Source organism: Bacteroides sp. 51 (assembly GCF_010500965.1).
Taxonomy (GTDB): Bacteria; Bacteroidota; Bacteroidia; order Bacteroidales; family Bacteroidaceae; genus Bacteroides.
Window position 1 is genome coordinate 1 of sequence record NZ_QVMI01000014.1, and the last position, 104,324, is coordinate 104,324.

At 41.9% G+C, this 104,324-nt stretch carries 79 protein-coding genes and 1 pseudogene; 51 read left to right on the forward strand and 29 right to left on the reverse strand.

The window, feature by feature from the left end; all coding sequences use genetic code 11:
• Window positions 1-529: 529 nt before the first annotated feature.
• Genes pheT through D0T87_RS11690 form a run of 3 tightly spaced genes read left to right on the forward strand, consistent with a single transcriptional unit; the run spans window position 530 to window position 4,042 of the window.
• Window positions 530-2,992, forward strand: coding sequence for a phenylalanine--tRNA ligase subunit beta (gene pheT / locus D0T87_RS11680; protein WP_163175313.1), 2,463 nt, complete (start codon window positions 530-532; stop codon window positions 2,990-2,992).
• 20 nt (window positions 2,993-3,012) lie between these two features.
• Complete coding sequence (locus D0T87_RS11685; protein ID WP_163175314.1) at window positions 3,013-3,741, forward strand: YebC/PmpR family DNA-binding transcriptional regulator; 729 nt, start codon at window positions 3,013-3,015, stop codon at window positions 3,739-3,741.
• A 37-nt stretch (window positions 3,742-3,778) separates the two neighbouring features.
• The gene (locus tag D0T87_RS11690) at window positions 3,779-4,042 is read left to right on the forward strand and encodes a TIGR03905 family TSCPD domain-containing protein (RefSeq protein ID WP_163175390.1); all 264 of its coding nucleotides are present in this window, start codon (window positions 3,779-3,781) and stop codon (window positions 4,040-4,042) included.
• Between the two features lie 78 nt (window positions 4,043-4,120).
• Here D0T87_RS11690 and glyA read toward each other — a convergent pair whose 3' ends face one another.
• From glyA to D0T87_RS11725, 7 genes are all read right to left on the reverse strand, one after another.
• A complete protein-coding gene (glyA, locus tag D0T87_RS11695) occupies window positions 4,121-5,401 on the reverse strand; it encodes a serine hydroxymethyltransferase (protein WP_163175315.1) in 1,281 nt (426 codons plus the stop codon).
• A gap of 170 nt (window positions 5,402-5,571) precedes the next feature.
• Complete coding sequence (locus D0T87_RS11700) at window positions 5,572-6,309, reverse strand: porin family protein (RefSeq protein WP_163175316.1); 738 nt, start codon at window positions 6,307-6,309, stop codon at window positions 5,572-5,574.
• A 5-nt stretch (window positions 6,310-6,314) separates the two neighbouring features.
• Window positions 6,315-6,890 (reverse strand): flavin reductase family protein, encoded by a 576-nt coding sequence (locus D0T87_RS11705; RefSeq protein ID WP_163175317.1) that lies wholly within the window; start codon window positions 6,888-6,890, stop codon window positions 6,315-6,317.
• A gap of 103 nt (window positions 6,891-6,993) precedes the next feature.
• On the reverse strand, window positions 6,994-7,455 hold the full coding sequence (gene pyrI / locus D0T87_RS11710) for an aspartate carbamoyltransferase regulatory subunit (protein ID WP_163175318.1): 462 nt from the start codon (window positions 7,453-7,455) through the stop codon (window positions 6,994-6,996).
• A 24-nt stretch (window positions 7,456-7,479) separates the two neighbouring features.
• A complete protein-coding gene (pyrB, locus tag D0T87_RS11715; protein WP_163175319.1) occupies window positions 7,480-8,436 on the reverse strand; it encodes an aspartate carbamoyltransferase in 957 nt (318 codons plus the stop codon).
• Between the two features lie 127 nt (window positions 8,437-8,563).
• Window positions 8,564-8,932 carry a diacylglycerol kinase family protein gene (locus tag D0T87_RS11720; RefSeq protein ID WP_163175320.1) on the reverse strand — a complete coding sequence of 123 codons (369 nt, stop codon included), beginning with the start codon at window positions 8,930-8,932 and terminating at the stop codon, window positions 8,564-8,566.
• Between the two features lie 52 nt (window positions 8,933-8,984).
• The gene (locus D0T87_RS11725; protein ID WP_163175321.1) at window positions 8,985-11,201 is read right to left on the reverse strand and encodes a bifunctional (p)ppGpp synthetase/guanosine-3',5'-bis(diphosphate) 3'-pyrophosphohydrolase; all 2,217 of its coding nucleotides are present in this window, start codon (window positions 11,199-11,201) and stop codon (window positions 8,985-8,987) included.
• Window positions 11,202-11,317: 116 nt separating this feature from the next.
• On the opposite strand from D0T87_RS11725, the gene D0T87_RS11730 reads away from it, so the two are divergent.
• From D0T87_RS11730 to D0T87_RS11740, 3 genes are all read left to right on the forward strand, one after another.
• Window positions 11,318-12,835, forward strand: a complete 1,518-nt coding sequence (locus tag D0T87_RS11730; RefSeq protein ID WP_163175322.1) for a DUF4301 family protein — start codon at window positions 11,318-11,320, stop codon at window positions 12,833-12,835.
• A gap of 57 nt (window positions 12,836-12,892) precedes the next feature.
• The gene (gene purT, locus D0T87_RS11735; protein WP_163175323.1) at window positions 12,893-14,059 is read left to right on the forward strand and encodes a formate-dependent phosphoribosylglycinamide formyltransferase; all 1,167 of its coding nucleotides are present in this window, start codon (window positions 12,893-12,895) and stop codon (window positions 14,057-14,059) included.
• Between the two features lie 296 nt (window positions 14,060-14,355).
• Window positions 14,356-15,525, forward strand: coding sequence for an OmpA family protein (locus tag D0T87_RS11740; protein WP_163175324.1), 1,170 nt, complete (start codon window positions 14,356-14,358; stop codon window positions 15,523-15,525).
• Window positions 15,526-15,989: 464 nt separating this feature from the next.
• Here D0T87_RS11740 and D0T87_RS11745 read toward each other — a convergent pair whose 3' ends face one another.
• The 12 genes from D0T87_RS11745 to D0T87_RS11800 all read right to left on the reverse strand — a co-directional run bounded on the left by D0T87_RS11745 (window position 15,990) and on the right by D0T87_RS11800 (window position 30,146).
• Window positions 15,990-17,000 (reverse strand): endonuclease/exonuclease/phosphatase family protein, encoded by a 1,011-nt coding sequence (locus D0T87_RS11745; RefSeq protein WP_163175325.1) that lies wholly within the window; start codon window positions 16,998-17,000, stop codon window positions 15,990-15,992.
• A 217-nt stretch (window positions 17,001-17,217) separates the two neighbouring features.
• Window positions 17,218-18,420: a glycosyltransferase family 2 protein gene (locus D0T87_RS11750; RefSeq protein WP_163175326.1), complete on the reverse strand. Its 1,203-nt coding sequence runs from the start codon at window positions 18,418-18,420 to the stop codon at window positions 17,218-17,220.
• Complete coding sequence (locus D0T87_RS11755; protein ID WP_163175327.1) at window positions 18,417-19,274, reverse strand: glycosyltransferase family 2 protein; 858 nt, start codon at window positions 19,272-19,274, stop codon at window positions 18,417-18,419. Before D0T87_RS11755 ends, D0T87_RS11750 begins: the two co-directional genes overlap by 4 nt.
• Window positions 19,275-19,340: 66 nt before the next feature.
• Entirely contained in the window at window positions 19,341-20,399 is a 1,059-nt protein-coding gene (locus tag D0T87_RS11760; RefSeq protein WP_163175328.1) for a glycosyltransferase family A protein, read from the reverse strand.
• Between the two features lie 31 nt (window positions 20,400-20,430).
• Entirely contained in the window at window positions 20,431-21,591 is a 1,161-nt protein-coding gene (locus D0T87_RS11765) for a glycosyltransferase family 4 protein (RefSeq protein ID WP_163175329.1), read from the reverse strand.
• Window positions 21,584-22,708 carry a glycosyltransferase gene (locus D0T87_RS11770; protein WP_163175330.1) on the reverse strand — a complete coding sequence of 375 codons (1,125 nt, stop codon included), beginning with the start codon at window positions 22,706-22,708 and terminating at the stop codon, window positions 21,584-21,586. The genes D0T87_RS11765 and D0T87_RS11770 overlap by 8 nt, the downstream gene beginning before the upstream one ends.
• 1 nt (window position 22,709) lies before the next feature.
• The gene (locus D0T87_RS11775; protein ID WP_163175331.1) at window positions 22,710-23,654 is read right to left on the reverse strand and encodes a glycosyltransferase; all 945 of its coding nucleotides are present in this window, start codon (window positions 23,652-23,654) and stop codon (window positions 22,710-22,712) included.
• Window positions 23,647-24,774: a glycosyltransferase family 1 protein gene (locus D0T87_RS11780; protein WP_163175332.1), complete on the reverse strand. Its 1,128-nt coding sequence runs from the start codon at window positions 24,772-24,774 to the stop codon at window positions 23,647-23,649. The genes D0T87_RS11775 and D0T87_RS11780 overlap by 8 nt, the downstream gene beginning before the upstream one ends.
• Window positions 24,771-25,661 (reverse strand): glycosyltransferase family 2 protein, encoded by an 891-nt coding sequence (locus D0T87_RS11785; RefSeq protein ID WP_163175333.1) that lies wholly within the window; start codon window positions 25,659-25,661, stop codon window positions 24,771-24,773. The genes D0T87_RS11780 and D0T87_RS11785 overlap by 4 nt, the downstream gene beginning before the upstream one ends.
• Window positions 25,662-25,700: 39 nt before the next feature.
• On the reverse strand, window positions 25,701-27,185 hold the full coding sequence (locus D0T87_RS11790) for an O-antigen ligase (RefSeq protein WP_239063634.1): 1,485 nt from the start codon (window positions 27,183-27,185) through the stop codon (window positions 25,701-25,703).
• Window positions 27,178-29,280 (reverse strand): hypothetical protein, encoded by a 2,103-nt coding sequence (locus D0T87_RS11795; RefSeq protein WP_239063636.1) that lies wholly within the window; start codon window positions 29,278-29,280, stop codon window positions 27,178-27,180. The genes D0T87_RS11790 and D0T87_RS11795 overlap by 8 nt, the downstream gene beginning before the upstream one ends.
• A gap of 113 nt (window positions 29,281-29,393) precedes the next feature.
• Window positions 29,394-30,146: a TolC family protein gene (locus tag D0T87_RS11800; protein ID WP_163175335.1), complete on the reverse strand. Its 753-nt coding sequence runs from the start codon at window positions 30,144-30,146 to the stop codon at window positions 29,394-29,396.
• Window positions 30,147-30,648: 502 nt separating this feature from the next.
• Here D0T87_RS11800 and D0T87_RS11805 point away from each other — a divergent pair.
• The 7 genes and pseudogenes from D0T87_RS11805 (at window position 30,649) to D0T87_RS11835 (ending at window position 38,442) form a co-directional block, all read left to right on the forward strand.
• Window positions 30,649-32,080, forward strand: a pseudogene (locus D0T87_RS11805) (Na(+)-translocating NADH-quinone reductase subunit A).
• A gap of 109 nt (window positions 32,081-32,189) precedes the next feature.
• Window positions 32,190-33,368, forward strand: a complete 1,179-nt coding sequence (locus tag D0T87_RS11810; protein ID WP_163175337.1) for an NADH:ubiquinone reductase (Na(+)-transporting) subunit B — start codon at window positions 32,190-32,192, stop codon at window positions 33,366-33,368.
• A gap of 11 nt (window positions 33,369-33,379) precedes the next feature.
• Complete coding sequence (gene nqrC, locus D0T87_RS11815) at window positions 33,380-34,048, forward strand: NADH:ubiquinone reductase (Na(+)-transporting) subunit C (protein ID WP_163175338.1); 669 nt, start codon at window positions 33,380-33,382, stop codon at window positions 34,046-34,048.
• Window positions 34,049-34,063: 15 nt separating this feature from the next.
• Window positions 34,064-34,696: an NADH:ubiquinone reductase (Na(+)-transporting) subunit D gene (locus D0T87_RS11820; RefSeq protein WP_163175339.1), complete on the forward strand. Its 633-nt coding sequence runs from the start codon at window positions 34,064-34,066 to the stop codon at window positions 34,694-34,696.
• Window positions 34,697-34,805: 109 nt separating this feature from the next.
• Complete coding sequence (gene nqrE, locus D0T87_RS11825) at window positions 34,806-35,435, forward strand: NADH:ubiquinone reductase (Na(+)-transporting) subunit E (protein WP_163175340.1); 630 nt, start codon at window positions 34,806-34,808, stop codon at window positions 35,433-35,435.
• A gap of 21 nt (window positions 35,436-35,456) precedes the next feature.
• Window positions 35,457-36,710 (forward strand): NADH:ubiquinone reductase (Na(+)-transporting) subunit F, encoded by a 1,254-nt coding sequence (nqrF, locus tag D0T87_RS11830; RefSeq protein WP_163175341.1) that lies wholly within the window; start codon window positions 35,457-35,459, stop codon window positions 36,708-36,710.
• A 127-nt stretch (window positions 36,711-36,837) separates the two neighbouring features.
• Window positions 36,838-38,442, forward strand: a complete 1,605-nt coding sequence (locus D0T87_RS11835) for an asparagine synthase-related protein (RefSeq protein WP_163175342.1) — start codon at window positions 36,838-36,840, stop codon at window positions 38,440-38,442.
• 268 nt (window positions 38,443-38,710) lie between these two features.
• Here the strand turns inward: D0T87_RS11835 and D0T87_RS11840 are convergent, their stop codons facing one another.
• Together D0T87_RS11840 and D0T87_RS11845 are read right to left on the reverse strand one after the other, a co-directional pair.
• Window positions 38,711-38,872, reverse strand: coding sequence for a hypothetical protein (locus D0T87_RS11840; RefSeq protein ID WP_163175343.1), 162 nt, complete (start codon window positions 38,870-38,872; stop codon window positions 38,711-38,713).
• 116 nt (window positions 38,873-38,988) lie between these two features.
• Window positions 38,989-40,446, reverse strand: a complete 1,458-nt coding sequence (locus tag D0T87_RS11845) for a lipopolysaccharide biosynthesis protein (RefSeq protein WP_163175344.1) — start codon at window positions 40,444-40,446, stop codon at window positions 38,989-38,991.
• A 185-nt stretch (window positions 40,447-40,631) separates the two neighbouring features.
• Between D0T87_RS11845 and D0T87_RS11850 the strand changes: the two genes are divergently transcribed.
• From D0T87_RS11850 to D0T87_RS11920, 15 genes are all read left to right on the forward strand, one after another.
• A complete protein-coding gene (locus tag D0T87_RS11850; RefSeq protein ID WP_163175345.1) occupies window positions 40,632-41,963 on the forward strand; it encodes a DEAD/DEAH box helicase in 1,332 nt (443 codons plus the stop codon).
• A gap of 271 nt (window positions 41,964-42,234) precedes the next feature.
• Window positions 42,235-43,302: a 3-phosphoserine/phosphohydroxythreonine transaminase gene (gene serC, locus D0T87_RS11855; RefSeq protein ID WP_163175346.1), complete on the forward strand. Its 1,068-nt coding sequence runs from the start codon at window positions 42,235-42,237 to the stop codon at window positions 43,300-43,302.
• A 142-nt stretch (window positions 43,303-43,444) separates the two neighbouring features.
• Entirely contained in the window at window positions 43,445-44,362 is a 918-nt protein-coding gene (locus D0T87_RS11860; RefSeq protein WP_163175347.1) for an NAD(P)-dependent oxidoreductase, read from the forward strand.
• 137 nt (window positions 44,363-44,499) lie between these two features.
• Window positions 44,500-45,747: a DUF1015 domain-containing protein gene (locus tag D0T87_RS11865; protein ID WP_163175348.1), complete on the forward strand. Its 1,248-nt coding sequence runs from the start codon at window positions 44,500-44,502 to the stop codon at window positions 45,745-45,747.
• A gap of 297 nt (window positions 45,748-46,044) precedes the next feature.
• Complete coding sequence (gene atpD / locus D0T87_RS11870) at window positions 46,045-47,562, forward strand: F0F1 ATP synthase subunit beta (RefSeq protein WP_163175349.1); 1,518 nt, start codon at window positions 46,045-46,047, stop codon at window positions 47,560-47,562.
• A 12-nt stretch (window positions 47,563-47,574) separates the two neighbouring features.
• Complete coding sequence (locus D0T87_RS11875) at window positions 47,575-47,826, forward strand: F0F1 ATP synthase subunit epsilon (protein ID WP_163175350.1); 252 nt, start codon at window positions 47,575-47,577, stop codon at window positions 47,824-47,826.
• Window positions 47,827-47,831: 5 nt separating this feature from the next.
• Window positions 47,832-48,260: a hypothetical protein gene (locus tag D0T87_RS11880; protein WP_163175351.1), complete on the forward strand. Its 429-nt coding sequence runs from the start codon at window positions 47,832-47,834 to the stop codon at window positions 48,258-48,260.
• Between the two features lies 1 nt (window position 48,261).
• On the forward strand, window positions 48,262-49,347 hold the full coding sequence (gene atpB, locus D0T87_RS11885) for a F0F1 ATP synthase subunit A (protein ID WP_163175352.1): 1,086 nt from the start codon (window positions 48,262-48,264) through the stop codon (window positions 49,345-49,347).
• Window positions 49,348-49,438: 91 nt separating this feature from the next.
• Window positions 49,439-49,696, forward strand: coding sequence for an ATP synthase F0 subunit C (atpE, locus tag D0T87_RS11890; protein WP_163175353.1), 258 nt, complete (start codon window positions 49,439-49,441; stop codon window positions 49,694-49,696).
• 14 nt (window positions 49,697-49,710) lie between these two features.
• Complete coding sequence (gene atpF / locus D0T87_RS11895; RefSeq protein WP_163175354.1) at window positions 49,711-50,211, forward strand: F0F1 ATP synthase subunit B; 501 nt, start codon at window positions 49,711-49,713, stop codon at window positions 50,209-50,211.
• A gap of 9 nt (window positions 50,212-50,220) precedes the next feature.
• A complete protein-coding gene (locus D0T87_RS11900; RefSeq protein ID WP_163175355.1) occupies window positions 50,221-50,781 on the forward strand; it encodes a F0F1 ATP synthase subunit delta in 561 nt (186 codons plus the stop codon).
• 296 nt (window positions 50,782-51,077) lie between these two features.
• On the forward strand, window positions 51,078-52,658 hold the full coding sequence (gene atpA / locus D0T87_RS11905; RefSeq protein WP_163175356.1) for a F0F1 ATP synthase subunit alpha: 1,581 nt from the start codon (window positions 51,078-51,080) through the stop codon (window positions 52,656-52,658).
• 3 nt (window positions 52,659-52,661) lie between these two features.
• Window positions 52,662-53,570, forward strand: coding sequence for a F0F1 ATP synthase subunit gamma (locus D0T87_RS11910; protein ID WP_163175357.1), 909 nt, complete (start codon window positions 52,662-52,664; stop codon window positions 53,568-53,570).
• 41 nt (window positions 53,571-53,611) lie between these two features.
• Window positions 53,612-55,792, forward strand: a complete 2,181-nt coding sequence (locus tag D0T87_RS11915) for an HRDC domain-containing protein (RefSeq protein ID WP_163175358.1) — start codon at window positions 53,612-53,614, stop codon at window positions 55,790-55,792.
• A complete protein-coding gene (locus D0T87_RS11920) occupies window positions 55,789-56,244 on the forward strand; it encodes a YqaA family protein (protein WP_163175359.1) in 456 nt (151 codons plus the stop codon). The genes D0T87_RS11915 and D0T87_RS11920 overlap by 4 nt, the downstream gene beginning before the upstream one ends.
• 9 nt (window positions 56,245-56,253) lie before the next feature.
• Here the strand turns inward: D0T87_RS11920 and D0T87_RS11925 are convergent, their stop codons facing one another.
• Complete coding sequence (locus D0T87_RS11925) at window positions 56,254-57,003, reverse strand: GNAT family N-acetyltransferase (protein ID WP_163175360.1); 750 nt, start codon at window positions 57,001-57,003, stop codon at window positions 56,254-56,256.
• Window positions 57,004-57,288: 285 nt separating this feature from the next.
• On the opposite strand from D0T87_RS11925, the gene D0T87_RS11930 reads away from it, so the two are divergent.
• The 6 genes from D0T87_RS11930 to rarD all read left to right on the forward strand — a co-directional run bounded on the left by D0T87_RS11930 (window position 57,289) and on the right by rarD (window position 63,235).
• The gene (locus tag D0T87_RS11930) at window positions 57,289-58,167 is read left to right on the forward strand and encodes an AraC family transcriptional regulator (protein WP_163175361.1); all 879 of its coding nucleotides are present in this window, start codon (window positions 57,289-57,291) and stop codon (window positions 58,165-58,167) included.
• 121 nt (window positions 58,168-58,288) lie between these two features.
• A complete protein-coding gene (locus tag D0T87_RS11935) occupies window positions 58,289-59,434 on the forward strand; it encodes an iron-containing alcohol dehydrogenase (protein ID WP_163175362.1) in 1,146 nt (381 codons plus the stop codon).
• Window positions 59,435-59,709: 275 nt separating this feature from the next.
• Window positions 59,710-60,483, forward strand: a complete 774-nt coding sequence (locus D0T87_RS11940) for a class I SAM-dependent methyltransferase (RefSeq protein WP_163175363.1) — start codon at window positions 59,710-59,712, stop codon at window positions 60,481-60,483.
• A gap of 4 nt (window positions 60,484-60,487) precedes the next feature.
• Window positions 60,488-61,543 (forward strand): ribosome small subunit-dependent GTPase A, encoded by a 1,056-nt coding sequence (gene rsgA / locus D0T87_RS11945; RefSeq protein ID WP_163175364.1) that lies wholly within the window; start codon window positions 60,488-60,490, stop codon window positions 61,541-61,543.
• A gap of 317 nt (window positions 61,544-61,860) precedes the next feature.
• Window positions 61,861-62,319 (forward strand): HU family DNA-binding protein, encoded by a 459-nt coding sequence (locus D0T87_RS11950; RefSeq protein ID WP_163175365.1) that lies wholly within the window; start codon window positions 61,861-61,863, stop codon window positions 62,317-62,319.
• Between the two features lie 10 nt (window positions 62,320-62,329).
• Complete coding sequence (rarD, locus tag D0T87_RS11955; protein WP_163175366.1) at window positions 62,330-63,235, forward strand: EamA family transporter RarD; 906 nt, start codon at window positions 62,330-62,332, stop codon at window positions 63,233-63,235.
• A gap of 14 nt (window positions 63,236-63,249) precedes the next feature.
• On the opposite strand, the gene D0T87_RS11960 is transcribed toward rarD, so the two are convergent.
• Complete coding sequence (locus D0T87_RS11960; RefSeq protein WP_163175367.1) at window positions 63,250-63,480, reverse strand: hypothetical protein; 231 nt, start codon at window positions 63,478-63,480, stop codon at window positions 63,250-63,252.
• Window positions 63,481-63,701: 221 nt separating this feature from the next.
• Between D0T87_RS11960 and D0T87_RS11965 the strand changes: the two genes are divergently transcribed.
• Together D0T87_RS11965 and D0T87_RS11970 are read left to right on the forward strand one after the other, a co-directional pair.
• Entirely contained in the window at window positions 63,702-65,693 is a 1,992-nt protein-coding gene (locus tag D0T87_RS11965; RefSeq protein ID WP_163175368.1) for a glycoside hydrolase family 97 protein, read from the forward strand.
• A 13-nt stretch (window positions 65,694-65,706) separates the two neighbouring features.
• Window positions 65,707-66,831 carry an acyltransferase gene (locus D0T87_RS11970; protein WP_163175369.1) on the forward strand — a complete coding sequence of 375 codons (1,125 nt, stop codon included), beginning with the start codon at window positions 65,707-65,709 and terminating at the stop codon, window positions 66,829-66,831.
• A 71-nt stretch (window positions 66,832-66,902) separates the two neighbouring features.
• Here the strand turns inward: D0T87_RS11970 and D0T87_RS11975 are convergent, their stop codons facing one another.
• The 3 genes from D0T87_RS11975 to D0T87_RS11985 all read right to left on the reverse strand — a co-directional run bounded on the left by D0T87_RS11975 (window position 66,903) and on the right by D0T87_RS11985 (window position 69,064).
• Window positions 66,903-67,796 (reverse strand): DUF3078 domain-containing protein, encoded by an 894-nt coding sequence (locus tag D0T87_RS11975; RefSeq protein WP_163175392.1) that lies wholly within the window; start codon window positions 67,794-67,796, stop codon window positions 66,903-66,905.
• Between the two features lie 89 nt (window positions 67,797-67,885).
• Window positions 67,886-68,581 carry a TIGR02206 family membrane protein gene (locus D0T87_RS11980; RefSeq protein WP_163175370.1) on the reverse strand — a complete coding sequence of 232 codons (696 nt, stop codon included), beginning with the start codon at window positions 68,579-68,581 and terminating at the stop codon, window positions 67,886-67,888.
• 12 nt (window positions 68,582-68,593) lie between these two features.
• Window positions 68,594-69,064 (reverse strand): MaoC family dehydratase, encoded by a 471-nt coding sequence (locus D0T87_RS11985; protein ID WP_163175371.1) that lies wholly within the window; start codon window positions 69,062-69,064, stop codon window positions 68,594-68,596.
• A 218-nt stretch (window positions 69,065-69,282) separates the two neighbouring features.
• Between D0T87_RS11985 and D0T87_RS11990 the strand changes: the two genes are divergently transcribed.
• From D0T87_RS11990 to D0T87_RS12005, 4 genes are all read left to right on the forward strand, one after another.
• A complete protein-coding gene (locus tag D0T87_RS11990) occupies window positions 69,283-69,804 on the forward strand; it encodes a DUF2269 family protein (protein WP_203558677.1) in 522 nt (173 codons plus the stop codon).
• Between the two features lie 53 nt (window positions 69,805-69,857).
• Window positions 69,858-70,709: an MBL fold metallo-hydrolase gene (locus D0T87_RS11995; protein WP_163175372.1), complete on the forward strand. Its 852-nt coding sequence runs from the start codon at window positions 69,858-69,860 to the stop codon at window positions 70,707-70,709.
• Between the two features lie 17 nt (window positions 70,710-70,726).
• Window positions 70,727-72,388 carry an alkaline phosphatase gene (locus tag D0T87_RS12000; protein WP_163175373.1) on the forward strand — a complete coding sequence of 554 codons (1,662 nt, stop codon included), beginning with the start codon at window positions 70,727-70,729 and terminating at the stop codon, window positions 72,386-72,388.
• A 67-nt stretch (window positions 72,389-72,455) separates the two neighbouring features.
• Entirely contained in the window at window positions 72,456-73,307 is an 852-nt protein-coding gene (locus D0T87_RS12005) for an NAD(P)H-binding protein (RefSeq protein WP_163175374.1), read from the forward strand.
• A gap of 31 nt (window positions 73,308-73,338) precedes the next feature.
• Here the strand turns inward: D0T87_RS12005 and D0T87_RS12010 are convergent, their stop codons facing one another.
• A complete protein-coding gene (locus D0T87_RS12010) occupies window positions 73,339-74,136 on the reverse strand; it encodes an inositol monophosphatase family protein (RefSeq protein ID WP_163175375.1) in 798 nt (265 codons plus the stop codon).
• A 609-nt stretch (window positions 74,137-74,745) separates the two neighbouring features.
• On the opposite strand from D0T87_RS12010, the gene D0T87_RS12015 reads away from it, so the two are divergent.
• The 10 genes from D0T87_RS12015 (at window position 74,746) to D0T87_RS12060 (ending at window position 97,271) form a co-directional block, all read left to right on the forward strand.
• Window positions 74,746-77,154, forward strand: coding sequence for a glycoside hydrolase N-terminal domain-containing protein (locus D0T87_RS12015; protein ID WP_163175376.1), 2,409 nt, complete (start codon window positions 74,746-74,748; stop codon window positions 77,152-77,154).
• A gap of 344 nt (window positions 77,155-77,498) precedes the next feature.
• Window positions 77,499-81,527 (forward strand): two-component regulator propeller domain-containing protein, encoded by a 4,029-nt coding sequence (locus D0T87_RS12020; protein ID WP_163175377.1) that lies wholly within the window; start codon window positions 77,499-77,501, stop codon window positions 81,525-81,527.
• Between the two features lie 212 nt (window positions 81,528-81,739).
• Window positions 81,740-83,758 carry an alpha-galactosidase gene (locus D0T87_RS12025; protein WP_163175378.1) on the forward strand — a complete coding sequence of 673 codons (2,019 nt, stop codon included), beginning with the start codon at window positions 81,740-81,742 and terminating at the stop codon, window positions 83,756-83,758.
• A gap of 211 nt (window positions 83,759-83,969) precedes the next feature.
• Window positions 83,970-87,020, forward strand: coding sequence for a TonB-dependent receptor (locus D0T87_RS12030; RefSeq protein ID WP_163175379.1), 3,051 nt, complete (start codon window positions 83,970-83,972; stop codon window positions 87,018-87,020).
• Window positions 87,021-87,066: 46 nt separating this feature from the next.
• Window positions 87,067-88,692 (forward strand): RagB/SusD family nutrient uptake outer membrane protein, encoded by a 1,626-nt coding sequence (locus tag D0T87_RS12035; RefSeq protein ID WP_163175380.1) that lies wholly within the window; start codon window positions 87,067-87,069, stop codon window positions 88,690-88,692.
• Window positions 88,693-89,196: 504 nt separating this feature from the next.
• Window positions 89,197-90,228 carry an aldose epimerase family protein gene (locus D0T87_RS12040; protein WP_163175381.1) on the forward strand — a complete coding sequence of 344 codons (1,032 nt, stop codon included), beginning with the start codon at window positions 89,197-89,199 and terminating at the stop codon, window positions 90,226-90,228.
• Between the two features lie 40 nt (window positions 90,229-90,268).
• Window positions 90,269-92,224 (forward strand): sialate O-acetylesterase, encoded by a 1,956-nt coding sequence (locus tag D0T87_RS12045; protein ID WP_163175382.1) that lies wholly within the window; start codon window positions 90,269-90,271, stop codon window positions 92,222-92,224.
• Between the two features lie 223 nt (window positions 92,225-92,447).
• The gene (locus D0T87_RS12050) at window positions 92,448-94,604 is read left to right on the forward strand and encodes an alpha-galactosidase (RefSeq protein ID WP_163175383.1); all 2,157 of its coding nucleotides are present in this window, start codon (window positions 92,448-92,450) and stop codon (window positions 94,602-94,604) included.
• A gap of 581 nt (window positions 94,605-95,185) precedes the next feature.
• Window positions 95,186-96,121 carry a UDP-glucuronic acid decarboxylase family protein gene (locus D0T87_RS12055; RefSeq protein ID WP_163175384.1) on the forward strand — a complete coding sequence of 312 codons (936 nt, stop codon included), beginning with the start codon at window positions 95,186-95,188 and terminating at the stop codon, window positions 96,119-96,121.
• Window positions 96,122-96,146: 25 nt separating this feature from the next.
• Window positions 96,147-97,271, forward strand: a complete 1,125-nt coding sequence (locus D0T87_RS12060) for a response regulator (RefSeq protein ID WP_163175385.1) — start codon at window positions 96,147-96,149, stop codon at window positions 97,269-97,271.
• Window positions 97,272-97,400: 129 nt separating this feature from the next.
• Here D0T87_RS12060 and D0T87_RS12065 read toward each other — a convergent pair whose 3' ends face one another.
• Window positions 97,401-100,277, reverse strand: a complete 2,877-nt coding sequence (locus D0T87_RS12065; RefSeq protein ID WP_163175386.1) for a PD-(D/E)XK nuclease family protein — start codon at window positions 100,275-100,277, stop codon at window positions 97,401-97,403.
• 24 nt (window positions 100,278-100,301) lie between these two features.
• Window positions 100,302-103,499, reverse strand: coding sequence for an exodeoxyribonuclease V subunit beta (locus tag D0T87_RS12070; protein ID WP_163175387.1), 3,198 nt, complete (start codon window positions 103,497-103,499; stop codon window positions 100,302-100,304).
• A gap of 598 nt (window positions 103,500-104,097) precedes the next feature.
• On the opposite strand from D0T87_RS12070, the gene D0T87_RS12075 reads away from it, so the two are divergent.
• A partial coding sequence (locus tag D0T87_RS12075) for a hypothetical protein (RefSeq protein ID WP_163175388.1) occupies window positions 104,098-104,324 on the forward strand: 227 nt, incomplete at its 3' end.

The following is a 104,324-nucleotide window of genomic DNA, read 5'->3' on the forward strand; positions in this document are numbered from 1 at the left end:
TAGATAAGGTAAATACATTATATGACTATTACGATAGCCAAGGGTGGATAACGCCGGAAGAAAAGGAAAGGTGTAGTCTGAGGAGGTTCTTTGAAGGGTTATGATTGAAATGGTTTTGTTTAATCGCTCCCACCACCTCCCCCCTACGGGGTACTCCTCCTCTACAGGAGGAGAGTTCCTGCGGCATCGTGAATCTGGGTCCGGCGCCTCGCCGGCTGCCTGCCTAGAGGAGGGGTGCCCAAAGGGTGGGGTGGTGGGAGCAATAAATACATTCCTTTCCAATCCGTTTTACACATTTCCAATCCGTTATACGCTACCCCTTCAATAAAGACTATAGAAATTTAACAATTCAACCTGATTTTCGGATTGATTCCATTTCACTAGGATGACAACGACCTTTCCTACTTCAGTCTGCCCTTCAATAAAGTGATGCATATACTCTTTAAGTTTCCATGCGGCACCTTGCTGCAACCAAAAAAACTTATTACCTTTGCGAGTCATTTTTTGGAAAACAATAAATACATTATATATGAATATCTCGTATAACTGGCTGAAGGAGTATGTTGATTTCAGCCTTACCCCTGACGAAGTGGCTGCTGCCCTGACCTCGATTGGTCTGGAAACCGGTGGTGTAGAGGAAGTGCAAACCGTGAAAGGCGGATTGGAAGGACTGGTTATTGGCGAAGTATTGACTTGCGAAGACCATCCGAATTCCGATCATTTACACATCACTACCGTAAATCTGGGCAGTGGAGAACCAACACAGATTGTATGTGGAGCGGCAAATGTTGCTGCCGGACAAAAAGTGGTAGTAGCTACCGTAGGTACAATTCTTTATAGCGGGGAAGAGAGTTTTACGATTAAAAAATCAAAAATCAGAGGTGTAGAATCATTGGGCATGATTTGTGCAGAAGATGAAATCGGTATCGGTACCAGTCACGAAGGAATTATCGTTTTACCTACCGATGCTGTACCCGGAACACTGGCCAAAGATTATTATAATGTCAAAAGCGATTATCTGCTTGAGGTCGATATTACCCCAAACCGTGCAGATGGTAGTTCGCACTATGGCGTTGCCCGTGATTTATATGCATATCTCGTACAGAACGGATACAAGACATCATTGAGCAAACCTTCAACAGATGGTTTTATAATAGATAATCATGATCTGGATATTAACGTGATTGTTGAGAATAAAGAAGCCTGTCCGCGTTATGCCGGCGTTTCAGTAAAGGGTGTGACGGTGAAGGAAAGTCCGGATTGGTTGCAAGATAAACTACGCATTATCGGTCTGCGTCCGATAAACAATGTGGTAGATATCACAAACTATATTCTTCATGCATTTGGGCAACCTTTGCACTGTTTCGATGCAGATAAGATTTCTGATAACGTTGTTATTGTAGAAACCCTGCCGGAAGGGACTCCGTTTGTTACGCTGGATGGTGTGGAACGTAAGTTGTCCGATCGCGACCTGATGATTTGTAGCAAAGAAGCCCCGATGTGTATTGCCGGCGTGTTTGGCGGATTGGATTCGGGTGCGACCGAAGAAACCAGAAATGTATTTATTGAAAGCGCATACTTCCATCCTACCTGGGTGCGTAAAACAGCCCGCCGTCATGGGTTGAATACAGATGCCTCTTTCCGTTTTGAAAGAGGTGTTGATCCGAATGCAACGATTTACTGCCTGAAACTGGCCGCCATGATGGTGAAAGAAATTGCCGGTGGTACTATTTCTTCGGACATTAAAGATATATACGATAACCCAATCAAAGATTTTACAGTAAATCTATCATATCAAAAGGTAAATTTGTTGATTGGAAAACATATCCCGGCAGAAACAATCAAAAACATTGTAGCCAGTCTGGAAATGAAGATCACGGAAGAAACAAATGATGGTATCGTCCTATCTATCCCTCCTTATCGCGTGGATGTACAACGTGATGTGGATGTTATTGAAGACATTCTCCGTATCTATGGATATAATAATGTGGAAATACCCACAGATTTAAACTCGAGCCTCACAACAAAAGGTGAAGAAGACAAATCATATAAGTTGCAAAACCTGATCTCCGAACAACTTGTAGGTTGTGGCTTTAATGAGATCATGAACAATTCACTGACACGCGGTGCATACTATGATGGCTTGGAAGTATATCCGGCCGAGAAATCGGTAATGTTATTGAACCCCTTGAGCAATGACCTGAATGTTATGCGTCAAACCTTGCTTTTCGGTGGGTTGGAAAGTATTGCCCGTAATGCAAACCGCAAGCATGCCGATTTGAAATTCTTCGAATTCGGTAATTGCTATTACTTTGACAAAGACAAAAAAGGTGGCGAAAAACCACTTGCCGCATACTCAGAAGAATACCATCTGGGAATATGGGTGACTGGTAAGCGAGTGGCTAATTCGTGGGCGCATGCCGACGAGAACTCTTCTGTGTATGAGCTGAAATCGTATGTTGAAAATATCTTTATCCGCTTGGGACTTGACCTGCGCAATCTGGTTGTTGGCAATCTTACGGATGATATATTCTCGGCCGCTCTTTCCGTTCATACTCGTGGTGGAAAGAAATTGGCTGTGTTTGGCATGGTATCCGGAAAAATACAAAAAGCTTTTGATATAGATAACGAAGTATATTTTGCCGATCTGAACTGGAAAGAACTGATGAAAGCTATCCGTTCGGTGAAGATCAAATACCAGGAGTTGTCCAAGTTCCCGGCCGTGAAACGCGACCTGGCATTGCTGCTTGACAAGAATATCCAGTTTGCCGAAATCGAAAAGATTGCCTACGATACCGAAAAGAAACTTCTTCGCGAGGTGTCATTGTTCGATGTGTACGAAGGCAAAAATATGGAAGCCGGTAAGAAATCATATGCAGTAAGCTTTATGCTTCAGGACGAAAGCCAGACGTTGACGGATAAAGTGATTGATAAAATCATGTCCAGGCTGGTGAAGAACCTCGAAGAGAAATTAGGTGCAAAACTTAGATAATAAAATAAAGATTTAAAATAATGGGAAGAGCGTTTGAATATAGAAAAGCTACCAAGATGAAGAGATGGGGTAATATGGCTCGCGTATTTACCCGGGTAGGTAAACAAATTGCTATTGCAGTAAAAGCGGGTGGTCCTGATCCTGAAAATAATCCTCATTTGAGAGCTATCATTGCTACTGCTAAGCGCGAAAATATGCCGAAAGACAATATTGAGCGTGCCATCAAGAATGCAATGGGTAAAGACCAGAAGGATTACAAGGAAATGGTTTACGAAGGATATGGCCCTTTTGGTATTGCTATTCTTGTAGAAACTGCAACAGATAATACAACACGTACAGTGGCAAACGTGCGTAGCGTATTTACAAAGTTTGGAGGTTCATTGGGAACTTCAGGCAGTCTGGACTTTATATTCAATCATAAATCGGTATTTACCATTGGTAAGAAAGATGATATGGCTGTTGAAGACCTGATTCTTGAACTGATCGACTATGGGGTAGATGAGGACTACGACGAGGAAGACGGAGAAATTACGATATATGCTGAATTCCAGTCATTCAACGCTATCCAGAAATACCTGGAAGAAAATGGTTTCGAAATTAAGAGTTCAGAATTTACCCGTATTCCAACAGATGAAAAAGAACTGAACGAAGAACAACGTGCCACTATCGAAAAGATGGTAGAAAAGCTGGAAGATGATGAAGACGTTCAGAACGTATATACAAATATGAAGCCTGTTGATGAGGAGTAATGTTTGTAGCGAAATGGTAGAGAAAGACCAACGAATTATCAGATACACCTATAAAACGCAGGGCACTTGTAGTACACACATAGAACTGGAACTTGAAGGTGATACAATCAAGGAGGTTGCGTTTTGGAATGGTTGTAATGGTAATTTGCAAGGTATATCCAGGCTGGTTAAGGGAATGAAAATCTCAGAAGTCGTTGCCCGTTTGGGTGGAATACGTTGTGGATCACGTATTACTTCCTGTCCCGATCAATTTACTAAAGCTTTACTGGAAATAGCGGATGAATATTCGCTTGACTTATAAATAACAGAATCCGTAACGAATTAAATAAAAACGCCCGGACATTCCTAGAATGCCCGGGCGTTTTATTATAATAGATTTTTAATATGCGAACAATGGATATTTCTTCATCGTTTCGTTTACGCGTTGACGTACTTTAGCAATAACTTCTTCGTTATCTACATTAGAAAGTACGGTTTCGATCATTTCTGCAATTTCCAGCATAAGGTCTTCTTTAGCTCCGCGCGTAGTAATTGCCGGAGTACCCAAACGGATACCCGAAGTTTGGAAAGCTGAGCGGCTATCGAATGGAACCATATTTTTGTTTACGGTAATATCTGCCGCAACCAATGCTTTTTCGGTTACTTTACCAGTCAGTTCAGGATATTTATTACGCAGGTCTACCAGCATGGAGTGATTATCGGTACCTCCGGATACGATATCAAATCCGCGATCGATCAAGGCTTGCGCAAGCGCAGCTGCATTTTTCTTTACCTGCTTCTGGTATTCTACATATTCGGGCTGCATACATTCGTAGAACGAAACAGCTTTAGCAGCAATCACATGTTCCAAAGGACCACCTTGAATGCCAGGGAATACGGCCGAGTCAAGCAATTGAGACATCATTTTTACTTCACCCTTTGGAGTTGTTTTTCCCCATGGGTTAGGGAAGTCTTTACCTATCATGATTACACCACCGCGTGGTCCGCGAAGGGTTTTGTGTGTAGTTGAAGTTACGATGTGCGCATACTTAACAGGGTTTTCCAAAAGTCCGGCTGCAATAAGACCGGCGGGGTGAGCCATGTCGATCAATAGGATAGCGCCTATCTTGTCTGCGATTTCACGCATGCGTTTGTAATCCCATTCACGAGAGTATGCCGAGCCACCACCAATAATCATTTTAGGCTTTTCGCGTAGTGCAACCTCTTCCATTTGGTCGTAATCAACACGTCCGGTATCTTGTTTTACATTATATTCGCAAGGAGTATAGATAATGCCCGATGTATTTACCAAAGAACCATGAGAAAGGTGACCACCATGTGCCAGGTTTAATCCCATAAATTTATCTCCGGGGTTCATCACAGCAAGGAATACAGCAGCGTTAGCTTGTGCTCCTGAGTGTGGTTGAACGTTTGCCCATTCGGCTCCGAAGATTTCTTTCAAACGGTCGATAGCCAGTTGTTCGCTTTGGTCTACAACTTCGCAGCCGCCATAATAACGTTTCCCCGGATACCCTTCGGCATATTTATTGGTTAACCAGGAACCCATAGCCTGCATAACCTGATCACTCACAAAGTTTTCTGATGCAATCAGCTCGATACCTTTGAGCTGGCGTTGATGCTCTTTTTCGATAATATCGAAAATTAAATCGTCTCTTTTCATTCTAATATTGGATAATAAGTGATTATTCGAGATTCTTTATTTAAGCGTACAAATTTATAGAAAAAGATTGGTAATTGTGCTAAATTGATATAATAATTATCTGTATTAAAACCTGGCATCGGCACCTTACCACCCGCATGGAAACCTGGCAGCGGCACCTTGCCGCCCGCTTAGAACATGACTCCCAGGGAAAAGCTTAGTATGGCTTCTCTGCGCCGAAAGATGATGTTATTTGAGTCATCTTTTGTACTTGGCATATTTTCGTATGTCACGGTCTTGGAAATATTGGTTAACCCCTGTTCATAACGGAAATCAAAAAAGATCCTTGACACGTTTACTCCTACACCAAGAACACCACTTAAGCACAATGGATATAGTTCTTCTTCCATATCTTTCTGCTCGAAATTCTCAAAAGTGATTTCATTTTTCTGTTTCCAAAGGAATTTAGCTTTTGGCCCGGCAAAAACAGACATGGCATAGGGTCCTTTTTTTATAATATTGAATCCATAGAGAACAGGGAATTCAATGCTGTGGATTTTAGCATGGATAGATGCATAATCAGGTTCTATCGCCGGGTGTTGAGAACCGAGTTTGTCGAAAGAGATTTCACTTCGGCTTATTTGATAAGATATTTCGGGTTGTATATAATGCCTGCTGATATTAAAGCGTCCGAATAAAGCTACAAAGCCTCCAATCCTATAGTTATTCTGTATATCGTCAATCGTAACGTCTTTAATTTTAAAGTCGGATACCAGATACATAGAAGAATTGAATCCAACTCTTACTCCGAAGTTGAATGCCTTATTATTCGGTTTCAATATTCTTTCCACCGCTTCTTGTTTCCGAAGCTGCGCAAAAGTGGGGAAGACGAACAAAGACAATATAAATAATGAGAGGATTCGTTTCATGATGATTACTTTGTATTTTTCTTCTTTTCTACCGACCAGCCAAACTTACCAATCTTCTCGCCCAGGTCGAAATAATTACCATGTACATAAACCAACGGATTGGCTTCTGCCAGTTCCAGTTTTCCGGTTTCTTTGTTTAAATGATTTTCTTCGGCACGCACATTGACCACATCTGCGATAAACATATCATGGGAACCCAAAGAAATGATCTCTTTTACCCGGCATTCAATGCATAAAGGAGATTCCTCAATCAGCGGGGCACTTACTATCGTACATTTTCCCGGGGTGAGTTTCATTTCCCCGAACTTATTGTGATCCTTGCCGGAACGTACGCCACACCAGTCTGTAGCAAAAGCCATATCTTTTGTAGTCAGGTTGATCACAAACTCCATGTTCTTTTTAATAATAGCGTGCGAGTGTCTTTCCGGACGTACGGAAATGTAGCACATGGGTGGATTGGTGCATACGGTTCCTGTCCATGCTACTGTGACGATATTGTATTCTTCCTCATGGCTACCGCAACTAACCAAAACGGCGGGTAGTGGGTATATCATGGTTCCGGGTTTCCAGTCTTGTTTCATATTAGTAGTTAGAAGCTAGAAGCTAGAAGTAAGTAGTAAGTAGTTAGAAGCTGTGTAGCATTGCTCTGATTAAACCTGGCTACTAACTACTGACTTCTTACTACTATATAATTACTATTTCTTCCCTTCGTTGTTCTTTCTCGCAATAATGGCATTTGATGACACAACTCTCTTTGTCGATAACGTGGAATAGCGTATTCATTGGCTCATTATTTGTTATGCACTTCGGGTTGGCGCATCTGATGATTCCTTTCAAGTCATCTGATAGTTGCACTCTTTTCTTTTCAACCACTTTATAGTCGCGAATAAGATTCAGTTTTACACTTGGCGCAACAACTGCAATGCGATTGATCTCTTCGTCGCAGAAGAATTTATCGGCTATTTTTATGATTCCTTTTTTACCGAGTTTCTTGCTTTCCAGATTGAAACCAATGGTGATATTGCTTTCCATATTCTCCAATCCTAACAGAGTTACAACAGTAAATAACTTGTCGGAAGGTATATGATCGATCACAGTGCCATTTTTTAGTGCGGCTACCTGTAATTCTTGTTTGTTTTCGTCCATAATTCTAATTTACGATTAGACAATTTACGATTTACGATTGAAATTACTATTATCCTTTATCACTTCATCCAATGTGATTCCTAATACATCGCAAAGGATAGCTTCACGGGCATATAATCCGTTTTGTGCTTGTTGGAAATAATATGCTTTAGGATTATCATCTACATCATAAGCAATTTCATTAACACGGGGCAGTGGGTGAAGGATACGCAAGTTCGGACGTGTATTCTCCAGCATTTTATTACGTAGAATATAGATGTTCTTTACCCGTTCGTATTCCATCAAATCTGTGAAGCGTTCTTTCTGAACCCGTGTCATATACAGTATATCGGCATCTGCAATCGTTTCTTCCGAGAAATCAGTGTGTTCCACATATTTTATTCCCTGTTGCTTACAATAGAGTTTGTATTCCTCGGGCATTTTTAGTTCCTCGGGAGCAATAAAGTGAAACGTTGGATTGAAGTGGCGCATGGCCATTAATAATGAATGTACTGTTCGGCCGTACTTCAGGTCACCAACCAGATGGATATTCAGATTCTCTAACGTACCCTGTGTTTTGTAGATAGAATAGAGGTCGAGCATGGTTTGCGAAGGATGCTGGTTTGCTCCATCCCCGGCGTTGACGATGGGTACAGGCGCAACCTCGCTGGCATACCTTGCAGCTCCTTCCAGATAATGTCTCATAACAATGACATCTGCATAACTGCTTACCATGATGATGGTGTCTTTGAGTGTTTCTCCTTTAGAGGAACTGGTGACTTTGGGATCTGTAAATCCAATCACATTTGCGCCGAGTCTGTTAGCAGCAGTTTCAAAACTAAGGCGGGTGCGGGTAGAGGGTTCAAAGAATAAAGTAGCAATGACTTTATCTTCCAGCAGCTTACGATTGGGGATCTTTTCAAACTGCTTCGCCATTTCGATCATATAAAGAATCTTTTCTCTTGAATAATCGACAATGGTTACTAGACTTCTGTTTTCCATATCGTTGTATATTTTTTGATACCGTTAATACGGAGCGTAAAGATAGTTATTAAATTGAGAATTGAGAATTGAGAATTGAGAATTTAGTGTGTCATAACAGTAATTTTTAATTCTCAATTCTCAATTCTCAATTAAAAAAGTAGGGCACAAAAATAATTGCCCCGATAATTGCTGCGGCTATGGCACAAATTAATACGGCTCCGGCAGCCAGATCTTTTACTTTACCGGCTAATGGGTTTCTTTCCGGAGAAACCAGATCGACCAGCTTTTCTATAGCTGTATTAAATGCTTCTGCTGCCAACACCAGCCCATAACAGAATACAATGGCTATCCATTCTCCTTTGGTAATATTAAAATAGAAACCGGCGATGGTAACCAATACGATCGCAGCACAATGTATCCATGCATTGTGTTCGCTACAGATCAGGGTATATATCCCTTTTCCGGCATATACAAAGCTTTTCAGTCGGTCTTTTATATTGAAAGGTTTACCCATATTATTTTAGATTATCATACGGCATCGAATCCTGGCTGCGGCGCCTCGCCGCTCAATTTCTGCTTACTTGTTTTACGCCTTTTACGGCTTTTAGTTTTTTGATTAATGCTGCAAGCCTTCCGGTATCTCCAAGCATAACGGTTAGCATGCCCGAAAACAAACCGTCATTTGAGTCGATACTGATAGAGCGTAGCGTGATATCATTCTCTTTAGAAATAATAGAGGTGATATTGGTCACGATACCGATGTCGTCATGGCCTACTACACGTAATGTAATCGGGTACTGCGTACCTTGCGATTTACCAGCCCACCGGGCTTTTACGATACGATATCCGAATCTTTCCTGCATTTGTGCGGCATTCGGACAGTCTGTGCGGTGTATTTTAATTCCTCCTGACACCGTGACAAATCCAAAAACTTCATCTCCATAGATTGGGCTACAGCACCTTGCGAGTTTAAACTCAAGACCTTTCAGGTTTTGGTCTATGACTAGAACATCTTCTTTGCTGGTGATTTCATCAATTGGTGTTTGAAGGTTATAGCCTTCTGCACTACGGTAAGTGATTTCGTCATGGGAATCACTGTCTCGCTTTTGTTGTTCTATATATTTATCGAGTATATCATTGACATCGAGTGTCTCGTCGGCAATTTTCTGGTAGAACTCGGTTACATTCTTGAATCCGAGTCTTTTGATGAGGCGTGCCATTATTGCTTCATCATATTCCATCTTGCGGTTTTTGAACTTCCTCTCCAATGTCTCTTTTGCAAAATCGTGCTGGCGTGCTGTTATTTCTTTTAGTGCCTGACGTATCTTTGTGCGAGCTTTGGAAGTGGTTACAATATTCAACCAGTCTTGTTTAGGCGTCTGATTATTCGACGTCATGATTTCTACCTGGTCGCCGCTGTTTAGCTTGTACTTTAGTTGTACGTTTTTGCCGTTGACTTTGGCCCCAATACACTTACTGCCTAGTTTGGTGTGAATATGAAAGGCAAAGTCGAGTATAGTTGCGCCTTTAGCCAATTTGAACAGGTCGCCTTTCGGAGTGAAAACGAAAACCTCATCCTCGTACAGGTCCATTTTGAATTGGTCCATCACCTTCATGGAATCACTGTCCGTATGCTCAAGTGCCTCCCGCACCGATGTCAGCCATTCATCCAATCCGCTTTCACCTTTGACGCCTTTATAGCGCCAATGTGCTGCCAGTCCCCGTTCTGCAATTTCATCCATACGTTGTGTACGGATCTGTACCTCTACCCATTTGCCTTCGGGACCCATAACGGTGGTGTGCAGTGATTCGTATCCATTGCTTTTGGGAATGGACAGCCAGTCGCGCAGGCGTTTAGGATTAGGCTGGTACATGTCGGTTACAATAGAGTAGGCTTGCCAGCACTCCTGCTTTTCTTTCTCTTGTGGCGAATCCAGAATGACGCGTATGGCAAACAGGTCGTAAATGCTTTCAAACGGGGTTTTCTGTTTTTGTATTTTATTCCAGATGGAGTGTATAGACTTTGTTCTGCCTTTGATGTCAAACTTCAATCCACCTTCTTTCAGCTTTTTTTCGATCGGAGCAATGAATGCCGCGATGTATTTATCGCGCGACGCTTTGGTTTCATTCAGCTTATCTTTAATGAAATAATACGTTTCTTTCTGTGTATATTTCAGGGATAAGTCTTCCAGCTCCGATTTTATTTTGTATAGACCGAGCTTGTGTGCCAGTGGTGCATATAAATAGGCTGCTTCGTTGGCTACGCGGATGCGGTCGTCATTGTTCTTCGAATCCTTGATCTGCCGCATAATGTTTACACGGTCGGCAATCATAATCAGAATAACGCGCATATCTTCGGCAAATGAAAGCAATAGATTGCGGAAGTTTTCCGATTCAATGGCAGGGCTTTTCGAATACAATTCGTTGGTCTTTACCAATCCGCGGATGATATTGGCTACATCTTCGCCAAATTCGGATTTAACGGTTTCGATGCTGATGATCTCGTTCTTAACAATCTCATGCAACATTACACCTGTCAGGCAGGCGCCTTTAACTCCCATCTCGTCGCATACAACAACAGCAGTTTCCATATCCCTGATAATGGGATTCATTCCGAAACTATTGCGTTTAAGATTGTTGCTTTGGACGGCCTGGCTTAGGTATTCTTTTAGCTTACGAATCTCGGTTTTGCGTATGCTGTCGCCGGACGATTTGATGAGCTTTTTATATAGTGTAAATAGTTCCTTTTTTTCTTTTTCAGTGAAAAATACTGCACGTTCCATAATAATACGGGTCTCTTTTCATTATTGAATGTAAAAGTAGTTTTTTTTGTTTAGTTAATAACCAGAAGTTAATCGAATTTTGTATTTTTGGGCATCATTAATAATCTTATCATACGATGTTGACACCTCAAGACAAAGCGTTGCTTGCCGGGAAAGGTATTTCGGAAGCACAGATAGAAGAGCAGTTAAGAAGTTTTCAGACAGGATTCCCTTTCTTAAAGTTGGATGCCGCTGCATCTATTGAAAAGGGAATATTACATCCTACGGCCGAGGAACAGGAAGAGTATCTGTCTGCTTGGGCTGCTTATACCCAAACCTATAAAACGATTGTGAAATTTGTCCCGGCTTCGGGTGCTGCCAGTCGTATGTTTAAAGATTTGTTCGAGTTTCTGGGTGGCGATTCTGACACACCGACTACTGCTTTCGAACAAACCTTCTTTAATAATATAACAAAGTTTGCATTCTATGACGATCTGAATGCGGCATGTCGGGAGATCTCGGGAAAGGATATTCCGGGTCTGATTGCCGATGGCGCGTACAAGGCTGTTGTTTCTGCTTTATTGGATAAGGCCGGATTAAATTATGGTTCTTTGCCTAAGGGCTTGCTTAAATTCCATAAATATGAATCGGGTCCCCGCACTCCAATGGAAGAGCATTTGGTAGAGGGAGCTTTATATGCTACCGGAAAGAGTGGAAAGAGTAATATTCATTTCACAGTCTCTGCCGAGCATCGCGATCTGTTCCGTTTATTGTTAGAGCAAAAGATAAGTGCATTTGCTACGGCGTATAATGTAGACTATAATGTAACATTCTCTGAGCAGAAACCAAGTACAGATACTATTGCTGCCGATATGGAGAACCGGCCTTTCCGCGATAATGGCAAACTGCTGTTCCGTCCCGGTGGTCATGGTGCTCTTATCGAGAACCTGAATGATCTGGATGCTGATATTATCTTTATTAAGAATATAGATAATGTAGTTCCCGACAGATTAAAAGATGATACTGTACTTTATAAGAAACTAATCGCTGGTGTATTGGTGAAATTGCAAAAACAGGCATTTGAGTACCTTGATTTGTTGGATAGTGGAACCTATACTCAGGAACAGGTTATTGAAATCCTTCAATTCCTGCAAAAGAAATTGTTCTGCAAGAATCCTGAAACCAAGAATCTGGAAGATGCCGAACTGGTGCTTTATCTGAGAAACAAACTCAATCGTCCGATGCGTGTTTGCGGTATGGTGAAGAACGTGGGCGAACCGGGTGGGGGACCATTCCTGGCATATAACTCTGACGGAACGATCTCACTACAGATCCTTGAAAGTTCGCAAATTGATATGTCCGACCCGTCTAAGAAGGAGATGTTCGAGAAAGGTACTCACTTCAATCCTGTTGATTTGGTTTGTGCCGTACGCGACTACAAAGGGCATAAATTCGACCTCAACCGTTATGTCGATAAAGAAACCGGATTTATATCCTATAAGTCCAAAAACGGACAAGATCTGAAAGCGCTTGAGCTCCCCGGATTATGGAATGGAGCTATGAGCAACTGGAATACCGTATTTGTAGAAGTTCCTCTTTCCACTTTTAATCCGGTGAAAACGGTGAATGATTTGTTGCGCGAGCAACACCAATAAGCGACGAGGCGCCGAAGCCAGGTTCTTTATGTAAAATAAAATAATAAATAATAGTAAATGAAAAAGATACTTTTGCTCGGTTCGGGCGAATTAGGAAAAGAGTTTGTTATTTCTGCCCAGCGCAAGGGGCAATACGTCATAGCTTGTGATTCTTATGCAGGTGCTCCGGCAATGAAGGTTGCCGATGAGTATGTGGTTATTGACATGCTTAATGGCGATGAGTTGGAGCGCATTGTAAAAAAGTATAATCCCGACCTGATTGTACCTGAGATCGAAGCCATACGCACGGAACGTTTGTATGACTTTGAAAAAGAAGGTATTACGGTTGTGCCCAGTGCGCGCGCTGTAAACTATACAATGAATAGAAAGGCAATCCGCGACTTGGCTGCAAAGGAGCTGGGACTTAAAACGGCTAAATACTTCTATGCCAAATCGTTCGAGGAGCTGAAGGAAGCTGCCGGAAAGATCGGTTTCCCTTGTGTGGTGAAACCATTAATGTCTTCTTCCGGTAAAGGGCAGTCATTAGTAAAAAGTGCCGATGAACTGCAACATGCATGGGATTACGGATGTAGTGGTAGCCGTGGCGATATCCGTGAGCTTATTATTGAAGAATTTATTCAGTTCGATTCGGAAATAACACTGCTTACTGTTACCCAGAAAGAGGGTCCGACGTTATTCTGTCCGCCTATCGGGCATATACAAAAAGGGGGCGATTATCGTGAAAGTTTCCAGCCCGTACAGATTGATCCGGCTCATTTGCAGGAAGCACAGGATATGGCGGCAAAGGTGACTGAGGCACTTACCGGTGCGGGAATTTGGGGAGTTGAATTCTTCCTGAGTCATAAAAACGGGGTTTATTTCTCCGAACTTTCTCCCCGTCCGCACGATACCGGAATGGTTACGCTGGCGGGAACTCAGAACCTGAATGAGTTTGAACTTCATCTGCGTGCTATCCTGGGACTGCCTATTCCGGGAATTAAACTCGAAAGGGCAGGGGTTAGTGCGGTAATTCTATCGCAAATCGCCAGCCAGGAACCACCACATTATAAAGGTACGGAAGAAGTGCTGAAAGAAGAAGATACCTATCTACGTATTTTTGGTAAACCCACTACCCGCGTCAATCGTCGTATGGGAGTTGTATTATGTTATGCGCCATTGGGTGCCGATATGGATGCTTTGCGCAATAAAGCGAAACGTATTGCCGATAAGGTTACTGTTTATTGATATACAGAAGAGTATAATATATCGTTTGAGGCGGGTTAGTTTATTTAGCTCGCCTCAACTATTTTCGTGTAGGTTGTCCTCTTTTTGTGCAATCAATTACATACGTCAATCTGGCTTTCTATCGCCTTTTTGCTGGTTTTTATGAGCCTGCTGATAGATTCTCTCTATATGAAAGCAGACTGAAAATAACCGTAATCTCTTGTTCATTCTAAGAAAATAACTACCTTTGTCCCGTTTTGGGAAGGTTAATTTTAACCTTTTCTTAATAATAACAAACAAAATAAACAACATTAAGAATGAAAAAGATTTTATTGCTGCTGGCAATCGCTGGTCTAAGTGGTGTGACTATGGCACAAGACACAAATTCAAGTTGTGAAAACAAACATGAAGTACTGACAAACAAGTTTTGGGACAATTGGTTTATTTCGGGTGGTGTAGGAGCCGAAATGTTGATTGGTAACAATGACGCTCATTATGGTCTTGGCGATCGTATCAGCCCGACTTTTAATGTAGGTGTAGGTAAATGGTTTACTCCTGGTTTAGGACTACGCTTGCAATATAGCGGTTTCGAAGCTAAAGGTGCAAGAAAAGGATTTGGTAGCTACGCTACAGGTCGTCCTGATGCATCGGGTTACTATGACCAGAAATTCCACTACATGAATCTTCATGGTGATGTTATGTTCAACCTCAATGCTCTTTTCGGTGGGTACAATCCTAACCGTGTGTATGAAGTAATCCCTTATTTGGGAGCTGGTTTCACTCATTCCTATTCGGGAGTGGAAAAAACTCAAGGTCTTGCTGTTAACGCAGGTATCATCAACAAATTCAGAGTATCGCCGGTTCTTGATGTTAATCTGGAACTTAGTGGCATGATGGCTCAGAATAAGTTTGATGCTGAACTGGGTGGAGAAAAAGATTTTGATGGTGTGATTGCAGCTACTGTAGGTGTAACTTACTATTTCAAAAACCGCGGATTCAAGAAATCTAAAGCATGTCCTCCTCAACTGATCAGCGAAGCCGAACTGAGAGGTATGCGTAATAAGATGAACGACCTTAACGGTGAAGTTCAGGATTTGAAGAACCGGTTGGCTGCTGCTCCGAAGGAAACTGTTGTAGTGAAAGAAGTGAATGACACACCTGCTGTTGCTTCACATGCTATCTTCTTTAACCTGGGATCGGCTGTTGTTTCTCCACAGGAAATCATCAACCTTGGTTTCATGGTAGATCAGTTGAAAGATTATCCGGAACTGAAACTGAAGTTGACCGGTTATGCTGATTCGGCTACAGGAAGCGCTGAGGTAAACAAGAAAGTGAGCCTGAAACGTGCTGAAGCCGTTGTAGATGTATTGGTTCAGAAGTATGGTATTGCTCGTAGCAGAATCGTTTCGACAGAAGCTGCAGGTGGTATTGACAAATTCGGAAAAGATTATCTGAACCGTATGGTGATGATTGAAGCAGTGAAATAATCATTGCTAAGGTATAATTAAACTAAAAGCCGCTTTCTTCCGGGGAAGTGGCTTTTTATGTTGAAAACTGTGGCTCTAACTTTCATATGCATTTGCCCGATGTTAAAATGCAATCATGTTAATGCTTCCGACACCCGGGTGTCGGGTGGGTTTACACCCGGGTGTCAGCACCCTTGACACCCGGGTGTGAAAGGCTCTGACACCCGGGTGTCAGGATGCGGATGCTACTTTCTTATGCAGCAAACTCCAATGATAATGCGATAAAGCGCCACTTGGATGAAGAAGATAGAGCGATTTATTTCTTCTGTTTAGAACGTTTATTTTCGCGTTGTGTGACTTATGACATTAGTATGTGACTTATGAGAGAAGTGTCACTGGTATTACCATGCTGTATATTAGCAGGTTATCATACACAGTGACACTTGTGATACTTTTTTCGGGAAAAAACCTTCTGAATAGAGGTCTTAAATCTCTATCTCCAACATTACAGGGTTGTGATCGCTGCCATAATCCCAATCGGGCGAATAGTAGTCGATAGCCACGAGCGATGGCGAGTAGAATATATAATCAATGCGCAAGGTGCGTTTGAAGTAGCGATACGTATATCCGAAGCCATGTCCGGCAGCGCGGAAACCATCTTTCAGATCACCCTTCATTGTACGGTAAGTATAGGAAGAAGGAGGAGAGTTGAAGTCACCGGCTACAATCACCGGGTATGGACTTTCTTTGATCAGCGCGCTGATCGTTTCCGCCTGACGGGCACGCACGATATCATTTACGGAATATAGGAACACGCCGGTTTGCAATCGCCCTCCGCTTTGGTTTACACTTGTCGTTTGCAGGTGATTATTGAAGATACGCAGCGTTTTATCATTTACACGGATATCGAACCACATACTGCTATTGGGAGTATATGGAAAGGTAATCAGTCCGCTATCAACAATAGGGTAGCGGCTGTATACGGCAAGCGGCAGGATTTCGGTTCCATCTTCGGCTTTGGGAATAACGGAATAGGGCCATATGCTCAGTATGCTGCTCAGGCTGTCGATCGGTAGTTCCACGTATTCCGTAAACTCCTGGAAGCAGAGTACATCGACCTGTTCTTCGGCCATAGCGAAAGCGATGCGGCGGGTGTTGAAGCCACTCGTGTCTTTGCCGAACCGTCCCACGTTGTAGGATGCTACTTTTAATGTTTCTTCTGTTTTAGGTATCGCTCTTTCCCGGAATGGGTTTTGTATCATGCTGCTGATGTATGTACAGTTGGCAATAATGGCCACTACAGGTATCCACACCCAATAGCGGAAGCGGATGGTCCAATAAATTGCAGCAATGATATTAAGTACAAGCAGAAAGGGAAGTATCAATACCAGGAATGTCATGATAGATGAAGTATCGGGCGATACATTGCCTGCTACTGCTGCAAGTAAAGTAAAAAATCCCAGAATGATGGTAAGAATGATTAAAACCTTTTTCATTTACGATTTAACTATTTACGATTTACGATTGAAATTACTTGTTTATTTACGATTTAATTATTTACGATTTACGATTGGAATTACTCGTTTATTTACTATTTAACTATTTACGATTTACGATTGAAGTAACTAAGTTATATTCTTTCATCAGACAAGAATAAAAGAAGTTACTTCAATCGTAAATCGTAAATCGTAAATAGTTAAATCGTAAATCCCCTCATGCTCTTTTGGCCTTTTCCCAGGCTCCGGTTTTGTTTCCTTTACGCTTGCGTAGGTAGTTCATGCCTTTAAATACATTCACGTTCATAAACAGGAAGTAGTAAGGAATGAACAGGAATTTGTTTTTAATTTGTTTGGTAGAGAGGTAGTACCCCCATAGTCCCAGAATATAAAACAGAATCTGCATAACGAGCAGCGTACCATATATTACCGGCGATGCTCCCATCAGTAGAATCGCAATATTGAGCGGAAGCAATAAAAACAATAGGATAGGGGTGATTGACCAACGCAACACACGATGCGATACATACTGGAAACTCAATATACCGTAACGGAAGATATTAAGCAGCGGGCGGAGACGCCAGATGGATTGCAGCCCTCCGGCGGCAATACGTACTTTACGTTTTTCCTCTTCCTGCATATCGGCCGATCCGCTCTCTACGGCATAGGCGTTGGAACAGTAATCAATGATATATCCTTTCATCGTCATGCGCAGAGATAGGATGAAATCGTCCAATAGCGTGTCTGTTTCCATCTCTTCGAATAATTCCTTGCGAACGGCAAAAAGCTCACCGGCTGCTCCTACGGCAGAATACAGTCGGGCATCCAGATTCTTTAATGTCGATTCGTATTTCCAATAAATACCTTCGCCGCCTGCCGCTGCTCCATCTTTCGTTTGCACGGCGATTCTCTTTTCGCCTGCCACACATCCCACTCTAGGGTTAGTGAAAGAAAGAACAATTTCGCGGATTGCCTCTTTGTTTACCATCGTATTGGCATCCGTAAAGACAACCAGCGGTGTGCTGACCAGACGCATTCCCCGGTTCATGGCCGCTGTTTTTCCCTGACGCGCAGGGTCGAAATGTACGGTGGCTTGTGGCCAACGGGTTTTTAAACGGTCGTTGGTTCCATCATTGCTACCGTCGGTAACCCAGACAATATGCAGTTTATCAGCAGGATAATCAAGCTCTATGCTGTTCTGCATCTTTTCGTCTACCACCAACTCTTCATTATAAGCAGTGATAAACAAAGTAACCTCGGGCAGGTCTTCATCCTTCGGCAGGCTACGCTTGATGGGTTTCCGGAACGCCTCTTTAACCTTTACCATGATGTATAGAAGTATCCCATAACCCAGATAAGTATAGAACACAATGAAAAGGCTGACCCAGAAAAGTATAATCAGGACTGTCGTCGTTGTCATTTCTTCTTATTAATTAAGTTTGAATCTTCGTCTTCGTACTTCTCCTTTTTAGTGAACAACCCGCCAATGTTTCTGAGCCCTTTAAGTAAGCGGACTTTAAAGCTGTTGAATAATGAGCCATCGGCTCCTACGGTTCCATATCCGGTTACAGCCCGTGCTTTACGATTCCGGATGAAGGCTATCTTACCATGCTTTTTCAGTCCCAAAGCCAGCGAACCATCTTCGCCCCGGATGATGTCTACACGGATACCGATCTCTTTGGCTAAATCGGCCCGGTAAGCAAATACCAATCCGCGGACACTCAATTCCGGCCGTTTGAAAGATTGCAGAAACAGTTGGGTATCGCGGGCAAATTCGTAGAACTTCAGCCCCAACCATGAGTGGTCCTTATCGGGGATATAACTCCACAACGAAGTTGCCGCTACATATCCCGGCTTTTCCATGGCATCGACCAGAATCTCTACATACTTGGGTGGATACATGGTATCGGAGTCAATATTAATATGGTATTTCCCACGCGCATGGTTCAATCCACAACGGCGGGCATACCCGCAACTATGCTGATACTCATTGTAGTAAGGTACGCCGGTAAGCTGGAATATCTCTTCGGTGCGGTCTTTGGAGTCATTGTTAACCCCTATAATTTCGACCGGATATTTGCACTGCATTTCGCTTAGCGACCAAAGAGAGGCAAGAAGGTGCTTTTCTTCGTTATATCCAATGAGCGATACAGTAACCAAAGGTTTGTCACTTTGCAGCTTCTGTATTTTCTCGCGTACTTCATCAATAATCTCTTGCGGAACCTCGCTCAGAGGCTTCTCATAGACTTGCAGATACTTTGAATACCACTTCATATATTTACGATTTGACGATTTACGATTTAACGATTGGGATTACAATGTTTAATCGTTGGTTAGATTTTATTTCTTATTTCTCCACTCTCTGTATTTCGTTATCAGTTGGAAATATACGCGAAGCGAAAACTTATTTATCGTGTAGGGCATATTTCCAAACCAATACAACAGTACGTTCAGCGTCCTGTATCGCCTGAACTTTAAGATCTCCTTTAAAGATAGCGGATGCTTGAGCAACTCCTTTAACTCCTTGTCGGGCATCTTAAAGTCATACATGTTCTTTTTATCGAGAATAACGGCTACCGTATCTATGCACATAATAACTGTTTGAGTTACGCGTACATCAAAATACGGTTTATCCCTGTACATCGTACATTTCTCTTTGCACAGTTTCCGGATCTTGATATGCTCGGTTATCTCTTCGCGAGGAATCTTCTTTCTTTTATAATATTGGGAAACAGACCCCGTATGCTTAACATATATATAAGTGATGTCGGGGAGGAATATGGCTTTGCGGACATGAGGTATCAGGTCGAAAGAGAAAGCAAAGTCTTCCCAATACCTGACCAGTTCGAACTTTATTTTATTTTCGCGCAAGAAATCTGTTGAGTACAGTACGTTCCAAACAAAATACCGGAAACTCTGGCGAAGGCTTTTATAAGTAAATAACGCCAGCTCATCTTCTCCTTCAAAAATAAGGGGAGGTAGCGTGCGCAGACTATCAGATTCATCCGTATCACCCCGCCACTCTTCTTTATAAGAGGCATAAACAACCTCCGAATCACTATCGGTAATCGCCTTATATAAAAGCTCTATACAGTCGGTGGTAAGTAAGTCATCTCCATCAAGAAGAAACAGATATTTGCTTTGCGTCTCATCCAGAATGGTATTCCGGGCTATGGCAGGACCAAAGTTTTGTTTCTGCTGAATAATACGCATGTCTTTCCCGCGGGGGTGTGTACGTTGCATTTCCAGAAGGATCTCCATAGAGCTATCGGTCGACTTGTCGTCGACGATCAGGAATTCAATGCTTTCGAATGTTTGAGCCAAAGCAGACAACATGGTTTCCCTGAGATAGGGAGCAGCATTGTAAACTGGGATACCTATGGTTACTTTATACATCATCTTTCCTTTCTATACTGGAAGTTACGGGTCGTTATTTTCTTGTTGTCGTAATTAAGCGCCGGAATAAAGCATCCCATTGCTTACCAATGTTTTCTATTCTAAAGCGTTCTACATCTATCCGGGCTTGTTCGCCCATTTTCTTACGTAACTCATTGTCTGTTATCAGAGCAGATATTTTTTCTGCAAGTTGTTCTACGTTGCCATTCTCAACGAGCAATCCGTCGATGCCATCATCTATAATATCACGCGGACCACTGGGGCAAGTGAAGGATACCGGAGGAACACCGCACGACATGGCTTCTACAATAACCATGCCAAACCCTTCGTAACGCGATGATAATACAAATATAGAACTTTCGCAGTATTTATCAATAATATTAGGCACTGCATGTTCCAGAATACAGGTTTCTGTTAATCCAAGCCTATCAATCTGTGCCTGTAAGGGTTCACGTTCTCCTTCACCATATATGCGGAGCTTCCATGACGGATGGCGCTGGGCTACATGTTGCCAGCTGTCAATCAGAATATCAAATCCTTTTTGATAGACATACCGCCCAACCGCAATGACTTCTTTATTCTCTGTAGTCGAGAATTTGTCGGGGAAGAAGGGTAGGGGGTTATGGATAACACTAATGTTGGATAATTCTGTCCATTTAGCTGCATCTTCCCTGGTAAGTACAACGAAGCTTGATAGTTTCTTAAGCTGCCGAACCAGTTGCCACATCCAGAATTTAGAGATGAATCTTTTGATTGGGTTCTTTCCCTCTTCATCCATCTCGCGGAAGTTTTCTCTGTTAATATGTATCTCGCCCACTTTCATACTGCCATCTTTAATGGAGTTGATGAAGTTAATCTCTCTACGCAGCATAGACACGGCAATGTCAGGCCGTAGAGACATGAGGCACGCTGTCAGTTTCTTCTTATATTCGCGTTGTTTACGCAAATAGATAAAAAACTTTTTATGCAGGGGTTGATTCCATAACTCATTGAAGTTGACGTCCAGATGAATAATGTTTATTTTAGGCGACAACTCGTAATAGGGTTTCTTGTCTTTCTCATCGGTCAGGATGATATATACTTCATACCCTAACACATCGGCCAAATGATTGGCCTTTATGGTGAGCACACGCTCCATCCCTCCGGGAATATAGAGTGAAGGCAAGCAATAAGCTATTTTAATATTCTTACTCATGGGCGAATGTGTTGTCGATTACGATTTGCATTTGTTCTTTCCAGGAAAGGTTCCGGATAGAATCTCTGATCTCAGTAGGCACCCACTGGCGGCTATGATAAAACTCAATAAGTCTCTCAATATCTATGGGTTCTTCATTTGCCGGCATCTTTAATACATAGGGACGGGTGTCAAAATCACTGTCCATTTCGGAATATGTGAAAGGAATACCGCGTGCGGCGTACTCCCTGTTCTTTAATGTCTTAATGTGGGTGATATGGCTCCGGTGTCTTCCCAGGCTTCCGATACCCATATCGGCATCATTAAATAGGCTATCGAGCTTTTCGCCATGTTGTGCACCATGCATAATGACATATTCTTCCAGCTGGTTTTCCTTAATGGGGACGACAACCTCCTGCACTTCCCGTTCCCCACTAGCATTACCAACAATATGGAAATAGACTTTGTAATCGCGTGCCGTTTTATAGTAATTGACTAATCCCTGAATGAGGCGGTCGAAGCCATGCCAGTAATGAATCTCGGCTACACCAATCAAATGAAGGGCGGCAGAAGTATCATTTACTTTTGTTTTCATCCGGATAGCAGAGAAGTCAATACCGTTGGATATGCGGATGGTATGTTGTCCGAATATGGTAGAGGCATTAGAGAATGTAACAATCGCATCCATTGTCTTAGCCATCCGGTGGCGGAAGCATTTATCGACAAACAAGTCCAGCTTCATTCTTGTAGTGATATACTCCTGGTCGTATGGATATGTAGGGATTTCCATAACAACTTTTGCACCTGTCTTCTTTAAAGCCTTTACGAAATGTATAGTGAAAGGGTTGGCGTTATGGTAGGACCGGATGTAAATGAAATCTATCTTCTCCTTTGCGGCATACTCGACAATAGGGCTGAAACAAAACCTTTTCTTGATCTTGGCCCATGAACCGTTTCCGAAATCCTTCAGTGTATCGTCGTCAATCATCCATTTGCGATGTCCGTCCCGGTCTACATCATAATAGCAGGTTCTTACATCCAGTCCACACTCTTTTAAAGCGCTAACCTGGTAGCGGATCTTTTTGGAGATTCCGTTGGATTCTTCGAAACCATGAAAGATAAGAAATAAGGCTTTCATTTTAATTCCTTTTTATGGGTATATAGGATTTAAACAATAACGTCATAAGAGTTCGGGTGGTAATATACCTCCTGTATTGGGTCATGCAAATATGGAATAAGTATATGCGTTTTGTTTTGGATAGCATATGCCCCTTCCACATGGCTGCATTCAACATCTGCGTAAGGAAGAAATCTATGGTCCTCTTGATTTGTTTACTGGCTCCCTTGCGCAGTTTTCTAATTTCCTCTGCAACAGTCAGATAACCACGCATGTTTTTCCACCGGAACATTTGCGTCATCGTAGAGTTCTGGCGGATTCTTCTGATAAAGAAGGCACGGTGAATGGCCATCGTACGTTCGGCACATAAATAAAGCTTGAATGTAAATAACTCGTCCTCGTGTATGATTCCCGGATAGAAGTCCAATGGAATGTTATTAAAGAAATCTGCCCGGATGACACTCAGACAAGGAGAGGCGCTATATACATGCCGGGATAGCAATATGTTTAAAACCTCCGGTCCTGTATATACCTGTCGTTCGTCGGTAGCTTCTGTTCTGCTATAGTTAAGGCCCATGTTGATTTGTCCTTTAGACTGGAGAATGCTGGCATCGAAAAATACAAAGTCCAGTTTGTTAGATTCGCACTTATTAAAGCAGATTTCTAACGCATCGGGTTCTAACAGGTCGTCGCTATCCATGAAGTAGAGGTATGTGCCCGAGGCATATTCTACCCCGTGGTTCCTGGCTACAGATTGTCCCTGGTTTTCTTGATTATAAACTTGTATTCGATGATCCTCCCGAGCCAATCCCTCCATGATTTCCTGGCTGCGATCTGTAGAACCATCGTTTATGAGGATAATTTCAATATCCTCTAAGGTTTGTTGCATAATACTTTCTACGGCTTGCGCAACGTATTCTTCAGTATTATATACAGGTATAATGACGCTAATCTTAGGGTTACCCATGATTTTGTATAACTTCTCTATATATATTTAATAAAGATTCGGCGCTTTTTCTCCATGAAAAGAGTTTAACGCGCTCCAGTCCATAGTCTACTTGTTGTTGGTATAGTGCTTTATCGTTTTCCAGCAAAAGAATCTTATTGGCAATGTCTTCTACGGAATATGGATCGACCAACAGAGCACCGCTACCGGCAACTTCCGGCATAGCAGAAGTATTTCCTGCAATAATAGGAGTACCACATGCCATTGCTTCTAACTGTGGGATGCCAAAGCTTTCCCGTAAAGACGGATAAAGAAAAGCAAATGCATCGTTGTATAAAGCTACTAAGTCTTTATTATATATATAACCCGGGAAACTAAGATAAGGTTTAATATCTTCTATGTTTTCTTGTTTCAAAATGTCATCAATGAAATCTTCCTTCAAATCGGCTATCAGGAGCGGGCGTTTGAAGTCCGACTTTGCAAGGTATAGGCTATACGCTTTCAATACTCTTGGGGCATTTTTCTTGGGGTCGGTATTGCCCAGAAAGAATAAGTAATCATCTGCATTGATATACTTCTTTGTAATCTCCGGCTGTGGAGGCTGCGGAGAGAAATGTGTGTTATATCCGTTATATACGGCTGTAACCTGCGATTCGGGCAACTGTAAAGCTTTGCAGATGCGATCTTTTTCGAAATGCGATACAGTGATGATCTTCTTGCATTTAGGTAGAATACGTGGTACTACCAGCCTTCTGTAATGCCAGCCCATTTCCTGGTACCAGGATTTACTACTTGATTGTCTTTTTTCTAAAAAGATGATGTCGTGTAGGGTTAGTACTAAAGGTACAGGAGTATTGATTGGGGCCGTATTGCTGGTACAATGCAATAAATCGGGTTTAATACGTTTTACGGCATTAGGTAGCCCGACTTGTTCCCACAGTGGGTAAGAAGGGTATTTAACCTCTATGATATGCATATTGTCCGATTCCTCCAAACAATGGTCTTCACCCGGACTTACAAAGATGAAGTATTCATTATCCTTGTCGAATTTTTGTAGCTCCCGGATTGTTTCCAAGGCAACAAAATCCATCCCATGCTTATTTACTCTAAATATGCGTTGGGCTTCAATACCTATTTTCATATTGTTTTGTTTGGTAAAGTAATAAAAGCATTTATACCTGTAAATGTTGCAGAGATCAGGTCAAAACGACCTTTAATAGCATATAATAAAGTGTTTTTAATAACAGGTATTGTTGTTTGATATATAATAGATAACCACTTGTCTGATCCCTTTAAATTTCTCCAGGCATAAAGCAGCCTGTTACGTGTTAGATAAAATGTGCGCAGCTTGCTTAATTGCCCTGTGCTTTGACTCTCTTTATGATATACCGTCCATTCCGGATCGTACCACAAGGTATATCCTGCCCGGGTCATTTGTGAAGACCAGTCCAGTTCCTCATAATACAAAAAGTATATATCCGGCATAAGGCCAACCTTATTAATCGCTTCCCGCTTAATCATCATTGCTGCTCCGTGCAGATAAGGGGTGATAATCGGCTCGTTGAAGCGTTCGCTATCTGCTTCATTAAATCCGATCAGGTTGTTGCGTAAGGTGATAGAGGAGAGGGGAGTGTATCCTGCAAACTGAATATGTTGAGGAGGAAATGCAAACTTAATCTTGGGTGATACTCCTGCTATTTGCGAATCGCTTTCCAGTCTTTCTATCAGATAGGATATCCTGTCGTCAGTGACGTATGTATCGTTGTTGATCAGGAATATGTATTTGCCACCAGCCTTCTTTATTCCCAGGTTATTCCCACCCGAGAACCCCAAGTTATCTATACTCCGTATCGTTATGATGTCAGGATACTTTCTTTGTAGGAGCAACGCTTCATTCTTGGATGAGGCATTATCTACTACAATAATCTCAAAAGTAACAGAAGTTATTTTTGATTGTAACGAGTCTATTAATTCACATGTGTCTTTAAACCCGTTATAGTTGATAGTAATGAAAGATACAAGGGGCATCTTGACTGCTTTTTTGTTGCTTGGTCTTTTTTTTGTTGCTTAGTTCTTTTTATTATTTGCCGAATCTGGCAGCGGCACCTTGCCGCTTTCTTCTTTTTCTATATTAGGAGCTGCAAAACAAATTGCAAATCCGATGTATACCAGAATGGCGTTAGGGTACTGCATAACGTCATTTGCATATGCTGCTATAAAGAACCCTGCGCTTACACAGAGCCATGCTGAAAGCTGATTCCTAAGTCTTTTATTTGATATTTTAAACATAAGTATCCAGGAACACCAGACAAACAGGATGGCGTGTATGAGTACATAAAGCGATATACCGAAGATACCGGTATCTGTCCATACATTGATAAGCCATGAATCCGGAGGGATGGGCATTAACTCTTTCGGATTATAACGACTGGCCTTTCCTCCCAGCCCAAGGCCATATCCGAAAGGCTTACTGGCCATATATTCTTTTACGAGTTCCCTGTTCTGAACGCGAACCTGATAAGAAGCATCTTCGTCGGGTCTGAAAGCCGTTCTCATGTTTCTTATCTGCTGATTACTTTCACCGATCGTAGTAAAACGGAAGAATACAAAGATAACCAACAGGGCAAATATACCGGCAAAGAGGGTTTTCCATCCGCGAGAGATAATTGCAAATGCCATAAGTCCCCCAACGGGCACTGCCAGGGCAGCGCGGGTTCCTGAAAGAAACATTCCATAAACAGCAAGTGCTGCTATAATAGTGAAATAGACCTTTAGCCACTTGGTCCTGGCAAAATATGCGGATAAACCAAATCCTAAAGAGGCCATAGCCGAGTGTACTCCAAAGTTAGCGGCGTCTGTGAAGAAAGAGAAATACCGGATACCCGACCAGATGATGTGTGTTTCCGCACCCCCTTTTTCATATAGGAAGACCATTTCGCGCTCATTGAAACCATGTGATTTTTGCCAGTATCCTTTAAACGCACCATAAATGATAAAAACGGACCAGATAATGAGCAACCATTCTACATTCCGGTATTCACGAATACATAGAGGTACAAGGATGGCACATATAATGGGATAAACAAGGTAATTGGAAATAGCTGCATTCCATGCCTCCAGGACTGCGTTCGGATTGGCAAGCTGAAGAACACAAAACCCACCCCAGACAATGAAAAGCGTCAACATTCCATTTAAACTATCTTTCCAACTGGTGCTTTTATATACGCTTGCTATTATAATAAATAAGGTAATGACTAAGTTAAAAACCAAAGTAGCAACCCCGATTCTTAAGTCAATAAGGGAACTTATTAATAGAAATAAAAAGTGTGAAAGGAATAGAATGTAAAATATACGATGATAGTATCTGATCATCGCAACAAATATCACGATTCCTACTGGTATCGCTGCGAAAATCATGGCAGAAAGCGGTTCGCCGGTCGATATAAAATCATATATCAGATATAGTCCGGCAATAGCCAATAAGGTGATAAAAATTATACCACCTCTTGGCCTGAATGCTTCTACGTTATTATTCGATTCTTTTTTACTCATTCTCTTTTGTTCTCAAGCTATCTCTGTCCATACGCTCTGTCAAACCAAGTTGTGACAGTCTGTAGCCCAATTTTCTTAGGTACGTATACGGTGGTAGCATGCCGGTAAAGTTCTCTGCAGCCTCTCTGCTTGTTTTATTCAAATAGAAGTATAGTGGAGTTTCTCCAATTTGAGACTTCAATTTTTCATAAATCAATTTATCAGATTCTTTCCAGGAACGATCGGCGCGAGTAACAAGTAAATTCAAATTCGCCTCTTCTAATAATTTACTGGGGACGTTATTGTCTTTCAGGTTTGGATATTCTACAATTAAGACGTCTTCATTGGTATTCGGACTTATATCACGAATATTTTCTGCTAGTAAATATTTACTGTCGTTTATATCAAAGTCTGTTTCATAAGATAGTTTACGAACTTTCATTCCCATATTATTCCAATACTCCAACAGGTTCTCTGATAGATAACTCTTTCCATCTCCTGGCTCCGTACTGATGAAGTTGACGATATAGGGTTGGTTTTCTTTTTTCTCATTGAAGAACCCTAAAATAGAACTACTGAGGAATTTGGTTGCTATGGATATATAAGCATTATTGAAGTTCTTGTATTTAAGACGTGCTCTGGCAGGGAAGGCACCCAATACTTTTCCTTTGGTAATTCTTTCTGCACGCATTTTATCACGCAGGGTATGGTCGAGTAGTTCTACCAATAAGAAGAAACCTGTGATAAATAGGAGACTGGCGAGGAAAGCGATCATTACGATCTTTCTTCTGTTGGTTGGTTCGGCAGCAATAGGAAATGCCGGAGGATTTAATACCTTTAATGTGGCCGAAGTCATCTCCAGGTTTTTCTTTCTCATTAAAGCATCATAATAACTCTCTAATGTAGAAAGATAGTTGCGTTCGGTAAAGTCGATCATTCTTTCTTTACGCTTGATGGTAGAACCTACCGGTGCAAAGAAGATGTATTTGTCGTTTAAGTTTTGACGACTTCTTTGAATAACTTCCAATTCGGCTTTTGCTTTTTCAAAAACAAGAATTTGTTCCAACCATTGTTCAACAATAGAACTCTTGGCTATACCTTCTTTGGTATGTGAATGTTCAACATACTGTGCAGAAAAGGTTTCCAAATTAGTTGTTGCTATTCTTAATTGAGCTCTATAATCATTTAAACGTTGACTTTCAGTCTCTGATGCGCCTGATGTAAATGATTCTATTTCAGATATCTTACTGGTTAATGCAGATACTTGATTTAAGCTATTGACAAATTGTGCATTTGTCCTGAGCTGTTGTACATTTATATCCAGCTGCTTTTCAAGCTCATCAAGCATCGCTCTTGAACTACTGTACGATAGCTGAATGTCTTGCTCTCTAAGTTCAAATTCTTTGTTGATAGCAGCAATTTCTTTTGTTTCGTCATAGTAGTTGATTACACGCTTCTCTATATTATATAAGGTAAGCGAGTCTTCGGCTATACGTAGTTCACGTCCAACGCGTGCAAGTTCCTGACGGAAGTATTCAATAACCTTGTCGGTTTCACCGTAACGAATAGCTCTATATTCATCTACGAATTCTTCTAATAAGATATTGATTGTATTGTAGGCAATTCCCGGATCTGCCGAAGAATAACTGATTTGTAATAAGTCACTACTTCCTTTACGCGTAACAGTGATATTCTTCAAAGCTTCATAACTATAATGCCAGTGATTCCAGTAGAACAACCCGTAGATAAAGTTATCTGGAGTAGGGCGCTCATACCTTCTCATGTTTTTAACCGTTTCTTCTTCGCTGTTTTTATCAATCAGGGCAAGAAGGGCTTTTCCATCTTTATTGCCTTTGGTACGGTTATATATTTCGCGGAAGCTTTCTGCGGTAAGATATTGGTTGTCTTTTTCCAGGTTACCATTAATCATATTGCGAGCGTATAAACGATAAGATACACGTTTAAGTGTGCTCTCTGCCTTAATGATGTTAACCAGGTTGTCTATTGCGTTATTTGTTGCCGCCCAGTCGGTGGTTCCGGTTCCTTCGATCGTATAACCCGAAACAACCCCAGTGTATAGTGTCGCTTCTACTGTATAAGTTCTTTTCATATTCATCGTAGCCAGAATTACAGCTAGTGTAATTATCGCTGATCCAAATATAAGCCACCAGCGTATACGATATAAGAATCGACAAAAGTATAAAATATATTCCATAAATGCTTGTTTTGTTATTTCCTGATAATAGGGGTTTGGGTGATAACTTCCAGTATCATCAAACTCCGGTTTAGCTCGGCTTTACTGCTCTCGTATCTCTCTTTTGTAACGGATTGCCGTTCTTTTTCAAGAGCGAGTTCTCTGGAGGTTGTTGTCCCGTTAGCAAAGTTTTTTTCTACGATTGCATATTCAACATTTGCTAAAACTAATGATTCTGCACGTAATTTCAAAATATTTAATTGAGAAGCTGCTGCAGTGTAGTACGTAATGATGTCTTTTTTGACTTCTTCGAACCTCTGTTCTTTAAGTAATTGATAACTTCGCACTACAAGTTTCTGGCGTTTAACTCTGGCCCCCAGGTCAAACAAATCATCTAGTGGGATACTGATACCTCCTCCTACGGAATACAGGTGTTGGGTCGTTTTGTTGTAAGTAGCAAAAGGTTGTGTGTAGACATCGGTGTAGGAACCGTCGTTCGTAAATGTTCCATATTGGTAGCTACCGCGAATACTAAAAAAACCTAGCCAAGCTCTCTTCTCTTTGCCTAGTTTTTTACGTTCAACCATTTCATTAACTTCGTTGAATTCATAGCTGGGTGCATTTTTGGCGTTTTCAAAAAGTACATCCAATGGGGGGAGAGTTAAGCTGGAATAGTCGTCGATTGTTAAATTGTCATAGTTGCTTATCTCCTGTGCTCGTATTAACCCGTTGTTAAAGAATGATATAACAGCAAAAAATAGGTAAAATTTAATCCAAATACGATTCATAGAATATTGTATTTTTTATGTAACATCTTGCAAATATAGATATATTCTGTAAAATTGTGCCATCTAAAGATAATTTTTTCTTTTAATAGCAACAAAAGATTTATAGTTTTATGTTTTTCATATATGCAAAAGAAGTTTTTGCCTTGAAAGTTTTTTATTCTTATTAGCATTCTTAATGAAACGAGTTCTGTTGAGTGTCGCATTTTCCACTTGTTTTCTTAATATAAAATAAGTTCTTAAATATTGAGTTACTATTTGATAGTTTCATTTGGGAAATGTAGTGTATTTAGTCTCCTTTTTATATAAATGTTGATGCTTGTTCGTTGCTTAATTTTCTGTTTATAACATATTATAAGATGGTTTTGTTCTGATAACTTGCTTTTTTTATCTTTAATTAGAGAAATGGCCATTTAGAGAGGTGATTATGATTGCTGTTTTGGGCTCGTTTTATTGACGTGTGCGTTAACAAAAAGAATTAAAGAAATAATTCTTTAATTCTTTTCTGTTTCCTCTAAATTCCCATTATTATTTATTACTTTTGCGGGCAAATTAAGAAACCATTTATTTATTATAGCATGGCAAATGTAATAAAGTTACGTAAAGGCCTTGACATTAGCCTGAAGGGCAAAGCTGCAGAAGAGATTGTTTCGGTGAGTAAGCCGGAATTATTTGCACTCGTGCCGGATGATTTTCCGGGAGTGACTCCGAAAGTGGTTGTGAAGGAACAGGAAAGTGTGATGGCTGGGGCACCCTTGTTTGTAGACAAGAACCACCCTGAAGTAAAGTTCGTTTCTCCCGTTAGTGGGGTAGTGACAAAAGTAGAACGCGGCGAGCGTCGTAAGGTGATGAATATTACCGTACAAGCTACTGCAGAACAAAATTACGTGGAGTTTGGTAAGAAAGATGTAGCTAAACTTTCTACCGAAGAAGTAAAGTCGGCACTTATGGAAGCTGGCTTGTTTGCTTTTATAAAGCAACGTCCATATGACGTTATTGCAGACCCTTCTGTAGCTCCTAAAGCTATATTTATTTCTGCATTTGACAGCAAACCTTTGGCTCCGAATTTTGAATTCGAACTAAAAGGTGATGAATCTAACTTTCAAACAGGCCTTGATGCATTAGCTAAAATTGCTAAAACGTATTTAGGTGTTAGCGCAAAACAAACAACTGCTGCGCTGACTAAGGCTAAAAATGTAACTGTAACAACTTTCGATGGTCCTCATCCTGCTGGTAATGTAGGTGTGCAGATTCATCATGTATCTCCTATAAATAAAGGTGAAGTGGTTTGGACTGTTGCAGCGGCAGATGTTATTCTTATCGGTCGTTTGTTCAACCTTGGTCATATCGACTTTACCCGTACTGTGGCGTTGACCGGTTCGGAGGTGTTTAAGCCTGCTTATTGTAAGTTGATTCTAGGTGCTTCTTTGACTAATATTTTTAAGTTTAATGTAAGCCGTGGTATCGATTTACGACGTATAAGTGGAAATGTGTTGACCGGAAAACAGGTTACTAAAGATGGTTTTCTTGGTGCTTTCGATACGCAACTGACTGTTATTCCCGAAGGAGATGATGTTCACGAATTCCTTGGCTTTATCATGCCTCGTTTCAATCAGTTTAGTGTTAATCATTCATATTTTAGTTGGATTTTTGATAAGTTTATGAAGCGTGACTATGAGCTTGATGCCCGTATAAAAGGTGGTAAGCGTAATATGATCATGTCTAACGAATACGATCGTGTGTTCCCGATGGATATCTATCCGGAATACCTGATTAAAGCAATCCTTGCCCAGGATATTGATCGTATGGAGCAATTAGGTATCTATGAAGTAGCTCCTGAAGATTTTGCTCTGTGTGAATTTGTTTGTTCCTCAAAGCAGGAATTACAACGCATTGTTCGAGCAGGATTGGATAACCTTCGTGCTGAAATGGCTTGATAAGTTTTAAGTTCTGATTTTTGAGTTTTAAGTTTCCATGCGGAACTCATAACTCAAAGCCCATAACTCAAAACTTAAAACTCAAAACTTATAACTCAAAACTTAATAAATGAAAGCGTTAAGAAAATATCTCGATAAGATAAAGCCGAACTTTGAGAAGGGCGGCAAGCTCCACGCATTTCACTCGGTATTTGATGGGTTTGAAACATTTTTGTTTGTACCCAGCACTACTTCGAAATCGGGGACACATATTCACGATACGATAGACAGTAAGCGTATTATGTCAATCGTTGTAATAGCGTTGGTACCAGCTTTGCTTTTTGGTATGTTCAACGTAGGTTATCAGCATTTTACTCTGACTGGTGCCGAAGGTGGATTCTGGGAAATGTTTGCCTATGGATTTCTGGCTGTTTTACCTAAAATTATAGTATCATATATTGTAGGGCTTGGTATTGAGTTCGTTGTGGCTCAATGGAAGAACGAAGAAATTCAGGAAGGGTTCCTGGTTTCGGGTATTTTGATACCGATGATCGTTCCGGTTGACTGTCCGTTGTGGATACTTGCTGTAGCTACTGCATTCTCTGTAATTTTTGCAAAAGAAATCTTTGGAGGTACAGGTATGAATGTGTTTAATGTGGCTTTAGTTGCCCGTGCATTCTTATTCTTTGCTTACCCGACTAAGATGTCCGGTGATGCCGTATGGGTATCAGGCGATAGTATTTTAGGAATAGGAAAAAGCGTTGATGGTTTGACTGCTGCGACTGCACTTGGTGAAGCTTCGACGGCTACAACTGCTACCGGTTTCCCAGAGTTTTCATGGGATATGGTAATTGGGTTGATTCCCGGTTCAATCGGGGAAACAAGTGTTATTGCTATTCTGCTGGGTGCCGCCTTGTTATTATTAACCGGTATTGCAAGTTGGAAAGTGATGTTCTCCGTATTCTTCGGTGGTGCATTTATGGGATTGATTTTTAATATGTTCGGTCCTGATACAGCTATGGCTCATATGCCTTGGTGGGAACATCTGGTATTGGGTGGTTTCTGTTTTGGTGCTGTATTTATGGCTACCGACCCGGTTACTGCTGCACGTACCGAAACCGGGAAATATATCTACGGATTCCTGATCGGGGTGATGGCTATTGTGATTCGCGTATTGAATCCGGGTTATCCTGAAGGTATGATGCTTGCCATCTTGTTGATGAATATTTTTGCTCCGTTGATTGACTACTACGTAGTTCAGAGCAATATCAGCCGTAGAGAAAAACGTCTTGCTAAGTCTAACAATTAAACCGAATAACAATGAATACAAATAGTAATGCTTATACTATAATTTATGCTTCGGTAATGGTTGTTATCGTAGCGTTTGTGCTTGCGTTTACTTCTTCTTCATTGAAACCGATTCAAGATAAGAATGTTGAGCTGGATAAAATGAAGCAGATCCTTAGTGCATTGAATGTGGATACTAAAGGACAGGATGCGCAAGCTGTGTATGAAAAGTATATCAAGAAAGATATGATCCTTGATGCTAATAGTACTGTGAAAGCCGAAACCGGAGGTTTTGCTTTGGGCGAATCAAAAGATGAATTTGCATTGTATGTTGCCGAAGTAGAAGGGCAGACGAAATACATTATTCCATTATATGGTAGTGGTCTTTGGGGGGCTATCTGGGGATATGTTGCTTTAGATGAAGATAAGAATACGGTTTACGGAACTTATTTCTCTCATGCCAGTGAAACTCCGGGACTTGGTGCTGAAATATCTACTGCACCTTTCCAGGCTCCTTTTAAAGGCAAGCATATTATGAAAGATGGTCAGTTGGTATCAATTGCCGTGGTTAAGCCGGGTAAAACTGCTGCTGGTCAGGACTATGTGGATGGGATTTCAGGAGGTACGATTACTTCCGTAGCTGTTCAGGATATGCTTAAGAACTGCCTGGTTCATTACAGTAATTTTTTAACTAAAGAATAAGGAGGAAAGCCGTATATGAGTCAATTGTTTTCGAAGAAGAATAAAGAGGTATTCTCATCTCCACTAAATATAAATAACCCGGTTACTGTTCAGGTGCTTGGTATATGTTCGGCTTTGGCTGTTACCGCTAAGCTGGAACCGGCTATTGTAATGGGACTTTCGGTTACTGTGATTGTAGCTTTTGCCAATGTGATCATTTCTTTGCTGCGCAATACAATACCTAATCGTATTCGTATTATTGTTCAGTTGGTTGTTGTTGCTGCTTTGGTTACTATTGTAAGTGAAGTACTTAAGGCGTTTGCTTATGATGTAAGTGTACAGCTTTCGGTATATGTGGGATTGATTATTACGAACTGTATCCTGATGGGACGTCTGGAAGCTTTTGCTATGGCTAATGGTCCTTGGGAGTCTTTCCTTGATGGTATTGGTAATGGTTTAGGTTATGCCATGATTTTGGTAATTGTCGGTTTCTTCCGTGAATTACTGGGATCGGGTACACTTTTGGACTTCCGTATTATCCCTGAGTCATTCTATGAATTGGGATATATCAATAATGGTTTGATGTTGATGCCTCCGATGGCACTTGTTCTGTGTGCTTGTATCATTTGGGTGCAACGTGCTCGTGAGAAAGAATTACAGGAAAAATGATTTAAGCTTTGAGTTCTAAGTTTTGAGTTTTAAGTGTCCATGCGGATTGAACTTGAAACTAAAAAACAAAACTTAAAACTCAAAACTCAAAACTTAAAACTAAAAAAATATGGAAAGTAATTTATTAAGTTTATTCGTCCGCTCCATTTTTGTAGACAATATGATCTTTGCTTACTTCCTGGGTATGTGTTCGTACCTGGCTGTATCGAAGAACGTAAAGACTGCTATGGGGTTAGGGATTGCCGTTATATTTGTGTTGGTAGTAACACTTCCTGTAAACTACTTATTGCAGACTAAAGTGTTGTCGCCAGGGGGTATTTTCGGAGATGTTGACTTAACTTTTTTAAGTTTCATCTTGTTTATTGCAGTAATTGCAGGTATTACCCAGTTGGTAGAAATGGCTGTAGAGCGTTTTAGCCCTTCACTTTATTCTTCATTAGGTATCTTCTTGCCTTTGATTGCTGTGAACTGTGCTATCATGGGAGGGTCTTTGTTTATGCAACAACGTATTACCATGGAAGCTTCCAATCCGCAAGCTATTACCGATGTTTGGGGGGCTATTGTGTATGCATTAGGCTCGGGTATTGGTTGGTTGTTGGCTATTGTTGGTCTGGCTGCTATTCGTGAAAAGATGGCATACTCTGATGTTCCTGCTCCGCTTCGTGGATTAGGTATTACCTTCATTACGGTAGGGCTGATGGCTATGGCCTTTATGTGTTTCTCAGGATTGAAAATTTAAAATTTAAAATTCAGAATTAATATGACGTCTTTAATATTAGCGAGTATCGGAGTTTTCCTTGCAGTAATTCTTCTGCTCGTCGTTATACTTCTGGTAGCCAAAAACTATCTTGCGCCATCCGGTAAAGTTAAGATTACAATTAATGGTGAAAAAGAAGTGGAAGTAGACAGCGGTTCAAATCTGTTGACTACGTTATCTTCTAATAAAATATTTCTTCCTTCTGCTTGTGGTGGTGGTGGTTCTTGTGCGCAATGCCGTTGCCAGATCGAAGCCGGGGGAGGTGAGATCCTTCCAACGGAGAAGGTGCACTTTTCGCGTAAAGAGCAGCAAGCCAACTGGCGTTTGGGATGCCAGGTGAAAGTGAAACAGGATATGGAAATCAAAGTTCCTGAATCGGTTCTTGGTGTGAAGAAGTGGGAGTGTGAAGTGGTATCCAATAACAATGTGGCTACTTTTATCAAGGAATTTGTTGTGAAGTTGCCCGAGGGTGAACACTTGAACTTTACTTCGGGTGGTTATATTCAGATTGATGTTCCTAAATACGATATCAAATATTCGGATTATGATGTGGAGGAACGTTTCCGTGGCGATTGGGACAAGTTTAATATGTGGGATATTGCATATAAGAATACCGAAGAAACCATGCGTGCTTACTCTATGGCCAACTATCCGGCCGAGGGTGATATCGTGATGTTGAACGTTCGTATTGCAACGCCTCCGTTTGACCGTGTAAACGGTGGATTTATGAAAGTACCTCCAGGTATCTGTTCTTCTTATATCTTCTCACTGAAACCGGGGGATAAAGTAATGATTTCCGGTCCTTTCGGTGAATTCCATCCGCTTCTGGATTCCGATCGCGAGATGCTTTATGTGGGTGGTGGTGCCGGTATGGCTCCGTTGCGTTCGCATATTCTTCACTTGTTGCGTACGTTGAAGATTACTGATCGGAAGATTAGCTATTGGTATGGTGCACGTGCGTTGAATGAAGTGTTCTATATGGAAGATTTTCTTGAGCTGGAAAAACAATTCCCTAACTTCTCGTTCCATCTGGCACTCGACCGTGAAGATCCGGAGGCAGATAAAGCTGGTGTGAAATATACCGCGGGATTTGTTCATAATGTGATTCTTAACAATTATCTGAAAGATCACGAGGCTCCGGAAGATATTGAATACTACATGTGTGGTCCTGGCCCGATGGCTAAAGCAGTTGAAAAGATGCTGTATGACTTGGGTGTTCCACGTAATATGTTGATGTTCGACGACTTTGGCGGATAATCTTATTTAAAATATTCATGTGAAAACCAGTGATAAGAATTCTTATTACTGGTTTTTTTGTCACATCTGTATCTTTAGTTGTATTTTTTTGTGTAATTTTGCACTCATATTAAAAAGGAATTAGCTAATGGCCGACTTTTATTACAGTTTTGATAACTCTTCGCAAGAAAGATACATCCCTAAGTTTAAAGAATACGATAGTCTGCTTAATGTAGCATCCGGATTTGATATCTTTTATAACGCCAAAACAACAACTCACATCACAGAGGGAGAGGATAGTATAACCATACTGGGTTATGTGTATAAACTAAAAAGTGGCATAGAGGCTTATCTATCTGATTTATTGCTGAACTTTAAAGAGGAGCGTATTGCAGAAGCTAAAAAGGAGCTTTTGGGACAATATACGGCTATTATATATAAAGGTGGCAAGATCTATCTCTTCTCAGACTTTCTCCAGACTCGTTGTATCTTTTATAGTATTGCAGATAAATCGGTGTGTTCATCGTTTGCGTCTTTAGGTGCAGTACCCACAGATGAGTATAAGGCTTTTGAGTTTTTGGCAATGAGGCATTGTATTTATCCTGTATGGTTGGGTAATACTACGATTGATGATAAAATAAAGCGGCTGCGTGCATTTGAGTACTTAAAAATAGACGAGAAAACCGGTGAGTTGAGTGTTGAGGGCATTCAGGTTACAATAGATAACCGTAAGGTAGACTCTCTGAAAGAGATAAAGGCATTAACTCTATCTTTATTGCGGGATGCTATTCATCATCCGGCTATTCAACATAAGAAAATAGGTTCCACAATTACCGGAGGATTTGATAGCCGGTTTGTAACTTCATTGGCCAAGGAATACTATCCTGATTTGAATTTGAGGATATCGACTTTTAAAGGTGAGAAATCATTGGATTTTACGATTGCTACCGAAGTTGCAAAAGCGTTATCATTGCCTTTAAAAATATATGAAACGGACCTTGAAAAGCAAAAGGGAGATTTTTATGATCTTTCGGATGGGCTTACGCCACGTGAGAACAGTATTATGATGGAGTTGTTCCAGCATACCACAGATTATGATTTAGGTTTTGGTGGCGCATATGGAACAGAACTGTATACAACAGCCGAATTTGAAACGAAAGAAGAATGGGTGAATGCTTTTCTGGATAAGGTTAAGCATGCAGTTAAAGCACCCTCGGAATATTATAAGCGTTTTGAACAGTCGTTATATAGTGACTTGGAGGCGGTTGAAAAGCATTATTTGCTTAAGGAGCATAACCCCAAGGACCTGATGAGGATATTCCGGCTATTGGTTACGGGCTTTTTCTCATCTCAGGTTGTTGCTACTTATAATATCCACGGACTTCAATATGAGTTATTTGGAACCTATCCGGTCATTGAAACCGGTTTGAAGATTCCATATAAATATCTGGGTAGTAAACTCACCTTTGGACGCTTCTATATGATTCCTAAAGCGCTTGTTGCTACGATTAACCCCAAAGTGAGTAAGATTAATACCACACACTTCTGTCCGATGTGCCCACTGTCTGTTTTTTCTCTTATTCCTTATGTATCAGGTAAACTCAAAGGGAAGCAGTACTATAAGAATCTGGCAAAGACGCAGGCAGGTAAAGAGGAAAGATTAACGTATCACTCGGATAACATACAATATACATCCAACTATTGGTTTGAAGGTTTTATGTTGAAATATCTTAGTGAAAGCAAAAAGCCTTAAAATTGCACAAAAAAGATTGTATTTCTTCGATTTTGCTTGCACGCATATTCTTTGAAAATCTTCAATGATATGATAAAAACCGGTTTTGGGCATGCTTTTGTGTCATATTATTAATGATTGGAGCTACTTCAGCACAATAATATCTACAGTTGAGCCGCGTGTTATCGACAGCACGCGGCTCAACTATTGACAGCGCGCGGCTCAAGTGTAGACATCCGAGCGCTTGGCTGTCGACAGCACGCGGCTCAACTGTAAAGAGTGGTTCAATTTATAGATTTTCATTCTCTGGTTGAATGATTTTGAGTAGGCTGGTTGGATTGTGTATTTGATATAATGTTGTGCGATTTTCTGTCGATTTATCTATTGTTCCTTTCTTCTGGTGTCCTTTTGGTTGTTTTCTTTGCATAAATGCATTTATTTGTTTCTGCATAATGCGGTTCTTTTGCCATTTTCCCTTTCCCTTTTATCCCAAGTCCTGAGTTTGCAATTTAAAGCCTGGTAGAATATCAAATTGTTATTTTGATAGAATGAAATGATTCTATCCCTCTATTTTTTAATTTTCCTTATCACCTCCCGCGCTTTCTGTAGAATATTATATTCTTTGGTAAATTGCAGGTATAAACCAGTTATACCTACTGCGATACATCCTTTGATAATGAGAGATACAATCATATTCATATCTTCGGTGAGAGGAATTACGGCATATAATATAACAGATAAAATGAGCGAAAGTAGAATGGGTGAAATGATTTGTTTGAGAAAAGACATGATCCCCGCCTTGAACAACACACAAAACATGATTGTAAAAGTAATAAAGAAATTAGTGGTGAAGGCTATAGATAGTAGCGCTCCTATCGCTTCGAGCGTCTGAAAAACAAATACCCCTGTAAGCGTTGCAATAACAATTGTGGCTGTAGATAGCAACCCGCATAAAAAGAGAAAATGTGTAGTACCTGCCGATTGAAAAATAGAACCGGACGTAGATAGTATAATCTGAAATCCTACCGAAAGCGCCAGAAGTTTAAATACAGGAACCGATGCCTCCCATTGCGTTCCGAACAAGATGTAAATAATCTCTTCACCTGTAAAAAACAGAAGGACAGACAAAGGGAAGCCAATAAAGCCCAGTAGCTTAATTACTTTAGAATAATTGATGCGCATTCTTCCCAGATCATTCTGCATATCCGAGAAAATAGGATGCATTACAGGTGTAATAATATAAGGAATATTCTGCAATGGCATTTGCATCAACTTGTAAGACTTATCATAATACCCCAGCTGCGACGCTCCTAAATACTTGTTTATAATAAGCTTATCCAGATTTACCGAGAAATAATTTAATATATTAAACAAGAACTGATAGGAAGAAAAACTTCTGATCTTTTTCAGGGGAGCCCAGTTGATATTGAAGAAACGAAACCTGAGTGGCGATTCGCGATAGCTAAGTATAAACAAAAATACACTCGAAATAATAGATTGAATGACAAGCGAATACAGTCCTGCTCCTAAATACGCAGCTGCGATTGCTATTATACCCGCTATCAGTTGCACTATAAAAGAACGTATAGCCAGAAAACGAAACTTCTTATCCTTATACAATAAAGCATTGGGAACTACACTTGCACAAGAAAAAAACACGGAAATGGATAATAGCTGGCACAGAAGAACAAATACCTCCGATTCGTAAATAGATGCAATCGTCCAGGAACTAAGAAAGAAAACAATAGCCAATATAAATCCTGTAATAATCGTAAACGTAAAAACCGATTCAGTATCTTCTTTCGTGAAATCGTGATTCTGTATAACCGCAGGACCAATGCCGATATCTCCTAAAATACTAAAGAAAGAAATAAGAACCATAACCGGAACAAGTGTTCCAAAATCCTCGGGCGTAAGTAGCCGGGACAATACCGCGGTTATAACAATAGATATAACAATACCTGCGTATTTGGCAATGGCTGTATATAATACTCCGGATGCAAGCTGTTTTTTTATATCGGACATGCTTTTAATTTACTGTTAGACTATTTACTATTTTGCGATTGAAGCTAGCATTTTTGTTTTTCTGATTCGTATTATTAACGGTTGTCTTGTAATAAGCGGTCAAAATTAGATATAAATGATGTATTCTCAATGGGAAACGAACAATAAAATAAGAAATTCCTTGTTTTTCATCGTATCTTTGCACAATGAAACAGAAAAACGATATGATAGGGAGCGCTCTTCGGAGTTTGGGTATTGACTCCTTGAATGCAATGCAGGAAGCCTCCGTACAAGCAGCTAAAGAAAAGAATGATATAATTCTGCTATCCCCAACCGGAACAGGTAAGACGTTGGCTTTTCTATTACCTTTATTGCAGAACTTAAGAACCGAAGATAAAAACATCCAGGCACTAATATTAGTACCCTCCCGCGAACTGGCCCTACAGATTGACTCTGTTTTCAAATCACTGAGCACCCCATGGAAAATATGCTGCTGCTATGGCGGGCATCCTATTGCTGAAGAAAAGAAAAGCATTCTTGGCAACCACCCCGCTGTAATTATTGGTACTCCCGGACGCATTGCAGATCATCTTCGCAAAGGAAACTTCCCCCCGGAAACGATCCAGACATTAATCATTGACGAGTTTGATAAGTCTCTCGAACTGGGCTTTCATGATGAAATGGCTGAAATTATTTCTCAACTATCCGGACTTACCAAACGAATGCTTCTATCGGCTACAGATATTGAAGAGTTGCCCGCGTTTACCAATCTGCAATCTCCTGTAAAGTTAAACTTCCTGCCTCAGGGCGAACAAGAAGAATCCCGCTTAGAACTATTGAAACTCATTTCTCCTTCTAAAGATAAGATTGAAACCCTCTATCAGCTGCTTTGTACACTAGGCAATAAGTCGAGCATCGTATTCTGTAATCACCGCGATGCAGTAGACCGTGTCAGTAAACTATTGAACGAGAAAGGATTATATAATGAAACTTTTCATGGAGGTATGGAACAGCCCGACCGTGAAAAAGCACTTTATAAGTTCCGTAATGGTAGCTGCTACGTATTAGTATCTACAGACCTGGCTGCCCGTGGACTGGATATACCCGAGATTGAACATATCATTCATTACCATCTCCCCATAAACGAAGAAGCCTTTACTCACCGTAATGGGCGCACAGCTCGTTGGGATGCTACAGGGACCTCATTCCTTATATTAAATGAACTAGAAAGTCTGCCCGATTATCTGGGAAATGATATCCCCGAATATACACTCGCCGATCAGCCCCCGCTACCTGCCAAACCTCTATGGGCAACATTATATATTGGAAAAGGCAAAAAGGATAAGCTGAATAAAATTGATGTTGTAGGCTTCCTATATAAAAAAGGAAATCTTTCCAAAGAAGACGTTGGGCGTGTGGATGTAAAAGAGCATTATGCCTTTGTGTCTATACGCCGGAATAAGCTGAAACAACTCCTCAATTTGATTCGTGGAGAAAAGATAAAAGGAATGAAAACGGTGATTGAAGAAGCACAATAAAAGTTTAAAACTTTATTTTGTGTCAAACTGTCAGAAGTGTGGTGGGTAAATATTCAGTTTTTAACCAATAATAGGCTTACTGTATTTCGAAAATAGGGCTAATTTGTGTCATTTTGGTTGGTGTTTAATGCTAAACAACACTGTTTTTAAACCTTGTGCTTGACAAATGCTATTTATTAAATAAAACTTTGTCGGATAGAAAAATATTTGTAATTTCGCCTTGTCGAAAGACGTAAAATAAACGTATTTGTCTAATCAAAACAAACTTCAAATGAAAAAGCATAATTTTAATGCTGGACCTTCCATCCTTCCCCGTGAAGTAATAGAGGAAACTGCGAAGGCTATTTTAGATTTCAATGGTTCCGGGCTCTCTATTTTGGAAATTAGTCACCGATCCAAAGATTTTCAGGCTGTGGTTGATGAAGCTGAAGCCTTATTCAAAGAATTACTAAATATCCCTGAAGGGTACTCGGTATTATTCTTAGGCGGTGGGGCCAGTTTGGAGTTTTGTATGGTACCTTATAACTTCCTTGAAAAGAAAGCTGCTTACCTCAATACCGGTGTATGGGCAAAGAAAGCGATGAAAGAAGCAAAAGGCTTTGGCGAAGTAGTAGAAGTTGCCTCTTCTGCCGATGCCAATTATACATTCATCCCCAAAGATTATACTATTCCGGCTGATGCGGATTATTTCCACATTACAACCAATAATACAATCTATGGAACCGAACTTTTTGAAGACCTGAACTCACCAGTTCCCGTAGTAGCCGATATGTCTTCTGATATATTCTCTCGTCCGATAGATTTTTCTAAATACATTTGTATATATGGTGGTGCGCAAAAAAACCTTGCACCTGCAGGACTTACCTTTGTTATTGTAAAGAACGATGCGCTGGGTAAAGTATCACGCTATATTCCTACCATGTTGAACTATCAGACACATGTTGACAATGCATCTATGTTCAATACACCTCCTGTATTGCCAATCTATTCGGCTATGCTTACATTGCGCTGGATCAAAGCATTGGGCGGAGTGAAGGAAATGGAACGCCGTGCTATTGAAAAAGCAGATATGCTGTATGCAGAAATCGACCGCAATAAGTTGTTTGTTGGTACAGCAGCTAAAGAAGACCGTTCACGCATGAACATCTGCTTCGTTATGGCTCCTGAATACAAAGACCTGGAAGCAGACTTCATGAAATTTGCCACTGAAAGAGGAATGGTTGGTATCAAAGGCCACCGCTCAGTCGGAGGTTTCCGTGCCTCAACCTACAACGCTATTCCAAAAGAAAGCGTTCAGGCTTTGATTGACTGCATGCAGGAATTCGAGAAAACGAAATAATTTTGAATTTTAAATTTTGAATTTTGAGTTAGGAAAGCTGGATTAATGCCCAATAACTCAAAATTCATTGTTTATAATTCATTCCTCAATAAACTTAAGGTATTTATAACTTGAAATTTAAAATTCATAATTCAAAATTATAATGAAAGTACTGATAGCCACTGATAAACCATTTGCAAAGGTTGCAGTAGATGGTATTCGTAAAGAAATAGAAGCAGCCGGTTATGAACTGGCTTTGTTGGAAAAATATACAGAGAAAGCTCAACTGCTTGATGCAGTAAAAGATGCAAATGCAATAATTATCCGTAGCGACATTATTGATGCAGAAGTGCTTGATGCAGCTAAAGAACTTAAAATCGTGGTTCGCGCAGGTGCCGGATACGATAATGTTGATTTGAATGCAGCCACTGCCCATAACGTTTGTGTAATGAATACCCCGGGCCAGAATGCCAATGCGGTAGCAGAACTGGCTTTAGGCTTAATGGTCTATGCCGTTCGTAACTTCTACAATGGTACATCAGGAACAGAATTGATGGGTAAGAAACTTGGTATTCACGCCTATGGTAATGTAGGGCGCAATGTAGCCCGTATTGCAAAAGGATTTGGCATGGAAGTTTATGCTTATGATGCTTTCTGCCCCAAAGAAGTAATCGAGAAAGACGGCGTGAAAGCGCTTTCCTCTGCTGAAGAATTATACAAAACATGTAATGTAATCTCATTGCATATCCCTGCAACAGCCGAAACAAAGAATTCAATCAACTATGCACTGTTGAAAGATACTCCTAAAGGAGCCGTTCTTGTAAATACAGCCCGCAAAGAAGTCATCAACGAAGATGAACTGATCAAGTTGATGGACGAACGTGCCGACTTTAAATATGTTTCTGATATCATGCCGGCAGCTCATGCCAAATTTGAAGAATTATTTGCCGAACGTTATTTCTCTACACCTAAGAAAATGGGTGCACAAACAGCCGAAGCAAACATTAATGCCGGTATAGCAGCAGCAAAACAAATTGTTGGCTACCTGAAAGACGGTATTGACAAATTCAAAGTAAACTGATTATTGAAACACAGATTAACGCAGATTTTCGCAGATTATTTTATTATGAATTCTATTCATTTAAAGAACAAACTATTTAATCTGCGAAAATTTGCGTTAATCTGCGTTTCACAAAAACAACCTTAAAAAGATTATCCATGGCAACTATTAAACCATTCAAGGGCATTCGTCCACCACAAGACTTAGTAGAACAAGTAGCATCTCGTCCTTACGATGTGTTGAACTCAGAAGAAGCACGCGAAGAGGCAGCTGGAAATGAGAAATCCTTGTATCGTATCATAAAACCCGAAATAGATTTTCCCGTTGGTACCGACGAACATGATGAGAAAGTATATGCAAAAGCTGCCGAGAACTTCCAGATGTTCCAGGATAAAGGCTGGTTGGTACAAGACGATGAAGAAGTATACTATATCTATGCCCAAACCATGAATGGAAAGACCCAATATGGTCTTGTAGTTGGTGCATACGTACCCGATTATATGGAAGGTTCTATCAAGAAGCATGAACTAACCCGTCGTGATAAAGAAGAAGACCGCATGAAACATGTTCGCGTAAACAATGCGAATATTGAACCCGTATTCTTTGCTTATCCTGACAATGCAACCCTTGATGTTATCGTAAAGAAATACGCCGCAGGTACTCCCGTTTATGATTTTATAGCTCCTGGCGATGGCTTTGGACACACTTTCTGGATTGTAGATGACGCTGCCGATATTGAAGTAATAACCAAGGAATTTGCAGCTATGCCTTCTTTGTATATCGCCGATGGTCATCACCGTTCTGCAGCAGCAGCTTTAGTCGGTGCAGAGAAAGCGAAGCAAAACCCAAATCATCAAGGTAATGAAGAATACAACTATTTTATGGCTGTTTGTTTCCCTGCGAACCAACTAACCATTATTGATTATAACCGTGTTGTAAAAGATTTGAATGGCCTTACTTCTGACCAATTCCTTGCTGCTTTGGAAAAGAATTTCGTAGTAGAAGAGAAGGGAGCTGAGATCTATAAACCTGTAGCGCTGCATAATTTCGCTCTATATTTAGATGGTAAATGGTATAGTTTAACTGCTAAACCGGGAACTTACAATGACAATGATCCTATTGGTGTTTTAGATGTGACCATTTCATCTAATTTAATTTTAGATGAAATCCTGGGCATTAAAGATTTACGTTCCGATAAGCGCATCGATTTCGTTGGCGGTATCCGTGGTTTAGGTGAGTTAAGCAAACGTGTAGATAGCGGTGAAATGAAAGTAGCTCTGGCTCTTTATCCCGTTTCCATGAAACAATTGATGGATATTGCAGATACAGGCAATATCATGCCTCCCAAAACAACCTGGTTTGAACCTAAGCTTCGTTCGGGATTAGTTATCCACAAACTAGGGTAGTGTGAGAGTCTGAAATAATAGTTAAAAATAAAGCATCCCCGATAGCAAATAAAGCTGCTATCGGGGATTTTATTTTTTAACATTCGTTTTTTCGGGATTAACCGAATGTAGCCTCATAGATAGCCGATTGTTTGTTTTTGCAAGTGTAAAAGAAGTTATCTAAAGAAAAAATAACGTAAAAGGGTTACAACCGATTCGTTTTGTTGTTACATTTGCGCCGTTCAAATGCAAACTCAACGCATGAACAAAGTTTTCTTGTAAAGTGTTATTTAGTCATTATCCATAATAAAATAGCTTATGTCACAAATTGTCGGACACATCTCTCAGGTTATTGGCCCTGTGGTCGATGTGTATTTTGAAGGGTCGGAAGTGGATTTGGTATTGCCAAGTATTCACGATGCATTGGAGGTCAAAAGACCCAATGGTAAACGCCTGATTGTAGAAGTCCAACAGCATATAGGTGAAAATACACTCCGTACAGTGGCAATGGACAGTACAGACGGATTGCAACGTGGAATGAAAGTGTATCCCACTGGTGGTCCTATCACTATGCCGGTCGGTCCACAAATCAAAGGACGTTTGATGAATGTTGTCGGAGATTCTATTGATGGAATGAAAGAACTTGATAGAGAAGGAGCTTATCCTATTCATCGCGATCCTCCAAAATTCGAAGACCTGACTACCGTACAAGAAGTACTCTTTACCGGTATCAAAGTGATTGACCTTCTGGAGCCTTACTCTAAAGGAGGAAAAATCGGGTTGTTTGGTGGTGCCGGAGTGGGTAAGACTGTGCTTATTATGGAGCTAATCAATAATATCGCCAAGAAACATAACGGTTTCTCAGTGTTTGCCGGAGTAGGGGAACGTACCCGGGAAGGTAACGACTTGCTTCGTGAAATGATTGAATCAGGAGTAATCCGTTATGGTGAAGAATTTAAGAAGAGCATGGAAAAGGGTCATTGGGACCTTTCTAAGATAGATATGGACGAGGTTGCCAAATCGCAGGCAACACTTGTTTTCGGTCAGATGAATGAACCTCCTGGTGCACGTTCTTCTGTTGCATTGTCAGGGTTGACGGTTGCGGAATCTTTCCGTGATATGGCTGCGGAAAGTGGTGCAAAAGATATTCTGTTCTTTATTGACAATATATTTCGTTTCACTCAAGCAGGTTCTGAAGTGTCCGCTTTGTTAGGACGTATGCCTTCGGCAGTAGGTTATCAACCAACACTCGCTACTGAGATGGGAGCCATGCAGGAACGTATTACATCAACCAAGACTGGTTCTATTACTTCAGTACAGGCTGTGTATGTACCTGCCGATGACTTGACCGACCCAGCTCCGGCTACTACTTTTACTCACCTTGATGCAACTACCGTATTAAGTCGTAAAATTACAGAGTTAGGCATTTACCCAGCCGTTGATCCATTGGAGTCTACCTCACGTATTCTTGACCCACATATTGTTGGACAGGAGCATTATGATGTAGCTCAACGTGTGAAACAGATTCTTCAACGCAATAAAGAATTACAAGATATTATTTCCATTTTGGGTATGGAAGAGCTTTCCGATGAAGATAGATTGACAGTGAATCGTGCCCGTCGCGTACAACGTTTCCTTTCTCAGCCGTTTACCGTAGCCGAACAGTTTACCGGCGTTCCGGGAGCTATGGTAGCTATTGAAGATACAATCAAAGGATTCAAAATGATTCTTGACGGAGAGGTTGACTATCTTCCGGAACCTGCATTCCTTAATGTAGGAACAATTGAAGAAGCCATTAAGAAGGGTAAGGAATTACTGGAACAAGCAGGTGCATAATTAATAAACTATATGAAAGAGCAAAAATTACATTTGACTATTTCATCCCCTGAGAAAGAACTATTTGATGGAGAGATAAAGGTGATTACGCTACCCGGTACTGCCGGGTCGTTTAATATCCTTCCTAATCATGCCCCTATTGTTTCTACCTTAAAAAAAGGTACTGTACTTTATGTATTGCCTGATGGTAGTGAACATAAGGTTGATGTTGAAGGTGGATTTATTGAAATGAGCAACGGAGTTCTTTCAGTTTGTATATCATAGGTTATATGAAAAAGAGTATACAAAAACGCAATTACCTGATTATTCTCACCGCATTGACGCTGGTTGCAGGTATAGGAGGCGCATTGATTTTGCAGTATGCATTGCCGCAATATTATTTTAGTAGCTATCCGTTTATTCCTATTTACTTTTATGTCTTCGGGTTTATCTTCATATACCTGTTTGAGCGTGTACGAAGAAATATTCAGAACAAGACATTGCTTTTGTATGCATCGCTAAGGATGATGAAACTTATGGTGTCTATTATAATACTTGTGATTGCAGGCTATGTAGTGCCGGATCAGATCAAAGAGTTCTTATTCACCTTTATTGCATTTTATCTGATATATTTGATTTTTGAAACCCTGTTCTTTTTCAACTTTGAAACTAAAGAATCCAAAAGACTGAAGAAACAGAAAAAAAATAAAGAGATTTAAAATGAAACGTGTCTATCATATATTGGCTTTAGCCTTCTTATTCATGCTTTCTATGAGCATTTCTGTCTATGCCCAGGAGAATGTGGAAAAAGAACCGGTGGATGTAAAAGGCATTGTCTTTGGTCATATCGGAGACTCATACGAATGGCATATTACAGATATCGGAGAGACCTCCATATATGTCCCTTTGCCAATTATTGTATATAGCCAATCTACAGGATGGCATGTATTTATGTCGTCAGCCTTGCACCACAATGGTGGGGAATATGAAGGATTTTATATTGCTCCCGAAGGCAGTCAATATGAAGGTAAGCTTGTGGAACGCAATGCTGCCGGAGAAGAAGTTCGCCCTTTTGATATTTCGATTACCAAGGTCACTTTCTCCATGTTGCTTAATAGTCTTATACTTATTGTCATTATTCTGAGTGTTGCCCAGTGGTATAAAAAGAGGCCGCAAGGTGCTAAATCTCCCGGAGGTTTTGTCGGACTGATGGAGATGCTTATTATGACGATCAATGATGATGTGATCAAAAGTGGTGTAGGGCCAAATTATCGGAAATTCGCTCCTTACTTGTTAAGTGCGTTCTTTTTTATCCTGATTAACAATTTTATGGGATTGATTCCGATCTTTCCTGGTGGAGCTAACGTAACGGGTAATATTGCAATAACTTTGGTGCTTTCGGTATGTTCCTTTATTGCTATAAATGTGTTTGCTTCGAGGGAGTACTGGAAAGAAATATTCTGGCCTGATGTACCTTTATGGTTGAAGTTACCTATACCGATGATGCCGTTTATTGAATTCTTTGGCGTATTTATTAAGCCTGTGGCCTTGATGATTCGTCTTTTTGCCAATATGTTATCCGGGCACATGGCGATTCTGGTACTCACTAGCCTGATATTTATTGCATCCAGTATGGGACCGGCTTTGTTTGGCTCTTTGACCGTAGCTTCCGTAGCTTTCAGCATTTTTATGAACGCTCTGGAAATTTTGGTTGCTTTTATTCAGGCATATGTGTTTACTATGCTTTCTGCTGTATTCATTGGATTGGCTCAGCCACATCATGAAGTGGAGAAGGTTGAAAACTGAAATATAATTGTATAGTTATAAGTGATGATTAACCGTATAAAAATATAAGAGAATTTAAAATTCAAAATTATTAATTCAAAATTAAAAAACTATGTTATTAGCAGCGTTATTGCAAACAGCAGTTGCATCGGCAGCTCTAAGTAAAATGGGAGCAGCTATCGGAGCAGGTATTGCCGCTATAGGGGCAGGTATTGGGATTGGTAAAATTGGCAGCTCTGCAATGGAAGCTATTGGTCGCCAGCCAGAAGCATCCGGTGATATTCGTACGAATATGATTCTTGCTATTGCTTTTATTGAAGGGGTAGCTATTATCGCCCTGGTTGTTTGTTTGTTAGTATTGTTCACATAATAAACTAAAGAGATATGTCGTTATTAGTACCCGATACCGGCCTGTTGTTCTGGATGCTTCTTTCATTCGGAATCGTCTTCTTTGTGCTGGCCAAGTACGGTTTTCCGGTCATTATAAAAATGGTGGAAGGCCGTAAGGTGTACATCGACCAGTCTCTTGAGGTGGCCCGTGAAGCAAACGAACAATTGTCCAGGCTCAAGGCCGAAGGTGATGCTTTGGTTGCGGCTGCCAATAAAGAACAAGGACGAATTCTGAAAGAGGCTATGGAAGAGCGTGAAAAGATTATTTATGATGCTCGTAAACAAGCCGAGGCTGCTGCCCAGAAAGAACTGGACGCTGCCAAGAAACAACTTCAGATAGAGAAGGACGAGGCTATCCGCAAGATACGTCGTCAGGTTGCAGTGTTAGCTGTGGATATTTCCGAGAAAATCATTCGTAAGAACTTGGATAGTGACGATGAACAGATGGAAATGATCGACAGAATGCTGGATGAAGTAATTAATAAACGTAACTAAACCCGTGTTATGGATATTGGAACGATCTCAATGCACTATGCTAAAGCATTAATCGCTTATGCACAGGAGGAGGGGGTAGAAGATACACTATATCAGGAGATTAAAATGCTGAGTAAGAGCTTTGCTAAGTTTCCTCAATTGCGTGAATCTCTCGATAATCCGATACTGAAAGCGAAGGATAAGTTGGAGTTGATTTCTATAGCGGCTGTTGGCGATGCAGAACCTAGTGTGGCGTTTGTTCGCTTCATCCGGTTGGTTATAAAGCAACATCGGGAAATCTATCTTCAGTTTATGTGCCTGACTTATATTCAATTGTATTATCAACTAAAGCATATTGCTGTGGGAACATTGATTACGGCTGTGCCGGTAGATGATGAGACAAAGAATAGAATTAAGGCAACGGCTGCTGCTACTGTGCATGCGGAGATGAAATTACAAACTGTGATCGATCCTTCGATTGAAGGAGGGTTCGTCTTTGATATCAATGACTATCGACTGGATGCAAGTATAGCGACGCAGTTGAAGAGGGTGAAGCAACAGTTTATTGATAAGAACAAAAGGATTGTTTGATGTACTTTTTCTTTTGGCTTGAACCAAAAGAAAAAGATACCAAAAAGAAAAGTTCAAGGCTGCATTTGTTATGCTACTCACGTTCAAGGTTACACTAAAGGGGCTCAAACTCGCTTCGCTCAGACAGAAGCCCCTTCTGACGCTACACCTTAAACGTTCGCTTAACGCTTCACAAATGAGGCCGGAGGCCTGCGGATGAAAGAGCCGGAAGGTTATGGATGAAGGAGCCGGAAGTCTGCGGATGGAAAGGCGGGTTACATCAATCGTAAATCGTAAATAGTTAAATCGTAAATAAAATGGATAATATAAAAGTAAGCGAAGTATCTGATGTACTTCTTCGTCAGTTGAAGGGGATTGATGCCCGTGTACAGCTTGATGAGATTGGTACTGTTCTTCAGGTGAGCGATGGGGTAGCCCGTATCTATGGGTTGAGGAATGCCGAAGCCAATGAACTTCTGGAGTTCGAGAATGGTATCAAAGCCATTGTGATGAACCTGGAGGAGGATAATGTTGGTGCTGTGCTTCTTGGTCCTACAGATAGGATAAAAGAGGGGTTTACAGTTAAGCGTACAAAGCATATTGCATCCATTATGGTGGGCGAGAATATGTTGGGACGTGTGATTGACCCGTTAGGAGAACCGTTGGATGGTAAAGGATTGATTGGTGGCGAACTCTACGAGATGCCTCTTGAACGGAAAGCTCCGGGAGTTATTTTCCGCCAGCCGGTAAATGAACCATTGCAGACGGGATTAAAAGCAATTGATGCCATGATTCCTATTGGACGCGGGCAACGTGAGTTGATCATTGGCGACCGTCAGACGGGGAAAACAGCTATTGCTATTGACACTATTCTCAATCAGAAAGCCAATTATGATGCTGGGAATCCTGTGTATTGTATATATGTGGCTGTAGGTCAGAAAGCATCTACTGTGGCATCACTGGTAAATACGTTGCGTGACTTTGGTGCAATGGATTACACGATTGTAGTTGCTGCTACTGCTGGTGATCCTGCTGCTCTACAATATTATGCACCTTTTGCTGGAGCTGCTATCGGCGAGTATTTCCGCGATACCGGACGTCATGCTCTGGTGGTTTACGATGATTTGTCTAAACAGGCGGTAGCATACCGTGAGGTGTCTCTGATCTTGCGTCGTCCTTCCGGACGTGAAGCTTATCCGGGGGATATCTTCTATCTACACTCTCGTTTACTGGAACGTGCTGCTAAGATTATCAACCAACAAGAGGTTGCTGCAGAAATGAATGACCTGCCGCCGAGTCTGAAAGATAAGGTAAAAGGTGGTGGTTCGCTGACAGCTCTGCCGATTATTGAGACGCAGGCCGGTGACGTTTCTGCTTATATTCCTACGAATGTGATCTCTATTACGGATGGACAGATCTTCCTTGATACCAACTTGTTCAATGAAGGTAGTCGTCCGGCTATTGATGTGGGTATCTCTGTATCGCGTGTAGGAGGTAATGCACAGATCAAGTCGATGAAGAAGGTGGCGGGTACACTGAAGATAGATCAGGCGCAGTATCGTGAACTAGAAGCATTCTCTAAATTTAGTGGTGATATGGATGCAGTAACTATGCTTACTTTGGATAAGGGAAAGAAAAATACGGAACTGTTGATTCAGAAGCAATATTCGCCCATGCCTGTAGAAAAGCAGATTGCTGTTCTTTATTGCGGTACACACGGGTTGTTGAAAAATGTTCCGCTCGATAGTGTCGCCGATTTTGAACAGGGTTTCCTCAAAACGCTGGAACTCAATCATCAGACTGATGTGCTGGATGTTCTGAAGAGGGGAGAGATTAATGATGAAGTAACCAAAGCGATTGAAGAAACTGCCGCAATGGTAGCTAAACAATATTTATAACCTATGGCCTCATTAAAAGAAGTAAAAGGTAGAATAAGCTCTGTAAAGAGTACACGTAAGATAACATCTGCGATGAAGATGGTTGCATCTGCCAAGCTGCATAGGGCTCAGAATGCAATTGAAAATATGTTGCCTTATCAAAGTAAGTTGAACCGGATTTTGACGGATTTTCTCAGTTCAATGGATGTTTCACTAGATAGTCCTTTTACTGTTCAAAGAGAGGTGAAACGTGTGGGAATTATTGTATTCTCTTCCAATTCTTCTTTGTGTGGTGCTTTTAATGCAAATGTCATTAAACGTTTTGTTGAGGTTACAGACAGATATAAAACGTTGGACAAAGAGAATATAAAAGTATATCCGGTAGGCAAGAAGATAGAGGAAGCAGTGAAGAGACTGGGATTTACTCCGGAAGGAACTTTTCAGGATATAGCAGATAAGCCGTCATACGATGAAGCTGCAAAACTGGCTGAGAATGTAATGGATCTTTTTATTGCCGGCGAATTGGATAGAGTGGAGGTTATTTTCCATCACTTTAAATCTGCTGGTGCCCAGGAATTAATGGATGCCACTTTCCTGCCTATTGACTTAACGCATGTTGAGGAAGAGGCGGAAGAAGAGGAAATTAATGCTGAGAAAAAAACTTCCAAACGGAAAATACGAATTGATTATATTGTTGAACCTTCTGTTGAGGAATTTATTGCCAGTTTACTACCTACTGTTTTAAAACTGAAAGTCTTTACAGCATCACTTGATTCTGCTGCGTCTGAGCATGCTGCCCGTATGATGGCTATGCAAGTTGCCACGGATAATGCTAATGAATTGATCGATGACCTGACCAAACAGTTTAATAAGACCAGACAGCAGACTATCACCAATGAGTTGCTTGATATTATTAGCGGTAGCATGAAGTAACTCTCGCTATTAATGCTTAAATTTGTCGAAAAAGCATATTAATGGACTTAAACACAGAAATAGAGCTCGCTTGGCAATGTATAGAGAATACCGGTTCGCACCTTTTTTTAACAGGTAAGGCGGGAACCGGTAAAACCACTTTTCTTCGTAAGCTAAAAGAGAAATCCCCTAAAAGAATGATTGTTGTAGCCCCTACGGGGATTGCAGCAATTAACGCGGGTGGGGTAACTATTCATTCTTTCTTTCAGTTATCATTCGCTCCTTATATTCCCGAGAGTAAGTTTACTTCCGCACAATCTCCTTATAAATTCGGTAAAGAAAAAATCAGTATTATCCGTAGTATGGACCTTCTGGTGATTGATGAGATCAGTATGGTTCGTGCCGATTTGCTGGATGCTGTTGATGCCGTTTTACGACGTTACCGGGATAGGCATAAACCCTTTGGTGGGGTACAGTTATTGATGATTGGCGATTTGCAACAGCTTGCTCCTGTAGTGAAAGAAAGTGATTGGGCTTTATTGAGTGAGTATTACGATACTTCTTTTTTCTTTGGTAGTCATGCACTCAAAGAAACAGACTATATAACGATTCAGTTACAAAAAGTATATCGGCAAAGTGATGATGTATTCGTTGCATTGTTGAATAGAATACGTACAAACGATATTGATAATCAGGTACTTTTTGAATTAAATAAGCGTTATATACCCAATTTTCAACCGGATGAGGACGATGGATATATTCGTTTGACTACCCATAACTACCAGGCACAACGTGTAAATGAACAGCAGTTGGCCGCTTTGCCCGGACAGTCCTTTAATTTTAAAGCAGTTATCGAAGGGAACTTCCCTGAAACGGCTTATCCGGCCGATATGGATTTGCAACTAAAGAAAGGTGCCCAGATTATGTTCATTAAGAATGATTCCTCGGGTGAAGGGCGATATTATAACGGTAAGATTGGTATAGTGACTGCTGTAGGGCGCGATCATATCATGGTGTTGGGAAAAGGCGATAGCAGAGATTTCGCTCTGAGCCATGAAGAGTGGACCAATAGCAAATATACGCTTAATCCGGCGACCAAAGAAATAACCGAGGAAGTAGAAGGTATCTTCAAACAATACCCCATCCGGTTGGCTTGGGCGATCACCATACATAAGAGTCAGGGATTGACTTTCGAACGTGCGATTATTGATGCCAATATGTCTTTTGCACACGGACAGGTTTACGTTGCCCTGAGCCGATGTAAAACCTTAGAAGGGATGGTGCTTGGTTCGCCTTTAACTCGCGAATCGGTCATCAATGATGATTCGATCAGCGACTTTACCCGTGCTGTAGAGAGTAGTTTTCCTGATAAAAACCGTTTAAATGAATTACAACGTAGTTACTACTATGAGCTGCTGTGCGAACAGTTTGGTTTTTCTAGTATAAGGAGGCACTTCTCACAACTGCTTCGTTTATTCGATGAGTTCCTTTATGACCTTTATCCTAAGACCCTGCAAGGTTACAAAATGCACTTTGAACGCTTTCAGAGTGAGATTGAGAAGGTTGCCAATGCTTTTCAGGGACGTTATGCAGAGTTGATGCTGAACCCGGATTATGCTCAGGACCCGGTATTGAATGAGCGGGTTACTTCCGGGGCTCGTTATTTTCATGAAAAGGTGGAAGATATTTTACAAGTACTGATTCGTAAGACTCAAATAGAGCTGGACAACAAGGAGCTTAAGAAGCGTTTTGAAGAAGCCTTCTTTGCATTGAAAGAATTGGTACAGATTAAGCTGGGTACATTGGAGCATACAGCCACAAATGGATTTACTGTTCCTGGTTATTTGAAGAATAAAGCACATATTATTGTGGCTTTATCCACTCCTGCTCCGGTGGCTAAAAAGGGACAAACAAAGTCGGGAGTTAAGAAAACAAAGACGACTATTACTTCATCTAAAGTGGAGAAGGTTGAAGTATCTTCCGATATAGATCATCCGGAATTATATAAAGCGTTGGTCAGGTGGCGAAATGCAGAAGCTGCGAAATCAGGATTACCCGTATATACTATTCTTCGGCAGAAAGCAATTCTGGGTATTGTGAATACTTTACCTACCAGCACCACTGAATTGGAGCGTATTCCGTTCTTTGGTGCTAAAGTGCTTGAAAAGTATGGCGAGGATGTTATCCGTATGGTAGAGGCTTATATGAAGAAAGCGGGAATAAAACGGAGGCTGGATCTATGATTGAAGCACTGATCGGGCTGGGTTATGTCGGTTTGTTTATAGCCTGTTTTATTTCAGCAACTATCCTGCCGTTTAGTTCGGATATTATTGTGGTGGCACTTGTTGTTGCCGGTTTGGACTACCGTATTTGCCTATTGGTGGCTGCCGTTGGTGGTGCGATGGGAGGCATGGTCAATTATTACCTGGGGCGCCAAGGAAAAACAGAGTGGATAGAAAAACACTCCAATGTACGTCTTGATAAAGTTCAGAAGATTATAGACTGGTTGAATGGCAAAGGTACTTATATGGCTTTCTTCTCCTGGGTTCCTGTCATTGGGAATCTCGTAGTTCTTGCTTTGGGTTACCTTAGGGCCAATGTTTGGATTGTGAGTGTTTGTGTATTGGCAGGCATGTTTGTCCGTTATCTGGTGGTTATTATTCTTACGTTACAGGGCATTGAGCTTGTTGGGTGATATTGGTTTTTATTTTTTGAGTATTCTCTTTAAGTATTCTACATCTAACAAATTCACCGTCTCAAAATTTCCTTTATAAAATACAGCCCAGTTATTAAAAACACAAGGTAGATTCTTTGCTTTCTGCAACGTATCTACTTGAATTAAAGACACAGGAACATCATTCTCTTCACAATACTGCTTTATCATCTCAATGGCATGATAAACATAAGGGCACTGCATGTCGTAATAAATTGTTAACTTGTTGTCTTCAATCTTTGGAGTTTTTACATTCTGTGCAAATTTTGGCGTTGTTCCGTCAAAAGAGAGTGCAAGCAATTCATATCCATTATCGGTAGTATCAACAACCTTAAAACCGTACTTCTTTACGAATGATTGGTCGGAAAGCCAGGACTTCTGTTTTTTCGCTCCGAGCATACATATACCGGATTTGCCTTTTTCTTTGGCGTCGGCCAAACAATACTCCATCAATGATTGCCCGTATCCTTTTCCTTTGTGACTGCCCAAAACCCATAAACAATACAGATAATAATAGTTGTCTCCGGTTATGGGGACCCAAGCTGTTTCAAGAGGAGCATATTCGATAAAAACCGTAGCCTTTTCATTTAATTTTCTAAAGACATGACCTTCGTTTAGCCGCTCGGAAAGCCATTGTCGCTTTGCTTCAACACCTTGATGAGGCTTCTTGCTGCGGATAATACAGCATAAATGCTCATTGGCAAGATTTTCTGTTGTTAGGTTTACAAAATCGGTATTCATGTGCATCCTCGTTTTAAATTGGGGTATTATCAATTAACGGGTTATAATTGCATCGCAAACTTACATAAAAAGAATGATTTATAAATGAGTTGAATAAAAAGAATTAATGAACACAGAGACGCGGAGATACAGAGTTTTTTTATTTTTCTCTGTGTCTCCGTGTCTCTGTGTTCATTCTATTTATAGAAGAAATATAATGAATTCGCGTAGATTATTTTTTTAATAACCAATTAACTTTTAAGAAAACATGCTTATCTTAGCATCCGAATCATTCAATTAAAAAATATGAATACAAAATCCGATATAGTCATATACAACTATCTGGATACATTTTTCTGCTGTTATGTTGAAAATGATAAGTTGTGCGAGGAGATGGTAACTGATCATATGTTGGTGTATATCTGTTCCGGTGAGATGATACTGGTGACAAAAGAAAAACGTATTGTCTTCAAGAAAGGTGATTCTTTCTTCCTGAAACGTAACCACTTGATAAAAAAGATAAAACAGCCTGCAAAGAATGGGGAGAGTTTTAAAGGTCTTTTCCTACAACTCAAAACCCCGTTTCTTAAGAAAATGTTTTCCGAACAGCACATTGCCCTTCCGGTTAATGCAGGGAAGTTCATAGGTGGTTCAAATCATGTGATGCTGGATAAGCATCCTTTTCTGGACGGTCTGTTCTTGTCGCTCGAACAATATTTTAATGCCAAACAATACCCTTCAAAGGAACTGATGGATGCTAAATTGAAAGAGGCTGTTTTTACTCTGCTGCAACTCAAACCCGAGCTGGGAGGGATATTGTTTGATTTCGCTGAACCCTGGAAGACCGATCTTGCCGAGTTTATGGCAAACAATTATAAATGTGATCTTTCCATTGAGCAGTTTGCCCATTATACCGGGCGTAGCCTGTCTACTTTCAAAAAAGATTTTGCTCGTATCTACAATGAAACACCTAACCGTTGGCTTATCAGGAAGCGACTGGAAGAGGCTATGAATCTCATCAACAACAAAGGGCAGAAGCCCTCCGAGGTTTATCTGGATGTAGGCTTTAAAAACTTGTCTCACTTCTCTACAGCTTTTAAGAAACAATTCGGATATTCTCCGTCTTTAATCACAAAGAAAGGAACATACCAGGAGGGTTTCAATACATCTGTAGGTAACGTTTAAGAAAACAAACTTATAGCTTTTCAGAAAAACAACATCACCCGATGAAGTGTTTAATTTGCATCACCAAACGGAAAACGTTTAAGTAATGTATTTTTTATTAACGCAATAATAGATAACTGTTATGAACAACTTTATTTTTCAGAACCCCGTGAAGCTTATCATGGGCAAAGGAACGATTTCAGAATTAGCAAACCATATACCCGCCGGAAAACGTGTGATGGTAACTTTTGGTGGCGGTAGCGTCAAAAAGAACAATGTGTACAGTCAGGTTGTGGAAGCTCTTAAGGGTTTCTATACTGTAGAGTTCTGGGGAATTGAGGCTAATCCTACTATTGAAACTCTTCGAAAAGCTATTGTGCTGGGAAAAGAAGAAAAAGTAGACTTTCTTGTTGCTGTGGGTGGTGGTTCTGTGATTGATGGAACGAAACTTATATCGGCCGGGCTGCTGTACGATGGCGATGCATGGGATTTAGTGCTCAAGGGTTATGATACAAATACGGTTCCTCTGGCAACTGTTCTTACTCTGCCTGCAACAGGTTCGGAGATGAATCAGGGTGCTGTAATATCGAATATGGAGACGAAAGAAAAGTTTGGTTTCTTCTCTAATTATCCTGTATTTTCTATTCTTGATCCGGAAACGACTTTCACGCTTCCCGATAATCAAATAGCCAATGGGCTTGCCGATACTTTTGTACATGTAATGGAGCAGTACCTCACGGTGCCCGGCGTTTCGCGCTTGATGGACCGTTGGGCAGAGGGCATTCTTCATACGGTAGTTGAAATAGCTCCTCTTATAAGAAAGGATAAACGTAACTACGATGTGATGGCCGAGTTTATGCTTTCTGCAACTATGGCTCTCAATGGCTTCGTGGCGTTGGGCGGTGTTCCGCAAGATTGGGCTACGCATATGATTGGGCATGAACTGACTGCATTGCATGGTCTTTCGCATGGGCATACGCTGGCTATCGTTCTGCCCGGTACAATGAATTTGTTGCGCGCAAGCAAAGGTGATAAGATTATCCAATACGGTGAGCGTATATGGGGCATCACCGAAGGAACGCGCGATGAGCGTATTGATAAGGCTATTGAGAAAACCGACGAATTTTTCCGTTCGCTTGGTCACACCACCCGTCTTAGCGAAGAGGGGATAGGCATGGATACTGTTGAAGAGGTTGAACGCCGTTTCAATGAACGTGGGGTTGCTTTCGGAGAGAATCATAGTGTAAACGGAGAAATGGCAAGGAAGATCCTGATAGACAGGATGTAATGACATACAGATTGTTGATCTGGTTGTTTTTATTACGCAATATTTTGCTTCAAACAAAATATTGCGTACTTTTGCGGCATGACTAAGACATTTAAATCGGATTTGGTTTAGTAAACAATCTGTGTTTCTTCTACAGATTGTCCTTTCGTTTACTCTCGGATAACTCTTTTCGGGAGTGATTTCTATATTATTATAATTCAAGTTTTTTAATCTGCGTACAATGACGAAGGCATTGTTATGCCCTCCCTCGCGTGTATGCAAAAAACATTAAGACAATGAGTAACGAAAATAAAACTATTCACGAATTCGATCTACAATTAATTTGCGATTTCTTTTCCAATATGGAACGTCAAGGGCCCGGAAGCCCGGAAGTAACGGTCAAGGCATTGAGTTTTATAGATAACCTTACCGATAAATCACTTATCGCCGATATCGGCTGCGGAACAGGTGGTCAGACGATGGTCCTGGCGCAGCATGCGCCGGGACAGATTACCGGATTGGACTTGTTTCCCGATTTTATCCGGATATTGAATCATAATGCAGGCCGTTTAGGTTTGCAAGACAGGGTAAGAGGTATTGTCGGTTCAATGGACGACCTTCCTTTCGGGCAGGAAGAACTAGACCTGATCTGGTCGGAAGGTGCTATTTATAATATTGGCTTTGAACGGGGACTGAATGAGTGGCGTAAGTTTCTGAAAACAGGAGGTTATATCGCCGTTTCCGAAAGCTCGTGGTTTACTGACGAACGGCCGGCGGAAATTCATGATTTCTGGGTAGATGCGTATCCTGAAATAGATACTATTCCTAATCAGGTAGCCAAGATACATAAAGCCGGGTATCTTCCTGTGGCCACTTTCGTTCTGCCGGAAAACTGCTGGACAGAGCATTACTTTGCTAAAAAGACGGCGGCCCAGGAGGTTTTTCTTAATAAACATGCCGGAAATAAAGCAGCCGAAGAATTCAGCTCCCTTCAATTTCATGAAGAAGTGTTATACCGCAAGTATAAAGAATTCTATGGCTATACGTTTTTTATCGCAAAAAAAAGATAGTACAATGATTAATTTAAATATGTATGGTTGGAATGATAAGCTAAACCAACTAAAACAGGAATCAACATATAGCGCTCTTGCTCATGGCCGTGTATCGGTGGTACACCGCACATGCTATGAGGTCGTTTCCGAAACAGGCTTGTTTCAGTGCGAACTGACGGGGAGTATGATGTACGGAAAGTCGGAGTTTGAGTTGCCTTGCACGGGCGACTGGGTAATTTTCCAGCCCTTCGACGATCATAAAGGAATTATCGTTGATATGCTGCCGCGCGAGCGGACGTTGTATCGCAAGAAAAGCGGAACGGTTGCCGATAAGCAAGCCATTGCTTCTTATGTTGACAAGGCGTTTATCGTGCAAAGCCTGGATGATAATTTCAATGTGCGCCGGGCCGAGCGCTTTATGGTTCAGATATTAGAGGAAAACATCCATGCCGTACTGGTTCTCAATAAAGCCGATATGGGGTTTGACAGGCAGAGGGTGGAAGAGCAGATTGAACACGTTGCCCGTCAGATACCGGTGTTTTTCACAAGTATTTATCAACCCGAAACGATTCTCCGGTTGCGCGAGTCGATAGCAGAAGGCGAAACGGTGGTGTTTGTCGGCTCCTCGGGTGTCGGGAAAAGTTCTTTGGTGAATGCAGTTTGCGAAAAAGCGGTATTGCTCACATCCGATATCAGCGTATCTACCGGAAAGGGGCGGCATACTTCGACCCGCCGGGAAATGGTGTTGATGGACGGTTCGGGTGTTTTAATCGACACTCCGGGCGTTCGTGAATTTGGTCTGGCTATTGATAATACGGATTCTCTGGCAGAGGTATTGGATATTTCCGACTACGCACGATCGTGCCGTTTCAAGGATTGCGAACATACGGGCGAGCCTGGTTGTGCGGTTCTGGAAGCTGTAAACAGCGGTGCGTTAGACCGTAAGGTGTATGATAGTTACCTGAAACTCCGGCGCGAGGCATGGCATTTCTCCACGTCCGAACATGAGAAACGGAAAAGGGATAAATCCTTTTCGAAGCTCATAGAGGAGGTTAAGAAGCGCAAGGCTAATTTCTGATTCTTTATTTAATGTAATGCAGGTATTCTCGGATACCTGCATTTTTTTTACTTCATATCTATACTTTCTGCACTCAACGAATAAAGAATCTTCACTTAACGTTTAGCCTCTCTACACTTGAGCGTTATAAGAGATGAAGAATAGCGCTGTTTTTCTGGAAGAACAGCGCTATTCTTTGCGAAAAACAGCGCTATTCTTCCTCCTTTTTGCAAATTAAGTAAAAACACGCTATCTTTACCGTACAGTTAAGCCAGGCGTTAAGTATATGCAGTTTAACTGTACAATCAATATTGTCAATTTATTAAAAAATATCTACTATGCCTTTAATTTATAAACCCGTACAAAGCAATATGACTTCCGAGGATGGAGAGAAGAAGTGGTTTCCCCATATCGTTAAAATAAAAAAGAGAGTTACGACCGATACATTAGCCGAAGAACTATCCGATATATCGGCCCTTTCGCGGGGAGATGTACACAGTGTGATCCAGAATTTACTCCGTAGTTTCCGTCATCATTTGCTAAACAGCGAAACGATACACCTCGATGGCTTTGGAACATTCACCATCAAGGCCAACTCGGCCGGAAACGGAGTGAGCACACCACAGGAAGTTAGTTCGAAGCAAATAAATCACCTGACCGTTCAGTTTACGCCTTGTTTCAAACGCACACCCGGCGTGGGAATAACATATCCCATGTTTAAAGGAGTCGAATTTGTTCGTGAAGATAAGGTCGGAAACCGGGGCGGGAAGCAAAAAACAGAACCGGAAGAAGAATAACAAGCAAACCATGCAATCGAATCATAAGAAATTAAGTTATAACCAGGGCATTATATATGCTTTGGGCTGTTATATTGTCTGGGGACTTTTCCCCATCTTCTGGAAAGCCATTACAGGGGTGCCTGCGGTAAATGTACTGGCTCATCGCATCGTTTGGTCGTTTATATTTCTCCTCGTCTGGGTACTGCTCACCAACCGGCAAACATTCATCAGTTACGTAAAGCAACCCCGACTTTTGCTCAGGCTCGGTCTGGCAGGCTTTGTTGTTAGTGCTAACTGGGGCATATACATCTATGCCGTTGAAACTAACCATATTGTTGAGGCCGGTTTAGGCTACTATATAAACCCGTTGGTAAACGTATTCCTGGGCTATATGTTCTTAAAAGAGCGACTGGCTACCATGCAAAAAGTGGCTGTCGTGCTGGCTCTTATCGGCGTTACATACCTTACCATTAGTTATGGAAAGTTTCCCTGGATATCCTTAGCCCTTGCCACGACTTTTGGTTTATATGGACTGCTGAAAAAGAAAGCCAATCTTGAATCCATGCCCGCACTTACGGTAGAAACAATGGTGGTTTGTCCGTTCGCTTTGGCCTTTTTATTTTATACTGCCGGAAGTGGAGTGGGGATACCTTTTTTTCCTTCGTCTGCCACAACAAGTTCATTGTTGGTTTTAAGTGGCATCGTTACTGCCATTCCGCTTCTTTGGTTCGGGAAGTCGGCACAAGTCATCCCTTTATCCACAATGGGTTTTATCCAATACCTATGCCCTACGCTCCAGGTACTTCTTGGCGTATTCGTGTATGGCGAATCTTTTAGTATAGAATATCTCATCTGTTTTGCCTTCGTTTGGGCTGGATTGGCATGCTATACAATCAGTATTCTTAGAGGAAAAAAAGTAACTATAGCTAAATAGAATCATTTAAAGAATCAACATTCAAAATTAAACTTATAATCTCCGATTCTGATCACATCGTTTTCGAACGTTTCCTTATTTCTTGCCTTACTCTTCACTTTTGTGCGGTTATTATACACCGTTTGCGGGGAGTGCCGGTCCCTCACTTTCTGGTCGAGTTCCTTCAATAATATATCTCTTTCGTTGGCTCCTGCTGTTGTGGAAAAAAAGAGAATAGTAAGTAGAAATAAGATTAATCTATTCATTGTTTTCTATTATTCTACAATCTCTTTCTACCTGTTTTAATTTAAATGGAAATATTAAATAATTGATATACAGAACTGTATGCTGATCATGCTGTGTTGAAAATCTACCTGATGCCTACCTGCGAACCGATTGTTAATGTTATATATGTAGTTTTGTAGTGAGACAAACGCTGAACTCACATTAATATCATTATATTTAAATCTTAAAATAAAAAAGAACCATGAAAAGAAAGAAAGCAGCACTAATTTGTTTATTAATCCTGTTTGCCGGTGCGGTAAATGCCCAGAAGGTGTTTACAGTACAAGCACCCGATGGTAAATTAAAGGCCACAGTATCAGTAGGAGATATTGTTGAATACACCGTGTCTCATGAGGGCGATGTAATGCTCGATAAGTCCGCCATCTCCATGACTCTGGCAAACGGTACGACATGGGGCAAAAATGCAAAATTAGCCGGCTCGTCAACAAAGACCGTGAATGAGGTAATTGATGCAGTTATCTATAAAAGGAATAAAATTGCCGATAACTACAATGAACTTACACTCCGCTTTAAAGGAGATTACCACATTATTTTCAGAGCATATAATGACGGAATTGCCTACCGTTTTGTATCCTTCTCTAAGAAACCTTTCATCGTTGAAAATGAGCAAGCCGAGTTTAACTTCCCTGCGAATAACAACATATTCGTAGCCTATGCAAATAGGAGAGGTACTCTTGAAGAACAATACGAAAATTCCTTTGAGCAACCCTACCACCACATAGCCCTATCCGAATGGGATAAAGAACGTCTCGGAATATCGCCACTTCTGGTAGAAGGAGTAAAAGGTAAAAAGCTTTGTATTGCAGAGGCCGACCTGATGGATTATCCGGGAATGTTTCTTTATCCGGGCAATAAAACCAATTCGCTGAGTGGCAGATATGCACCTTATCCAAAGACCATTGAACAGGGCGGACACAACAAACTGCAAGGGTTAGTCAAATCAAGAGAGAATTATCTGGCTACCTATAATAAAGGAACAAGCTTCCCGTGGCGCACCGTAATCATTTCCAGCAAAGACGCCGAACTGACAGATAACGATATGGTATATAAACTGGCAACCCCTGCAAAGGGAGATTACTCGTGGGTGAAACCCGGTAAGGTGGCCTGGGATTGGTGGAACGACTGGAATCTATATCACGTTGATTTCCGCGCAGGTGTTAACAACGAAACATACAAATACTATATTGATTTTGCTTCTGATCATGGCATAGAATATGTTATTCTGGATGAAGGTTGGGCAGTAAATTTAAAGGCCGACTTGTATCAGGTAGTACCAGAAATTGACTTGAACGAAATTATAAAATATGGCGAAAGCAAAAATGTAGGGATCATCCTTTGGGCCGGATATTATGCTTTCAACAGAGATGTCGAAGGCATTTGCAAGCATTACAGTGCTATGGGCGTAAAAGGTTTCAAGGTCGACTTTATGGATATAGACGATCAGCCGATGGTTGATTTCCACCGTCGTGGAGCAGAAATTGCCGCTAAATACAAAATGTTAGTTGACTATCACGGAACTTATAAACCAACCGGATTGCAACGTACCTACCCGAATGTCATCAACTTCGAAGGAGTAAATGGTCTGGAGCAGCTGAAATGGTCGGGTCCTGAACTGGATCAGGTGACGTATGATGTAACGATCCCATTTATTCGTCAAATTGCAGGACCAATGGATTATACCCAAGGTGCAATGCGCAATGCAATAAAGGGAAATTACAGACCGGTAAACAGTGAAGCAATGAGTCAGGGAACGCGTTGTCGCCAGCTTGCAGAATATGTAATCTTTGAATCTCCACTGAATATGCTGTGCGACAATCCTCAGAATTACATGCAAGAACCCGAGTGTACTAAGTTTATCGCTACAATCCCAACAATATGGGACAATACCATCTCTTTGGATGGAGAAGTTGGCAAATATGTGGCCATCGCGCGTCAAAACGGCGATAACTGGTATGTAGGTGCTTTGACAGACTGGGATAAGCGCGATATGATTCTTGATCTTTCTTTCCTGGGTTCGGGCAACTTTGAGGGCGAAGTGTTTAAAGATGGTATCAATGCCGACAGAGCAGCGCGCGATTATAAAAAAGAAATTATCAATATCCCCGCGAATCGTAAATTGCCAATCTCAATGGCTTCGGGTGGAGGTTATGTGATCAAAATCTATAAGAAATAATTCCATTTTAATCATGACTAATCTTAAAAGAGAACATATCGCTTGGGTTGACTTACTTCGTGTAGTTGCCTGTTTCCTGGTTGTAGTAGCACATGCCTGCGATCCGTTTGTGGCGCAAATCGGAGTGAAAGACTCTGAGTTTCTGTGGGGCGCATATATCGGTAGTTTAGTAAGACCATGTGTTCCGTTATTTGTAATGATATCGGGCGTACTACTTTTACCTACCAATATGAATATGAAAGACTTCTATGCAAGGCGTGCCAAACGTTTATTTGTACCTTTCATCTTTTGGTCATTGGTATTGCCTGTACTTAACTATTTGTATTTTTCAACAGGCATTGAAAGTACTAACCCAGCCATCAACCCGGATAACTATACGGTAGCGGCTACAATAAACAAAATGTATACCTTTATCTTTAATTTCAATCAGGATACTACGCCCATGTGGTACGTTTACATGCTTATCGGCATCTATCTTTTCCTGCCGATAATGAGTGCCTGGTTGGTGCAGGCATCAAAGAAGGATATACAGTACTTTCTGGGCATCTGGATTGTGTCCTTGTGTTTACCGTATATCGCTCTTGTTGCTCCCTATCTGGGGTATACAGGCGATGGTCTGCTTGGTGCCTGCACATGGAACAGTTTTGGAATGTTGTACTATTTTTCCGGATTCTTAGGTTATGTGATACTGGCTTATTATCTGAAGAAATATCCATTAAACTGGAATGCATCCAAAAGGTTTGGAATAGGCATTCCTATGTTTGTTGTAGGATATCTCGCTGCTGCTTTTGGCTTTATTTATGCCAGCAGGAATTTCCCCGGGCAATGGAACATAATTGAAATACCCTGGTACTTCTATGGCATCAGCGTGTTTCTGATGACATTCCCTGTGTATCTCATCATGCAAAATATCAAGATCAAACAGTCGGCCTTGCTATCCAAAATTGCATCGCTAACTTTTGGTATATTCCTTTGCCATTTTGTTTTCGTACAGATAGGGTATGATTTTGTTTATACATTTATTCCTGTGCCTGCGCCCATTCAGATCATTTTAACATCAATCGTTGCTTTTCTCCTCTCCATGCTGATTATCTGGCTGATGAGCCTGAGCAAAATAACGAGGAAAGTTATTATGTAGATAGAATGTATATTTAGTGCTTCGGGTGTGGGCTATCGGACTTAATCTTATTTTCCAACCGCGTATTCCGGTTAGAAGTTATAAGCGATGCCTATTCCCAGCATTTCTTTGAACTGGACTTTGGCGCCGTGTTTCACTTCCGTGCCATCTTCCGCAATTTTGATTGTCTTGACATCATTGTCATACTTCAAAGTTGTATTTACCGTTGCCGACAGGAACTTATTGATTTTCATATTCAACATAACATCCCAGTTGACATCGATGTTTCCAAAGGATTTATCGTATGCAGTAAAGAAATCAGCAGTAGATATAAGCTCTACATTTTCCATGATTTTCTTCTGGAAACGAGTTTTCAGGTAAGCACCCATCTCAGCTTTAAATTTATCTCCCGGATCAAGGCCAAACGATCCCAGACTGGACAAATAATCATCTTCCACAAAAGTAAACTTTGCCGCCAAGGGGGATAAATAAATTGAATAAATTGTATTGGGGCGATACTCCATACCCAACGATAAGTTGGAATAAGCCGGTGCCATGAACTTGGAAATGTAATGCTCTCTGTCCGGATATTTGTATCCTTTATAAAACTGCGATTTAAAATCTCCCATAATGGTGTAATACCACTTATCATTGGTAGAATAACCCAATTGGGTGGTGAAGTCTATCTTATCGCTAACCTTTTGTACGCCTTGCGATTTTGTTTTGTTCATACCATATTCCAGTGCCAGAGCATTGGACCAAAGCCAGTTTCCACTTTTACGGTTGAGTGTTCCGTTCAGGTACACTGTTCCGGCTAGCGAGCTTTCACCTCCGGCGGACCAATTGCTCAGTGCCGTTTGCGACATGTTCAAACCGGTAACGCCCTTCAGGTACCATTTACCATCTTCCATTTTATCCTTATCATCCTGCGCACTTACGGCCACAACCATTGATAATAACATGATTGATAAAAATATACGTTTCATCATATTTACCTTTAATTTGGGGGATATTTATATCCTTTGTTTAATGTTTCCTTTTTTTCTAAAACAGGTACAAAGGCTTTTTTGTTCATTCAGTGTTTACGCCATTTCCATGGCAGATACATAATGAACTGAACGATAACGACGAGTCCAACCATCCATATCAACCGTTGGGGCCACGGCCCCAGGGCATCAATAATGGTAGGTGTGTCTGGCTTTATATTGCCTATAAAACCATAGTTCCATCCGAATATAATATCCAAAGGTAAGATGAGGGCGACGTAAAGAAGGTCGCAGCCAACAACGAATAAGTAATCTTTAAAGACGGGGCGATAGCTCCGCACGACGAGGTCATATATGGCTGCCGATATTATTCCTCCGTGTAGAAACCAAAACAACCAGAACCGGAAAGTCGTTGGGTCTTGATTGCCGGTAGGGGTGATTATGGCCTGGCTGGTCAGGGCCAAAGCGCAGAAGTATAATAATGCGCTTGTTCGTTTATTGGGTTTTATCAGGGATATGGATGCGATAATAGCCATAAAATCGCATACATGGAGGGGTAGGCTTGTGTCGAGTTTGAAATTGGCAGGTAAAAAATAATAGATGTTATAGGCAATCCAAAGACCAAGCAAGGAAATACCGAATCCTTTCGAAAAGGGTTGCAGATGCCCGGTACGTTTCAACCGGGCACCTGCAATGGATATAAATATGGCCAATACTATTACAAATAATACCATTGATGCATGCAGGAATGGCGTTATTTCATGGTATGTCATAGCATTTTCCATTCAATGTGCGTATTAAATATATCCCTCTTCAAAGTGATATAAGAAGACGATTACAGCATCGAAAGCGCTTTTTCTGGAATCTTTAATTTCCATAGTCACTTTCATTTCTGCTTTGGCTATTCCCCGCAGGTTGACAATGGATTGCAAGGATGTTCTCAGGCGTACTTCACTATCTACAATGACGGGCTGGTTGAATTTCAATTTTTCAATTCCGTAGTTAATCAATGATTTTATATTCTTCACCTCAACGATTTGTCCCCATAGATAAGGCAAAACAGAGAGGGTCAGATAACCATGTGAGATTGTATTTTTATAAGGGCTCTCGGCCTTAGCTTTTTCTACATCTACATGAATCCACTGATGATCCAGCGTAGCGTCTGCAAAGAGGTTGATCTGATCCTGTGTGATTTTCAGATAATCCGAAACTCCGATTTCTTTTCCAACGAATGATTCAAATTCTTTAAAGTTATTAATAACAAGCATAGTTTTTATGATATAAATAAGTTTCCGGCAAAGATACAACTCATTAAAGAATTTGTCGTTTAAAACAGATGCTTTTTTGGGTTGCGACAAACAAATTCCGGGCGGGTTAGTGGGTAGTGATGTGCGGTCTGAAAAACTTTTTTCTTCTTGAACATTGACTACTCAATGTTTTATCCTATATTTGAAGTTGATGATTAATCAACATTAAAACTACAATTATGGGAATAAAGAAACTTAGCCCCCAGGGTGTTAAGATCTTGAAAATGTTTCATATATTCTTTGCTTTCTCTTGGATTATCGGTGGTGTCGTCCTTTGTGTATTGGCTTTTGTAACACATCCGGAGACGGGCGGCGAACTCTATATGCGTTCGCGGATATTGCAAATCGTGGATGACTATTTTATTGTTTGCGGTGCTCTCGGAGCATTGATTACCGGTTTAATCTATAGTATATGGACCAACTGGGGGTTCTTTAAACATCCGTGGATTATCGTGAAGTGGGTAATGACTATTCTGCAAATGGTGTTCGGTACATTTGTATTGGGGCCTTACATAAATGATAATGTAATTATAGCCAGCCAGCTTCGGGATGCAGCGTTAACCGATCCGGCATTTCTTGCCAATGTAGAATCAACACAACTTTGGGGAACTGTACAAGTTTCATTGTTAATTGTCCTGATCGTAATTTCAGTGCAGAAGCCGTGGAAGAAGAGTAAAGGAAAAAAGAAGCTGAATGAATGATTTTGAAATTGAAAAGTAACAATAATAAGTAACATTACAAGCAATTCAATAATATGATAAAGAGACTGACGGCATTATTTATGGCAAGTGTATGCACCCTATCGTTATGTTATGCTCAAAACAATAACATATTCTCTTATAAAGTAGGGGATTATGAAGTTATTCTACTCTCCGAAGGCCAGTCGGATAACAAGACAGATAAACTGATTGGCGCCACACCCGAGATTCTCCGGGAAACAGTGCCCGATGGGACATACAAAACGGCGGTGAATACCTTTTTAGTGAAAACTCCGGATAAGATTTATCTTATAGATACGGGATTTGGTCGCAACCTGTGGACTAATTTAGATGCCATCGGTGTCTCTCCGGAGCAAATAAACGTTGTCGTTCTCACTCATATGCATGGCGACCATACCGGGGGCACGCTGAAAGACGGCGTGGTTGCTTTTCCAAATGCCCATCTCATTCTCTCTGCCCCGGAATACGTTTATTGGATAGAGGAAGCCAAGCAAGAGAATGCCTCCCGCATTGTAAATCTGTATGGTGAAAGGGTGCAGGTTGTAACTCCCGAACAGTTGGAAAAGAAACAAGGAGACGGTATCTATTTTATTGAGGCTTACGGACATACTCCCGGTCATATGGCATGTTTGCTACAGTCCGGCGATGAGGAACTGCTGATTTGGGCCGATCTGACCCATGCCATGGCCGTGCAGATGCCTTATCCGGAGATTGCCCTGACTTATGATTCCAATCCGGAAATGGCCGTCAATAGCCGGAAACGGATACTGGAATATGTGGCAGAAAATGAAATCACAATCGCCGGAATGCATATTGCCTATCCTGCTATGGGAGAGATAAAAGCGTCACCGGAAAAAGGATATTTATTCACACCTTGTAGTAAATAGTAAAAGGATTTGTTGTTATGAAAAAAGTGTTTTTATTGTTGTTGATACTTGTTGTATCATCAGATGTATTATTAAGCCAATCATATAAGAAAGAAGTCAGGCCAACTAAAAATGTAATATTGATGATTCCCGACGGATGTTCGATAGGCGTATTGTCTAATTCGCGTTGGTATAAAATTTATAATAAACTGGGTGGAGAGAACCTGGCGGTCGACCCTTATATTTGTGGTACGGTAAAAACCTTTTCGTCCAACGCTCCTATAGGCGATTCTGCTCCAACTACTTCGGCTTATATGACAGGTATGCCACAGCAAACGGGCAATATATCCATATATCCTGTGGCCGATCCGGAAAATGATTTGATCTATGTTGATCCGGCCAAAGCTTATCAGCCTTTGGCTACGGTTATTGAGGCAGCGAAGATAGAAAAGAATAAGGCCATCGGCCTGGTTGCAACTGTAGAGTTTCCGCATGCCACTCCTGCCGATTGTTCTGCTCATCATTATAACCGTAAGAAGTATGCACAGATTGGTTCTCAAATCGCGTATCAGAACTTTGATGTGATTTTTGGAGGCGGCAATTCCATTCTTACCGATGATATTAAAAGCCACCTGCAAAGTAAGGATGTGAACTTGATACAGAATGACTATAAAGCTTTCAAGTCTGATAGCAGCGATAAACTTTGGGCCTTATTCGGAGATATGCACCAGGTGTACGATCTGGACAGAAACCCCGAAGAAGTTCCTTCTTTGGAAGAAATGACTCAAATAGCCCTTGATAAACTGTCGCGCCGGGAAGAAGGTTTTTTCCTTATGGTCGAAGGCAGTAAAATAGATTGGGCAGCACATTCTAATGATGCTATTGGAATGATTACCGAATATCTGGCTTTCGATAAAGCCGTTCAGGTGGCTATAGACTTTGCCCGGAAAGATGAAAACACCACTGTAATTATTCTACCCGACCACGGAAACAGTGGATTTACCATGGGTAGCAGCGCAAGTTCCAGAGGATATGACAGGAAAACAATTCATGAGTTCTTTCGCGATTTCTCTAAATTCAAAAAAACTTCGGAAGGACTTGAAAAGATACTGGAAAAATCAACCCCTGACGAATTTAAATCTCTATTCAAACTACATCTGGGCATTGATTTAACCGCCGAAGAAGTGGAACTTTTAACCAAGGTGCACCATCAGAAAGCAAACAATTATATGGAGGTTTCAAGCTCGGTCAATATTTCTTCTGTTATTGTTGATATTATGAAATCGCGCACACCGCTTTGGGGATTCACTACCGGCGGACATTCGGGCGAGGAGGTGTTCCTGGCTGCTTATCATCCGAAGGGTGATGTGCCTATGGGAATGAATACGAATACTGACATTTTCAACTATTTATATAGTATTGCGGGTCTGCAAACACCTATGGCGGAACTAACCCGGAAGATATTTTCAAAGCATACCGATGTATTCAGCGGATACAAATATTCGATAGATAAGACAAATGCCGATTTTCCGGTGTTGGTAGTGAAACAAGGGAAGACTACGCTCGAAGTTCCCGCTTTTAAGTCTGTAGCCTATCTCAATGGGAAGCCGTTTGATATTGGTTCTGTCACGGTTTATATTGATAAGAATGATACGTTTTATCTGTCAGGTGCGCTTCTTGATGTGATGAATAAACGCTGAAATAAAGAGAATGAGGGTGTGTCATAAGTGGATTTCTTTCATCGTACCGAAATAACAAAACTAAGATATGAATATAGTTGTAGGAGCTAGTGGACGGGTGGGAATGGCACTTGTAAAAGAGCTTAATAAAAGAGAGATGCCCGTTACCGCAGTTATAAGAGATGCCGATAAAGCAAAGATGTTTAGTAGCGACACAGAAGTGTGTATTGCCGATGTTTTTGATGTGGATGCTTTAACGAAGGCTTTCAAGGGTGCACATTCTGTTTTTCTTTTGACTCCGGAAAGCATGCATTCGGAAAATGTGATGGAAGATGCTGAGAAAGTAATTGCGAATTATCGGAAAGCCATTATGAAAACGGGGGTCAAACGAATTGTCGGTTTGTCGTCTATGGGAGCACAGCTTGGGGAGGGAAGCGGAAATCTCTTCATTTCGTATAAACTGGAAAGAGCTTTTGCCGATCTTCCGGTGCAGGCAACTTTTATTCGTCCGGCTTATTATTATAGTAACTGGATTGGTTACGTGGAGGTAGCGCGGGAATATGGTGTACTTCCTACTTTCTTCGATCCCAGTCAGAAAATAGCTATGGTTTCGCCTGGCGACGTAGCAGAATTTGCTGCAATCGTTATGCGTAGCGAAGCTTTGTCGGCCCCGGTATATGAGATTACAGGCCCGGTAGCTTATAGCTCGGCTGATGTGGCACAAATCTTTGGCGAGTACCTGAACCGGGAGGTAATTCCTCAACAGATACCCCGTGAACAATGGATTCCGACTTTAACAGGTGTCGGTTTCTCTGCTGACGCCGCACATAATATGGCGTTAATGACTGAAACGGTAGTTAATACCGTTGTCTTTGGCGAAAAACCGGAAAACCTGATTGTCTGGAATACGGAGATGAAAGAATATCTTGCCAATCTGTGATATATGTACTAATCCGTTCTTTCTTTGGATATTAGTAAATGGTACTGTTGTTATCAAGTAATACGGTCCTGAACTCTTCATGTATTATCTCATTGGATGCTATAATGTGATGAGTACCTGCCATCTTTTCGCCTCCGGTAAAATCAGTAACCTTTCCGCCTGCTTCGCGTACGATGATAACTCCTGCCGCATAGTCCCATATTTTGAGGTAGGCTTCTCCCCAGGCATCATATCTTCCGGCAGCTACATAACAGAGGGCAGTGGCCGCTGATCCACAGATACGTATGCTTGATACTTTGCCGTATAATTGATTGAATGCATTTAATATGACAGGCTTGTACTTCTCTGTTTCGTAAGGTAATTCAAGACCAATGAAAGCTTTTTCCATAGGGTTATCCGAGACATGGATGAGGTGTTCGTTCAGGTAAGCGCCACCACCTTTCCAGGCATAAAAGCATTCGTTTCTACAGACTTCGTAGACTACGCCAAGCAGAATATCCTCGCCTTCGCGGAGGGCAATACTCACACAATAAGGGGGGAAATCTTGTATGAAGTTTGTTGTGCCGTCCAGAGGGTCGATCACCCAATTAAGTCCGGTGTTAGATTGCTCGATTGTACCTTCTTCTGTGATGAATCCGGCTTCGGGCAACAGGGCGGATAATGCTTTTACTGTCATCTTCTCTGCTTCACGATCCACGTAAGAAACGTAATCATGGTCGCGTTTTTCAAGAACGTTTTCTTTTTTGAATAATTTTCGTTCGGAAGAGAGGTATATGCCGGTATCTGTGGCAATGCGGCAAACTTGAAGTGTTATTTGTTTTAAATCCATGTATTCTTGTAATCATTAAGTAATGATACAAAAATACATGTTTTTATTTGAAGTTTCTTTATTCTGCATTTTCTTTTAGCCACTTTAACCGGCGTTGATAAAATCAATATGGGAAGACGAGATCTTTAGTAGAATACATCCTGATGACCTGATGGACAAGTATTTGAGTGAAACAATTAAAGTGTATATTTGCTGTGTTGATTTGAATTTGTATAGCTATTTATGCTTTATTTTATCGTATTTTAAACATTCAGATAGTTTATTTCGTGAATTAGAATCTTATGGATTTTTGCAAACATGATTCTTTTGCCATTTTTTCTTCCCTTTCTGCCCTGAGCCCGGAATTTGCGATTACAGTTCCACTCTATTATCAAAATGTCATTTCTATCACTTTGTTTATACTTTCATCCAATGCACTTATTCATATTTACTTTTACCTGTTCTGTTTTTATAGTTGATTTGATGCAAGTATTAAAACAGATTGTGCTTTTGGGGCATGTTTGCCCCATCTGTTTCAATTATAGACGCATTTGTGCATTTCTCTGGCTCCTTTTTAGGATATTTTTGACCCTTAAATCAATATCTAACTTTAATTATTAAAGCGTTGACATGAGAAACATCAAATGTATTAGTTCTTTTGGGCTGGCTGTTGCCCTGCTCTTTTCCGGTTGCCAGGAAGTAAAGGATAGCGGGCAGGCAATGGAACTCTGGTATCAACAACCGGCAAACGAATGGATGGAATCGTTACCCATCGGCAATGGCCGTCTGGGAGCCATGATTTATGGAGGCGTTCAGGAAGAAACCATCTCGCTGAATGAATCGACGATGTGGTCCGGCGAATATAATGAGAATCAGAACAAGCCTTTTGGCCGTAAAAAGCTGGATGAACTGCGTCAATTATTCTTTGCAGGAAAACTCTCCGAAGGTAACCGGGTTGCAGCAGAAAATATGAACGGTCAGCAAACCACATTTGGAACCCATCTGCCTATCGGAGACTTGAAGATACATTCTGATTACCCAACAAGTGAAGTAACCCATTACCGCAGATCATTAAGCCTGGACGAAGCCATCAGTAAAGTCAGTTTCACCATAGGCGATGTTCAGTATGAACGCGAATATTTTGCAACGAATCCCGATGGCGTCCTTGTACTCCGTTTCTCGGCTAGTAAACCAAAAGCAATCACTATGGGACTCTCTTTGGACTTGTTACGCCAGGCAGATATAACTACAAATAATAACCAGTTGATGTTCGCCGGAAAGGTCGATTTTCCGCTACATGGTAAAGGTGGCGTAAGCTTTGACGGACGCATTGCTGTCATAACCGATAATGGTTCCATCGGAGTGGATGGTACACACATACAGATCAGCGAAGCAGATGCAGTAACCCTGATTGTTGACGTACGTACGGACTACAAAAGCCCTGAATTTAAAAACATCTGTGCAGAAACAGTCCGCAAGGCAGAAACCAAAACCTATACCTCTCTTCGCGATGCCCATGTAAAAGACTATGCCTCCTTGTTTGATCGTGTAGAACTTAAACTCGGTAACACAGGTAAAGACACCACCCCAACCGATGTTCGCTGGAAAAATGTAAAAGACGGAGGTACAGATACTTATCTCAATACATTGGCTTTCCAGTACGGACGTTATCTGACGATTGCCAGTTCCCGTGAAGACTCTCCGCTACCTATCGCTTTGCAAGGCTTCTTTAATGACAACCAGGCGTGCAACATGGGGTGGACAAACGACTATCATTTAGATATTAATACCGAACAAAACTACTGGCTTTCTAATGTCGGTAACCTGGCAGAATGCAATAAACCCCTTTTCGATTATATCAAAGACCTGTCCATTCATGGAGCTAAAACTGCCGAGGTAGTATATGGCTGTAAAGGATGGACAGCTCATACCACAGCCAATGTTTGGGGATATACTCCCTCTTCGGGCAGTGTTATCTGGGGATTATTCCCTACAGCCAGTTCATGGCTCGCCACTCATCTGTGGACCCAATATGAATATACACAAGATAAAGAATACCTGGCCAATGTAGCTTATCCGTTACTGAAGAGTAATGCAGAATTCCTGTTAGATTATATGGTGGAAAACCCGGAGAATGGCTATTTGATGTCAGGACCAAGCATCTCGCCCGAAAACTGGTTCAAAGTGAATGGCGAGGAATTGGTTGCATCCATGATGCCCGCTTGTGACCGTCAGTTAGCTTATGAAATCTTCTCAACTTGTATTCAATCGGCCGATATTCTGGGTATAGATGCAACATTCAGTGACAGCCTGCAACAGGCATTGGCAAAACTTCCTCCCATTCAGATCCGTGCCAATGGTGCTGTACGCGAGTGGTTTGAAGATTACGATGAAGCACTTCCCAACCATCGGCATACCTCACATCTGCTGGCCCTGTATCCTTTCTCTCAAATTACGCTGGAAAAGACACCCGAACTGGCCGCGGCAGCACGCCGGACAATCGAAGATCGCCTGTCTGCTAAAGACTGGGAAGACACCGAATGGAGCCGTGCCAATATGATTTGCTTCTATGCCCGCCTGAAAGACCCTGTTGAGGCGTATAAAAGCGTGAATCAACTACAAGGCAAGTTATCCCGTGAGAATCTGTTTACAATCTCACCGGGAGGGATAGCAGGTGCTCCCAATGATATTTTTGCATTCGATGGTAATACGGCAGGTCCGGCAGGAATGGCCGAAATGCTGGTACAATGCCATGAAGGCTATGTAGAGTTCTTGCCCTGTTTGCCACAAGAGTGGAAAGATGGTAGCTTTAAAGGATTGTGCATACGAGGTGGGGCAGAGGTTGCTGCCGATTGGAAGAACGCTGTAATCAATCTCGCTTCTCTGAAAGCAACTGTCGATAACCAATTTACAATAAAGGTTCCTCAAGGAAAGAAATATACGATTACCTTGAACGGACAGCGCTTGGAAAGTGCTCCGGATGCAAACGGATTACTTGTCCTGGCCATGAAAAAGAATGATTTGCTGGAAATTAGATAGGCAATCGAGTGATTCGTGTGTTTTACCTGCCATTCTCAATCGGATTGAGAGTGGTAGGTTTTACGTTTATCAGTAGTATACATTTTTGTTCAATAAACGTTCGATTAAAGAACTGTAAAAAATAGAATAACTATGAGTATAAGAACAATCTTCAATAGATTATCAGGATAGAATAAAGATTAGTATCGTAAAGTATATTAGTAAGTTAGAATTCCTTTAGTGAAATAATCAGTGACTTTTTGTTTATTTCCCTTAACAAGTTATCTTTGTGTTATTAATCGAACGTTTATTAATCAAGCCTTGAGTGCAGTGCCTTACTGCCGCTATCTAATATAGAGTTTACTATGAATAAGCCAATAACAACACTATTCTTTCTCTGTCTTGTATTATTTTGCCGTGCTGCCGACATTGGCACATCGCACTACTACTTTTCCCATATTTCGGGCGAAAACGGATTATCGCAGAGTAACGTTAAAACCATTCTTCAAGACAGTTACGGCTTTATGTGGTTCGGAACAAAAAACGGATTGAACCGTTACGATGGTACCTCCATTATACAAAAAGACTGTAATGATTATGTGGCAGGAACCGGAAACCACAATATCTCCACCCTGTTCGAAGATAAAGACAGGCAGATCTGGGTAGGAACAGACCGGGGCGTTTACCTCTATGATCCGGCTTTAGATATATTTACGGTGGTAAATCTGAAAACTAAAGATGGAATAGGTATGGATAATTGGGTGGCTAATATCGTGGCAGATTCCATCGGTAATATTTGGGTTGTAATTCCCGATCAGGGCGTCTTCCGGTATAAGGATGGCGCACTTTTTTATTATGAGGTAACCAATAGAGATAATTTTAAGACCGAAGTTCCCGAATGGGTACATGTACGTGCCAATGGCGAAGTGTGGGTAGCAACCTGGGGAGTCGGGCTTTTTAAATATAATGAAAAGACAGATCGTTTCGAACAACACATCGATGCTAAAGATGGTTACTCCCTGCGTGGCAAGAATATCAATGCCATTTGCGACTATGGCGATTGGATTGCCATAGCCATTCACGAAGGTGAAGTGATGAAATATCATCCCGAATCAAACCGGTTGGCAAAGATAAATCTACCGGAAGCCAGTAAGACGTTTATACGCAATGTGATGTGCTTTGATGATGAATTGTGGGTCGGTACACACGATGGCTTATTTATTATAAATGAAAGCAAAAATCAAACCGTCCATCTACAGCAGGATTTAATGCGTCCTTTTAGTCTGTCGGATAGGATTATCTATACAATGTATAGAGATAGGGAAGGAGGTATTTGGTTGGGAACCATGTTTGGCGGTGTCAATTATCTGCCTCATCATAATTTATCATTTAATAAGTATGTACCAGGCAGTGATGCAAGTTCGTTGACTACCAAACGGATACGCGAAATTGTGACCGATGCGGATGGAAACATCTGGATTGGCACAGAAGATGATGGCATCAATGTACTTGACATCACTACCGGAAAGGTTAGCCAGGTGAGGTGCAATGATCAAGGTGAGAGCCACCTGGTTACACTTGCTATGTTTGCACAAGGCGATTATGTGTATTGCGGATTATTCAAACAGGGCCTGGATGTTATTCATGTCCCTACCCGGAAAGTCACCTATTATACAGCCGAACAATTAGGTCTGGCCGAGGGAAGTATATATAGTTTTTATATTGATAGTAAAGGATTTCGTTGGATCGGTACAGGTTGGGGACTCTATAAAGCCGAGCCCAATTCATTCGCTTTCAAGAACGTGAAAGAAACCGGCTACGATTGGATATTCGATGCTTTTGAAGATAAAGATGGAGTGATTTGGTTTGCCTCTATGGGTAGTGGAGTCTGGAAACATGATCCGAAAGATAACTCATTCAAGAAATACGATTATATTGAAGGTGAGGAGAATAAGCTCGGTTCCAATTCTATCAGTTCGATAATGCAGGACAGTAACGGTAGGATATGGGCATCAACCGACCGTGGAGGTCTTTGTCGCTATAACCCTCAAACAGACGATTTTACAAACTTTTCAATAAAAGACGGACTGCCGGACGATGTGACCTATAAGGTGTTGGAAGACGATCGCGGCGAACTATGGTTTGGAACAAACAGAGGTTTGGTTCGCTTTAACCCGGATACGAAGTATGTACAGACGTACACTACAAAAGATGGCTTATTAGGAAATCAGTTTAACTATAAGTCGGCATTGAAAGGTAAAGACGGTAAGTTTTACTTTGGCGGAATAGAAGGATTGATTGCATTTGATCCGAATTCCACTCAGTATATGAACTATGTTGCTCCGATCTATATATCTAAGTTTAGTATTTATAATCAGGAGATAACCGTACATGCTCCTAATTCGCCATTGAAACAATGCATTACCCATACAGATAAGATTGTGTTGCCTTATAATCAGTCTAACCTGAGCTTTGATGTTGCACTGCTTAATTATTCCACCTCTGAGTCCAATCAATACTATTATAAGATGGAACCCCTGGATAAAGATTGGATTAAAGCCGCAAGTAATCAGAACATCTCGTACGCCAAACTACCACCAGGCGATTATATCTTTAAGGTTCAGGCCACGAATGGTCCGAACGGAGCGCTTTCCTCCCGTTCGTTGAATGTCGTTATTCTTCCACCCTGGTGGCTGTCTGTTTGGGCTTATTTTGTTTATGTGATATGCGGCTTTTGTATTTTGCTTTGCTGGTTCCTTTGGTATAAACGCCGTAAGGACAGGCAGATGGAAGAACAACAAAAGTTATTTGAGATAGAAAAAGAAAAAGAACTATACGAGTCTAAAGTGAGCTTCTTTACAGAGATTGCTCATGAAATCCGCACACCACTTACGTTGATTAATGGTCCGTTAGAAACCATCCAGGAGATGGAAATCCGGGATGCGGCTTTAAATAAGAATCTATCCGTAATCGGGCAAAACACCAAGCGGTTGCTTGACTTGGCCGGACAGTTGCTTGATTTCCAGAAGATTGGTGCGCATAAGTTCGATATGAAGTTTGAAAGTATAGATGTGACTGCATTGCTGAATGAAACCGTAGCCCGTTTCGAGCCAACCATCTTACAAAAGAAGAAAGAACTACTTCTGAACATTCCTGAAGAAAGCGTTGTAGCCGCGATTGATAAAGAAGCAATCACTAAGATTCTGAGTAATCTCTTAAATAATGCATTAAAATATGCCCGCCACACCATTCTCGTAGAGTTGGTTAAAGACGAAACCACGTTTACCGTTCGTGTGGTGAGCGATGGCGAACGGATTGCACTTGATGCCAGTCAGCAAATCTTTGAACCTTTCTATCAGATGGACAAGAAAAAAGAAACCCGTCAGGGAGTGGGGATTGGCTTGCCGTTGGCCCGTTCTCTGGCAGCTTTACATAAAGGTACACTTTATCTGGATACCGAACAGCGGGAAAACACATTTGTCCTGACTATCCCATTAAATAAAGAAGGTGTTCAGCAGGAAATCGAGAAAACGGTGCAGCAAAATGTAGTGGTATTGGATGAAGAAACTTCCGTAGAGAACGATAATATGAAAGGCTATACCATATTGTTGGTGGAAGATAACGAAGAGATGCTTTCTTTTATTCTAAATCGCCTGAAAGAACAATTTACCGTAGAGACGGCAGTGAATGGAGAAGAAGCGCTCGAAGTCTTACGGAATAACTATATTGATCTGGTAGTCAGTGATATTATGATGCCGGTGATGAATGGCTACGAACTGTGCAAGGAAATGAAATCGGATATGGAACTCTGTCACATCCCCCTTATTTTCCTAACGGCCAAGAATGATTTAGATAGCAAGATCAATGGTTTAAAGATAGGAGCAGAGGCTTATGTTGAAAAGCCTTTCTCCTATAATTACCTGAAAACACAAATCCTTTCTTTATTGAGTAACCGCAAGAAAGAACGTGAAGCATTCTCTAAACGCCCGTTCTTCCCGGTCAATAATATGCAGATGAACAAGGCGGATGAAGAATTTATGAACAAAGTAATCCAGGTAATCCAGGATAACATTACAGACGACAACTTTAATGTAGAACGTATGGCCGATATACTTCACATGAGTCGTTCCAGTTTGTTGCGCAAAATCAAGATATTGTTTAACCTTTCTCCTATTGATTTTATACGATTGATCCGTTTGAAGAAAGCTGCCGAACTGATTCAGGAAGGTAAATACCGCATCGGCGATATCTGTTATATGGTGGGAATTAATTCTTCTTCTTATTTCAGTAAGTTATTCCTCAAACAATTCGGAGTGACGCCCAAAGAATTTGAGAAACAGAACCAAACTAACATGCAAAAGAATAAAATAGACTTGGGTATATCACCTCGCTGATAAAACAATTGCATCAAAAAATGCAGCATTTGCATTAATGCGTTAGTCGCAAATGCTGCGTGCTTCAATCTTCTTATTTATTGCTGAGTTTACGTCTAAACCGGTTATCAGGTATTTCTACTTTTGCTACCATGAAAGGCGGCAACATGCTGCTACGAGGTTCCCTCGCTTTCACTGTGGTATATGCCACTAACCGGATAAATTATAATATTATGGGAAATAACAAGTCTATTCTCAGTGCGTTTGGTATATGCGCGTTGGCTATTACAAGTATTACATTTTCGGGATGTGAGTCTAATGATCTGGATGCAGGAACCTGGTCTTTATCTTATGATGCAAAGTCAAACGGCATTGATATCCGTAAAAGTAATAAGCTTATTTATGATGATATATATGCTTCATATAAGCTGACAGACGAGATCATTTATAGCCGGGATTACTCCAAACCGACTATTATAAAAGAATCAATAAAAGATGCCTTCGGCGAAGGATTCCTTTTTCAGGCAATCTATACTAAAAACGATCTGCCTAAACTAACCCAGTCTTTTTATGTATATCCCGATAAGGATTATGTGTTGACGGATTTTACGCTGGAAGATAAAGCAGAAATAGCCTCCAACTACATGGCGCCTGTCAATGTAGATCGTATGCCGGAGGTATTGGCAGAGAATGGTACCAGCCGTGCACTGTTTGTACCGTTCGACAATGATAAATGGATCAGATACCAATCTCATCCGTTAGATTTCAACAGCCTGACCAGCTATGAAGTAACTGCTATATTTAATAATGAAGATCGTGATGCACTGGTTGTCGGTTCGGTAGAACACGATAACTGGAAAACAGGTATAACAATAGGTAAAGGTAATATATATAATGTGGGTTCGTTGGTTTGCTTTGGTGGCGTTGCCGACGAACTGACTCGCGATTCAAAGCCACACGGCGCTTTAAAAGGAAACAAGCTGAAATCACCAAAAGTTTTGTTAGGTTACTTTGCAGACTGGCGTAAAGGGTTAGAAGAATACGCCGATGTAAATGCTGTGATAGCCCCTCCCAAAGCATGGGATAAAGCTGTTCCGTTTGGATGGAACAGCTGGGGGGTGCTACAGTTTAGCCTCACTTACCCAAAGGCGATGGAAGTTTCCGATTACTTTAAGAACAACCTACAGAATAATCATTTTGTGAATCCTGATCAGACTGTATATGTCGGCCTTGATTCCGGTTGGAACAGTTTCTCGGAAGAAGAACTGAAGTCTTTCGTGGACCGTTGCAAAGCCAACGGACAAGTGGCCGGTGTGTACTGGACTCCGTTTACGGATTGGGGTAGAAACCCGGAACGCGAAATCAAAGAGGCACCCGAATACAAATACAAAGACGTATATCTCTACGCTAATGGTAAACCACAGGAACTGGACGGAGCTTATGCTGTCGATCCTACTCATCCGGCTATAGAAACAATGATGAAGCATTTTTCCGAATTGTTCCGCCGTGCAGGATTTGAGTATGTAAAGATGGACTTCATGACGCATGGAGCCATGGAGGCAGATAAATGGTATAATCCATCCATTGAAACCGGTATTCAGGGATACAATTACGGAATGCAGTTATTGAATAAGTATTTCGGTGATATGTACCTTAACCTTTCTATCTCTCCGGTGTTCCCGGCCCATTATGCGCAATCCCGCCGAATTGCCTGCGACGCATGGAATAAAATCAAGGATACGGAATATACATTGAATGCGACCTCTTATGGTTGGTGGCAGGATAGGGTATATGTGTATAATGATGCCGACCATATTGTTCTCCGCGATGCGACGGAAGGGGAGAACAGAGCCCGCATCACTTCGGCAGTGATTACCGGTATTTATATCACCGGTGATGATTATAGTGCAGGAGGATCAAAAGAAGGTAAAGAACGTTCGGAGAAGTTCCTGACCAATGCAGAGGTGAACCGTGTTGCCACAGGTGTTGCGTTCCGTCCGGTAGAAGGGAACGGCCAGAATTCGGAGAACCAGTTCGTTCGTTTCGATGCAGATGGTACTTGCTACCTGGCGGTATTCAACTACTCGGACAAAGAACAGTCGCTGGCATTGTCAATGAGCCGTTTGGGGTTGGATGAGAACAGTTCTTACCAACTGCGCGAACTATGGCAAGGTGCAGAAAGAACCGTATCAAAGACATTGGATGTGCAGATTCCTGCGAAGGACGCTGTATTGTTCAGGATTACAAATTAATTCAGGATCAATAAACTGTAGGGGCGGTTCGCGAACCGCCCGATAACAAACAGAAGCGCTAACCCTATAACTTGGGCGGTTCGCGAACCGCCCCTACAGTAAACCAACATATTAGTGAATTTAGGGCAAAAGAGAAAAAGAAGGATAACAACGAACGATTGATCTAATCGAGGAATCAGTACTATTTAAACATGTTAAACTAAAAACAATTATGAGAAAAATTAGGCTAATCAATTTGCTCCTCATTATGTTTTGCTGCTGTAAACTGATGGCGCAGGACATGACAGTTACCGGAAAGATAGTTGATGCTAGTGCAGAGCCCATTATTGGTGCCAGTGTACAGGTGAAGGGTACCAGCAAAGGTACAATCAGCGACTTTGACGGAAACTTTTCACTTCAAATTGTAAGAGGAGATATGTTACAGATCTCTTACATTGGGTATACAACGCAAGAAATCAGAGTTACGGATAACAAGTCTTTACGAATTGTTATGTCGGAAGATGCGGAAATACTGGATGAGGTAATCATCGTAGGTACTTCCATGAAGAAGAGTGACTTAACAGGTGCAGTAGCGAGTGTAAATTCCAAGACCTTACAGGAAAGACCTGTAACCAACGTTAACCAGGCATTGCAAGGTCGCGTAGCGGGTGTGTTGATCTCCCAACCTACACGTCCTACTGACGATGCTTCAATCAAGATTCGTGGTATCAATACCATTAATGGTTCTACCGATCCTATCTATGTAATTGATGGTATGGTAATGGATAACACCTTTTCCGGTTTCAATGCCGTTAACCTGAACGACGTAGCTTCTATTGAGGTATTGAAAGATGCTTCGGCCACAGCTCTTTACGGTTCGCGCGGTTCGAACGGGGTAGTGGTTATTACGACTAAGAAGGGTAAAAAAGGCGAAGGACAGGTTACTTACGATGGTTGGATCGGCTTCCAGACGTATGCCAAAACACCTAACATGATGGATACCCGCCAGACATTTGAACTTCGTAAAGAAGCTCATGTGAATGGATTTGTACAAAAGAACCCAACGGGCGATGTAGATGCTTACATCAGAGATGTAGTGATGGGATCTAACACTGTATTTGCCGATTATGAGTTTGATGCTTATAACAATAATCAAACTTCCGATTGGTTGGATGCAGTGAGCCGTACAGGTGTTCAGCACAACCATGTGGTAAGTTTCTCTAATGGTACGGATAAAGGCACCTATTACCTCAGCTTTGGTTATATGGATAATAAAGGTGTTATTGAGAAGTCTGAACAAAAGAAATATACAGGACGCATCAATGCCGACCAACAAATCAAACCTTGGTTGAAGGTAGGTACCAATACATCGTTTACCCGTACGGAAGATACAATGGTAGACGACGGTGTGATGAACCGTGCACGTTTTGCCAACCCGATGTTTGCGGTGAACGAAGATGTTCTGACACTCGACTGGCAAGGACGCTTTGACGAAAACAACTTCAACCCGATCCGTTCGTTGAAGATAGACAACGACAGAGTGTACAATCGTTTGATGAGTTCTAACTACATCAACATTAATCCGATAGAAGGATTGAACTTCCGTTCTACTTTCTCGGTTGACTATGCGCAGAAGCAAGTCAATAAGTATACTCCTACTGATGTGTATGAAGCAGTACGTTATCATTCGGATGGTGAAGCTAAGGATAACCGCGATACACGCACCGTTTGGCAATGGGATAACTCTTTATCTTATGATATGACTTTTGGCAAACACCGCATCAATGCCATGCTGGGTACCAGTGCTACGCGTAACAACTTCTCTTATATCAATGCTACGACTACCGGTTATGGTTCTGACTTGTTCGGCTATCACAACCTGGGTGCAGGCTATAAAAAAGATAAGCGCGAGATAAGTACCGTTTGGACCGAAGCAACATTGCTTTCGTACATTGCACGTGCCAATTATAGCTTTGCCGGAAAGTATATGATTACGGCAACTGCCCGTTACGACGGCTCTTCGAAGTTTGCTAAAGGCGAACAATGGGGGATTTTCCCATCCGTATCGGCAGCCTGGAACATAGCAGAAGAAAAGTTCATGGCCAACCAGAATATTTTTGACCAGTTGAAACTGCGTGTAGGTTTTGGTGTGGTAGGTAACCAGGATATTGACGACTTTGCTTATCTGTCGCTTTACAATCCCGAAGCTACGGTAAGAGAGGACGGAAGTTACGAATACCAATTTGTATCTAACGGACGCCGGGCTACTCCCAAAATCAGTTGGGAAAAGCAACAGCAATGGAACCTTGGGGTAGACATGGCCTTCTGGAACAACCGCATCAATTTCTCTGTAGACGCTTTCTTGATTAAGAATAAAGACCTGTTGATGAAGCACTCGCTGGCTACAACTACAGGATACAAAGAAACCATCGAGAACATTGGAGCTATTGAAAATAAAGGTCTTGAGTTTGCTTTGAATGCAAATGTGTTGAAAACCCAAGACTGGAACTGGAATGTATCGGCCACATTGTCTTTAGATAAGAATAAGGTGACTAAGTTGTATGGATCGACTGGTGTTGTTTACAATGTAGATGGCGACCGTAATATCCAAAGAGATGGAAACCTTTTTGTAGGCGAATCGCGTAACACGCTTTATATGTGGAGAACAGGCGGCATTGCGCAGGCATCTGATATGGCTTATCTGAATACAATTAACTGGAATGGTTATAATGTGAATCCGGGCGACCTTTACCCGTTGGATAATGGAGATGGTTCGCTGGATCAGAACGACCGTGTAGTAATTGGTTCTACCGATCCGAAGTTCTATGGTGGTTTTGCTACCGATTTGTCGTGGAAGGGACTTGCTTTGAATGCGGTATTCACTTATTCGTATGGAGCCAAGAAACACAGCCCGTTGTATGAAAGTCTGATCAGCAGTTCGGGCCTAAGCAGGGCATCAACCGATTTGACAGATCGTTGGACACCCGAGAATACAAGCGCTGAATTCCCACGTGTAATAGCCGGAGTTGACTATAACCGTTATGGTGTAGGTAGCATGGACTTTGCTATACAGAAAGCATCTTTCCTTCGTCTGTCTGCTTTGACACTGTCTTATAATCTTCCGAAGAAAGTACTGGACTCTATGAAAGTGAATAACCTGCGCGTGTATGCAACAGGAAGTAACCTGTTCTGCCTGACCAGCTATAAAGGTTATGATCCTGAAACTGGCGATTGGTATCCTCCAACACGTATGTGGACACTTGGTGTGAACCTGGCATTCTAATGAGAAGAAGGACATGTGAATTAGTAAAACTTTAAAAAGGAATACAATGAAAAAAGGAATTAAATATACAGCTTATGCAATGGCCCTGTCCATTGCGATGAGTGCCACTTCTTGTTCGGACTTCCTGGAGGTGAATCCCACGGGATCGCTTACTGAGGAACAGGCGTTTGAGAAGATTGAATACATCGAGCCTTTGGTATTAGGTTTGTATAAGAGCTACCGGGGTTGTAAAACCGGACGTAACGGATTGATGCCTTATTTGGGAACGGACGAAACCCAACAAGGTAATTACCAGTTGATATCTTCGGGCGACCAGGCGGGTATGGATAAGTATAACGGACAGTTGAGCCCAACCTCTCAGCAGGTGGCTGCCATTTGGAATAACCGTTGGCCGGTAGTGGTTTCGGCAGCTAAGGTGGTGTATGCATTGAGCATGACAACAGAAGACCCGAAACGTGCCGGGCAGTTACTGGGAGAGGCATCTTTTGTTCGCGGACTGTTGATGTTTGAATTGTCTATGCATTGGGGTAAAATACCTATCGTAGATATTGCGCGCGACGAAGAACTGGGCGGTAAGATCCAACCGCTGGCCGATGTATGGGAAGCGATTATAAATGATTTCAAGAAAGCGACCGAAACCCTTCCAACGTCATACAGCGGTGAGCCACAGCGTGCTACCGTGGGTGCTGCATGGGCTATGTTGGGTAAGGCTTATATGGCTGCTCCGGAAGAAACGGGTCTTCGCGATTTTGCTAAAGCTAAGGCATGTTTCGAGGAAGTCGACAAATTAGGTTATATCTTGCTGGACGACTTTGCCGATTTGTATGATTACAACAAGCCGAATTCGAAGGAAGCGCTGTTTGAACTACAGTATACAAATAAGGACCCGAACTACTGGCAGTGGGATACAGGCTCGCGCGCTGTTTGCGACTGGTTTGGCGGTGAAGGAACTTACTTCGGCGGATGGGATTTCCTTGTACCCACTCCTTTTGCTTACAAAACGGTAGAAGAAGGTGGAATCTGGGAAGAGGGCGATACCCGTAGCGAGATATCTATCCGGTATAACTTTGATTATTATACCAATCTGTACTCGGGCGATGAGAAAGTATTCGAATGGGTTACTCCCGATATGTCGAAAACGACATGGACCGGTACTACCGATGAGCTTGATCCGCACATTAAGAAGTTCGAAGACTATCGTACCGATAGATTCTCGGGTCTGGGCATCAATAGTATGTATTATACAGGTAAGAATCATCCGTTTATCCGTTATGCCGATGTTGTTTTGCTGCACGCCGAGTGTATGAACGAATTGGGACAAACGGCAACGGCTGTAAACCTGGTGAATGATAAGATTCGTACCCGCGCCTGGGCTGGCAAGCTGCCCGATGAGATGAAGTGGAAAACTTCAATGTCTAAGGAAGAGTTCCGCGAAAAGATCATGGACGAACGTATGCGCGAACTCTGTTTCGAAGGCTGGCGTCGTATCGACCTGGTTCGTACGGGCATGTTTGTGAAGTTGGTGAAGGAACGTAACCGTTGGGCAAAAGAATCGGGCACGATTCAGGAGTTCCACAAGCTTTATCCGATTCCGGATATGGAAATCAAAACCAATGAAGCATTCTCGCCCGAAGATCAAAACCCGGGTTATATACAGAGCACAGGTAAATAAAAGAATGGAAATGTAGGGGCGGTTCGCGAACCGCCCTTTTAATACAAAGTTACTGGTTATCTGTGGGCGGTTCACGAACCGCCCCTACAGGTAACCATTTGTCAATTTGATATTTTCACTCTTTCAGAATGTCTTGTTTGTGGCCAAACGTGTTGCCATATCATGCAACCAGAGAAAAACAGGCGATTTTTGTTTAGGATTATAGGCTTTCTTTGAAATGAAACCGGTATTTTTGCCGGATACCATAGGCATTTGGGTCAAATGCAATAAGAACTCCACTCGGATTCAATAAGAACTTCATCCGAATACAATAAGAGTTCGGCCCAAGTTCCATAAGAATTCGGGCTTAATCCTTATAGAACATGTGGATTTTACCGGAATTCGCGCCTTAAATACCTTCCGGTTGGAGCTGGTTGAAGAAATGATGATTTGGAAAATTAACCTAATGGTTGACAAATAATAAAATAAACCTTGTTTTAGTGTCAAATAGTCAAACGGAATAACATGAAAGTAACGCACCAGATAAGTACATATACAGCTAAGGGTGAACCTATTCACGTTTTCAGGATAACAAACCCTTCGGGGGCTTATGTGGAATTGACCAACTGGGGTGCCCGGTGGGTCACAGCCATGGTTCCCGATCGGAACGGGCAATTAGCTAATGTATTGGTTGGCTATGACGACCTCGACTCATATCTTACGGACCCTTATTATATGGGCGCTGTTGTCGGTCGGTTTGCCAACCGTATATCTGGTGCTTCTTTCACGCTCGATAGGATCACCTATCGGTTGGAACCTAATGACGGACGAAACACCAATCACGGTGGTTTCTCCGGCTTCCACCAAAAACTCTGGCAGTGGGAAGTATTGCCCACAGGCGTTCGTTTCTCGCTGCTCTCGCCCCATAACGAGGGGGGCTATCCGGGCAATATCCGGATTACGGTAGATTATACGTGGAACGACAACAATGAACTGACCATTCACTACGGTGCTACAACAGACCGTGCCACATATCTTAACCTGACGAATCACGCCTACTTCAATCTGAGTGGCACCAGTCAGAAAATAACCGGTCATAAGCTCTTCATCCCCACCGAATGGATGTTGGACACGACCCCCGAATTTATTCCTACGGGAGATATCATCGACATTTCCGGAACCATTTTCGATTTTACCTCCCCCAAACCCATTGGGCAGGATTTGTATGCCGACCATCCGCAAATCCGCTGGAATAAGGGGTACAACCATTGTTATGTATTGAAAAAAGCGGCATCCCCCGACATGAAATGTGCCGCACGCCTTTCCGATTCGAATACCGGAAGGCAGTTAACCGTCGAAACTGATCTTCCTGCCGTACTTGTGTACACGGCAGGATATTACAAATATCCCGATACAGGTGTATGCCTGGAAACGCAGTATTTCCCGGATACTCCATCGCACCCGCATTTCCCTTCCTGCTTGTTACAACCGGGAGAGGAGTATAATAATCAGACGATATATAGGTTTAATAGCAAAGTTTCACCATCAGATTCATAATACAGCGCAGCCAAAAGTATAAACCAAAACAATCCATATCATGAGAAAATTATTCATCCTACTCCTGTTATCCGTAGCCTGCCTATCCAGTGCCGGCGCCAAAGTAGTGCTCCCAGCCTATTTCACCGATAACATGATCCTGCAACAAAACACCCAGGTAACCTTTCACGGTACGGCAACCCCGGGAAAACCCTTAACCCTCAAAGCCTCGTGGAACAACGAAACCTACGAAACGCGCACCGGAGCAGACGGTTCCTGGCGCATCCCGGTACCCACTCTCGCCGCAGGTGGCCCATACACCATCACCATTAACGACGGAAAAAAGCTCCAGCTAAACAACATATTAATAGGAGAGGTGTGGTTCTGTTCCGGCCAGTCCAATATGGAAATGCCCATAGCCGGTTGGGGCAAAGTGATGAACTACGAAAAAGAAATCGCCGAAGCCAACTACCCCTCCATACGCCTGTTCCAGGTAAAGAAGAACACCTCTGTATCTCCCTTGCAAACCCTCGAAGCCAATATGGGCGGATGGCAGGAATGTTCCCCCGCATCGGTTCCCGAATTCTCTTCCGTAGCTTACTTCTACGCCCGCATGCTGTGGAATGAACTCGGCATCCCCATCGGAGTTATTGACAGCACCTGGGGAGGAACCCCTGCCGAAGCATGGACCAGCTACGAAACACTAAAAGACATACTTGGCTTCCAGACCGAAGCCGGTCTACTACAAAAAAACGGCTTCGACAAAGCAAAAATGCACGAAGCCTACACCGCAGAAAGAGCCCAATGGGAATCCCTATTCAAACAAGGAGACGAAGGTTTCAATGGCGATGCCCCACAGTGGGCAAACCCAACGCTCGACGCAAACCAATGGAAAGCCATGAACCTGCCCGGACTCTGGGAAGATAAAGGTCTTAACAACTTCGACGGCGTTGTCTGGTTCCGCAAAACAATAGAGATTCCGTCCAACTGGGCCGGTAAAGCCATCCAACTAAGCCTGGCGATGATCGACGATGAAGACATTACCTACTTCAATGGCGTAGAAATAGCCAGAGGATCAGGCTATACCACCCCTCGCCGTTACACCATTCCGGCCAACCTGGTTAAACCCGGCCAATCCGTACTCACCGTACGCGTTTCCGACTTTGGAGGCGGGGGAGGCATTCATGGCGAACCCGCCGAACTGTATGCCGAAGTAAACGGAAAACGCATATCATTGGCAGGCGACTGGAAGTATAATATCGGATTGTCCATGGCAAACTTCCCCGCGCCACCCATCTCGCCAACCGCAAGTTCAAGCTACCCAACCGTTCTTTATAACGCTATGGTACATCCGCTGACCCAATTCCCCGTACAAGGCGCCATCTGGTACCAAGGCGAAGCCAACGTCGGACGTGCCCATCAGTACGCCGACCTGTTCCCAGCTATGATTGCCGACTGGCGCAAGCAGTGGGGTTCCAACCTCTCCTTCTACTTCGTTCAACTTGCCAACTACCTCGAAAGGAAACCCATACAACCCGATTCCGAATGGGCAGCCTTGCGCGAAGCGCAAACCCGTGCCCTGCACCTGGAAGGTACAGGCATGGCCGTAACCATTGATGTTGGCGAAGCCCACGACATCCACCCCAAAAATAAACAGGAAGTAGGGCGCCGTTTGGCTCTTGCCGCTCTTGCCCATACGTATGGTAAAAAGATCGTAAGTTCAGGTCCCCTCTATCAATCCTATACTATTGAAGGTAATCAGGTTAAGATCCGCTTTACCCATGCGCAAAACGGATTGAAAGCCAACGGAACTTCCGTGAAAGGCTTCACCATGGCCGGAGCCGACCATAAATTCTATCCGGCACAAGCCACCATCGAAGGAGAAACGGTAGTCGTCTATGCTCCCGAAGTCTCCATTCCGTTGGCCGTCCGGTATGGTTGGGCGGATAACCCGGATTGTAATTTGTACAATCAGGATGGACTTCCGGCCTCACCCTTCCGTACAGACGCCTGGTAAGGCTTTATTTAGTGCAATCGTTATAAAATATGGTGCATATCTACTATGATTTGTAGGTCTGTTAGCCCTAATTTTGTGCCAGTTAGAATGTTATTATGTCATATCGGAACGCAGATTAACGCAGATTAGCGCAGATTAAATGTAATAATCAGTTAGTCATTAAATAAATATAATAATCTGCGTTAATCCGCGTTAATCTGCGTTTCAAAAACAATTAAATATCATGAAAGGAAAAGTACTCTTTTTACTCTGTTTCTTATGCATATCCGTTGCAATGAAAGCCGCCGACAACCCGGTAATCAAGATCAGCACAGATAATGTAGACCTTATTTATAAGGTGGCCGATAATGGCCGTTTACATCAAAGCTACCTGGGCAAGCACCTGAACCATGCCTCGGATATCGCCTACCTTCCTTTGGGAACAGAAGCCTATCTCACCAACGGCATGGAAGACTATTTCGAACCCGCTATCCACATACTGCATAACGATGGTAACCCTTCTTTATTATTAAAGTATATCAACCATACGGAAAACCAGGTATCGACAGGCGTAAAAGAAACCATTATCACCCTACAGGACGATAAATACCCCGTTACCGTAAAGCTGCACTACGTGGCATACAGCAAAGAAAACCTGATCAAAACCTTTACGGAGATCAGCCACATGGAGAAGAAACCCGTTACACTCTACAAATATGCTTCTTCTATGTTGCACTTTAACCGCAGTAAATACATCCTGACCGAGTTCTCCGGCGATTGGGCCACCGAAGCGCATATGAAAGATGTACCTCTGGAATTCGGTAAGAAAATCGTAGATACCAAACTGGGAAGCCGTGCCAACATGTTCGCTTCGCCTTTCTTCCAACTGGCCCTTGATGGCAAAGCCTGCGAAAACAGCGGCGAAGTCATCGCCGGAACCATCGGTTGGACCGGTAACTTTGCTTTCACTTTCGAAGTAGATAACAAGAACGAACTCCGTGTAATCTCAAGTATCAACCCTTATGCTTCGGAGTATAGCCTGAAACCCAACGACGTGTTCCGCACGCCCGATTTCTATTTCACCTATAGCTTCAACGGTAAAGGACAAGCCAGTCGTAACTTTCACGATTGGGCGCGCAAATACCAGGTGAAGGATGGCGATAAAGACCGTATGACCCTCTTGAATAACTGGGAAGCAACCTACTTCGATTTCAACCAGGAGAAACTCGTTGAACTCATGGATGATGCCGTTGAACTGGGCGTAGATATGTTCTTATTGGACGATGGCTGGTTTGCCAACAAATACCCACGCCACAGCGACACCCAAGGACTGGGCGACTGGGATGTAACGGCCGATAAACTTCCCAAAGGAATCAGTTACTTAACCGAAACCGCAAAGAACAAAGGCATCAAATTCGGTCTGTGGATCGAACCCGAAATGGTAAACCCCAAAAGCGTTTTGTACGAAAAGCATAAAGACTGGGTCATCCACCTGCCTAACCGTGACGAATATTACTTCCGCAACCAAATGGTGCTCGACCTGAGCAACCCTAAAGTACAGGATTTCGTATTCAGCGTAGTGGATGATCTGATGACTCAGAACCCCGATATCGCTTTCTTCAAATGGGATTGCAACAGCCCCATCACCAATATCTATTCGGCATACCTGAAAGAAAAACAATCACACCTTTATATTGACTACGTACGCGGACTTTATAACGTATTGGAGCGTGTGAAAGCCAAATATCCTAATCTCCCTATGATGCTTTGCTCCGGAGGTGGAGGCCGTTCGGACTACGAAGCCTTGAAATACTTCACCGAATTCTGGCCTAGCGATAATACCGATCCTATCGAACGTCTGTTCATTCAATGGGGATACTCACAGGTCTTCCCGGCCAAAACCATGTGTGCCCACGTTACTACCTGGAACAAGAATGCCAGCATCAAGTTCCGTACCGAAGTGGCTATGATGTGCAAGCTCGGTTTCGACATCAAACTGGATGATATGAATAAGAATGAAGAACAGTACTGCAAAGATGCTGTCAAAAACTACAATCGCCTGAAACCCATTATTCTTGAAGGTGATATGTATCGCCTCGTATCTCCATACGGAAGCAACCATACATCAACCATGTTTGTGGGCAAAGATAACAGCAAGGCTGTAGTTTTCTCATTCGATGTGCATCCACGCTATGCAGAAAAGACCCTGCCTATCCGTTTGCAAGGACTTGACGCGAACAAGAAATACCGCGTGAAGGAAATAAACCTGATGCCGGGAGCAAATTCATCCCTGCCGGGCAACGATAAACTATTCTCAGGAGAATTCCTGATGACCGTAGGTATCCCAGCCTTCACTACACAACAACTACACAGCCGCGTAATTGAAGTAGTAGCTGAGTAACCCTATCCCTTTGGGAGTTTTACACAACCTCTGAAACCGACGGCAAGGGAGAAGAGAGCGATGTCTTTTCATTCCTTTCCATCCCGTTTTGATGTAAATGATTAGCTGTAGGGGCGGTTCGCGAACCGCCCGAAAATGGTTTCCTGTGTATTCTGGGCATTGGGCGGTTCGCGAACCGCCCCTACAGTAAATCCCTTCCTTTCCAACCCATTATACGCCAATCCTTCAATAAAGCCTATAACAACTAAACAATTCAACCCGCTTTTCGGATTGCCTCGCTTTCTGAGGCAGCTTCTTCGTGCACGAAAATACTTGTATCTTCGAACCTCTAATTGTATTTAATATATATTTATAAATAGAGAGTAAAACAAGACAGATGATTATTTTTACATTGAAAGTATAGATAATCCGGTTTATTACACTTTCAATTTGATATAAGTAGGCTTTTAGAACGGATCTCCTTCTTTTCTTGCAAATATGTTTCCCGAATACTTGCGTAATTTATCCAAAACTTCTACATTTGCCCAATCTTGATTAGAAGATGAGGCGACACATCTTTGGAGGAATAATAAAATTATTACATGAAAAGAATTTTAGTTAGTGGAGGAGCTGGGTTTATTGGGTCACATCTTTGTTTTAGGTTAGTCAATGAAGGGCATGAAGTTATTTGCTTAGATAACTTTTTCACTGGAAGCAAAGAGAATGTCCAACACTTGCTTGACTATGATAATTTCGAATTAGTTCGTCATGATGTGTCCAATCCATACTCAGCAGAAGTAGATGAGATTTATAATCTAGCCTGTCCGGCATCGCCAATACAGTATCAGGTAGATCCTATTCAAACGATAAAAACATCGGTAATGGGGGCTATCAATATGTTAGGTCTGGCCAACAGGGTGAAAGCTAAGATATTACAAGCGTCAACAAGCGAAGTTTATGGTGACCCGATTATACATCCGCAACCGGAATGCTATTGGGGAAATGTAAATCCGGTGGGTTATCGTTCATGCTATGATGAGGGAAAGCGTTGTGCTGAAACCTTATTCATGGATTATCACCGCCAGAACAATGTTAAGATTAAAATAATACGCATTTTTAATACATACGGTCCACAGATGTTACCGAATGACGGGCGAGTGGTTTCTAACTTTATTGTTCAGGCATTGAGAAATGAAGATATTACCATTTATGGGTCTGGTACTCAAACCCGTAGCTTTCAGTATGTAGACGACCTGATCGAAGGTATGACACGCATGATGGCTACAGGCGATGATTTTACAGGACCGGTAAACATTGGTAATCCCGGAGAATTCTCTATTCTGGAATTGGCAGAGAAGGTAATAGCTATGACCGGCTCAAAATCTCATATCGTATTTAGACCACTCCCACACGATGATCCGAAACAAAGGCAACCGAATATTACTTTAGCAAAAGAAAAGTTAAACTGGCAACCTACAGTAGTACTGGATGCAGGACTGCAGAAAACAATCGATTACTTTAAACAAATTATAAAATAGAGATAATACAATAAACATATAAAACATGGAAATTAATCCTTCAGATTACAAGATCCTTATCGTTGACGATGTTATGTCGAACGTGTTGTTGCTGAAAGTCTTGTTGACCAACGAGAAGTATAATATAGCGACAGCGGGCAATGGAACCGAAGCACTGGCACAGGTAGCGGCAGAGAGGCCGGATTTAATTCTACTGGATGTGATGATGCCGGATATGGACGGGTTCGAAGTTGCGCAACGTTTAAAAAAGAATCTGGAAACAGCAGATATACCCATCATTTTCCTGACTGCACTAAACAGTACGGGAGACATCGTGAAGGGATTTCAGGTTGGAGCAAATGACTTCATCTCCAAACCGTTCAATAAAGAAGAATTGCTTATCCGTGTGAGGCATCAGATTTCTTTGATTGAGGCAAAACGTATTATCCTGGCCAAAACCGAAGAACTGAGAAAGACAATCATGGGACGCGATAAACTATATTCTGTGATTGCTCATGACCTTCGTTCACCTATGGGTTCTATCAAGATGGTATTGAATATGCTTATCCTGAACCTGCCTTCTGAAACGATTGGTGATGAAATGTATGAACTACTAACCATGGCTAATCAAACCACAGAAGATGTGTTTGCCCTGTTGGACAACCTGTTGAAGTGGACGAAGAGCCAGATCGGTAAACTGAAAGTAGTATATCAGGATATTGACCTGGTAGAAGTAGTGGAAGGTGTAATTGAAATCTTCACTATGGTTGCCGGATTGAAGAAGATTGATGTGAAGCTGCAAGCACCCGAAGAACTTGAGGTAAATGCAGATATTGATATGGTCAAAACCGTTGTACGTAACTTATTAAGCAATGCGATCAAGTTCAGCAACGAAGGATCGGAAGTATTGGTGAAAGTGGAAGCTATTGACGGAATGGCAGTAGTAAGCGTACAAGACCACGGCTGTGGTATTGATGACGAAAGCCAGAAGAAACTTCTCCACACCGATACACACTACAGTACATTCGGTACAAACAACGAAGAAGGCTCCGGACTTGGACTTCTTCTGGTACAAGACTTTGTACAGAAGAATGGTGGTGACCTTTGGTTCACATCCAAGAAAGGCGAAGGATCTATCTTCGGATTCAACTTACCAATACCAAAGCGGTGAGGCACCGCGGCCAGTGGCGGCAAGCCGCGCTGCGCTATAGGGACATAAAAATATGTGTAGGGGCAGGCCTTGTGTCTGCCCTTGTGTATTATGCCGCATAAGAAGTTTCACTTATAATACGGCTTGCCGCTATCGCTTACATATAGATTTATAATCGCAAAATTCGCAGAGTTTGGTATCTTCGGTTTGGTTGAACGATACGGTAGGATCGTATATTTCTTCCAGCAGTTCTTGCAGGCGTTGCCGGAATTCATCTTCAAAGAAAGCGAAGTTGTTCACAGGCATTTTAGGTTTACGGGGTTCTCCCATTTCAATGACGGGTGAATAAGTATCCGACGATGCTCTATGAATATAGAGTAGGGATGGGGCAACTTTCAGGTTCTGTTTGCGGCACATAATGGCAGCATACAAGAATGTCTGGAAAATATATCCCGGCCTGCTGTCGGAACGGGTGAATAGTTGTTCCACACTTGTCGGAACTTTGGGAGTTCCTCCGGTTTTATAATCCACGATGCGTAGCGTATCCTCTTTGCTGTCCAACCGGTCGATGGTACCTCCTATACGGGCTTGTATATTTCCCTCCGGCGATTTTATGGTTATACTTTCATTTACTTTCTCTTCCATACCCACCATCTCAAACGGGGCATATTGAAGATCATTGCGCAGAAGCTGTTTCACGTAGGTTGCAATGACTTTAGAGTTGATCAGTTGCGTACCGTTATATTCCGGTTTTTCATCTGCTCCGACATGAAAGAAAAGTTCCTTGAAAGCCATATCTACGAATTGCTGGATATGAACTTCACTCTTTAACAGGTTTTCCAAATCCTCTTTCCGGATGAGTTTTCCAGTTTCGGTTAGCTTCTTATAAATCAATTCTACTGCCCGGTGGAAGATACTTCCAAATGTAGAAGAGTCGATTTCCGTATTTACTTCGTTTGGTGCAGCCAATCTGACGACATAACGGAAATAGAACTTCAACCGGCAATCCAGATAAGCATTCAGCGCCGAGGGAGATATATTGGAGGTTGCTCCATGCCCACGGCTATATAGCTTGTATAAACGATCCATTGCTTCCGGAGTTTTTTCTACCTCAATAGGCTTATGGCTTTGTGGCGATTGTCCGGCTTCCAGAAATTGTTTCTTAATGGGGTGGGGCCACTCAATCAGGAATTGAAGCAGGAACCGGGATGCTTCGCCACGGTTCAGACCATCCGAAGAAGTATTGTGTACCAGTGTAATATGTTCGGCACGTTGTATTAAGCGGTAGAAATAATAGGCATACAAAGCATCGCGATGTTCAATGGTGGTCATCCCAAAAGCTTTTCGCAGATTATAAGGAACGAAGGATGCTTCGCCTCCTCCTTTCGGTAATAAACCTTCATTCAATGAAAGGATAATCAGGTTTTTGAAATCCAGATTGCGGGTTTCCAACACGCCCATAATTTGCATGCCGATAGCCGGCTCACCGTGGAAAGGTATATTAGTGGCAGCAAGCATCTTATGTATCAACCGTTTCAGGGTTTCTATTTTCAGGCTTAATGCTCCGCTTTCCATCAGGCTAAATATGCGGTTGACAATGGTATAGCTCTTGAACAGTGATTCCCGGTATAGCTGACTGAATACGTCGTCGGCATCTTCATCGCGGCGATAAAGAACGGTAACCTCTTTCAGTAATTCTGTGATATAGCGGCAAAGGCCAACTATATTATGGCAGGGGGTGAACAATAGATTAAGAAAATCGTCCTTTTTAAGTTCCGATGGATAAGGGTAGAAGCGATTGTTCTTAGTCAACTCCTGCTCCAGTGTTTCGGCATTGGATGACAGGCTGCGAGTATAGGGATGTTTAAGTACGGCCTGTACCGTGGCATGGGTATATCTGCCTGTACTACTATTATATCCTGTGGTTTGTAATTCCAATAAGGCATCTACAAAAGTGTAGGCGGGCGTTTGTGCTAAAGGAAATCCCATGGTGATATTGACGTTCTTCACTCCTTCGGGTATGGAATGCAGTACAGGCAGTAATAATGCTTCATTGCATAGTACAATAGCATTCTCTTTTTCATTCTCTGTTAATGTAGAACGAATCCATTCGGGCAGGTAACGGGCTTGTGCATTCTCTGTTGAAGCAGAGATATAATTTACCGTTTTAGGCTGCAATAAGTTGTTGAATACGTCACCATCCAATTGCGAAGGAAACATCTCCATGTTTTTACGAATAAACGTTCCCGCCTCGCAGCGAGGCGCCACACCCAGGTTTCCATGCGGGTCCATATAAAATATATCGTAATCCCAGTAGAATAGGGCTTTATCTGCATTTTGCAGTTCTTTGAAGAGCTTGGTTTCTACTTTGTTGAGCACATTGAAGCCTACGAACACATATTTATCGTACGGCAGTTTATCCGTATCCAGTTTATTGATGGCATCGCGGTAAAGCATCCCTTCATAGGCAATGCCCAGGTGTGTCAGGCGTTCATGGAATCCGTCGTATATTCCTTTAAGCGCATCCCACATGGAAATAAACTTAAGCTTTAGTTCGGTGTGGCGTTCAATAGAGAAATTTAGAAAGAACTGCTGAATGGCTTCTTCCTGTTCTTTATCCAGGAAGTCAAAATCGTCCATAATGTCTTTCAGATTCTTGAGATTAAGGAACAGCTTATCGGCATCGACAAGGTTTTTATCTACATCATCAAAGTCGCTGATAAGTAATTCTCCCCAGAAGTAGAAATCATCAAGGCTCTCATCACTTTGGGTTTCCTGTCCGAAAATTGTGTGTAGCTCGCATATCAAGCGAACCGGATCGGCCAGCCGCAAAGTAGAAAGGCTTTGCAATAATTCACTGATGCTAAGATATGCAGGCGACCACAACGGTTGGTCGGATTGTGCAGCCAGATGCTCATTAAAGAACAATCCGGCGCGTTTATTGGGAAATACAACCGCTGTACGGGAAAGATCATCCCCGTATTTGGCATATAAATCTTCGGCTACTATCTTAAGAAATGAATTCATTTGAATCTTTGTTTTTTATTTTATTTATTCACGATTACTGTAGGGGCGGTTCGTGAAATCCGTCCGCAGGAAAACTGGGTGCAGCGCCTCGCTGCCCTCGCCGGCGTACCACAAATATCCTTCGATATTTTGATATCCCATGCGGGTGAGCAGGTTCATATACTGTTGTACTTGTCGTTCGTACCGTTTATCTTCCTTTCCGAACTTGAAGTCTACAATGATTACACGCTCATTGTTCATCATTACGCGGTCCGGGCGCCGGAGCTGTGTTCTTCCATTCTCTTTGTAGATAATGGCACATTCATTAAATAGTCTCCACTCGCCGGAATACCATTCTTTGATTTGTGGATTGGCAAATGCTTTAGTCGTTACGGCACGAACTTCTTCTTCCATTTCCTTATCTCCGATGATGCCTTCGAATATTAGTTGCTCGATGGCCGGTTCGATATCTGCCTCTGTCTGAATGGCAGAGAACAGGGTGTGCAACAAGCTACCCCTATCAATTAACCGGTGATACGAATCTTCTTCTGCTATTCCACGAATAAAGTCTGCCGAGCGGTTAGATTGGCGAAATTTAATATCATGCCTTGCCGACTTCATCTTTACAGGTAGCTTTTCGGGCTTTTGCAGTAGCTTATTGGTGACAGTTTTTTCGTCTTCAGCTTTGGAAGAACATAACTCCCCTTGCTCAAAAGGTTCGTCTTCATCCCACTGCATACCTGCTTTCTGGGCTACACGGGGTAGTGCATTGGATAGCAGTTCGGACATTGTTCCTTTTTGTCCCTTTTTACTCCACACAATAAGGTTCTTTCCCGCCCGGGTGAAGGCTACGTATAACAGATTAAGATTGTCTACCCAAAGTTGTAACCGTTCATGCAGATAATCATCCCGGTAAACGGACTCTGCCATTAACGAAGAGTAGTTGATGGGAACGATATCAATATGGTCATAAGGCGCTTTGGTTGGACTGCACCATACAAGTTGATTATAAGTTTCGTTTTCCAGCTTCCAGTCGCAGAAAGGAATAAGTACGGTATGGAATTCCAATCCTTTGGATTTGTGGATAGAAAAGATGCGAATACCTTCTATCTCGCCACCCGGTATGGTTTTCCGGCAAAGGGTTTTATCCCAGAATTCAATGAAGCTGTCAAGGTCGGACGAATGTTTTTGCAGATAATCGAGCACTGCATCAAAGAAAGCAAAAAGGTAAGCGTCCTGATTTTCAATCTTTTCCAGTTGGAAGATATCGAACAACTCTTCCAATAATTCATATAACGGCATTAACCGTAAATTATTAATCTCATTAACAAATCGTTCCGGTAGCAGCTCTGATTGGGGTGCGACAAGGAAATTCGGCCCCGGCACCTTGCCGGTTAACTGTGCCAGCGAGATGCTATCTGTTGTATCTGATAGAAAACGCAATGCATCTATCATTATGCAAATAGCTAGCGAGGCATCCAGACGGAAGGCTTCATCGGATACGATTTTGCATTTCAGTTCTTTGTCGAAATAATCGGCTATCCGGGGGATATTTTTATTTTTGCGTACCAGAATGGCTATGTCATTTTGATTCACACCCGATTCGAGCAAGCGCGTAACTTCCTCACCCATGCCGATCAGGGTTTGCCCGGTATAGTCATATTCTTCATCCGGTTCCAGGAAGGATACTTTGACATACCCTTTGGCTTGTGTGCGGGGAGACTCCTGTACAACATCCTGATAGGCTTTAATAAGTGATTCGCACGAGCTTCCCAGTTCATCAAAGTGCACAGAGTCAAGGTAGTCGACTGCTTGTGTAAAGAGCTCGTTATTGAAATTGATTATGTTTGATTCACTACGGCGATTGGTGTTGAGTGTGCGTGCATCAATCGGAAAGTTACCAATGGTATCGTTCAAACTGTTCAGGATTCCCCAATCTCCATTTCGCCAGCGATAGATGGATTGCTTTACATCGCCTACAATTAAGCTGCTGGCTCCTTGCGAGAGTCCTTCGAGCAGAAGAAGTTTGAAGTTGCCCCACTGCATGCGGCTTGTATCCTGAAATTCGTCAATCATCACATTGCGGATGTTGGTGCCGATTTTTTCAAAGATAAAAGAGGAGTCGCCATCGCCGATAAGGCGGTGCAACAGGGCGTTTGTATCGGACAGGAGGAAGCGGTTGTTTTCTTTGTTCAACTCACGTACTTCATCGTCAATATTGGCTAGAAGTTGCAGTTTGCTGAGATGCTGCATGGATAGCCGGCAACTGTTGACTGTTTCATTGCTTTTGACTCTTGCTCTTTCAGAGTCTTTAAGCAACGGTATCAGGGTAGATGATGCCAGCGAAAGTATGGTGTTATAGTCCTGCGAGGTTTTAGTGGCCCAGTTCTTTGGATCGTCCAGGCATTTCTCTACCGTTGTGTTCCGGATGTCGTTGGTGAGTTTTCCTTCTTTTATTTTCCGGAAATAACTTCCAATTCCCCGCGAACCGTTTTTAAGGTCTTCGGGCGACAGATTATAAGCCTCCAGTTCTTCCTCGAATATATCTGCAAATTCGGCCATTTGTTCGAGGGAGATTTTTATCATGCTTTCCAGTTCCTTGCGGTATGTTGCAATGGTATTCGGATCTTTGAGGCGTTGGCGCAGGTTGCTTCCTTTTTCGATATAACCTTCATCGAAGATGTTACGGCCGAAACGTTTAATCTCGTCCGATACATTCCAGCGCTTGTCATTGGCTATGCGTTCGTTGATGTAGTCGAGTAGCCAGGCCAGAGTAGGAGAGGTGGGCGTTAGTTTCTCGATCATCGAATCGACCGCCTCGCTCAATACCTCTTCATTATTTAGTTCGACATTCAGATTGGGGCTGAGTTCCAGTTCTCGGGCAAGGTTGCGCATGACGGACTGGAAAAAAGAGTCGATTGTTTCTACCCGGAAGCGGCTGTAATCGTGGATCATATTGGTTAAGGCTTCTCCGGCTCTTTTGCGAATCTCTTCTTTGGGAAATCCGGTATCCTCCTGCACGCGGTCCAGGTAAATTTCCGATCCTGCATCACCTGTACTTATTCCGTATAGCTGACTCAGAATACGTTCTTTCATTTCCGCGGTAGCCTTGTTGGTAAAGGTTACAGCAAGTATCCGGCGGTAGGCCCGTGGGTTTTGTATCAGGTGTTTTATGTATTCTATCGCTAGGGTGAAGGTCTTGCCCGATCCGGCGGAGGCCTTATATATAAGGAGTTGTCCCATGGTCTGTTTTTAATGCATATTTAAACTACAAACTTACATAAAAATAGCGATTTTATAAGCGAGTCGAATATAAATAAAGTATGCATATAGGGCTATCGTGCTTAAATTGTGTATAAATGTGCGGTTTTAATGAATAATACATTCGTTTTCATAGTATACCTTTGCAGTCTATGAAAATAGACTCCACTAAATGAAACTTCTGCCCCCTATGGGCAGATTGTTGTCGTGTTAGCATAGTGAACATTCATGATGTGAAATCACAATGTTCATAGTTGTTTTGTTGCTCCCCAGAGAATCAAGCGTGATTTTCTGGGGATTTTTTGTGTGGCCGGAGGTAGATAAAAAAAGGTCGGTGCCATCCCATTGGTTTGCCCTAGGCATCCCATTGGTATGCCCTAGCCATTCCACAGGTTTGCCCTAGGCATCTCAACCTTAAGATTTAGCCTTGCCTTCCATTATGAAGAAGTAAACAATATATTTGTACAATATAGAAACTGTTTTCCAGATAATATGATTTGTTCCCTTGTATCTTTGTTATTCTATTTATTAGAACAAACTGTTATTATTAACTTATCATTAATTTACCAAATCATTCATTATGAAGAAAAACTTTTCAGAATCACGTCGTTTAAAAACGTCCATGTCCCTTCTTTTGCTTCGCATACGCGAAAGAGACACCTTATTGAAGAGAAGCCGGGTGGCGGAAGCCACAGGCATGTCCCAGCGCACCATAGGCAATATGGAGAATCGCCAGAAGACCTCCGGGAAGCTTCTCCTGCGTATATTCCACTATTACATTTACCTTAACCTTGTCACTCCCGCCGA

Excerpts from the sequence above, each read along its gene's own strand:
- pheT (WP_163175313.1), top strand. The coding sequence starts at position 530 with ATGAATATCTCGTATAACTGGCTGAAGGAGTATGTTGATTTCAGCCTT.
- D0T87_RS11685 (WP_163175314.1), top strand. The coding sequence starts at position 3,013 with ATGGGAAGAGCGTTTGAATATAGAAAAGCTACCAAGATGAAGAGATGG.
- glyA (WP_163175315.1), bottom strand. The coding sequence starts at position 5,401 with ATGAAAAGAGACGATTTAATTTTCGATATTATCGAAAAAGAGCATCAA.
- D0T87_RS11700 (WP_163175316.1), bottom strand. The coding sequence starts at position 6,309 with ATGAAACGAATCCTCTCATTATTTATATTGTCTTTGTTCGTCTTCCCC.
- D0T87_RS11705 (WP_163175317.1), bottom strand. The coding sequence starts at position 6,890 with ATGAAACAAGACTGGAAACCCGGAACCATGATATACCCACTACCCGCC.
- pyrI (WP_163175318.1), bottom strand. The coding sequence starts at position 7,455 with ATGGACGAAAACAAACAAGAATTACAGGTAGCCGCACTAAAAAATGGC.
- pyrB (WP_163175319.1), bottom strand. The coding sequence starts at position 8,436 with ATGGAAAACAGAAGTCTAGTAACCATTGTCGATTATTCAAGAGAAAAG.
- D0T87_RS11720 (WP_163175320.1), bottom strand. The coding sequence starts at position 8,932 with ATGGGTAAACCTTTCAATATAAAAGACCGACTGAAAAGCTTTGTATAT.
- D0T87_RS11725 (WP_163175321.1), bottom strand. The coding sequence starts at position 11,201 with ATGGAACGTGCAGTATTTTTCACTGAAAAAGAAAAAAAGGAACTATTT.
- D0T87_RS11730 (WP_163175322.1), top strand. The coding sequence starts at position 11,318 with ATGTTGACACCTCAAGACAAAGCGTTGCTTGCCGGGAAAGGTATTTCG.
- purT (WP_163175323.1), top strand. The coding sequence starts at position 12,893 with ATGAAAAAGATACTTTTGCTCGGTTCGGGCGAATTAGGAAAAGAGTTT.
- D0T87_RS11740 (WP_163175324.1), top strand. The coding sequence starts at position 14,356 with ATGAAAAAGATTTTATTGCTGCTGGCAATCGCTGGTCTAAGTGGTGTG.
- D0T87_RS11745 (WP_163175325.1), bottom strand. The coding sequence starts at position 17,000 with ATGAAAAAGGTTTTAATCATTCTTACCATCATTCTGGGATTTTTTACT.
- D0T87_RS11750 (WP_163175326.1), bottom strand. The coding sequence starts at position 18,420 with ATGACAACGACGACAGTCCTGATTATACTTTTCTGGGTCAGCCTTTTC.
- D0T87_RS11755 (WP_163175327.1), bottom strand. The coding sequence starts at position 19,274 with ATGAAGTGGTATTCAAAGTATCTGCAAGTCTATGAGAAGCCTCTGAGC.
- D0T87_RS11760 (WP_163175328.1), bottom strand. The coding sequence starts at position 20,399 with ATGATGTATAAAGTAACCATAGGTATCCCAGTTTACAATGCTGCTCCC.
- D0T87_RS11765 (WP_163175329.1), bottom strand. The coding sequence starts at position 21,591 with ATGAGTAAGAATATTAAAATAGCTTATTGCTTGCCTTCACTCTATATT.
- D0T87_RS11770 (WP_163175330.1), bottom strand. The coding sequence starts at position 22,708 with ATGAAAGCCTTATTTCTTATCTTTCATGGTTTCGAAGAATCCAACGGA.
- D0T87_RS11775 (WP_163175331.1), bottom strand. The coding sequence starts at position 23,654 with ATGGGTAACCCTAAGATTAGCGTCATTATACCTGTATATAATACTGAA.
- D0T87_RS11780 (WP_163175332.1), bottom strand. The coding sequence starts at position 24,774 with ATGAAAATAGGTATTGAAGCCCAACGCATATTTAGAGTAAATAAGCAT.
- D0T87_RS11785 (WP_163175333.1), bottom strand. The coding sequence starts at position 25,661 with ATGCCCCTTGTATCTTTCATTACTATCAACTATAACGGGTTTAAAGAC.
- D0T87_RS11790 (WP_239063634.1), bottom strand. The coding sequence starts at position 27,185 with ATGAGTAAAAAAGAATCGAATAATAACGTAGAAGCATTCAGGCCAAGA.
- D0T87_RS11795 (WP_239063636.1), bottom strand. The coding sequence starts at position 29,280 with ATGAATATGAAAAGAACTTATACAGTAGAAGCGACACTATACACTGGG.
- D0T87_RS11800 (WP_163175335.1), bottom strand. The coding sequence starts at position 30,146 with ATGAATCGTATTTGGATTAAATTTTACCTATTTTTTGCTGTTATATCA.
- D0T87_RS11810 (WP_163175337.1), top strand. The coding sequence starts at position 32,190 with ATGAAAGCGTTAAGAAAATATCTCGATAAGATAAAGCCGAACTTTGAG.
- nqrC (WP_163175338.1), top strand. The coding sequence starts at position 33,380 with ATGAATACAAATAGTAATGCTTATACTATAATTTATGCTTCGGTAATG.
- D0T87_RS11820 (WP_163175339.1), top strand. The coding sequence starts at position 34,064 with ATGAGTCAATTGTTTTCGAAGAAGAATAAAGAGGTATTCTCATCTCCA.
- nqrE (WP_163175340.1), top strand. The coding sequence starts at position 34,806 with ATGGAAAGTAATTTATTAAGTTTATTCGTCCGCTCCATTTTTGTAGAC.
- nqrF (WP_163175341.1), top strand. The coding sequence starts at position 35,457 with ATGACGTCTTTAATATTAGCGAGTATCGGAGTTTTCCTTGCAGTAATT.
- D0T87_RS11835 (WP_163175342.1), top strand. The coding sequence starts at position 36,838 with ATGGCCGACTTTTATTACAGTTTTGATAACTCTTCGCAAGAAAGATAC.
- D0T87_RS11840 (WP_163175343.1), bottom strand. The coding sequence starts at position 38,872 with ATGCAGAAACAAATAAATGCATTTATGCAAAGAAAACAACCAAAAGGA.
- D0T87_RS11845 (WP_163175344.1), bottom strand. The coding sequence starts at position 40,446 with ATGTCCGATATAAAAAAACAGCTTGCATCCGGAGTATTATATACAGCC.
- D0T87_RS11850 (WP_163175345.1), top strand. The coding sequence starts at position 40,632 with ATGAAACAGAAAAACGATATGATAGGGAGCGCTCTTCGGAGTTTGGGT.
- serC (WP_163175346.1), top strand. The coding sequence starts at position 42,235 with ATGAAAAAGCATAATTTTAATGCTGGACCTTCCATCCTTCCCCGTGAA.
- D0T87_RS11860 (WP_163175347.1), top strand. The coding sequence starts at position 43,445 with ATGAAAGTACTGATAGCCACTGATAAACCATTTGCAAAGGTTGCAGTA.
- D0T87_RS11865 (WP_163175348.1), top strand. The coding sequence starts at position 44,500 with ATGGCAACTATTAAACCATTCAAGGGCATTCGTCCACCACAAGACTTA.
- atpD (WP_163175349.1), top strand. The coding sequence starts at position 46,045 with ATGTCACAAATTGTCGGACACATCTCTCAGGTTATTGGCCCTGTGGTC.
- D0T87_RS11875 (WP_163175350.1), top strand. The coding sequence starts at position 47,575 with ATGAAAGAGCAAAAATTACATTTGACTATTTCATCCCCTGAGAAAGAA.
- D0T87_RS11880 (WP_163175351.1), top strand. The coding sequence starts at position 47,832 with ATGAAAAAGAGTATACAAAAACGCAATTACCTGATTATTCTCACCGCA.
- atpB (WP_163175352.1), top strand. The coding sequence starts at position 48,262 with ATGAAACGTGTCTATCATATATTGGCTTTAGCCTTCTTATTCATGCTT.
- atpE (WP_163175353.1), top strand. The coding sequence starts at position 49,439 with ATGTTATTAGCAGCGTTATTGCAAACAGCAGTTGCATCGGCAGCTCTA.
- atpF (WP_163175354.1), top strand. The coding sequence starts at position 49,711 with ATGTCGTTATTAGTACCCGATACCGGCCTGTTGTTCTGGATGCTTCTT.
- D0T87_RS11900 (WP_163175355.1), top strand. The coding sequence starts at position 50,221 with ATGGATATTGGAACGATCTCAATGCACTATGCTAAAGCATTAATCGCT.
- atpA (WP_163175356.1), top strand. The coding sequence starts at position 51,078 with ATGGATAATATAAAAGTAAGCGAAGTATCTGATGTACTTCTTCGTCAG.
- D0T87_RS11910 (WP_163175357.1), top strand. The coding sequence starts at position 52,662 with ATGGCCTCATTAAAAGAAGTAAAAGGTAGAATAAGCTCTGTAAAGAGT.
- D0T87_RS11915 (WP_163175358.1), top strand. The coding sequence starts at position 53,612 with ATGGACTTAAACACAGAAATAGAGCTCGCTTGGCAATGTATAGAGAAT.
- D0T87_RS11920 (WP_163175359.1), top strand. The coding sequence starts at position 55,789 with ATGATTGAAGCACTGATCGGGCTGGGTTATGTCGGTTTGTTTATAGCC.
- D0T87_RS11925 (WP_163175360.1), bottom strand. The coding sequence starts at position 57,003 with ATGAATACCGATTTTGTAAACCTAACAACAGAAAATCTTGCCAATGAG.
- D0T87_RS11930 (WP_163175361.1), top strand. The coding sequence starts at position 57,289 with ATGAATACAAAATCCGATATAGTCATATACAACTATCTGGATACATTT.
- D0T87_RS11935 (WP_163175362.1), top strand. The coding sequence starts at position 58,289 with ATGAACAACTTTATTTTTCAGAACCCCGTGAAGCTTATCATGGGCAAA.
- D0T87_RS11940 (WP_163175363.1), top strand. The coding sequence starts at position 59,710 with ATGAGTAACGAAAATAAAACTATTCACGAATTCGATCTACAATTAATT.
- rsgA (WP_163175364.1), top strand. The coding sequence starts at position 60,488 with ATGATTAATTTAAATATGTATGGTTGGAATGATAAGCTAAACCAACTA.
- D0T87_RS11950 (WP_163175365.1), top strand. The coding sequence starts at position 61,861 with ATGCCTTTAATTTATAAACCCGTACAAAGCAATATGACTTCCGAGGAT.
- rarD (WP_163175366.1), top strand. The coding sequence starts at position 62,330 with ATGCAATCGAATCATAAGAAATTAAGTTATAACCAGGGCATTATATAT.
- D0T87_RS11960 (WP_163175367.1), bottom strand. The coding sequence starts at position 63,480 with ATGAATAGATTAATCTTATTTCTACTTACTATTCTCTTTTTTTCCACA.
- D0T87_RS11965 (WP_163175368.1), top strand. The coding sequence starts at position 63,702 with ATGAAAAGAAAGAAAGCAGCACTAATTTGTTTATTAATCCTGTTTGCC.
- D0T87_RS11970 (WP_163175369.1), top strand. The coding sequence starts at position 65,707 with ATGACTAATCTTAAAAGAGAACATATCGCTTGGGTTGACTTACTTCGT.
- D0T87_RS11975 (WP_163175392.1), bottom strand. The coding sequence starts at position 67,796 with ATGAAACGTATATTTTTATCAATCATGTTATTATCAATGGTTGTGGCC.
- D0T87_RS11980 (WP_163175370.1), bottom strand. The coding sequence starts at position 68,581 with ATGGAAAATGCTATGACATACCATGAAATAACGCCATTCCTGCATGCA.
- D0T87_RS11985 (WP_163175371.1), bottom strand. The coding sequence starts at position 69,064 with ATGCTTGTTATTAATAACTTTAAAGAATTTGAATCATTCGTTGGAAAA.
- D0T87_RS11990 (WP_203558677.1), top strand. The coding sequence starts at position 69,283 with ATGGGAATAAAGAAACTTAGCCCCCAGGGTGTTAAGATCTTGAAAATG.
- D0T87_RS11995 (WP_163175372.1), top strand. The coding sequence starts at position 69,858 with ATGATAAAGAGACTGACGGCATTATTTATGGCAAGTGTATGCACCCTA.
- D0T87_RS12000 (WP_163175373.1), top strand. The coding sequence starts at position 70,727 with ATGAAAAAAGTGTTTTTATTGTTGTTGATACTTGTTGTATCATCAGAT.
- D0T87_RS12005 (WP_163175374.1), top strand. The coding sequence starts at position 72,456 with ATGAATATAGTTGTAGGAGCTAGTGGACGGGTGGGAATGGCACTTGTA.
- D0T87_RS12010 (WP_163175375.1), bottom strand. The coding sequence starts at position 74,136 with ATGGATTTAAAACAAATAACACTTCAAGTTTGCCGCATTGCCACAGAT.
- D0T87_RS12015 (WP_163175376.1), top strand. The coding sequence starts at position 74,746 with ATGAGAAACATCAAATGTATTAGTTCTTTTGGGCTGGCTGTTGCCCTG.
- D0T87_RS12020 (WP_163175377.1), top strand. The coding sequence starts at position 77,499 with ATGAATAAGCCAATAACAACACTATTCTTTCTCTGTCTTGTATTATTT.
- D0T87_RS12025 (WP_163175378.1), top strand. The coding sequence starts at position 81,740 with ATGGGAAATAACAAGTCTATTCTCAGTGCGTTTGGTATATGCGCGTTG.
- D0T87_RS12030 (WP_163175379.1), top strand. The coding sequence starts at position 83,970 with ATGAGAAAAATTAGGCTAATCAATTTGCTCCTCATTATGTTTTGCTGC.
- D0T87_RS12035 (WP_163175380.1), top strand. The coding sequence starts at position 87,067 with ATGAAAAAAGGAATTAAATATACAGCTTATGCAATGGCCCTGTCCATT.
- D0T87_RS12040 (WP_163175381.1), top strand. The coding sequence starts at position 89,197 with ATGAAAGTAACGCACCAGATAAGTACATATACAGCTAAGGGTGAACCT.
- D0T87_RS12045 (WP_163175382.1), top strand. The coding sequence starts at position 90,269 with ATGAGAAAATTATTCATCCTACTCCTGTTATCCGTAGCCTGCCTATCC.
- D0T87_RS12050 (WP_163175383.1), top strand. The coding sequence starts at position 92,448 with ATGAAAGGAAAAGTACTCTTTTTACTCTGTTTCTTATGCATATCCGTT.
- D0T87_RS12055 (WP_163175384.1), top strand. The coding sequence starts at position 95,186 with ATGAAAAGAATTTTAGTTAGTGGAGGAGCTGGGTTTATTGGGTCACAT.
- D0T87_RS12060 (WP_163175385.1), top strand. The coding sequence starts at position 96,147 with ATGGAAATTAATCCTTCAGATTACAAGATCCTTATCGTTGACGATGTT.
- D0T87_RS12065 (WP_163175386.1), bottom strand. The coding sequence starts at position 100,277 with ATGAATTCATTTCTTAAGATAGTAGCCGAAGATTTATATGCCAAATAC.
- D0T87_RS12070 (WP_163175387.1), bottom strand. The coding sequence starts at position 103,499 with ATGGGACAACTCCTTATATATAAGGCCTCCGCCGGATCGGGCAAGACC.